86 protein-coding genes, 2 tRNA genes and 1 pseudogene (1 of these 89 cut by a window edge) are annotated in these 115343 nt (G+C 57.5%); 56 read left to right on the forward strand and 33 right to left on the reverse strand.

The features are described from left to right. From CFT68_RS08020 to CFT68_RS08050, 8 genes are all read left to right on the forward strand, one after another. Positions 1–96 carry the end of a 2-hydroxyacid dehydrogenase gene (locus tag CFT68_RS08020; protein WP_088843712.1) on the forward strand. The gene continues 891 nt to the left of window position 1, outside the view, so 96 of the gene's 987 nt are visible here — the last part of the coding sequence; its start codon lies beyond the left edge, outside the window; it ends in the stop codon at positions 94–96. 101 nt (positions 97–197) lie between these two features. Then, positions 198–1703 (forward strand): L,D-transpeptidase scaffold domain-containing protein, encoded by a 1506-nt coding sequence (locus CFT68_RS08025; RefSeq protein WP_088842890.1) that lies wholly within the window; start codon positions 198–200, stop codon positions 1701–1703. A gap of 287 nt (positions 1704–1990) precedes the next feature. Further along, the gene (locus CFT68_RS08030; RefSeq protein ID WP_088842891.1) at positions 1991–3115 is read left to right on the forward strand and encodes a BON domain-containing protein; all 1125 of its coding nucleotides are present in this window, start codon (positions 1991–1993) and stop codon (positions 3113–3115) included. Then, entirely contained in the window at positions 3112–3333 is a 222-nt protein-coding gene (locus CFT68_RS21480) for a hypothetical protein (protein ID WP_141106489.1), read from the forward strand. The genes CFT68_RS08030 and CFT68_RS21480 overlap by 4 nt, the downstream gene beginning before the upstream one ends. A gap of 58 nt (positions 3334–3391) precedes the next feature. Continuing rightward, on the forward strand, positions 3392–4249 hold the full coding sequence (locus tag CFT68_RS08035; RefSeq protein ID WP_088842892.1) for a universal stress protein: 858 nt from the start codon (positions 3392–3394) through the stop codon (positions 4247–4249). A gap of 43 nt (positions 4250–4292) precedes the next feature. Next, the gene (locus tag CFT68_RS08040) at positions 4293–5138 is read left to right on the forward strand and encodes a universal stress protein (protein ID WP_088842893.1); all 846 of its coding nucleotides are present in this window, start codon (positions 4293–4295) and stop codon (positions 5136–5138) included. Between the two features lie 86 nt (positions 5139–5224). After that, on the forward strand, positions 5225–6058 hold the full coding sequence (locus CFT68_RS08045) for a universal stress protein (RefSeq protein ID WP_088842894.1): 834 nt from the start codon (positions 5225–5227) through the stop codon (positions 6056–6058). Between the two features lie 50 nt (positions 6059–6108). Further along, positions 6109–8652, forward strand: a complete 2544-nt coding sequence (locus tag CFT68_RS08050; protein WP_088842895.1) for an HAD-IC family P-type ATPase — start codon at positions 6109–6111, stop codon at positions 8650–8652. Between the two features lie 474 nt (positions 8653–9126). Here the strand turns inward: CFT68_RS08050 and CFT68_RS08055 are convergent, their stop codons facing one another. Both CFT68_RS08055 and CFT68_RS08060 read right to left on the reverse strand, forming a co-directional pair. Then, positions 9127–9531 (reverse strand): putative quinol monooxygenase, encoded by a 405-nt coding sequence (locus CFT68_RS08055; protein WP_245815310.1) that lies wholly within the window; start codon positions 9529–9531, stop codon positions 9127–9129. Between the two features lie 206 nt (positions 9532–9737). Next, positions 9738–9814, reverse strand: a tRNA-Ile gene (locus CFT68_RS08060). A 162-nt stretch (positions 9815–9976) separates the two neighbouring features. On the opposite strand from CFT68_RS08060, the gene CFT68_RS08065 reads away from it, so the two are divergent. The 3 genes from CFT68_RS08065 to CFT68_RS08075 are packed head-to-tail and all read left to right on the forward strand — an operon-like array spanning position 9977 to position 12523. Next, entirely contained in the window at positions 9977–10621 is a 645-nt protein-coding gene (locus tag CFT68_RS08065; protein WP_088842897.1) for an HAD family hydrolase, read from the forward strand. Then, on the forward strand, positions 10608–11849 hold the full coding sequence (locus CFT68_RS08070) for a site-2 protease family protein (protein ID WP_245815311.1): 1242 nt from the start codon (positions 10608–10610) through the stop codon (positions 11847–11849). Before CFT68_RS08065 ends, CFT68_RS08070 begins: the two co-directional genes overlap by 14 nt. A gap of 35 nt (positions 11850–11884) precedes the next feature. After that, a complete protein-coding gene (locus CFT68_RS08075) occupies positions 11885–12523 on the forward strand; it encodes a hypothetical protein (protein WP_141106490.1) in 639 nt (212 codons plus the stop codon). 216 nt (positions 12524–12739) lie between these two features. Here CFT68_RS08075 and CFT68_RS08080 read toward each other — a convergent pair whose 3' ends face one another. Next, complete coding sequence (locus tag CFT68_RS08080) at positions 12740–13930, reverse strand: phosphoglycerate kinase (RefSeq protein WP_088842899.1); 1191 nt, start codon at positions 13928–13930, stop codon at positions 12740–12742. 247 nt (positions 13931–14177) lie between these two features. On the opposite strand from CFT68_RS08080, the gene CFT68_RS08085 reads away from it, so the two are divergent. From CFT68_RS08085 to CFT68_RS08100, 4 genes are all read left to right on the forward strand, one after another. Next, positions 14178–16877, forward strand: a complete 2700-nt coding sequence (locus CFT68_RS08085; protein ID WP_088842900.1) for a D-alanine--D-alanine ligase family protein — start codon at positions 14178–14180, stop codon at positions 16875–16877. 223 nt (positions 16878–17100) lie between these two features. After that, positions 17101–17886 (forward strand): PASTA domain-containing protein, encoded by a 786-nt coding sequence (locus CFT68_RS08090; protein WP_088842901.1) that lies wholly within the window; start codon positions 17101–17103, stop codon positions 17884–17886. Positions 17887–18051: 165 nt separating this feature from the next. Next, entirely contained in the window at positions 18052–19920 is a 1869-nt protein-coding gene (locus CFT68_RS08095) for a T9SS type A sorting domain-containing protein (protein ID WP_088842902.1), read from the forward strand. Positions 19921–20016: 96 nt separating this feature from the next. Further along, complete coding sequence (locus tag CFT68_RS08100) at positions 20017–20316, forward strand: rhodanese-like domain-containing protein (protein WP_088842903.1); 300 nt, start codon at positions 20017–20019, stop codon at positions 20314–20316. 115 nt (positions 20317–20431) lie between these two features. Here the strand turns inward: CFT68_RS08100 and CFT68_RS08105 are convergent, their stop codons facing one another. After that, entirely contained in the window at positions 20432–21748 is a 1317-nt protein-coding gene (locus tag CFT68_RS08105) for a hypothetical protein (protein WP_088842904.1), read from the reverse strand. 281 nt (positions 21749–22029) lie between these two features. Here CFT68_RS08105 and CFT68_RS08110 point away from each other — a divergent pair, with 281 nt between their 5' ends. The 5 genes from CFT68_RS08110 (at position 22030) to CFT68_RS08130 (ending at position 25177) form a co-directional block, all read left to right on the forward strand. After that, positions 22030–22482, forward strand: a complete 453-nt coding sequence (locus tag CFT68_RS08110; RefSeq protein WP_088842905.1) for a MarR family winged helix-turn-helix transcriptional regulator — start codon at positions 22030–22032, stop codon at positions 22480–22482. Positions 22483–22516: 34 nt separating this feature from the next. Beyond that, on the forward strand, positions 22517–22957 hold the full coding sequence (locus tag CFT68_RS08115; RefSeq protein ID WP_088842906.1) for an organic hydroperoxide resistance protein: 441 nt from the start codon (positions 22517–22519) through the stop codon (positions 22955–22957). A 169-nt stretch (positions 22958–23126) separates the two neighbouring features. Then, complete coding sequence (locus CFT68_RS08120) at positions 23127–24122, forward strand: NADP-dependent oxidoreductase (protein WP_088842907.1); 996 nt, start codon at positions 23127–23129, stop codon at positions 24120–24122. Positions 24123–24145: 23 nt separating this feature from the next. Next, complete coding sequence (locus CFT68_RS08125) at positions 24146–24454, forward strand: putative quinol monooxygenase (protein WP_212590374.1); 309 nt, start codon at positions 24146–24148, stop codon at positions 24452–24454. Between the two features lie 42 nt (positions 24455–24496). Beyond that, positions 24497–25177 (forward strand): type 1 glutamine amidotransferase domain-containing protein, encoded by a 681-nt coding sequence (locus CFT68_RS08130; RefSeq protein WP_088842908.1) that lies wholly within the window; start codon positions 24497–24499, stop codon positions 25175–25177. Between the two features lie 106 nt (positions 25178–25283). Here the strand turns inward: CFT68_RS08130 and CFT68_RS08135 are convergent, their stop codons facing one another. After that, the gene (locus CFT68_RS08135) at positions 25284–26348 is read right to left on the reverse strand and encodes a LacI family DNA-binding transcriptional regulator (RefSeq protein ID WP_170934737.1); all 1065 of its coding nucleotides are present in this window, start codon (positions 26346–26348) and stop codon (positions 25284–25286) included. Between the two features lie 394 nt (positions 26349–26742). On the opposite strand from CFT68_RS08135, the gene CFT68_RS08140 reads away from it, so the two are divergent. The 10 genes from CFT68_RS08140 (at position 26743) to CFT68_RS08185 (ending at position 41153) form a co-directional block, all read left to right on the forward strand. Then, a complete protein-coding gene (locus tag CFT68_RS08140) occupies positions 26743–28848 on the forward strand; it encodes an alpha-L-arabinofuranosidase C-terminal domain-containing protein (RefSeq protein WP_088842910.1) in 2106 nt (701 codons plus the stop codon). Positions 28849–28865: 17 nt separating this feature from the next. Continuing rightward, positions 28866–29864: a glycoside hydrolase family 43 protein gene (locus tag CFT68_RS08145; protein ID WP_088842911.1), complete on the forward strand. Its 999-nt coding sequence runs from the start codon at positions 28866–28868 to the stop codon at positions 29862–29864. 196 nt (positions 29865–30060) lie between these two features. Then, positions 30061–31059: an arabinan endo-1,5-alpha-L-arabinosidase gene (locus CFT68_RS08150; protein WP_088842912.1), complete on the forward strand. Its 999-nt coding sequence runs from the start codon at positions 30061–30063 to the stop codon at positions 31057–31059. A 209-nt stretch (positions 31060–31268) separates the two neighbouring features. Beyond that, positions 31269–33320, forward strand: coding sequence for a transketolase (gene tkt / locus CFT68_RS08155; RefSeq protein ID WP_088842913.1), 2052 nt, complete (start codon positions 31269–31271; stop codon positions 33318–33320). Positions 33321–33541: 221 nt separating this feature from the next. Continuing rightward, positions 33542–34729 carry an MFS transporter gene (locus CFT68_RS08160; RefSeq protein WP_245815312.1) on the forward strand — a complete coding sequence of 396 codons (1188 nt, stop codon included), beginning with the start codon at positions 33542–33544 and terminating at the stop codon, positions 34727–34729. A gap of 388 nt (positions 34730–35117) precedes the next feature. Continuing rightward, entirely contained in the window at positions 35118–35660 is a 543-nt protein-coding gene (locus CFT68_RS08165; RefSeq protein ID WP_088842915.1) for an RNA polymerase sigma factor, read from the forward strand. Beyond that, entirely contained in the window at positions 35638–36567 is a 930-nt protein-coding gene (locus CFT68_RS08170; protein WP_245815313.1) for a zf-HC2 domain-containing protein, read from the forward strand. Before CFT68_RS08165 ends, CFT68_RS08170 begins: the two co-directional genes overlap by 23 nt. Then, a complete protein-coding gene (locus tag CFT68_RS08175) occupies positions 36515–37408 on the forward strand; it encodes a DUF4097 family beta strand repeat-containing protein (RefSeq protein ID WP_141106491.1) in 894 nt (297 codons plus the stop codon). The genes CFT68_RS08170 and CFT68_RS08175 overlap by 53 nt, the downstream gene beginning before the upstream one ends. Further along, entirely contained in the window at positions 37405–38238 is an 834-nt protein-coding gene (locus CFT68_RS08180) for a DUF4097 family beta strand repeat-containing protein (RefSeq protein ID WP_088842917.1), read from the forward strand. Before CFT68_RS08175 ends, CFT68_RS08180 begins: the two co-directional genes overlap by 4 nt. 356 nt (positions 38239–38594) lie before the next feature. Beyond that, complete coding sequence (locus tag CFT68_RS08185; RefSeq protein WP_088842918.1) at positions 38595–41153, forward strand: DUF5916 domain-containing protein; 2559 nt, start codon at positions 38595–38597, stop codon at positions 41151–41153. Positions 41154–41294: 141 nt separating this feature from the next. Here the strand turns inward: CFT68_RS08185 and CFT68_RS08190 are convergent, their stop codons facing one another. From CFT68_RS08190 to CFT68_RS08265, 18 genes and pseudogenes are all read right to left on the reverse strand, one after another. Further along, the gene (locus CFT68_RS08190; RefSeq protein WP_141106492.1) at positions 41295–49376 is read right to left on the reverse strand and encodes a YDG domain-containing protein; all 8082 of its coding nucleotides are present in this window, start codon (positions 49374–49376) and stop codon (positions 41295–41297) included. Positions 49377–51697: 2321 nt separating this feature from the next. Beyond that, positions 51698–51808 carry a hypothetical protein gene (locus CFT68_RS22400; RefSeq protein ID WP_394340106.1) on the reverse strand — a complete coding sequence of 37 codons (111 nt, stop codon included), beginning with the start codon at positions 51806–51808 and terminating at the stop codon, positions 51698–51700. Beyond that, entirely contained in the window at positions 51780–52295 is a 516-nt protein-coding gene (locus CFT68_RS22085; RefSeq protein WP_394340110.1) for a hypothetical protein, read from the reverse strand. The genes CFT68_RS22400 and CFT68_RS22085 overlap by 29 nt, the downstream gene beginning before the upstream one ends. Beyond that, positions 52278–53189, reverse strand: a pseudogene (locus CFT68_RS22090) (beta-L-arabinofuranosidase domain-containing protein); the annotation flags it as partial. The gene CFT68_RS22085 and the pseudogene CFT68_RS22090, both read right to left, overlap by 18 nt. Positions 53190–53219: 30 nt before the next feature. Next, positions 53220–53549 carry an NPCBM/NEW2 domain-containing protein gene (locus tag CFT68_RS08200; RefSeq protein ID WP_262490715.1) on the reverse strand — a complete coding sequence of 110 codons (330 nt, stop codon included), beginning with the start codon at positions 53547–53549 and terminating at the stop codon, positions 53220–53222. 3 nt (positions 53550–53552) lie between these two features. Beyond that, positions 53553–55070, reverse strand: coding sequence for an NPCBM/NEW2 domain-containing protein (locus CFT68_RS08205; protein ID WP_088842921.1), 1518 nt, complete (start codon positions 55068–55070; stop codon positions 53553–53555). Between the two features lie 146 nt (positions 55071–55216). Further along, the gene (locus CFT68_RS08210) at positions 55217–56920 is read right to left on the reverse strand and encodes a sodium:solute symporter family transporter (protein WP_088842922.1); all 1704 of its coding nucleotides are present in this window, start codon (positions 56918–56920) and stop codon (positions 55217–55219) included. A gap of 175 nt (positions 56921–57095) precedes the next feature. Beyond that, positions 57096–58586, reverse strand: a complete 1491-nt coding sequence (araA, locus tag CFT68_RS08215) for an L-arabinose isomerase (protein ID WP_088842923.1) — start codon at positions 58584–58586, stop codon at positions 57096–57098. A 298-nt stretch (positions 58587–58884) separates the two neighbouring features. Next, positions 58885–59586 carry an L-ribulose-5-phosphate 4-epimerase gene (locus tag CFT68_RS08220; RefSeq protein WP_088842924.1) on the reverse strand — a complete coding sequence of 234 codons (702 nt, stop codon included), beginning with the start codon at positions 59584–59586 and terminating at the stop codon, positions 58885–58887. Continuing rightward, positions 59583–61289: a ribulokinase gene (locus CFT68_RS08225; protein WP_088842925.1), complete on the reverse strand. Its 1707-nt coding sequence runs from the start codon at positions 61287–61289 to the stop codon at positions 59583–59585. Before CFT68_RS08225 ends, CFT68_RS08220 begins: the two co-directional genes overlap by 4 nt. 33 nt (positions 61290–61322) lie before the next feature. Then, positions 61323–62528 (reverse strand): aldose epimerase family protein, encoded by a 1206-nt coding sequence (locus tag CFT68_RS08230; protein ID WP_088842926.1) that lies wholly within the window; start codon positions 62526–62528, stop codon positions 61323–61325. Between the two features lie 315 nt (positions 62529–62843). Then, a complete protein-coding gene (locus tag CFT68_RS08235; RefSeq protein ID WP_088842927.1) occupies positions 62844–64562 on the reverse strand; it encodes a family 43 glycosylhydrolase in 1719 nt (572 codons plus the stop codon). 53 nt (positions 64563–64615) lie between these two features. Further along, positions 64616–65695, reverse strand: coding sequence for a glycoside hydrolase family 43 protein (locus CFT68_RS08240; RefSeq protein WP_088843716.1), 1080 nt, complete (start codon positions 65693–65695; stop codon positions 64616–64618). Positions 65696–65794: 99 nt separating this feature from the next. Beyond that, on the reverse strand, positions 65795–67327 hold the full coding sequence (locus CFT68_RS08245; protein ID WP_088842928.1) for a RagB/SusD family nutrient uptake outer membrane protein: 1533 nt from the start codon (positions 67325–67327) through the stop codon (positions 65795–65797). Between the two features lie 63 nt (positions 67328–67390). After that, positions 67391–70564, reverse strand: coding sequence for a SusC/RagA family TonB-linked outer membrane protein (locus CFT68_RS08250; RefSeq protein ID WP_088842929.1), 3174 nt, complete (start codon positions 70562–70564; stop codon positions 67391–67393). A 381-nt stretch (positions 70565–70945) separates the two neighbouring features. Beyond that, the gene (locus CFT68_RS08255) at positions 70946–72865 is read right to left on the reverse strand and encodes a RecQ family ATP-dependent DNA helicase (RefSeq protein ID WP_088842930.1); all 1920 of its coding nucleotides are present in this window, start codon (positions 72863–72865) and stop codon (positions 70946–70948) included. Between the two features lie 198 nt (positions 72866–73063). Continuing rightward, positions 73064–73876: a hypothetical protein gene (locus CFT68_RS08260; RefSeq protein ID WP_088842931.1), complete on the reverse strand. Its 813-nt coding sequence runs from the start codon at positions 73874–73876 to the stop codon at positions 73064–73066. Between the two features lie 395 nt (positions 73877–74271). Next, positions 74272–74928: an ABC transporter ATP-binding protein gene (locus CFT68_RS08265; protein ID WP_088842932.1), complete on the reverse strand. Its 657-nt coding sequence runs from the start codon at positions 74926–74928 to the stop codon at positions 74272–74274. 148 nt (positions 74929–75076) lie between these two features. Here CFT68_RS08265 and CFT68_RS08270 point away from each other — a divergent pair, with 148 nt between their 5' ends. From CFT68_RS08270 to CFT68_RS08280, 3 genes are all read left to right on the forward strand, one after another. Beyond that, positions 75077–76210: a glycoside hydrolase family 113 gene (locus CFT68_RS08270; RefSeq protein WP_141106493.1), complete on the forward strand. Its 1134-nt coding sequence runs from the start codon at positions 75077–75079 to the stop codon at positions 76208–76210. A gap of 192 nt (positions 76211–76402) precedes the next feature. Next, positions 76403–77605 carry an ADP-forming succinate--CoA ligase subunit beta gene (gene sucC, locus CFT68_RS08275; RefSeq protein WP_088842934.1) on the forward strand — a complete coding sequence of 401 codons (1203 nt, stop codon included), beginning with the start codon at positions 76403–76405 and terminating at the stop codon, positions 77603–77605. A 126-nt stretch (positions 77606–77731) separates the two neighbouring features. Next, positions 77732–78613, forward strand: coding sequence for a transglutaminase-like domain-containing protein (locus tag CFT68_RS08280; RefSeq protein WP_088842935.1), 882 nt, complete (start codon positions 77732–77734; stop codon positions 78611–78613). Between the two features lie 188 nt (positions 78614–78801). Here CFT68_RS08280 and CFT68_RS08285 read toward each other — a convergent pair whose 3' ends face one another. Then, the gene (locus CFT68_RS08285) at positions 78802–79293 is read right to left on the reverse strand and encodes an Ohr family peroxiredoxin (protein WP_088842936.1); all 492 of its coding nucleotides are present in this window, start codon (positions 79291–79293) and stop codon (positions 78802–78804) included. 150 nt (positions 79294–79443) lie between these two features. Here CFT68_RS08285 and CFT68_RS08290 point away from each other — a divergent pair. The 6 genes from CFT68_RS08290 to CFT68_RS08320 all read left to right on the forward strand — a co-directional run bounded on the left by CFT68_RS08290 (position 79444) and on the right by CFT68_RS08320 (position 87260). Next, positions 79444–79515, forward strand: a tRNA-Arg gene (locus tag CFT68_RS08290). Between the two features lie 912 nt (positions 79516–80427). Continuing rightward, on the forward strand, positions 80428–80898 hold the full coding sequence (locus tag CFT68_RS08300) for a hypothetical protein (protein WP_088842938.1): 471 nt from the start codon (positions 80428–80430) through the stop codon (positions 80896–80898). A 30-nt stretch (positions 80899–80928) separates the two neighbouring features. Then, complete coding sequence (locus CFT68_RS08305) at positions 80929–81741, forward strand: hypothetical protein (protein ID WP_088842939.1); 813 nt, start codon at positions 80929–80931, stop codon at positions 81739–81741. A gap of 79 nt (positions 81742–81820) precedes the next feature. Continuing rightward, positions 81821–82834, forward strand: coding sequence for a sensor histidine kinase (locus tag CFT68_RS08310; protein ID WP_088842940.1), 1014 nt, complete (start codon positions 81821–81823; stop codon positions 82832–82834). A gap of 314 nt (positions 82835–83148) precedes the next feature. After that, positions 83149–84135 carry a YitT family protein gene (locus CFT68_RS08315; RefSeq protein WP_245815314.1) on the forward strand — a complete coding sequence of 329 codons (987 nt, stop codon included), beginning with the start codon at positions 83149–83151 and terminating at the stop codon, positions 84133–84135. Positions 84136–84197: 62 nt separating this feature from the next. Next, on the forward strand, positions 84198–87260 hold the full coding sequence (locus tag CFT68_RS08320; protein ID WP_088842941.1) for a cyclic nucleotide-binding domain-containing protein: 3063 nt from the start codon (positions 84198–84200) through the stop codon (positions 87258–87260). A 6-nt stretch (positions 87261–87266) separates the two neighbouring features. Here CFT68_RS08320 and CFT68_RS08325 read toward each other — a convergent pair whose 3' ends face one another. Genes CFT68_RS08325 through CFT68_RS22095 form a run of 3 tightly spaced genes read right to left on the reverse strand, consistent with a single transcriptional unit; the run spans position 87267 to position 90917 of the window. Continuing rightward, complete coding sequence (locus tag CFT68_RS08325; protein WP_088842942.1) at positions 87267–88313, reverse strand: adenylate/guanylate cyclase domain-containing protein; 1047 nt, start codon at positions 88311–88313, stop codon at positions 87267–87269. Between the two features lie 7 nt (positions 88314–88320). Then, a complete protein-coding gene (locus CFT68_RS08330) occupies positions 88321–88710 on the reverse strand; it encodes a response regulator (RefSeq protein ID WP_212590377.1) in 390 nt (129 codons plus the stop codon). Next, entirely contained in the window at positions 88707–90917 is a 2211-nt protein-coding gene (locus tag CFT68_RS22095; RefSeq protein ID WP_245815315.1) for a sensor histidine kinase, read from the reverse strand. Before CFT68_RS22095 ends, CFT68_RS08330 begins: the two co-directional genes overlap by 4 nt. Positions 90918–91194: 277 nt before the next feature. On the opposite strand from CFT68_RS22095, the gene CFT68_RS08340 reads away from it, so the two are divergent. The 3 genes from CFT68_RS08340 (at position 91195) to CFT68_RS08350 (ending at position 93851) form a co-directional block, all read left to right on the forward strand. Beyond that, the gene (locus tag CFT68_RS08340; protein ID WP_245815316.1) at positions 91195–92655 is read left to right on the forward strand and encodes a sensor histidine kinase; all 1461 of its coding nucleotides are present in this window, start codon (positions 91195–91197) and stop codon (positions 92653–92655) included. A 70-nt stretch (positions 92656–92725) separates the two neighbouring features. Next, on the forward strand, positions 92726–92974 hold the full coding sequence (locus tag CFT68_RS08345) for a hypothetical protein (protein WP_088842944.1): 249 nt from the start codon (positions 92726–92728) through the stop codon (positions 92972–92974). Between the two features lie 145 nt (positions 92975–93119). Continuing rightward, the gene (locus tag CFT68_RS08350; RefSeq protein ID WP_088842945.1) at positions 93120–93851 is read left to right on the forward strand and encodes a fasciclin domain-containing protein; all 732 of its coding nucleotides are present in this window, start codon (positions 93120–93122) and stop codon (positions 93849–93851) included. 128 nt (positions 93852–93979) lie between these two features. Here the strand turns inward: CFT68_RS08350 and CFT68_RS08355 are convergent, their stop codons facing one another. Beyond that, entirely contained in the window at positions 93980–94258 is a 279-nt protein-coding gene (locus tag CFT68_RS08355) for a GNAT family N-acetyltransferase (RefSeq protein ID WP_088842946.1), read from the reverse strand. Positions 94259–94420: 162 nt separating this feature from the next. Between CFT68_RS08355 and CFT68_RS08360 the strand changes: the two genes are divergently transcribed. From CFT68_RS08360 to CFT68_RS08370, 3 genes are all read left to right on the forward strand, one after another. Further along, complete coding sequence (locus CFT68_RS08360) at positions 94421–94933, forward strand: hypothetical protein (RefSeq protein ID WP_088842947.1); 513 nt, start codon at positions 94421–94423, stop codon at positions 94931–94933. Positions 94934–94974: 41 nt separating this feature from the next. Continuing rightward, positions 94975–95253: a hypothetical protein gene (locus CFT68_RS08365; protein WP_088842948.1), complete on the forward strand. Its 279-nt coding sequence runs from the start codon at positions 94975–94977 to the stop codon at positions 95251–95253. 221 nt (positions 95254–95474) lie between these two features. Then, complete coding sequence (locus tag CFT68_RS08370) at positions 95475–96293, forward strand: universal stress protein (RefSeq protein ID WP_088842949.1); 819 nt, start codon at positions 95475–95477, stop codon at positions 96291–96293. Between the two features lie 247 nt (positions 96294–96540). Here CFT68_RS08370 and CFT68_RS08375 read toward each other — a convergent pair whose 3' ends face one another. Continuing rightward, on the reverse strand, positions 96541–98664 hold the full coding sequence (locus CFT68_RS08375) for a TonB-dependent receptor family protein (RefSeq protein WP_141106494.1): 2124 nt from the start codon (positions 98662–98664) through the stop codon (positions 96541–96543). 536 nt (positions 98665–99200) lie between these two features. Here CFT68_RS08375 and CFT68_RS21485 point away from each other — a divergent pair. The 9 genes from CFT68_RS21485 to aspA all read left to right on the forward strand — a co-directional run bounded on the left by CFT68_RS21485 (position 99201) and on the right by aspA (position 109161). Further along, on the forward strand, positions 99201–99563 hold the full coding sequence (locus CFT68_RS21485) for a hypothetical protein (RefSeq protein WP_141106495.1): 363 nt from the start codon (positions 99201–99203) through the stop codon (positions 99561–99563). A gap of 215 nt (positions 99564–99778) precedes the next feature. After that, positions 99779–100330, forward strand: coding sequence for a hypothetical protein (locus tag CFT68_RS08385; RefSeq protein ID WP_088842952.1), 552 nt, complete (start codon positions 99779–99781; stop codon positions 100328–100330). A gap of 159 nt (positions 100331–100489) precedes the next feature. Next, the gene (locus CFT68_RS08390) at positions 100490–100804 is read left to right on the forward strand and encodes a sll1863 family stress response protein (protein WP_088842953.1); all 315 of its coding nucleotides are present in this window, start codon (positions 100490–100492) and stop codon (positions 100802–100804) included. Between the two features lie 303 nt (positions 100805–101107). Beyond that, a complete protein-coding gene (locus CFT68_RS08395; protein ID WP_088842954.1) occupies positions 101108–102049 on the forward strand; it encodes an alpha/beta fold hydrolase in 942 nt (313 codons plus the stop codon). 103 nt (positions 102050–102152) lie between these two features. After that, positions 102153–103244 (forward strand): sensor histidine kinase, encoded by a 1092-nt coding sequence (locus CFT68_RS08400; RefSeq protein WP_088842955.1) that lies wholly within the window; start codon positions 102153–102155, stop codon positions 103242–103244. Between the two features lie 33 nt (positions 103245–103277). Next, a complete protein-coding gene (locus CFT68_RS08405) occupies positions 103278–104021 on the forward strand; it encodes a LytR/AlgR family response regulator transcription factor (protein WP_088842956.1) in 744 nt (247 codons plus the stop codon). Between the two features lie 113 nt (positions 104022–104134). Continuing rightward, positions 104135–104392 carry a hypothetical protein gene (locus CFT68_RS08410; RefSeq protein ID WP_088842957.1) on the forward strand — a complete coding sequence of 86 codons (258 nt, stop codon included), beginning with the start codon at positions 104135–104137 and terminating at the stop codon, positions 104390–104392. Between the two features lie 225 nt (positions 104393–104617). After that, entirely contained in the window at positions 104618–107485 is a 2868-nt protein-coding gene (locus CFT68_RS08415; RefSeq protein ID WP_088842958.1) for a S8 family peptidase, read from the forward strand. Positions 107486–107754: 269 nt separating this feature from the next. Beyond that, on the forward strand, positions 107755–109161 hold the full coding sequence (aspA, locus tag CFT68_RS08420; RefSeq protein ID WP_088842959.1) for an aspartate ammonia-lyase: 1407 nt from the start codon (positions 107755–107757) through the stop codon (positions 109159–109161). Positions 109162–109285: 124 nt separating this feature from the next. Here the strand turns inward: aspA and CFT68_RS08425 are convergent, their stop codons facing one another. Both CFT68_RS08425 and CFT68_RS08430 read right to left on the reverse strand, forming a co-directional pair. Next, entirely contained in the window at positions 109286–110584 is a 1299-nt protein-coding gene (locus tag CFT68_RS08425; protein WP_088842960.1) for a Y-family DNA polymerase, read from the reverse strand. 49 nt (positions 110585–110633) lie between these two features. Continuing rightward, on the reverse strand, positions 110634–111119 hold the full coding sequence (locus CFT68_RS08430; protein ID WP_088842961.1) for a LexA family protein: 486 nt from the start codon (positions 111117–111119) through the stop codon (positions 110634–110636). A gap of 242 nt (positions 111120–111361) precedes the next feature. On the opposite strand from CFT68_RS08430, the gene CFT68_RS08435 reads away from it, so the two are divergent. Further along, entirely contained in the window at positions 111362–111610 is a 249-nt protein-coding gene (locus tag CFT68_RS08435; protein ID WP_088842962.1) for a hypothetical protein, read from the forward strand. A 200-nt stretch (positions 111611–111810) separates the two neighbouring features. Further along, positions 111811–112221 carry a hypothetical protein gene (locus CFT68_RS08440; RefSeq protein ID WP_212590378.1) on the forward strand — a complete coding sequence of 137 codons (411 nt, stop codon included), beginning with the start codon at positions 111811–111813 and terminating at the stop codon, positions 112219–112221. On the opposite strand, the gene CFT68_RS08445 is transcribed toward CFT68_RS08440, so the two are convergent. Together CFT68_RS08445 and CFT68_RS08450 are read right to left on the reverse strand one after the other, a co-directional pair. After that, a complete protein-coding gene (locus tag CFT68_RS08445; RefSeq protein ID WP_088842963.1) occupies positions 112211–113206 on the reverse strand; it encodes an AAA family ATPase in 996 nt (331 codons plus the stop codon). The genes CFT68_RS08440 and CFT68_RS08445 overlap by 11 nt on opposite strands. A 17-nt stretch (positions 113207–113223) precedes the next feature. Beyond that, positions 113224–115242, reverse strand: coding sequence for a TonB-dependent receptor (locus CFT68_RS08450; protein WP_245815317.1), 2019 nt, complete (start codon positions 115240–115242; stop codon positions 113224–113226). Positions 115243–115343: the final 101 nt, after the last annotated feature.

A 115343-nucleotide genomic window follows, 5' to 3' on the forward strand; every position in this document is an offset into this window, starting at 1 on the left:
TTTCTGACAAACGAGGCCCTCACCGACATCTTCACTACCACCATGGCCAGCCTCGATGCCTGGGCGCAGGGCCAGCCTTCAGAGCACGAGCTCTAGGCCACTCCCCTTCTCTATACATCTGACCCGCTAGGCCACTTTCCTCCGCTTACAGCCATATCGGGTGCTTTGTACGCTGGGCGGGGACACTCCATGCCACCATGCGCTCCGCTCTCCTCCTCGATATCCGGCTGTTGTGCTGCTTTACCCTGGCCCTCACGCTACCGCGCTGCGAGTCAGGTACCGGGGCAGGCCCGAATGGTACTGCTCCGGGGATTATTGCCGCCGACACCCTCCGGCGCGTTCAGGCAGTGCCCGTGTCTTCCCTGATTCGGGCACTACTTGATACGACCACCGAAGACCGCCGCACCCCGCCAAGCCTGCTGATGGGCGCCGAGGTGCGGGCTTTCTACGACAGCACCTACACCCCGGCCTGGAGTGCGCCGCCTTCCGATGGTCTTACACCCGATGCACACCGGGCCCTGGACCTCCTGGCCCGGGCGCAGGAGTATGGCCTTCGCCCCTCCGATTACACAACTCCCAGCCTGCTTCAACTTCAGGACTCCTTGCAGCAACCAGCTACCGCCCCACAGCGGGCGCAGCAGCTGGCCTTGCTGGATGTGTACCTCTCCGATGCCGCCTTGCGCTTCATGCGCGATGTAAGCCGGGGCCGGCTCCATCCCTACACACTTTCGGGGCTGGAGAAAGCCCGGAAACAGGCCTGGCAGCCAGCGGCGGTGCTGCGGGCGGCCGTAGGCCAGGGTGCCGTGCCGGCCGCCATGCTGGCTGGGCAGCCGCAAAACCGCGAGTACCGCCAGCTCCAGCAGGCGCTGGCCCGTTGGCTGGCGCGGGCGGTTCTGCCAGATTCGGCCGCCTTGCACCAGGCCCTCTACGAGCAGGTAGCCCTCAATCTGGAGCGCTGGCGCTGGGAGTCTTTCCTGCCCGAAAACGAGTATCTGCTGATTAACCTGCCGGCCTTTGAGTTGCAGGCAGTGGCCCACGACTCCGTCCTGCGCCGCCACCGTGTAATTGTAGGCCGGTTTCAAACGCCCACGCCTACGCTCAGCAGTACCATCCGGTACTTCACGCTGGCCCCCAACTGGCATGTGCCCCACTCTATTGCCATCAAGGAAATTCTGCCGCGCCTGCAAAACGATGCCAGCTACCTGGAGCGCAACAACTACGCCCTCTACAACAGCCGAGGCCAGCTACAGGACCCCTACCGCATCAGGTGGGAGCAGGTAACGGCCCAAAACTTCCCATATTCCATCCGGCAGTCGGCGGGGTGCGATAATGCCCTCGGCAACATTGTGTTTCGGTTTGCCAACCCCTACTCCGTTTACCTGCACGACACGCCCATGCGGCAGTTTTTTCAGCAGCCCTATCGTGCCCTCAGCCACGGCTGCATGCGCCTGGAACATCCGTTGCAACTGGCGGCCTACCTGCTGCGGCGCGAAGGCCGGACCGAGAAATTGCCCAGCGAAGAAGCCTGTGCCCTGCAGCCTCGCCCCCGCGATGTGCGCCTTCGGCGCCACAGCCCGCTCTACGTGCGCTACGCCACCTGCACAGCCGAAAAGGGCCAGCTGCGCTTTCTGCCCGATATCTACCACCAGGATGCGGCGCTGCGGCGGCGGCTGTTTGGCTCCCAAGACGGCGCTACCCGCTAGACCGTAATGGTGGCACCAGGATGATGAAAATCATATGCCAATATGATGTTTATCAGTATATTACAAGATAATCATACCGAATTTTAGGCTCTCAATATGTTCCACTGCGGGTGGTACGCTGCCCCTAACTCTCCTCTGGTATGGTAACGCCCACTTTCCTGTTCACTGTGTTGCTGGTGGCGGCCCTGGCTGCTGTTGGCCTGCAACTGCGCAGCGCTCAGCGCTCCGCCTTCTAGGCCACTGGGCCTCGTGCTGTTCCTTCACTTTCCTAAGCAAGCCACACTCCTATGCCGTCTTCGCATGCCCTGCTTCTCCCAACTGAGCTGAATCCAGCCACTGATGCGAGCACTACGGCCGCGGTCCGGATGCTTTTCAGTCAACACCAGGAGCTGATTTCACAAGCGGTGGACGTGGCCACCCGCGAGGGCATAGTGCAGCTGACGGGTTTCGCCGATACCCCGCAGATCCGGCAACGGGCGGCAGAACTAGCGCTGTCGGTTAGCGGTGTGCGCGGCCTCAACAACCTGTTGCTTTGTACAGATGAGGCCCGGAAGCCCAGGTCGCGGGGCGGACACCTCAGCCAGCATAAGCGCCGCAGCACACCCGGAAGCCACTGCCTGAGCTCCGATGAAACGCTGACCACCCAGATCTGGAAGCTGCTGGAGTATGATAGCGGCATCAACAGCGGGCAGGTGCAGATTCGCACGGCCAGCCAGGTGGTCACCCTGACCGGCACAGTGGCCACGGCCGCTGAGAAAGCCCGCCTGATTGCTACTGCCTACCAGGCCGGGGCCTCCCGCGTAGTCTCCCACGACCTGCAAGTGGCCTACTGGTTTGCCTACCGCCCCGACGATTACCTGGCCCAACTGGTGCGCGATGCCCTCCATGCCAGCCCGCAGCTGCCCGCCACCGAGCCGCTGGTGCAGGTACAGGACGGCATCGTGACGCTGGCTGGGGTAGTTGCAACCCTCCACTCGAGGCAGGTCGCCGAGCAGATAGCGCAGGGGGTACAGGGAGTTCGCCAAGTGCGCAACCTACTGAAAGTGCGCGCCAGACAGTCTGCCCCCGACGATACTATCCGCCGCTCTGTGGCGGATGCTCTGGCCCGTAACGTGCATGTAGGCCGGTTCTTTTTTCGCGTGAGCGTCCGCTTCGGCAAAGTGCACCTCTCCGGAGTAGTGGATACTGCCTTTGAGCAGAGAGAGGCCGAGCATGTGGCCGCTGGAATTGAGGGCGTGGTAGCGGTAGAAAACGAGGTAGAAGTTCGGGGCTACCCAGGCGCCGGCAGCCTTCCGCCCTTCTCACTGGGTACTACTCCTGCTTTCCTTCCAGCCGAAACCCGCAAACGCCCGCCCTTCCAGCCTTCCTTACCCTCGGCAGCATCTGCCGTAGGCCACTTCCTACTGACATGAAATCCTTGCCACGAGAATCGTATTCCATCGGGGCTCACCACGGCTACGCTGCTCCCAGACGTACCCGGCAAATGGTTAGCTCCGCTACTCAGCAAACGGCTGAGCAGGCCGATAGCTGCATGATGCCGGATATATGGGCCTGCAACTACCCCCATACGGAAGTACTTCCACGGCCCGCCACCCAGCCCGACCAGCCGCTGCGGTTTGCCCCAGAATAAACTGGCGGCGCTTCGCACTGGCCTATGCAACTCCCCCGTCCTTTAGAGCCTCGCCACTATGACTCCGTCCGTTGTAGTACTCACCAATTTATCGGCCACGGCCGAGCGGGCTGCGCGGTACGCCGCCATCTTGGCGGCTCCGCTGCACCTGCCGCTGGCGTTGCTGCATCTCTACCACGACCCCGTTCTGGACCCGGAGCTGGTAACGGTAACCGTTTCGCAGGCCTACCGCAACCAGGCCGAAACCATGGGTGCCCTGCAGGAGTTGGCGGCCCGGCTGCCCACGCCGGCCGCCATTACGGTATCGGTGCAGCCGCTTACGCAAGCCGTGGAAGATGCCATAGATCAGTACAAAGCCGGTTTGCTGGCTATGGGTCTGAGCACGGAGTATGACCTGCTTGACCACGTGCTGCACAACCAGGCACTCCCCATTTTGCGGGCCACGCCTCAGCCTCTGCTGCTAGTACCCGAAGCCGCGGAAGCTTCCTGGCTACCCCGCCGTATTTCCTTGGCCTTGGATGCCGACCCTTTTACCCTGAGCGAGCCTTCCCGCCGTCTGTTGCCCCTGCTGCACTCTTGGAGCGCCGACTTTACGGTGGTGCACACAGCCGCCCCCCACGAGAAAGAGGCGTTTCGGGGCCAGCGGGCGCTTGCACAGGCCCATCTGAATGCGCTGCTGCCGGCCGGCAAACCCGCCGAGCTCTACGAGGAGTACGACCTAGCCCCAGGCCCAGGCATACTGCACGCCCTCGAAGACACGCAGGCAGATATGCTGGTGCTCATTGCCCGGCCGCACAGCTTCCTAGGCCACCTGTTTCATCGCAGCGTCACGAGCCAGGTGTTGCGCCAGTGCCAAGTGCCGGTGCTGCTGCTGCCCGCCAAGGAACAGTCTGGCTGGATGCCTGCGCTTAGCTAGCGGGCATCTGCCACTTCCCGCCTACGTTTATATCTAGTTCATTATGAAGCCGAACCTGCTTGTCCTGACTGATTTTTCGCCGGCTGCCGAGCGTGCCCGTGCCTACGCGGCCGCGCTGGCCGCCGCGCTGGATGCGGAGCTGCACTTGATGCATGTGTTTGCGCCGCTGCCCATCCCAACGGAAGCCGGCCTGGTGGTGCCCGTAGCCGATGAGCGCGCGATGCTGGAAAGCCGCAGCACGCTGGAGCAGGTGGCGGCCGCCCTGCCCGTGCCCGCCACCGCCGAGCTGCTGGAAACCGACTGGCTGGAAGCGGTGCAGCAGGCCCTGCAGAAATACCGCCCAATACTGCTGGTAGCAGGCCTCACCACCACGCACGGCCTCGTGGACGAATGGCTCAGCAACCGCGCCCTGCCTCTGCCCCACCAAACGGGCTACCCAGTGCTGCTGGTGCCGGAGCATCTCCCCGACGAGGCCCTGCAGCCACCTAAGCGTATTGCCCTCTCCGTAGAAGACCGGCCTTTTGTGCTGGGCCCTAAGGCGGCAGCTTTGGCGCCTTTTCTGGATACTCTGGGCACCGATGTGGTGACTATATGCGTGCTTCCCTGGGAAGACCGGGCCGGCGGCTGGGTGGGCGCGCAAGCGGCCCAGCAGTGCGGGCTCACAGGCCGCATGCAGCGCAGTGGCCTACATAAGGTGGTACATGAGGAGCCAGCAGTGGGTATTCAGCAAGCCATAAATGAGCTGAACTCCGATATGCTGGTTCTCCTCGACCAAGGACACGGCTGGCTGCATAAGATATTCAGTGGCAGCATCATCGGGGAGGTACTGCCGCACATGCATGTTCCGGTGCTGCTGCTGCCGGCCCGCACGCTGCCATATAAAGACTGAGGCTTGGCTTCACTTCTCTGCCAGAGCCCCGGCACTAGTTGCATAGGGGCTCTGGCTTTGCTTTTATCACCCTATTTGCCTGCGCCATGTCTCTCAACTTGATTGTTGTTTCGGGCTTTTATCCGGCAGCCCGCCATGCCGTAGCCTACGCCGACCAGCTGGCCCAGGCTCTGCACGGCAGCGTGGTACTGCTGCATGTCAATCGGGCTTCCGTATTCGATCCGTATGAGATGATGGGCGAAAAGTACCGCCAGGAGGAGCTAAGCCGCCAAACGGATACGGCGGCGGCCCTCTACCAGCAGGCGGAGGCCCTGCACGCCCCGGCCACCGTGGAAGTATCCACCGATTTGCTACCGAAACTGGCGCAGGATCTGGCTAAACGCCACCGGCCGGCGTGCTTTGTGCTAGGCCAGTCGGGGGCCTCGAAACTGGATGAGGGCAGCCTGACGGAAGCCTGTGAGGAACTATTGCGGGCGGGTCAGCACGCCATGTTGGTGGTGCCAGCCACGGCTCCCCTAGAGCTACCGCGCCGTATTCTGGTGGCCGCCGATGCCGAGCCCTTTACCTTGGCGCCCAATGCCCGCCCTATTGCGCAGCAGCTGCCCCAGCTGGGCTCCGTGGTGACGGTGGTGCACGTTTCGGAGGGGGTAGAGGATGATGCGGGCTGCGCCGCGGCGCTCCGGGCTGTGCAGGCCAGTGGCCTGGTTGCCGGCCTACCCACCCCCGAACTGCGCGGCTACACGCACGACGACCATGCCCTAGGCCTATTGGCCGCCGTGCAGGACACGCAGCCCGATCTGGTGCTAGTGCTGGCCCGGCCGCGCGGCTACCTCAGCGAGCTGTTTCACCGCAGCATCACGAGTCGCCTGCTCGAACGCTGCCCGGTGCCCGTGCTGGTGCTGCCCACTATGGTCTCCTGACAGCACTACTGGCCTAGTCGTTTCTCATCTCGTATTCTACTCCCCTGCTCATGGCTGTTTCCGCACCGGAGTCTCCTCGCACTACCTCATTACCAGCTGGGCTTGCTCCCGCCGAGGTGCAGCGGCAGCGGCAGCGCTTCGGCCCTAATATCCTGACTTCCCCCAACCAGCACCGGCTCTGGTCCATCATCCGCGGCATCGTAACTGAGCCCATGTTTGTGCTGCTGGTGCTCACGGCCGGCGTGTATCTGCTCATAGGCAGCCGCTCCGAGGCCTACGTACTGCTGGTGGCTACCGCGCTGGTGGCGGGCATTTCTTTTTACCAGGAGGCCCGCTCCGACCGCGCCCTGCAGGCCTTGCAGCAGCTCACGCAGCCGCTGGCCCGCGTGTGGCGTAGCGGACAGGAAGCGCAAATTCCGGCCGAGGAAATTGTGGTGGACGACATCCTGCTGGTGGCCGAAGGCGAGCAGGTGGGCGCCGATGGCCTACTGCTGGAAGCCCACGACCTACAAACCGACGAGTCATTTCTGACGGGCGAATCGCAGCCCGTAACGAAGGCAGCTGATGGTGTTCAATTGCTCTACGCGGGCTCTTCCGTGAGTGGCGGCACCGGCGTAGTGCGCGTATCAGCCGTCGGTAGCCAGACGCGGCTAGGCCTCATCGGGGGCCTGATGCAGCAAGTGAATACGCCTCCTACGCCCCTTCAGCAGCAGGTAAGAGCCTTTGTGCGGCGCATGGCGCTGGTGGGCGCTACGGCGTTTGTGATGGTCTGGAGCTACAACTGGTGGGAGTCGGGGAGCTTCGTGCATGGGCTTTTGCATGGCCTCACCATTGCTATGGCAGTGCTGCCCGAGGAAATTCCGGTGGCGCTTTCCTCCTTTATGGCCTTGGGCGCCTGGCGCCTGATGCGGCAGCGCATTCTCACCAAACAACCCCAAACCGTAGAAACGCTGGGTTCCGCCACCGTCATCTGTGTCGATAAAACGGGCACACTCACCCAGAACCGGATGGCCCTCAGCCACCTGTACTGCCCCACCGACGCTGCTGGACCGCAGCCTTTTGTGCTAGGCCAGTCGCTTTCCTCTGCCGCGTCGCAGCTACTGGAAACTGCCATGTGGGCCAGTGAGCCGCAGCCCTTCGACCCCATGGAGCAAGCTCTGCACCTGGCCTACGCGGCCACCGCGGCCCACGACGAACGGCCCGCCTATACTTTGGTGCACGAGTATCCGCTGGGCGGCCATCCGCCCATAATGACCCACATTTTCGCTAACGCTGTCGGCCAACGACTAGTAGCCTGCAAGGGCGCACCTGAAGGTATTATTGCGCGGTGCCACCTGCCGGCCGCGGCCCGGGCGGCAGCCCTGGCAACGCTGGAAGAACTAGCCACCACGGGCCTGCGCGTTCTGGGCGTGGCCCAGTGCTTGGTGCCGCCCGCCACCTACCCCGCCGATCAGGAAGAGTTTGCGTGGGAGTTTGTGGGGCTGGTTGCCTTCACCGATCCGCCCAAACCTGGCACAGCAGCCGTCCTCCAACAATTCTATGGGGCTGGCCTACAAGTAAAAATGATTACCGGCGACAATGCCGTGACGGCCGCCGCCATTGCCCGCCAGATAGGCCTACGCCACCCCGAGCCCGTTTTGTCGGGCGCCGAGGTTCTGCAACTCAGTCCGGCGGCTTTGCGCCAGCGTGTGCCCGATGTGGATTTGTATGCCCGTATGTTTCCGGAGGCGAAGCTGCGGGTGGTGGAAGCCCTGAAAGCCAACGGCGCAGTGGTAGCCATGACCGGCGACGGCATCAATGATGGCCCGGCCCTGAAGGCCGCTCACATCGGGGTGGCTATGGGGCAGCGCGGCACGGAGCTGGCCCGGCAGGCGGCGGCCCTTATTCTTCTGGATGATGAGCTGAGTGGCATGGTAACGGCCGTCGGCTTTGGCCGCAAAATCTATGACAACCTAAAAAAGGCTGTTCAATACATCATTGCCATTCACATCCCCCTGATTCTGACCGTACTGGTGCCTTCCCTGCTGGCCTGGCAATATCCGGTGCTGCTGGGTCCGGTGCATGTTATTTTGCTGGAGCTCCTGATGGGCCCAACTTGTTCTATAGTATTCGAGAATGAGCCCATGGAAGCGGATACTCTGCAACGCCCGCCGCGGGTGGCGGCCTCGTCGTTTCTGCAGCTGCGGGAGCTGGGCAGCAGCCTGGTCCAAGGCTTGGTAATTGCGGCGGGCGTGCTGGGAGTAGCCGCCTACGCCCAATCTGCGGGCTACTCTGAGACGCTGACGCGCACCCTCACATTTACTACGTTGCTACTGGCCAACGTGCTACTTACCCTCGTCAGCCGCTCCCGGCGGCACACACTGCTTACCACCCTGCGCTACCATAATGCGCTGTTGCCCCTCATGCTGGGCCTTACGCTGCTCCTATTGGCGCTGTGCCTCACGATTCCGGCGTTGCAGCAGCTGTTTCAGCTACAACCCCTGACGGGGAGGCAGCTGGCCTTATGCAGCGCCGTGGCCTTGGCCAGCACGGGGTGGTTTGAAGTGTATAAAGCCCTGCGCCACTCGCAAAGCCCTAACAACAAAGTGGCCTAGCAGCGCCTAAAACATCTTTTTTTTGCACAATGCCCCTAGGCCTATCTCCCGGAAGCTGGATGCTGTGCTGTAGCTGCTGCCGGCAGCTTTCACCCGATTTTCCCTGCAGGTGCCCTGGCATGGCGCTTATCATGTTCGCATCATGTTGCGGCAGTAGGTTGCGCACATCTAGGCCATTCCCTAATACTCTCGGCCCAGATGCGCATACCTATTGCAATAGAAGAGGCCCCGGGTTGTAGTCGGGGCCTTTTCGTTTTCTAGGCCTACTCCGGCTCGTCAGTGTGCTCTACGCCCTTTCTCGAATACGGAATAAGGCGGTCGGTAAACAGCAGAGTACCTCAACCGGCCTATGTAGTGGCCTAGGAAGATGCTTGGACCACATCAGTGCGTTCTGGCAGCCAGTGATGAAATGACGGCACCTGTTTTCCCGAGAAACTGTTGCTGCGCCGCGCTATTCATCTGGCAAACCGCCGTTTACTTCACCTTCACGGTGGGCACCAGCGGCACCGTCTCAACGAGCTCCAGCGACTTGACCATTTCGGTGGTGCCGTTCTTGTACTTCAGGAAGTGGGGCGTGAGCAAATGGGCCTGGTAGGCCGCTGTGCTGGCGTATATTTCCAGAATGGTAATGCGGCACGGGTTGGCCTTCTCCGACACTGCGTACAACGTTAGCACACCGGGCTCCAGTCGCAGTGAATTCTCAATTTCCTCCTTTAGAGCAGCCTTGTAGCACACTAGCTGCGCAGGATAAATTTCCAGCTTGGCCAGCCGCACAAGCTGATTGCTCGGCGGCCGCAGGGCGGCCGCAGGGCTGCTCGCTGCCAGCGCCAGCAGTCCCGCCGGAAGAAGTAGAAACAGGCAGCGGTAAAGTGCTTTCATCTTCATGACGAATGGAAATTATGTGGTACGTGTGTCAGGCGCTTTCGTCAAGATAGCCCCGGCAGTGTTATGACCGCGCAACCTGGCATTCTTCGTCGGTGACGGGCCCCAGAATGCACAGTTTCGGAATATTGCCCTGGGAGCTGTACTGCGGAAAAAGAAAAAAGCTCGATAACAGGTTGGTTAAAACCTGTTATCGAGCTTCTTGGTGGGCCCAACTGGAATCGAACCAGTGACCTGCTGATTATGAGTCAGCTGCTCTAACCGATTGAGCTATAGGCCCGGCGTGCTTCCGACCAGCTTGCTGACGGGTTCCGCTGCGCAAACTTCGAATTTTGTGAGCGGAATTGCAATTCCCGTCCCATATTTCAGCCATTACTCTGAGAAGTTGGTTTAGCTTTTCCTGACTATTGTAGTCTGACTGTTCCGTTTATCTCTGCTACTTATGCCCACACGCAAACCAAACCTGCTCTTCGATTTTGGAGGCGTACTGATTGATATTGACTACCAGCGCACGCTGGAGGCCATGCGGCGCCTGCATCGGCATGGCGGCACCATTGAGTTTACCCAAGCCGCTCAGGCCGAGCTGTTTGATGCCATGGAAACGGGCCGCCTGACGCCCGAGGAGTTCCGGGCAGGCCTACGCACCCACTACGAGCTGGAAGCCACCGATGAGGAGCTGGACGCCGCCTGGAACGCGCTGCTGCTAGAAGTACCCGCCGAGCGGCTGGCCCTCGTGGCCGAGCTGCGCGCCCAGGGCCACGAAACGGCCTTACTTTCCAACACAAACCAACTGCATATCACCGCCATCAATAAGAAGCTGCGGGAGCAATACGGCTTTGCCAACGGCATTGCCGATGCGCTGGACCGTGTGTTTTACTCGCAGGAAGTAGGTCTACGTAAGCCCGGCGAAGAAATTTTCCGGCATGCGCTACGCGAGATGAACTGGAAGCCGGAGGAAACGCTTTTCATCGAAGACAGCCCGCAGCACATTGAAACGGCCCAACGCCTGGGTCTGCATACGCTGTACTTAGCTCCGCCCCTTACTCTCACCGACGCTCTGCCCGACGCCCTCCGTGCCTTCTCCTGAGAATCCTCCGCTCCTGCCCTTTCCTGATGCTCCGGCGCCCACCGACCTGTCTCCTTACGAGGACGCCATGGCGGCTTTCACGCGCTATGAGCGGCCTACACCTCGCTGGCGCCGCTATTTGCTGCACGTAGGCCTTTTCCTGCTCACGCTGCTCACTACCACCCTGATGGGAGTGGCACTGGTTGGGGTAAAAGATTTCGATTTAGAGCTGCCGTACGAGGTGCTGCTGCAGCCTTGGCCAGCTATGTGGCAGGCGCTACGGCCGGGGTTGTGGTATTCGCTGCCGTTTCTGGGGGTGCTCACGGTGCATGAGTTCGGACACTATTTTACGGCCCGGTTCTACCATATTCGAGCTACACTGCCATTTTTCATTCCGTTTCCGCTGGGGTTTGGCACATTTGGGGCAGTCATTCGCATCAAGGACCGGATTTTCTCGCGCAAGGAGTTTTTCGATGTGGGTCTGGCTGGGCCACTAGCCGGTTTTGTGGTAGCAGTGGGTGTACTGGCCTACGGCCTGACGCACCTTCCACCGCTGGAATATCTGTTTCAGTTGCACCCGGAGTACCGCCCATACGGCGCCGACTATGCCCGTTATGTATATCCGGCCGGGCAGAAACTAGGCCTGGTACTTGCCCAGCCGTTGCTGTTTCAAGGCCTTGCCTCTTTACTGGCCGACCCAGGCCGCATGCCGCACCCCAATGAGCTGATGCACTATCCGGTGTTGGTGGCGGGTGTACTCTCCTTATTCTTTACGGCTCTCAATCTGTTGCCCATTGGCCAGCTAGACGGAGGCCATATTCTGTATGGCCTGCTAGGCCAGCGGCGGGCAAGTCGGTTGTCGGGGCTGTTTTTTATTGGCTTTATTTTCTACGCGGGCCTAGGCCTGTTCACCCTCCAGACGAGCGGCAAAAACTGGCTGTATTGGGCCGGGCCCTATTTTGTATACCTCCTGGCGGCTTTCTGGCGTGCCTTACCCACCAAGCGACGGGTGCTGATGCTGGCTCTGGCCGTGTGGGCCGCCCAAATTGTGGTGGCCTCTGCCTGGCCTGGCCTAGAAGGCAACCCAGGGTGGCTGATTTTTGGACTGATTCTGGGGCGGGTAACCGGGATATATCACCCGGGTGCCCCCGATGAGCGCCCCCTCACACCGGGCCGAAAGGTGCTGGGCTGGGTGATGCTCCTTATTTTTGTGCTTTGTTTCACGCCAGCGCCCTTACTACTTCAGTAGCATTCTGCTACCCGGCCTGGCGTTTTCCCTCCCTCATGGATCTTACGTATCAGCATCCTTTTCTGTATCAAACCCATTTGTCGTTGCGGGAGCAAAGCATGTATGTGCGGCGCAGTAACTCGCAGTGGCAGCCGAGCCTGGAGCTTGCGGTGCCATTTGAGGAGATTCTGCCGTTGCGCACCGAAAAAGTACGCCATGTCCCGAAGCAGCGCCTCGTAGGCCTGTTGTTCTTCCTGGTCTGGCTAGGCCAGGACATTCTGCGCCATCCTTCCCTGGATGGTCAGCTTACCCCCGAGGCGCAAGTGTATGGCGGCATGATGCTGCTGATAGTGGCCTACTGCGTGTACGGTTGGTTTAACTGGTGGAACGTGTGGCAGCTGCGCACTCCGCACCTCTCGCTCACGCTCCCCGACTGGCCTAGTCGCCGCGCTCCATTTCAGCAATTTGCCTTCGCTCTGGAGCAGCGTGCCCACGACTACTTGCGCCAGGAGTATGCTGACGTTAATCCACTAGGCCCCATTGAGCTACAACTGCACCGCCTGAACTGGCTTCACCGCTTAGGTGTGCTTTCCAAACAAGAGCTTCAAACCCTGAGCACGCGCCTCACCGGTCGCATTTCTCTTGACCCGCTTACCCTAATGGGCCAGGAGCTGGAAACGCCGTATGTGAATTAACAACTAGCTCCAGCCCGTCATTGCGAGGAAGCACGACGAAGCAATCTTTCCTTCAAGTCGCGCCAATTGTTAGCTAACTGAAAAGCCCTTACCTCCACTGTAGAGGTAAGGGCTTTTCGTTTACATTAGAAATGCTGCAAACAACCAGGAAAGATTGCTTCGTTGTGCCTCCTTGTCATTGCAAGGAGGCACAACGAAGCAATGACAAGGAGTGGCCTAGCGGCCTTCCAAGGCAGCTACGCCGGGCAGCTCTTTGCCTTCCATGTACTCCAGCAGGGCGCCGCCGCCGGTGCTGATGTAGGAAACTTGATCGGAGAAGCCGAGCTGGTTGACTGCCGCCGCGGAGTCGCCGCCGCCGATGAGGCTGAAGGCACCGGCTTTGGTGGCTTCCGCAATGGCCTGAGCCACGGTTTCGGTGCCTTTGGCGAAGTTGCTCATCTCAAACACACCCATCGGGCCATTCCACAAGATGGTTTTCGACTTGCGCACGATGTCAGCAAACACCTGCTGCGACTCGGGGCCGAGGTCTAGGCCCATCCAGCCGTCTGGGATTTGGCTGTTGGAGGCTACTTTGGTCTGGGCGTCGTTGGCGAATTTATCGGCGATGATGCTGTCGGTGGGCAATACTAGGTTCACGCCTTTGGCTTTGGCCTTCTCGATCAGGCTCAGGGCCAGATCCATCTTATCGGCTTCCAGCAACGAGCCCCCGATGCTGCCGCCCTGGGCTTTAGCAAACGTGTAGGCCATGCCACCCCCGATGAGCAGGTTGTCTACCTTATCAAGCAGCTTCTCAATCAGCAGAATTTTATCCGAGATTTTGGCGCCGCCCATAATGGCCGTGAAGGGGCGCTCGGCCTCTTCCAGCACTTTCTTGGCGTTGTCCAGCTCGCTTTGCAGCAGGTAGCCCGCCACGCGGTCTTCGGGCGCGAAGCTGCTGGCCATAACCGCCGTAGAAGCGTGCTTGCGGTGCGCGGCTCCGAAGGCGTCGTTTACATATACATCACCGAGCTTGGCGAGCTGCTTCGCAAATTCGGCGTCGCCTTTCTCTTCTTCGCCATAGAAACGCACGTTTTCTACCAGCAGAATTTGGCCGGGCTGCAGGGCCTTGGCTTTGTCCTCCGCTTTCAGGGCGTCGTCGGCAAACTGCACCTGCGTGCCGTACTCTTGGCCTAGGCGAGCCACAATGTGCTGCAGCGAGTATTTATTTTCCGGTCCACCCTTTGGACGGCCCAGGTGCGAGAGCAGCACCACGGAGCCGCCATCGGCCAGAATTTTCTTGATAGTAGGCGTTGCGGCCCGGATCCGCGTGTCGTCCGTGATGCGGAAATCCTTGTCGAGCGGCACGTTGAAGTCCACACGTACCACGGCACGCTTGCCGGCGAAGTTGTACTGATCGAGGGTTTTCATGGAATAGAAATGGGGTTGGATACGGCGAAGGTAAGATTTCATGACTGAGTTAGGACCCGAAATCATCTAGTTTGCTAAGCGAAACCGAAGCAGCTCTACTTCTGCCTGACCAAACTGCTAGCTCTCGAAACAGTAACTATAGTTCAGCTTTGCTGAGCATGACACGTTATTTGTCGATTGTTTGTTCTCGGCCATCAACTACTGATTGACTTACCTCACCTCTCGAAATACTACCTTTGCGGCACGTATGAAAATAGGCATCTTCTTCGGCGGCCCGTCGCGCGAGCGGGAAATTTCCTTTGCGGGCGGCCGCACTGTATATGATAACCTGGATAAGTCCTTGTTTGAGGCGGTACCCGTGTTCGTGGACAGCCTCGGCAACTTTATCCTGCTGGATTGGCACTTCATTTATAAAGGCACCATCCGCGACTTTTACCCACCCGTATCGGCGCTGCCGCGCACGGAGCTGCCGGTGCAGATGTACCTGGAAAGCCTGGGCGAGCTGAGCCTGGAGGAGCAGGACCGCATTATTGCGGAAGTAGGCCGGCGCGTGCTGCCTCACGAGCTGCCCCAGCTCATCGACTTCGCGTTCCTGGCTCTGCACGGCCCCGGTGGCGAAGATGGCGCTATTCAGGGCCTGTTTGAGTGGTACGGCATTCCGTATTCGGGCTCCGGCATTCTGCCCTCGGCATTTGGTATCGATAAAATTGCTCAAAAGAAGCTCCTAACGGCGCTGAATAGGCCTACACCCGCTTTCCGCCAGATTACGGCCGAAGAATGGGATGCCGCCGACCACGCCGCTACGCTGGAGTATCTGGTGCGCGAGCTAGGCCTGCCGCTGGTGTTCAAAGCGCCGCGCCAAGGCTCTAGCATCGGCATCAGCATCCTGCGCGAAGCGGACTTGGCGAAGTTTGAGACGGCTGTAGAGCGCAGCTTGTTCCGCAAAACTGTGACCAAGCAGGAGTGGCTAGGCCTATCGGAGCAGAAACGCATCATGTGGCTGCAGCAGCTGGTGGATATCCGCGAGGGTATTGGCCTGCCGGTTGTGCTCAATGAGGAGCCAGAGCTGATTTACCAGCCGGAGCAACTGCTGAACATCCTGAACGAGCGCCTGCAAACGACCGAAAGCGTGCGCCTTACCAGCGTGGAGGGCGAAACGCAGGTGCTGGTGGAAAGCTTCGTGCATGGCCGCGAGTTTTCCTGCATTGTGGTAGAAGACCCCACCGGCAAGCCGTTGGCGCTGCCGCCCACCGAAATTGTGAAGGGCGAGGAGATGTTCGACTACCGATCGAAATACCTGCCTGGCCTAGCGCGCAAAATCACGCCCATTGACCTGCCCGAAGCCGAAATTCAGCGCATTCGGGAAGCGTGCGAGGAGATGTTCAACACCTTCGGCTTCCAGGTGTATGCCCGTCTCGACGGCTTTATTGGGCGCGATGGCAACCTCTTCCTGAACGACCCGAACACGACGTCGGGCATGTTGCCAGCTTCGTTCTTCTTCCATCAGGCAGCTGAAATCGGCCTGAACCCGTCGCAGTTTCTCACTTACTTGATACGCACTTCATTGGCAGCTCGCCGCCGAGGTGGCCTACGGCCAGTGAAGCTGGCGAGCCTGCTGGCGCAGCTGGATGCTGCTGTGGCGGCGCGGGCCAGTGAGGAGCGCACCCGCATTAAGGTGGCCGTCATTATGGGTGGCTACTCTTCGGAGCGTCACATTTCGGTGGAAAGCGGCCGTAATATATACGAGAAGCTGAGCTCCTCGGTGAAGTATGAGCCGGTGCCTGTGTTCCTGACCGGCAACAGCCAGGAGTTCCGCCTGTATGTGCTGCCCATCAACGTGATGCTGAAGGACAACGCCGACGACATCCGGGAGAAAGTGGAGCACATGGAAGCCGGCCACGGCCTGCACCCGGTGCTGGCCCGCATCCGGCAGGAAGCCCAGGAAATCACGAATACCTACGCGGGTCAGCCCACGGCCCAGCCCCGGCGCGTGTCGTTTGAGGAGTTGGCCGGCATGGTAGATGAGGTGTTTATTGCCCTGCACGGCCGCCCCGGCGAGGATGGTGCCCTACAGCGCGAGTTGGAGAAGCTGGGCCTGCCTTACAACGGTTCGGGCGTAGCCAGCAGCTCTGTCACTATTAATAAGTTCGAGACCAACCGCCGCCTGCGCGAAGCTGGCCTACGCGTGGCCGAGCACCGCATGGCCAACCGCCTGGAGTGGGACGCCGATGCCGAAGGCTTTTACCGCAGCCTCGAAACGCAGTTCCCCTACCCCTTCATTGCCAAGCCCGCCGACGACGGCTGCTCTTCGGCAGTAAAGAAAATCAAGAACCGCGCAGAGCTGGAAGCTTTCACTAAGCTCATCTTCCGTGAGCAGGAAGACCTCATGATTGCAGATGCGCAGACGTTGCATCTGGGCTTTAAGGAGGAATTTCCGCAGAAAGACGCTTTCCTGGTGGAAACCCTGATTGAGCGCGATGGCGCTGCCCACTTCCTCGAAGTAACTGGTGGCCTACTAACGCACTGGGGCGAAAACGGCGAGCTGCAGATAGAAGTATTTGAGGCGTCTGAAGCACTGGCTACAGGCGAAGTACTGAGCCTGGAAGAGAAGTTTCTGGCCGGGGAAGGCCAGAACATTACGCCGGCCCGCTACGCCACCGAAGCAACTGAGCGCCAACGCATTTCTGATGAAGTGAAACAGGAGCTGCGCCGCGTGGCTGAAGTGCTGAACATCCAGGGCTACGCCCGCATCGATGCATTTGTGCGGGTGCGGCAGAACGGAGCCGTGGAAGTGCTCATCATCGAGGTCAACTCGCTGCCCGGCATGACGCCCGCCACCTGCATCTTCCACCAGACCGCCCTGGCCGGCTACACGCCCTACGACTTCATCGACCAGATTCTGGAGTTCGGCAAAGCCCGCCAGGAGAAGGCAGGCGTGCAGCAATAATGCATAAGAATATGCAATAGAACGTCATTCCGAGCGTAGTCGAGGAATCTCGCGTGCTGATGTATGAATACTATCACAACGTCAGCACGCGAGATTCCTCGACTACGCTCGGAATGACGTTTTTGTCTCAGCTTGCTTTCAAGCTTCACACTAGCTCCCAAATTCCTAGTTTTGTCGGTGGCTTCTAGCTCCTGACGTCTAGCTTCTAACTTCTCCCAAAAGAATGTCCTTTTTCAAATCTGATACACCGGCCGACGTACTGAAACACTTGGTGGTGATTCTGGTGGCGGCCGGAATGCTCTTGTTCGGGTTCTTCTACGTGTATCTGCCCCTAACTACCAATCACGGCGAGGTGATTGAGGTGCCCAAAATCACGGGCATGCAGCAGACCGATCTGGAGGATTATTTGGATGAGCGCAACCTGGCGTATTTCGTGGATGACAGCACTTACCGGCCCGAAATAAAGCCGGGCACAGTACTCAACCAGGAGCCCAAGCCCGGCGAGAAGGTGAAGGAAGGCCGCAAGCTCTACATCACGGTGGCCATGAAAAACCCGCCGGTTATCAAGATGCCCAAGCTCACGGATGGCTCGCTGAAAAACGCGCAGATGATTCTAAAGAGCTATGATCTGGTGATTGGCCAGATCAAGTTGGTACCCAATATTCAGCAAAACGCGGTCCTGAAGCAGTTCGCCAACGGCAAGGAAATTGCTCCTGGCGCACCCATTGCCAAGAATACCAAGGTAGATCTGGAAGTAGGCGACGGCCTAGGCAACCAGGAATTTCCGGTTCCGAACCTCGTGAACATGCCGGCCGATGAGGCCGTAACGCTGCTAGCGGGCCAAGGTTTGCAGGTAGGCGAGCGGTTCTATCAGGAGCCGGCCGAGGGCGAAACGGAAGGCAGTGTTGTGAAGCAGCGGCCCGTTCCCGGACCCGGCGCCACCATCCGGATGGGCCAGCTCGTGGACCTCTGGATTGCGGGCAAAGAACCTATTCAGGAAGTGAAGTAGAGCGGCCTAGCGCCCCTGTTTAAAAGAAACTGAAGGAAGGTTCGTTGTAGTAGCAGCGGACCTTTTTTCATTTCCGTACGTGTAAGGAACCCTGGGCCGCTGCTGTAGTTAGCGCGTAGTTCCGACCTTCGCGGCTGGGCCGCTTTGCTCTCGTTATATTCCTCTATGCCTCGTTTCTTACGCTTCGTTACTAGTCTGGCAACCGCCGCGCTAGGCCTGTTTCCGCTCCTGGGCCAGGGCCAGGTAGTGGGGCCACTTTCCTCGGGCACACCGCTGCCGCCCGCCCCGGCTACCGCCCGCCGCCTGCAGGCCCTCACGCTGCCGTTTTTCGATGATTTTTCCGGGCAAGGCGAGGGCCGCCCCGCCGAGCAGAACTGGCTCCAGACCGGCGGCACCTTGGTTAATAACCGCTTTGCTCGGCGCCCACCCTCCAAAGGCGTGGCTACCTTCGATGGGTTTCGGGCCGATGGGCGCTCTTACGGGGGCGTATCGGCGGTGGGTGCTACAGATTCGCTGACTTCTCAAGTCATTGATTTGAGTGGCCTAGGGACCACTGATAATGTGTTCCTGAGCTTCTTTTGGCAGGCGGGCACGCTGCAAGGTCCGCCGGCGCCGGCTACCAGCTCCCGCCCCATTGGGTTATATGTCGATTTTAAGGACGTGACCGGCAACTGGCGCGAGGTAGGCCAGATTCGGAGCGCTGGCGATACCACCAATTTCCGGTTTCGGGCCGTGGCTATCAATCAGACGAGCTACCTGCACAAGGATTTCCAGTTCCGGTTCCGGGTATTTGGCTACCAGTACAACGGCCGCGACGCCTGGAGCATCGACTACGTACGGCTCGACCGCAACCGCTCGGCCACCGACTCCACCTTCCGCGATATTGCCCTGAGCCAACCCCTGCCTAGTGCCCTGCGCCGCTACACGGCCATGCCCGTAGGCCAGTTCAACCAGAACCCTACCCAGGAGTTGGCTGCCCGCACGCGCACCACCATGAACAACTTCGACGCCGGCCCTGCCCCTACGCCCATCAGCTGGACGGGCACGCTGGACGTGCTGCCAACGGGGCCTACCACGCAGTTTCTCACCGGAATTCGGTCCCTGGATGCTGGCCCGGGAGGTCAGCAGCAGCCTATCATCGGCAACCCGCAGCTGGCCACGGTACCGGTATCGGCCACGCCAAAGCGTCTGCGTCAGCGTATTACGCTGCTCACCAATGAAACCAACCCGCTCACGCTGGCCAACGATACCATTTCGCGCGTTACGGAGCTAGCGGACTATTATGCCTATGATGATGGCAGCGCCGAAGCCAGCCTGAGTCTGCCCGCCGCCTCTACGGGGCCGGCCACGTACCTGGCCACCCGCTATGAGCTCAACCAGCCCGATGTGGTGCGCGCCATCCGGATTTATCCGCTGGCCACGGCGCTGGGCCGGACTATTACCGTCAATATCTGGGAAGACGCGAACAATCAGCCGGCCGCTACGCCCAAAGCGTCGCAGAGTATTCCGATTCCGAACCCGCTGCCCAACGGACAGGCCTACCTCGACGTTCCTTTCGCGGCTCCGGTGCCCGTAAGCGGACGTTTCTACGCCGGCTACGGGCAGGCATCTACTTTGCAGAACGTGGAGTTTGGCGTCGATCTGAATAACGCGCCGCCAGCCGGCTATCTGTTCACCAGCCAGTTCGGCGCCTGGAGCCCAGTTAAGCTGGCCACTACCAAAAGCCCCGAAGGCGCCCTGATGCTGCGGCCGCTGATGGGTACGGCCGTGCTCACGGCAACCACTCTAGCCACTGTAGCGGCGGGCTATACGCTGTACCCCAACCCCTCAGCCGATGGCCTAGTGCAGGTGCAGGGCCGCTATGTGCGCGCAACGGTGCTCGATGCTTTGGGCCGGGTGGTGTGGGAGCAGCCCGCCGGCGAAGCGGGCAAAGCGCAGCTTTCCTTACAGCAACTTCGGCCCGGCGTGTATTTCGTGCGCCTTACTCTCGCTGGCGGCCTCACCGTCACGAAACAGCTGGTGCGGCAGAACTAGGGTTGGCGAGGCCTTTGCCGATCCTTCGGCAAGCTACTGATGTGCTTTCTATTCAGTAGGTTTGTGTTCCGCTCCCCATTAACATTCCTCTTTTCTATGAACGACATCACTTCTGCTGAGTTAAAAGAACGCCAGGCAAACGGTAACGCACCCGTCATCATTGATGTGCGCGAAACTTGGGAAAACGAAGAATCCCGCATTGAAGGCAGCCAGAATATTCCGCTCGGCACTCTCCCCCAAAAACTCGACGACCTCGACGACCTGAAAGAGCAGGAAGTAGTGGTGCACTGCAAAGGCGGTGGCCGCTCGGCTTCGGCCAAGGCATTCCTTTCGCAGCAGGGTTTCCAGAAAGTGCGCAACCTGATTGGTGGCATTCAGGCCTACCAACAGGCCTAGAGCCAGCTTTCTGCTGAAGGTTTTTTTGCGAGTCCAGGCAAACGCTGGGCGGAATTTGGTGACTGGCCTAGCAGCTGGTTCCAATTCCTCCCGGCGTTTGCCTGGACTCGCTTTTTCAGTGGCTGGTTCTGAACTTGATGAGGCGCGGCTGTAGCGGAAGCCCTCGTTGCAGGGACTGAAAATTGTCACCTGTTAGCAGGAATTCGTAGTCGTGGTCGGGCTGTAACACCGCTTTGTAGGTGACAGTTTTTTTGTCTGGCGAGAAACGGCCATACCCTACTAGCGGCCACATGGCCTTCCCACCGGGGCCATAATCAATAGAGGTATAAGGGGCCATCGGCTCCGAAAACTCGATGGTGAGCTCCTGCAGACTGGCTTCAACGGATTGGTTGCCGACTGGCAACTGCCGAACTCCTACCACCGTGGGCCGCTGACGCGCGTAGGCCTCTTTGAGCCTAGGCATAGCTTCTGAAGCGTAATACCCCGACTTTAGCAGGAAGGCCTCCACGGCCTGGTCGTTGGTATAGTCCAGCTCTACCATTTCCCGAATGGCGCGCGGCTTATCCTTGGCCCGGCGGTAGTACGTCCGACAGATGCTATAGCCCATGTAGTAGCCGAGGTCCGGCACATGGTGGGGGTCAGTAGATTCCTGATTATAGAACCAATGCCCGAAGTTGGGGTTGAACATTTCACTGCCAAAGCGCTCTTTCAGCTCAGTCTCATGTTTGGGGCCATAGGTCATGTACAGTTGGGGCACCGGTTTGCCGGTAGCCAACTCCGCCAGCAGGTCGCAGGTACCTTCATAGATAGCCTGGCCTAGCACACGGTTTCCGGGGCCTTTGAGCTGGGTATGCACGTACTCGTGCACGTTCAGCGGAATAAAGTCCCGGAGAGGATCGAGCTGGAAATGCCGCTTTAGATACGCCTGCTTACCGGGCGCAAACTCCGAAATATCCACGCTGGTGTTGCCTGTTGCCAACTCCGTCCCAATCAGCACAAGGCTATCCTTCGTGGTGCCGCCGGAACTCAGCGCGCCAATGGTGAAGTACAGGCTGGCCGGACGCAGAGGCGGATACAGCTGCTGGAGCTTGCCCAGATATGGCGCAATGCCAGCGGCAGCGGTTTTAGCCAGCTGCGTGCGTGGCCGGATAGAGGCCCAGAAACGGGGGTAGCGCCGCACGGCACTCACCCAATCTTCGGCCTTATACTCTTTAGCGTCCATAAGCGCCCGCAAGCCCGGCGTGCCGCGCTTGATGTATAAGGCATTAATGTACTGCAGTTGGCGCAAGCTATCCGTGGTGGTGCGCATACTGTCGTAGGCCACCCAAAAGCGGTCAATGTCGGAGAAGATGATGCGGGGCGGCCGCTGCTGGCCTACTGCGCTCAGGGTAGTAAACAGTAAAACAAGTCCGGCAAGAGTGCGCTGCAGCATAGGGGTAACGGAATAAGAATTATGGGATTAATAGATCAGGTGCAAACTAAGTATTCGTCTGCCGTTACCACCAGTTCCAGCCCGGAGCATTCCTGCTACTCCTGGTACTTGACACCAACACAACCCTCATAAATTTCGCAGACTACGCACCTACACCCTACCACAGCTAGCCGACAGAAAATTTTTATATTGGTTTTCAGCAAGCTGGACCATTATTTTCATTTTTAGTTGTGCGCAATTAAACATTACGCAACCATTACCCGTTTACCAACCAGAAGGATATGAAAACAGAACCCATCCATAACGCCATCAACCCGCTACAGCAACTGGACAACCAGTTGTGCTTCCCGCTGTATGCCCTCTCGCGGATGATTACCAAGGCCTACCAACCCCTGCTACAGGAGCTGGACCTGACGTATCCGCAGTACCTGGTATTTCTGCTGCTATGGGAGCATCAGGAACTGACGGTGAAAGAGCTGGGCGAGAAACTGCTGCTGGATTCTGGCACGCTCACGCCCCTGCTCAAGCGCCTGGAGCAGAAACAATGGATCAGCAGGCGGCGCGACCCGCGCGATGAGCGCTCCGTGATTATCGGGCTGCTGCCGGCGGGGCGTGCGTTGCAGCAGCAGGCGTGTAGCATTCCGGAAAGCGTTTTCGCCCAACTCAATATGTCACAGGCGGAGTTTGAAACCCTTCGCACGCAACTGAAACACCTCTTAACCCAACTGGCCTAGGCCAGTATTTTTTTACTTTTCTTCTCTACTACCGATGAAAATCGTTGAAAAATTCTTCACCGCGCAAGCCAAAGCCAAAGGTGGCCGCGACGGTGCCGTTACCACCAACAACAATGCGCTGACCGTTGACCTGAGCACGCCCAAAGAAATGGGCGGCCCCGGCAAAGCCGGCGCTACCAACCCCGAGCAGTTGTTCGCCGCTGGCTATGCCGCCTGCTTTGAAGGCGCCCTGGGCGTTGCGGCCCGCCAGGCCAGCGTGAAGCTGGAAGGCGTGACGGTGGAAGCACTCATCGGTTTCGGCAAGGCGGAGGATGGCGGCTACGGCATCTCGGCCGATCTGCACGTGAACCTTCCCGGCCTGGAGCAGAAGCAGGCCGAGCAGCTGGTAGAAGCGGCGCACGGCATTTGCCCCTATTCGCGCGCTACCAAAGGCAACATTGAAGTGGCCCTCACCACAACTACCCACGCCGCCTAGGCCACTTGGCCGGCTAACGAGCTGTCATCCGGAGCGAACCGCATACATGGCGGTAGTGCAGAAACTCACGCCCGCTAACTGAACGCCACCTTGTGGGTTGTTCTATTGGGCAGGTTCTGCGTTCAGCTCCAGATGACAGCTTTGTTTTTCACTCCTCTTACCTCTCGCTATGCAAAACCAAACCATCCGGCTGGCCAGCCGCCCAACCGGCGCCCCAACTGCCGAAACTTTCCAGTTTACCACTTCCGAAGCTCCTACGCCGACTCCCGGCCAGGTGCTGCTCAAAACGCGCTACGTGTCCGTTGACCCCTATATGCGGGGCCGAATGAGCGCGGCGAAGTCGTACGTTGCGCCGTTTGAAGTAGGCGAGCCGATTGCGGGCGGCGTGGTGGCCGAAGTAGTGGAAAGCAACCTCGACAAACTCCCTGTCGGCAGCTTGGTAGTGGGCAACCTGCCGTGGCAGCAGTACACCGTTTCAGATGGGAAAGGCCTGCAGCAAATTCCGGCGGGCCCTGCACCCATCAGCTATTTCCTGGGCTTGCTGGGTATGCCCGGCCTGACGGCGTATTTCGGCCTGCTCGATATCTGTCAGCCCAAAGCCGGCGAAACGGTAGTGGTTTCCGGTGCGGCCGGAGCCGTGGGCATGGTCGTAGGCCAGTTGGCCAAAATAAAAGGGGCCCGCGTGATTGGTACCGCCGGCTCCGATGAGAAAGTGGCCTACCTGAAAGAGTTGGGTTTCGATGAAGCCATCAACTACAAAACTGCCAACATCGCGGAGGCGCTGGCGGCGGCCGCGCCCAATGGCGTTGACTGCTACTTTGATAACGTGGGTGGTGAAATCACCGATGCGGTGTATGATTTGCTGAATAAGCACGCCCGCATTGCCCTCTGCGGCCAGATTGCCAGCTACAACGCCACCGAAGCACCTGTTGGCCCGCGCCCCGAAGGTAAGCTCCTCAAAACCAGCGCCAAGCTGCAGGGCTTTATCGTTAGTGATTACCTGCCGCAATGGCCTGAGGGCGTGAAGCAGCTTACGGAATGGTATAGCCAAGGCAAGCTCCGGTTTGAGGAAACCATTACGGAAGGTTTCGACCAGATTCCGAACGCATTCCTGGGCCTGTTCAAGGGCGAAAACACCGGTAAAGCCCTTGTGAAAGTGGCCTAGGCAACCCCCCTCTCTTTTTCCTTATGTCAACTTCAGCTGAAATTCTGTGCATCGTGGCCGAATGGCGCACCCGGCCCGAGCACGCCGAAACCGTACGCCAACTCATGGCGCAAGCCGCTGCGGCTGTTCGCCAGCACGAGCCCGGCAACCTGCTCTACGTAGGCCACCAGGACCCCAAAGACCCGGCGCATTTCCTGTTCTATGAGCAGTACGCCAACCAGGCGGCGCTCGATGCGCACGTGGCTTCGGCCCACTACAAGGAACTGGTAGCCGGCCAAATTGTGCCGCTCCTGACCGAGCGCACGGTTTCACTGTATAAGCTACTGGCCTAGCGCCTGTTGCACGTTTTATTCTCACCCTTACACCCTACACACATGAACATTCTGATGGTTCTGACTTCGCACGATCAGCTCGGCGACACAGGTCATAAAACCGGCTTCTGGCTGGAAGAATTCGCGGCGCCTTACTACGTGTTTAAGGATGCCGGTGCCACCCTTACCATCGCCTCGCCCAAAGGCGGCCAGCCACCCCTCGACCCCAAAAGCGACGACCCCAGCGCCCAGACCGACGCCACCAAACGCTTCAAGCAGGATCCGGAGTCGCAGAAAGTCTTGGCCAATACGGTAAAGCTCGACTCGGTTTCAGCGGCTGATTTTGATGCTGTGTTCTACCCCGGCGGCCACGGCCCGTTGTGGGATCTGGCCGAAGACAAGCAGTCTATTGCGCTGATTGAAACCATGTATAACGCCGGCAAGCCCGTGGCGGCTGTGTGCCATGCGCCCGGCGTGCTGCGCCATGTGAAAGCCTCTGACGGCACGTCGCTGGTGAAAGGTAAATCAGTAGCCGGCTTCACGAACACCGAGGAAGAAGCTGTGCAGCTGACCAACGTGGTGCCGTTCCTGGTGGAAGACATGCTGAAAGAAAACGGCGGCAACTACTCCAAAGGCCCCGATTGGGCTCCGTATGTGGTTAGCGCCGGCAACCTCATCACGGGCCAAAACCCTGCTTCTTCTGAGAAGGCAGCAGAAGAGCTGCTGCAACTGCTGAAGAAGTAGGCCTAGGCCACTTCCCGAACGACAACGCCTCCCCTATTTCCGATAAACGGAGATAAGGGAGGCGTTGTCGTTCAGGAAGTGGCCTAGAAACTTTATTTACGGCTGATCAGCCAGTTACATTACCCGCAAATTTGGCTGCCGGATCTCGTACCGGGCTGGGCAATGCTCCTTCTGTGCGGGCCGAGGAGCCGCGCACCAGCAGCTCGGGGCGCAAGGCAATGTGCCGCGGCGCAAAGGGGCGGCCGTCGGCCTCAATCAGCTCCAGCAGCAGGCGCACGGCCGCCTGGCCCATTTCTTCGCAACGCTGGTCGATGGTAGTGATGGGGGGCTCCGTGATGGTCGTGAAGGTCTCGTTGCTAAACCCTGTGATGGCCACATCCTGCGGCACCTGTAGGCCTAGGCGGTGCGCTTCCTGCATGGCCCCGAGGGCGCTGTAGTCGCCGGCGGCAAACACGCCATCCGGTGGGTTCGGGAGAGCCATGAGCTGCCGAAGTGCTTCAGCACCTTGGTCCTGGGCCATTTCGGTATAGATGATCAGGCTTTCATCCTCGGGCAGCCCAGCTTCGCGCAAAGCATCGAGGTAGCCCTGCCGACGGTTTTTGTAGATATTCAGGTGCTGCGGACCGGCCAGATGCGCAATGCGGTGGCACCCCTGCTGCAGCAAGTGCCGCGTAGAAACGTAGCCACCCTCCTGGTCGTCGAGCACTACAGCATTCACGTTCTCGCCCTCTACCACGCGGTCGAAAAACACTAGTGGCAGGCCGCGGCTACGCACTTTCTCGAAGTGCCGAAAGTCGCGCGTAGTGCGCGACAACGACACCAATACGCCTGCTACCTGCGCACTAAGCAGGATATCGAGGTTGCGCCGCTCCTGTGCCACATCTTCGTTCGACTGGCAGATAATAACGTTGTAGCCTGCTTTGCTGGCCGCCGACTCAATTCCGTGCACTACCGAGGGAAAGAACCGGCCCTCAATGTACGGCACCACAATGCCCAGCAGCTGGCTTTTGCCTTTGCGGAGCGCTGATGCTAGGCGGTTGGGCTGGTAGTTATACTTCTTGGCCAGCTTGAGCACTTTTTGCTTCATGGCGGGCCCAATGCTATGATGGTCGCTCAGGGCCCGCGAGATGGTCGTCATGGATACTCCCAGCTCCCGGGCCAGATCGGCCATAGAAACGGGGCTAGTAGTATTTTGGTCCGGGACTTGTTTTTTTCGAGGGGCCATACTGCAGTATGCTACACAATGCTTTGTGTAAATATAGCAATCTACCGGATACGCCTGATAGCAAAGGAAGCCAACAGATGAAATTCAGCGTATTTAGACCGTTTGCTTGCCTCTTTTCAGGCATGTTTCTCTCTTTTGCATAGGATATACACAACTACTTTTTGCATAAAATAACCATCATCTTAAGTTTTTCTTATTACTTTACACAATCGATTGTGCCTAGATATGGAGCACTTGGTTTCCATAAACAGGCCTACCGAACAAAATAATCAGGTGTGTGCTGAACCACAGCTCCTGCTCTGGCTGACTTCTTTTCCGCTTCGCCCACTTACTCTACTCCATGCCCACGTCTTCTCCCACCCGATTTGCGCAGTTGGCTACTGGCCTAGGCCTGCTCAGCACCCTAGGCCTAGGTTCTGCCTTTGCTCAAACCAAGCCCACGGCCGCGAACACCATTACGGTGCAGGTAAACAAGCCCGGCGCGCCCATCGCCAAAACCATGTACGGCCTCTTCTTCGAGGACATCAACTTTGCTGCCGATGGCGGCTTGTACCCGGAGCTGGTTAAGAACAAGTCGTTTGAGCTGGACGAGCACCTGCTGGGCTGGCGCGGCATTCGGGGCGCGGCGGCGCTGTCTACCTACACGGTTTCCAGCCAGCAGCCTATTAGTACCACCAACAACCACTTCCTGCGCATGACGGCCGCCACGGCCAGCCCCGATGCGGGCTTCATTAATGAAGGCTTTCGGGGCATGGGCGTAAAGCAGGGCGGCGAATACACGTTCTCGGTATACTTGCGCAAGGGTGCCGGCAATGCTAGCGGCCTGAACGTGACCCTGGAAGAAGGTGGCCCCGGTGCGGGCCCGGAAGCGGGCCCCTCGGGCAAAGTGCTAGCCCAAACCAAAATCACCGGCCTGACCAACGCATGGAAAAAGTACAGCGTGGTGCTGAAATCGTTGGGCACGGCCGAGAAAGCGCGCCTGAAGCTCACGATGGAAGGCGCCGGCACGCTGGATATTGACGTGGTGTCGCTGTTCCCCAATGATACTTACAAGAACCGCGAGAATGGCCTACGCACTGACTTGGTACAGTTGCTGAAGGATATGAACCCGGGTTTCCTGCGGTTCCCTGGTGGATGCATCGTGGAAGGCCGCAACCTCACAGAGCGCTACCAGTGGAAGGAAACCATTGGCGACGTGGCTAGCCGCGTGCCGCTGGTAAACCGCTGGAACATGGAGTTCAAGCACCGCTCCACGCCCGACTATTATCAAACCTTCGGCCTGGGCTTCTTTGAGTATTTTCAGCTTTCCGAGGACATTGGTGCGGAGCCCGTTCCTATCCTGAACGTGGGCATGGCCTGCCAATTTAACTCGGCTGAGTTGGCCCCTGTTTCGGGGGTAGCAGCTGGCGGCCCGAATGCCGGCTCGCCGCACAACCACGAGGACGACGACCCGACGTTGGAAACCTTTATCCAGGACGCGCTGGATCTGATTGAGTTTGCCAACGGCCCCGCCAGCAGCCCATGGGGTGCCAAGCGCGTAGCCATGGGCCATGCCGCGCCATTCAACCTGAAGTACATCGGTATTGGCAATGAACAATGGGGCCCGCAGTATTTGGAGCGCTACGAGCCCTTCATGAAGGCAGTAAAGGCAAAGTACCCCAACATGAACATCGTATCCAGCGCCGGCCCAAGCCCCGATGGTGAGCTGTTCGACAAAGCCAGCAAGCGCCTGCGCGAGCTGAAAGCTGAGGTAATTGACGAGCACTACTATGCTAAGCCGGAGTGGTTCCGCCAGAACGTGGGCCGCTACGACAACTACCCTACCACCGGCACCAAGATCTTCGCTGGCGAGTACGCTGCGCAAAGTGTAGCCATCGGTAGCCCTGACAATAAGAACAGCTGGGACTGCGCCATCTCGGAAGCAGCCTTCATGACTGGCCTAGAGCGCAACGCCGACAAGGTGGTTATGGCTTCGTATGCGCCGCTCTTCGCACACGTAGATGCCTGGCAGTGGACGCCGGACATGATCTGGTTTGATAACCTGAAAGCCTACGGCACGCCGAACTACTACGTGCAGAAAATGTACAGCACCAACCCTGGCACCACCATGCTGCCGGTGCAACGCGCTGGCAACGCCAAGAACGGCGACGACAACCTGTTCAGCAGTGCTACCGCCGACGACAAAACCGGCGAAATCATCGTGAAGCTGGTGAATTACTCTACTTCAGCTCGCCCCGTTACGGTCAATCTGCAGGGCGTGAAAAAGCTGGGCAAAGCCGGTAAAGCTACCGTATTGGCCAGCGATGATTTGAACGCCGTGAATAGCCTGGAGCAGCCTATGAATGTGGCACCCAAAGAGGAGCCGTTCAAGGTATCGTCGTCGAATGTAACCTACACGCTGGCTCCGAATTCGTTCACAGTGCTGCGTATTCCTGGCAAGCGCTAAGCGGTGATTTCTGACGTATGAAAAAACTGCTTTTCGCTTCCCGCTCGTTGTTCGCTGGCTTGGTGCTAGCAGCCGCCGCTCCTACCCTGGCACCCACTGCGGTGCTAGGGCAGGCAGCACCCGAACCAATAGCTGGTAACCCCATTATCAAAGACAAGTACACTGCCGACCCGGCCGCCTTCGTGCACAAGGGTACGGTGTATCTCTATGCCGGCCACGACGAGGCGCCGGCCCGACAGGAGCGCTACGTGATGAACGAATGGCTCTGCTATTCCTCCACCGACATGGTGAATTGGAAAGAGCACCTCTCGCCGCTGAATGTGAAGGCGTTTGCCTGGGCCAAGGCCGATGCCTGGGCCTCTCAGGTGATTGAGCGCAACGGCAAATTCTACTGGTACGTGGCCGTGGAGCACGGCACCATTCCGGGCAAAGCCATCGGGGTGGCCGTGTCTGACAGCCCGACTGGTCCGTTCAAGGATGCGCGCGGTTCGGCCATCATCACCAACAACATGACCGAAAGTCCCATCTCCTGGGACGACATTGACCCTACGGTGTTTATCGATGATAAGGGACAGGCCTACCTCTACTGGGGCAACACCAACTGCCACTGGGCCAAGCTGAAGCCGAATATGACGGAGCTGGACGGCCCCATCAACAAGGTTACTACCCTACCCAAGTTCACCGAAGCTCCCTGGATTCATAAACACAACGGCTGGTACTACCTCAGCTATGCTTACCAATTCCCGGAGAAGATTGCCTACGCCATGAGCCGCAGCATTGAGGGACCGTGGGAGTTCAAAGGCATTCTGAACGAGGTGGCGGGCAACTCCAATACCAACCATCAGTCTATCATTGACTTCAAGGGCAAATCGTACTTCATCTACCACAACGGCAGCATCCCCACGGATGGCGGCAGCTTCCGACGCTCCGTCTGCATCGATGAGTTGTACTACAACAAAGACGGCACGATGAAGCGCGTGTTAATGACGACCGAAGGCGTGAAGCCAGCCAAGTAAGTGGCCTAGAGAGAAGAGCGAAAATCTGTTTCGCGACGAGCGCAGCGAGTTCCTACGCGGTTGTGCAGTGTCTATTCCTCGCGTTGCTCGTCGCGAAACGGACTTTTGCGTTACTCTCCGCGAGGCGTGGAACGAGCGTATTGCTGACCGTCATCTTCCAGAACTTCTTCACCCCACCCGATTTACACAATCGTTTATGTACTATACTCTCTTGCGGCGTCTGTTGGTGCTGGCTTTCGTGCTAGGCCACTTAGGCGCATCGGCCCAAACTACCCCGGCGCTCATTCCGGCCCACGACCCCGTGATGGCACAGCAGAATGGCACCTATTATATGTTCTGCACGGGGCCAGGCATTGCGGTGTGGTCGTCGAAGGACCGCAGGAACTGGACGCGGGAGAAGCCCATTTTCGCCACGGCTCCTACGTGGGCTACCCAGGCCGTGCCGGGCTTCAAGGGAAACCATATTTGGGCGCCTGATATTTCGTACCACAACGGCGTGTACTCGCTGTTCTATTCCATCTCGGCGTTCGGCAAAAATACCTCGTGCATAGGCCTGGCGACCAACAAAACGCTCGATCCTACTTCCAAGGACTTCAAGTGGTTAGACCACGGCCGCATAGTGCAGTCGGTGCCGGGCCGCGATATGTGGAATGCCATTGACCCTAACTTAGTCCGCGACGAAGCTGGAAACCCCTGGTTATCATTTGGTTCTTTCTGGGATGGCATTAAGCTGGTGAAGCTCGCGCCTGACCTGAAAGCACCGGCTCAGCCCGAGCAGTGGCGCACCATTGCTAAGCGCCCGCGCAATCCACAGCTCAACGACTCGTTGCCCGGCGACGGAGCCATCGAAGCGCCCTTCATCTTCAGGAAAGGCGACTTTTACTACCTGTTCACTTCCTTCGACTACTGCTGCCGCGGCCCCCAAAGCACTTACAAGATTATGGTAGGCCGCTCGAAAAACGTACAGGGGCCGTACGTGGATAAGGCGGGCGTAGCGCTCGACCAAGGCGGCGGCACCGAAGTATTGGCCGGCGACAAGAACTGGTTTGGTTTGGGCCACAACTCAGTCTATACTTTCGACAAAGCCGATTATCTGGTTTTCCATGGCTACGATGCCGCCGATAAAGGCCACTCCAAGCTGCGTATTGAGAAGATGACCTGGGATGCGGCGGGCTGGCCAGTAGTACAGCCCTAGGCCACTGTGCAGGCTTATTAACTACACAATCGTTTGTGCATATTGGCTTAAAAAACTACTTTCCCGTTAAGGAGTAAGTTGGTTTGCTACCGGTACCGATTACGGTATCGATACCGGTCCTTTTTCTGCCATTGTGTTGCACTCAACGCTATTCCTGGGCCCCCTGGAGCCGTAGATTAGCATGTTTCCCACCTTTTTTATGTCTTTCCGTGAGTAACTCAACAACCTCTACTGCCGAGCTAAGTGTAAATACCATCCGCCTTCTGTCGGTGGATATGGTGCAGGCAGCTAACTCCGGCCACCCCGGCCTCCCGATGGGCGCGGCTCCTATGGCCTACGTGCTGTTTTCGCGCTTCCTGCGCTTCAACCCAAAGGACCCGAAGTGGCCTAACCGCGACCGGTTTGTGCTGTCGGCCGGCCACGGCTCGGCGCTGCTCTATAGCCTGCTGCACCTGTATGGCTATGAGCTACCCATGGATGAGCTGAAGAAATTTCGGCAGCTGCATTCCAAAACCCCTGGCCACCCGGAGTCGCACCTGACGCCTGGCGTGGAGGTAACTACGGGCCCGCTAGGCCAGGGCTTCGCCAACGGCGTAGGCATGGCTATGGCTGAAGCGCACCTGGCAGCCGTGTACAACAAGCCGGGCCACACGCTGCAAGACCACTACACGTACGCCATTGTAAGTGACGGCGACCTAATGGAAGGCATTGCGGCCGAGGCGGCTTCGCTGGCGGGTCACCTCAAGCTCGGCAAGCTCATTTACCTCTACGACGACAACGACATCAGCCTCGACGGACCTACCAGCCTCTCGTACACGGAGGATGCGATGGCTCGTTTTGAGGCCTACGGCTGGCACACCCAGCGCGTGCAAGATGGCAACGACCTCGACGGTATTGAGGCCGCCATTAAAGCCGCTCAGCAAGAAACTGAGCGTCCTTCCATTATTTCGGTGAAGACCATTATCGGCTACGGTAGCCCGCAGGAAGGCACTAGCAAAGTGCATGGCTCCCCGCTGGGCCCCGACAATGTGAAGAAAGCGAAAGAGTTTTTTGGCTTCGACCCCGAGGCCACGTTTGTAGTGCCCGAAGAAGTGCGCACGCACCTGGCCGAAGCTGGGCAGCGCGGCGCCCAGCTTCAGGCCGAATGGCAGCAGAAATCAGAGGCGTACCAGCAGGAGTTTGGCACAGAGTGGGAACTGTTCCGGGCTTCGTTTGCGGGAGAGCTCCCCGCAGGCTGGGACGCCTCGCTGCCCGTTTTCACCCCCGCCGATGGCGCCATGGCTACTCGTCAGGCGTCCGGCAAAGCCCTCACGGCCCTCAAGAAAAGCGTGCCCTTCCTATTCGGCGGCTCCGCCGACCTGGCCAGTTCCAACGAGATGCCTACCGGTGGCGACGCCAGCTTTCAGCCGGGCAGCTATGAGCACAATAACATCTGGTTTGGCGTGCGCGAGCATGCCATGGGCGGCGCCATGAACGGCATGGCCCACCACGGCGGCGTACGCACCTACGGCGGCACTTTCCTCACCTTCTCCGACTACATGCGCGGCGCCATTCGCCTCACGGCTCTGGCCGAATCGGCCGCTACGTTTGTGTTCACGCATGATAGCATAGGCCTGGGCGAAGACGGCCCCACGCACCAGCCCGTAGAGCAGGTGGCCGCGCTGCGCACCATCCCGAACATTGTGGTACTGCGCCCCGCCGATGCCAACGAAACGGTAGAATCGTGGCGCATTGCCATGACCACGCCGAAGTCGCCGGTGGTGCTGATTTTGTCGCGCCAGAAGCTGCCTACCCTGGATCAGGAGAAGTACGGCTCGGCCCGCGAAGGTGTGGCGAAAGGCGCCTATATTCTCAGCGAAGCCGAAGGTGGCAAGCCTGAGCTCATTCTGCTGGCTACGGGCTCAGAAGTGGCTCTGGTGATGCAGGCCCAGGAGAAACTACAGGCGCAAGGCGTACCTACCCGCGTGGTGAGCATGCCCTCGTGGGAGCTGTTTGAGAAGCAGGACAAAGCCTACCGCCAGCAGGTTTTGCCTTCCGATGTGCGTAAGCGCGTGGCCGTGGAAGCCGGCTCGCCGATGGGCTGGCACAAATACGCCACCGATGAGGGCACCGTCATTGCCATGAACCGCTTCGGCGAATCGGGTCCCGGCGAGGCCGTGATGGAGTACTTCGGCTTTACCGTAGAAAACGTGGTAAAACAGGCCAATTGGGTACTCCAGGGCCAACCTGCCGAGATTGAGAAGAAGGAAATGCTTTCCTAGGCCAGTATCCTGTGCAAGGAAATCGTCCGTCATGTCGAACTGGTCGGGACATCTTGTGTGCTGATACTGACTGTTAGTTTGAACGTTTATTAGTCCAGGGTTTAAACCCTGGGCTACGGAGCGGTTGCTGCTGTAGGCCAGAGTCATTGGCCTGGGTAGAAATGCTTTTATAGGCTCAGTGTGACGGGACGATCCTGATAGTACCAGCGGGGAGCCAGATCATGGCTCCCCGTTTTATTTACCGCAACCTGATGAGTGAAATAACGCCTGCCCAGCGCCGTGTGGCGGTTAGTGTACTGTTTTTTGTGGCGGGGTTGTGCTTTGCCTCCTGGGCGTCGCGCATTCCGGATATTGGTCTGAAGTTGGGCCTGAGCGAAGGTGAGCTAGGCCAGTTGCTGCTGGCGTTGCCGGTGGGCTCTATGCTGGCGCTGCCCGTGGCCGGCTGGATGGTGCACAACTACGGCAGCCGGGTTGTAGTGCTGTTGGCAACCAGTATGTATGCGGGGTTCCTGCCGCTGCTGGGGTGGGCTTCGGGTTTCTGGAGCTTGGCGGGCAGCCTCGTGCTTTTTGGGTTTGCCGGCAACCTGCTCAATATCTCCGTCAATACGCAGGCTATTGGCGTGCAACAGGCCTACGGCAAGCCCATCATGGCGAGCTTTCACGGCCTCTGGAGTCTGGCGGGTTTCCTGGGTGGCGCGTTGGGCACCCTCCTAATCCGGTGGCAGCAAACCCCGCTCTGGCACTTTCTGCTGGTGATGAGCATAGGCCTTTTGCTTACAATCCTGGCACATCAGCGCACCTTACCGCAGGATACGGGCGCCGACGCTGGTGGCCCCAGTCTGCGCCGCCCCGAGCCCTACCTGCTCCGCATCGGCCTGATTGCTTTTTGCGGCATGCTCTGCGAAGGCTGCATGTTTGATTGGAGCGGTGTGTACTTCCAGCGCGTTGTGCACCCCGATGCTTCGCTGGTAACGGCGGGCTACGTGGCTTGCATGAGCACCATGGCCCTGGGCCGCTTCATCTCCGATTATTTCACCCACCGCTTTGGCACCAACCGCATGCTGCAACTCAGCAGTGCGCTCATCACCGTAGGCCTATTGATGGCCGTAGTATGGCCAGCGTTTGTACCCTCCGTGATTGGGTTCTTACTGGTAGGCTTCGGTATTGCCTCCGTGACGCCCCTGGCCTACAGTGCCGCTGGGCAATCCACCACCGTCTCGCCGGGCGTGGCGCTGGCTATGGTCTCTACCATCGGCTACTTCGGGTTTCTGCTGGGCCCGCCCCTGATTGGCTTTATAGCCGAGGTTTCGAGCCTGCGGCTATCCTTTGCGCTGGTGGCAGGCCTAGGCGCCGTAATTGGGGTACTGGCCGCCCGGAAAGCGCCGAAACCAGCCAAGCAAGTGGCCTAGCGACTATTTTCTTACGATTTCATACAGAAGCCGCCGCTTCAGTTCGCGCCGATTTTCGCGTGAGCTGAAGCGGCTGTTTTGCTTTGTGTGGAAGCGTAATGTAGAAAGGTTTCTATATCAGCTCCCCAAGAACCCCACCCCCGGCCCCTCCCCTCCGGGAGAGGGGTGCGTTCTAGAAACCTTGCCAAGTCGTCTGGCCCCCCTCTCCCGGAGGGGAGGGGCCGGGGGTGGGGTCCACGGCACAGAACGAAAATCCACTCTAATCCACACCCCAAAAAATATTTCACCGGAAGCTGTAACCTTAGTGAAAAGGCGCAGTTTCCACCGCCGAATACGCTCCCACACCTCACCGACCAAACGCTTGAACTCGCTTACTGACAACTCGCTGATGCTGCAAGTGAAGGCCGGCCAGGTCGAGAAGATGGGCCTGCTGTTCGAGCGCTACCATAGGCCACTGTTTGCGTTTTTCTACCATTCCAATGGCAACGCAACGGCCAGTGAAGACCTCGTGCAGAACGTGTTCTACCGGATGCTGAAGTACCGCCACACCTTTACCGGCGACGGCGAGTTCAGAACCTGGATGTACCACTTGGCGCGCAACGTGCTAGCCGACGCCGCCAAGAAAGACAAACCCTCGCTGCACCACAAGGATGTAGCCGACTGGGCCGAGAAGATTGCCGGAGGCACCACCGCCGATGGCCATCTGCAAAAGTCGCAGGACGTGGAACAGCTCCACCGGGCCATGGCCCGCCTAAGTCCTGACCAGCGGGAAGTGCTCGTGTTGAGCCGCTTCCAGGAGCTGAAATACGAGCAGATAGCGCAGCTGCTCGACACCACGGTAGGAGCCGTAAAGGTGCGCGCGCACCGGGCCCTCTGCCAACTCAAGGATATTTATTTGAAACTCGAAAATGGAAGCAAAGTTGAACTGTGAGGGCGTGCAAGAGGAGCTGATGGATTGGTTAGCCGGCACCTTACCAGCCGCCCAGCATCAGGCCCTAGAAGCACATTTGACCCAATGCCCGGGCTGCCACCAGGAGCTAGCTACCGTACGGGCACTCTGGACCAACATGGGCGAGTTGCCCGTACCGGCACCCAGTGAGCAGATGCGCCCGCGATTCTACTCCATGCTGGCCGAGTTCCAGGTAGAAGAGCAGCGCAAGCAACGCTGGTCGGTGGCTGGTATCATGGAGCAGATTCGGGAATGGTGGCAGCCGGCTTATGGCATGCGAGTGGCCTACAGCCTTGCGTTGCTACTGGTAGGCCTAGTAGCGGGGTATGTATTGAAAGGTAGCCCAGAGACGTCTGAGCTGGCTGTGCAACAGCCCACCACTACAGCTCCGGTTGCCTCGCAGGCTGATGTGCATCAGACTCAGGTATTGGCCATGCTGAACAACCCTTCGGCCGTACAGCGCCTGCGAGCCGTGAGCTACGCCGAGGAAGTAGCGCCTACCAATGAGCGGGTGGTGGCGGCCCTGCTCAGCACCCTCAACCAAGACCCGAACGTGAATGTGCGCCTGGCTTCTTTGGAAGTACTAACCGGCCTCACCCAGGACCCTATGGTACGCCAGGGACTCGTTCGGTCTCTTACCCTGCAGGATTCTCCTCTGGTGCAGTCGGCGTTGGCCGATGTGATGGTGCAGCTGCAGGAGCGCCGCTCGGTGCGCCCCCTGCGCAAAATGCTCAAGCAGGAAAACCTGAACGAACAGGTAAAAGACAAAATCGAGCAAAGCATTGAGTCTTTGTCAGGCGACAAAACTCCCCAACCTTCTACTTCATCGACCTCCCATGAAACCGACAACTATACTAAGTCTGGTGTGCCTGCTGCTGTGGTTGCCTAGCTGCTCCCTGCACGCTCAGAACCGCGAAGCCACCGAGAAAATCAACAAAGAGTTTACCCTAACCGGCGACGCCAGCCGCGGCACGCTGGCCCTCTACAACATCTTCGGCTCCGTGACGGTGCAGGGCTACAGCGGCAAAACCGTGGTAGTCGAAATCACCAAAACCATTAAGGCGCCTTCGGCCGAACTCCTGGCAAAAGGTCAGCAGGAAGCCCAGCCCGGCTTCGAGCAGCACGGCGACAGTGTACTTCTCTACGTGTCTGGCCCCCAGGACTCTCGCCCCAACCGCCGCAACCAGCCCGACCGCTTCCATGATAACTGGAAGAACAACGAAGGCCCGCGCTACAGCTACCAGTTTGACTACACCGTACGCGTACCAGCCGGCATGGAAGTGCGCGTCTCGACGGTAAACGGTGGCAAGGTGCTGATTGAAGATGTGACGGGCGCCCTGCAGGCCCGCAACGTGAACGGGTCGGTTACCATCAATAACGCCCGTGAGGCCACACTGGCCTACACCGTGAACGGCGATGTGAACGTGAGCTACACCACGGCTCCTACCAAAGCGGCCTCCTACCACACCATCAATGGCAACATTGTGGTGAGCTACCCGCCGAACGTATCCGGTGACCTCTACTTCAAGAGCATGCACGGCGAGATGTTCACGGACTTCCCCAAAACCGAAGTATTACCGGCCCGCGTGACGCAAAACCAGCAGCGCGATGGCCAAAGCACCAAGTATAAAATCAGTAAAGAGACGGCCGTACGGCTAGGCAAAGGCGGCACCGATTTCCGCTTCGAGACCATCAACGGCAACGTCACCATCAAACAGCAAACCCGATGAACCAGTCCCTATTTCGCACCCTTTTGGCCCTGTTCGTTCTGGCGTGGGCTCAGCCGCTAGCGGCGCAACAAGCAGGTAAAGAACAACTCACGGTGGCCCTCAGCTCGCCCGGCAAGCCCGGCACGCTGCACCTGAAACTGGTGGGCGGCTCTATTAAAGTGGAAGGCACCAGCGGCAAAGACGTGGTAATTGACGTGGCCAACCGTGGCGGTAGCCGCACCTCCAGCTCTTCTGATAACGACGCACCAGCCGGCATGCGGCGTCTTTCCAAGGTGAACGGCCTCGATGTGACGGCCCAGGAAAAAGACAACCACGTGTACGTCAAGACGCAGTCGTGGCAGAACCCGGTAGACTTCGTGATTAAGGTACCGCGCCAGTTTTCCCTCCAGATTGGGACGGTGAACGACGGCAACATTTCGGTGCAGAACGTGGCCGGCGAGCTGGAAATTTCCAACGTCAATGGCTCCATTACCCTCGAAGACGTGGCCGGCTCAGCCGTGCTGAACACGGTGAACGGCAACATCATCTCGAACTTCAAAGACATTACGAGCGGGGTACCTATGGCCTTTTCCAGCGTGAATGGCAAGATTGACGTGAGCTTCCCCGCCCGCGCCAAAGCTGATCTGAAGCTGAAATCAGACCGAGGCGAAATCTACAGCGACTTCGATTTGACCGTGGATAACAGCGCCCCCAAAGTAACGCGTGTGGCAAAAGATGGCGTCTACCGCGTGAGCCAGGACAGCTGGACCAGCGGCAAGATCAACGGCGGAGGCGCCGAGTTCATGATGAAAACCCTGAACGGCAATATCTACATCAGAAAGGCTAAGTGAGTGAAGTAGCCTGCGGGGTCTCTAGCTGCAACTAGAGACCCCGCTTTCGTTAGGAGCACTAGCTGAATCCCATACAAGTGAACGATATAATAACACAGCCGTCTGCGGCTCGTCGTTGCCATAAACGACTGGCCTAGCGCGTATATATCACCCGCTAGGCCAATCGTTCTGACAGTAAGACAAGTTTAAGCGTCTCAATAATTGAGCACGCCCCTGTAACGAACCATCATTCGGCAGGTACTCCCATTTCCTGACCACATCCGTAGCGCGGCTTCCGCCGCTGCCGGCCCTCGTCTTGCCAAAATTTACGGGCTTCCCTCCTCTTCTATCTGCACTCCTTCTCATTGCTCTAGGCCATGCTATCTACCTCTATTCCAAGTTTCTTGCTGTTACTGGCGCTATGCACGGGCAGTGGCCTAGCCGCTGCTCAAACGTCGGCTACTACGCCAGCACCCACGGCCGCCTCAGCACCGGCGCCTAAGCGCCAACTGCAAACGCTGCGCATCACGGAAGCCATTAAGCTGGATGGCGTGCTGGATGAGGCGGTGTGGCAGCAGGCGCCCATTGCCACCGGTTTCACGCAACAGCGGCCCAACCCTGGCGTACCGGAAAAGCAGAAAACGGAGGTGCGCGTGCTGTATGATGACGCCAATATCTACGTCGGGGCAATTATGCACGATGTCTCGCAGGACTCTATTCCACGGGAGCTGACAGCGCGCGACAATACCGGCAACTCCGATTTCTTCGGCATCTTTCTCGATACCTACAACGACCACCTGAACGGCTACGGCTTCATCGTGACCAGCAGCGGCGTGCAGCTCGATTCGCGCTATTCGCCGGCCGGAGGCGAAGACTTTAACTGGAATGCCGTGTGGGAAAGTAACACCTCCTATCAGGGCACCGATTGGGTGGCGGAGATGCGCATTCCGTACTCGGCCATCCGATTCAGCAACGTGCAAGAGCAGTTGTGGGGCCTGAACTTCATGCGCCAGCGCAAACGCGACAACGCCTCCTATTTCTGGAATGAAGTGAAACCCGCCGCCAGTGGCTTCGTGAACCAGTGGGGTGAGCTGCGCGGCGTGCGGGATATTAAGCCGCCGCTGCGCCTCTCGCTCACGCCCTACGTTTCCAGCTACGTGAACCATAACCCGCTGAATGCAGAAGGCACGCGCCGCACCACTACCAGCTTCAACGGGGGCGCCGATATCAAGTGGGGCATCAATGAGAGCTTCACCCTGGATGCTACCTTGGTGCCCGACTTCGGGCAGGTACAGAGCGACAACCAGGTGCTGAACCTCTCTCCTTTCGAGGTACAGTTCAACGAGAATCGGCAGTTCTTCACGGAAGGCACCGAGCTGTTCAACAAGGGCAACTTATTCTACTCGCGCCGTGTAGGCGCTACGCCCATTGGCTTCTACGGCGTGCAGGCGGGCACCACAGAGAAGATCATCCGCAACCCCGCCGAAACCCGGCTGCTGAACGCCACCAAAGTATCGGGCCGTACTAAGAGTGGCCTAGGCATCGGGTTTTTCAACGCGCTCAGTAATGATGTGTACGCCACCCTACGCGACACCGAAACCGGCCAGGAGCGCGAAGTAAAGACGCAGCCGTTCAGCAACTACAACATCATGGTGCTGGATCAGAGCCTGAAAAACAACTCCTACGTCTCGCTCATCAACACCAACGTAACCCGCGCCGGCAGCACCTACGACGCCAACGTGACGGGCGGGCTGTTTCGCTTCGCCAACAAGAAAAACGCCTACGCCCTCGATGGCAGCCTGGTGTACTCGCGGCGGCGCGGTACGGTATTCGGTTCCGATAAACCTATTGACGACCAGGATGGCTATAAGTACCAGATTGGGGTCAGCAAAATCAGCGGCAATTTCACCTGGGGCCTGAACCAGGGCATCGAGTCGGCCTCCTACAACCCCAACGACCTGGGCATTTTGTTTGGTAACAACAACATCACGCAGTCATTGGATGTGGCCTACCGCAAGTACAAGCCCTTCTGGAAGGTGAACAACATGGCCTTCTTTGCTCAGGCCAGCCACTCATTATTATACAAGCCCACGCTCTACCAAAACATGAGCTTTTACACGGGCTTCAACACCACCTTCACGAAGAGCTTCCTGCAGGTGGGCTACGACTTCGACACCAATCCCACTACCCACGACTTTTACGAGCCCCGTACTTCCCCGCTAGGCCAGTACTACGTGCGCGTGCCCGGCAACACCGGCATTGTGCTGTTCGTCAATTCCGACACGCGCAAAAAGTTCTCCTATGGTTGGAATCTCGGGCAGCGCATTTTTGCCCTGGATGAGCGCCTGCCCCGGGAGCGACGCATGAAGTATAGCGCCGGCTTCTACCCCCGCTACCGCGTCAACGACCACCTCACCTTCCGCTATAGCCTCGACTGGAGCCTGGTAAATAACCAGATTGGTTTCGTGAATGGCGGCATGAGCGCCAGCGAGCCGTTGGATAAGCCCTTCCTGGGCCAAGTGATCCTCGGCCGCCGCGACGTGGCCACGGTTTCCAATGTGGTATCAGTGGCCTACACGTTTACTAACCGTATGTCGTTTACGCTGCGCACGCGCCACTACACCAGCAACGTGCGCTACGCTGATTTCTCGCAGCTAGGCCCCAACGGCGAGGAGAAACTAGTGGCCTACCAGCGCAACCGCGACAACACCTACAACGCCTTCAACGTGGATGCTGTGTACTCCTGGTGGTTTGCGCCCGGCTCACAGGTGAGCATCGTTTGGAAGAACGCGGGCTCCACGTATTTGCTGGCGGAACAGGCCACCCCTCTCTATTTCGACAACTTCAACAACACCATCAACACCCCGCACAATAACTCCCTTTCGGTAAAGGTGCTCTACTACCTCGACTATCTAAGCTTCCGCAAGAAGCGGTAAGCGCTAGGCCAGTATACTTCCTTGGCAAAGCACTGGCCTAGGCATGTCTTACGGATCTGCATTGTCCAGACCAACACAACAAAAAGCCCCTGCTGAAACAGCAGGGGCTTTTTGTTGCTAGAAGCGGAGAGAGAAATACGGTTAGTGCGCGATGGTGATGCGCTTGTTCTCCACTTTACCATTGGTGATTAATCGGCAGAAGTAAACGCCATTCGGGAGGGCACTGCCATCCATCCTGACCTCGTACTCGCGGCCACCTTCTACCTCAGCGTTGTAGAGTGTCTTGACCAGGCCACCCGTGCTGTTGTAGAGGTACACCTGCGCCTTGCCACCTTCCAGCGTACGGAAGTGAATGGTGCCCTGCTCCGTCATAGGGTTCGGATAGATTTCCAACACGTTGCTGGCGGTTGCGGAGGCAGTTGCAGGACCATTCAGGGTAATAACCTGGCTGGTGCTGGTGGTCCTGAGAGCCGTGGTGGCAACGCCGGTTCCTGTCACAGACACTAGGTCATTCGGGGCTAAGTCACGGTGAACTGTCTTGGTGCCATCCCACTTGCTGGAGAACCAAATGCCTCCACTGCTGCGATACACCGTTATGGCCAGCCTGTCAACCTTCTCCGTGGCCGATGGGTTGCCCACGCCATCATACATATCCAACTGCATGGTGCAGTTGCCTTCAATGCTCTGCGCTACACCATTCACAATTTCTGAAATATTGGCTTTGCTGCTGAACTGGGCCGTGGGGTTGGTGGTAGCCAAAGTTGAAATAGCATTGCTCTTCAGCTTATAGGTATGCGGCACACCGGGCGTTTCCTTGCCATTGCGGTCATAGTAGCTGTTCACCGTAATCTCAGCCCCACCCTGTGGGTTTTTCAAGCTCTTGTTGTACTGCACATAGAACCCGAAGCTGGAGGAGCCTTTGATATATCCGGCAGTTCCGGTTGCATCAAATTTGCCACCACCTGCTATCAGGCCACCAGGAGTTGGCACTGCTACCGTTACTTCTTTATCGAGCGCTGAATTATCTATGCTCTTGTAGTTACCGGTAACCACTACGGCAATATCCAGAATAGCCGCTGAACCGCTGATGCTGTATTGGACATTCGTAGCAGCGGTTCCCACCGTCAAGTCACCGGGATTAACCAGTCCAACCGGCAGGTTCTGAGCTCCGTTGATTGGAGTAAGCGTGGCGCTGGTGCCTGTACCAGTACGAATGAAGAACGACGCTTTTGCCGTCCGGATATCCCCCGTGAAGTTGAGGTTGTTCTTGATAGTAGCTACCAGATTCAGCGTGGCCGTAGAGCTACCAGACCCAGTAGTCCAGAAGAAGCTGGAGCCGGTATAGTAGGTATCGGCCACTGGGTTGGCCGTTTGCTGCGTGATGGTAGCCTTGGCAGTAGCGCTGGTAGTCGTCAGGCTGTAGTTGCCGGAAGACGTTCCGCCCAGCGTGAAGCCGGTGGCCGTCACTACTTTATCAACACCCACGTTGGCATCCGAGAAATTGGCTGTTCCCGCCGTCAGGCTCACATTAGACACGTCGGCGGTAAGCACACCGGTCAATGAACGGCTAAGGATGGTGGCCGCGGTAGTGCCGTCATACATCCTGCTGGCCGCAGTGAAGGAGGGCATAATGCCCAGCGGCGTGATATCGGCGATAGTAGAAGTCACCGACGCAAGGCTATAGTTGCCCGATTGTGCTCCCGTTAAAGTAAAGCCAGTGCCTGCCACAGACTTACCGGTTCCCACATTAGCATCGGCAAAAGTGGCCGTGCCACCGGACAAGGTTACGGCATCACCGCTTAGAACACCGGCAAGCGTGCGGCTGGCAATGGTACTGTTTACCTGTCCGTTATAGATTTTATTACTGGCGGTAAATGCCCCCGTAATTCCCAGTGCCGTGATATCGGCCTTGGTCTTGACTGTGGTGGTGCTTAAGGTGTAATTGTTAGCCGTATTACCGCTCAGGACAAGCCCCGAAGCAGTGACATCTTTGGCAGTGCCTACATTCTTGTCAGCAAAAGTTGCGCTACCACCCGTCAGCGTTACATCGTCTTGGCCAACTATACCGGTGAGGGTACGGCTGGAGATATCAGCCGTTGTGTTGTTGTTGTAGACTTTGTTGCTGGCCAGAATAGCGGGTACAAGTGGCTTGGCGGTGATGGCAAACGTAGCGCCGGGCGCCAGGCCCAGATCGTAGTTTGTGCCAAGGCTTAAGGAGCCCAGTGTAATGTCATAATTACCCACTGTGCTTCCGCCCACGCGGGCCAGAGCTCCGCTGAAGCTTTCACCAGCTACCAGCGAGCCACTGGTAACAGTGTAGGCCAGTGTGGGGTCCAGATCAGTGCCATACACTTTGTTCTGGTTGGCCGCAGCCGTAACCGTTACCTGACGAAGCGTAACGTCAGCCGTTGTGGTGTTCACCGTTGTGAGGTTGTAGTTGCCGGCCTGAGCACCGCCCAAGGTCATGTTGCTGGCCGTAACCGTTTTGCCGCTCGCTACATCCTTGGTATTGAAGGAAGCAGTACCATTAAGTAAGGTTACCTCATCCGTACCGAGAACTCCGTTTGGAGTGCGGCTGGTAACGGCAGCAGTGGTATTGCCATCGTAGACCTTGTTGCTGGCAGTAAACGAGCCGGTGATATCAAGGCGGCTGATAGTAGCCGTAGTGGTGGCCACCGAACTTAAGCTGTAGTTGCCTCTGTCGGTACCATCCAGAGCGGCATCGGCAAGGGATACCGTTTTGCCAGCGCCCACATTTTTGTCGGAGAAGGTAGCGGTACCACCCGTCAGACTTACGACATCCTGGCCAATCACACCCGTCAGGGTACGCGTCAGGACGGTAGCGTTAGTTGATGCATTGTACGTCTTGTTCTCAGCCGTAAAGTGGCCTACAAGAGCAAAGGGCGTGATGCTGGCCGTTGTGGAGGCCGTAGTGTTGGCAGAGTAGTTTCCGCTATCGGTTCCGCCCGTAATGGTCACGTTGGCGGTTACAGGTTTACCCTGGCCTACACTCTTGTTATTGAAGGCTCCGTTGCTGGCACCTACTGTCAGGACATCTCCTGCCACTAGGCCACTGCCAATGGCGGCATGGACCGTAGCATCGGCATTACCATCGTAGGTTTTGTTGTCGGCCGTAATGGCAAGTACCAGGGTCTTCTGCGTGATGTTGGCTGTGGTGCTAGCACTCGTGGAAGTGAGGCTGTAGTTGGAAGCAGCTGTGCCATTCAGAGCCACCGTTGCCGACACCGTTTTACCGTCGGCCACGTTCTTGTTGTTGAACACCGCACCGCTTACCGTAACGCCTACTGTTTCACTACCGATGAGGTCAGTGGCAGGCACAGTACCCGTAGCCGAAGCAGTAGGGTTACCGTCATAGATTTTGTCCTGCGCTGCGATAGCCGCGGTCAGTTGCTTGGCCGAGATGGCTGCCTTGGTGATGGCCGTAGCGCTTGCGGTGTAGTTGTCCCTGTCAGTACCAGCGAGGCTAAGACCTATGGCCGTTACGGTTTTGTTGGTGCCTACGTCTTTGGTATCGAACGTAGCCGAACCGCCCACCAGGGTTACTTCGTCATCCGAAATCTGCCCGGTCAGGCTGCGCGACTGGATAGTGGCGCTGGTGTTGCCGTCATAGGTTTTACTTTGTGCTGTGAATACCGGCGTGATGGGTTTGGGGGTAATGGCCGCCGTGGCGGTGGCGCTGGTATTGGCCGAGTAGTTGCCGGCATCGGCGCCGGCTTTGCTTACGCTGGCCGTAACCGTTTTGCCGGGAGCCACATTCTTATCACTGAATGTGCCGCCGTTGCTGCTCACCGTTACTACATCGTTGGCTACCAATCCGCTGCCCGAAGCCAAGACTGCAGAAGTGGCGGCCGTAGTATTTCCATCGTACACCTTGTTGGTAGCCGTCAGGGAAATAGCCAAGGGCCTCGTTGAGATAGCCGCCGTACTGGTAGCCGTGAGGTTGACCGAGTAGTTACCGGCATCGGCGCCGGCTTTGCTTACATCGGCCGTAACCGTTTTGTTGGGGCCTACATTCTTGTCGGCAAACAGGCCACTCGTAGCACTTACCGTTACTACATCATCGTCTACTAGGCCACTCGTGATGGAAGCCGTTACAGCTGCGTTCCGGTTGCCATCGTACACTTTGTCCTCAGCAGCAATGCCAATGGTCAGGGCTTTAGTGGTAATGGCGGCGGTAGTGGTAGCCGTGAGGTTGGCGGTGTAGTTACCGGCGTCGGTGCCGGTTTTGCTTACTTCCGCTGTCACGGTTTTGCCAGCGCCCACATTCTTGGTGTCAAACAAGCCGTTGCTGGCGCTTACGCTTACCGCGTCGTTGGGCACTAGGCCACTTGCAATAGAAGCCGTTACGGCTGCGTTCCGGTTGCCATCGTACGGCTTACTTGTAGCACTGATAGCAATGATCATTTCCTTGGCCGTAATGTCGGCTTTGGCGGTAGGGTTGGCAGCAGCCAAGCTGTAGTTGCCTGCGTCCGTGCCGGTCAGGCTGAAACCAGAGCCGGTTACGGTCTTTCCCTCACCCACATTCTTATCGGAGAAGCTGGCGGTGCCTGCCGAAAGTACCACCTGATCAGTGAGTAAAACCCCGGCCACTGAGCGGCCGGTGATACGCGTCGCGAGGTCACCGTTGTACACTCTGCTCGCCGCCGTGAAGGAAGGTGTCAGCTCAGCCTGGGTGATAGTGGCCGTGGTAGCGGCCGAGCCAGACGTCAGGCTATAGTTGTTGCTGATTGCCCCACTGCTCAGTGCCACCGTAGCGGTTACAGGCTTGGAGTTTCCAACCTGCTTGTCATTGAACTGCGCATTAGTCACTATTACTGATACCGCATCGTTTCCTACCAGATCGGCCGCTGCCACACTGCCGGTAGCCTGAGCGGCCAGAGTAGCATCGTACACCTTATTCTGAGCCGCGATAGATGCCGTCAGAGGTTTGCGCGTGATGGCGAAAGTGCTACCCGAGGCCAGGCTTAGGCTGTAGTTGGAGCCCAGGCTCAACGTCCCCAGAGAAATGGCATAAGTATTTACCAGTTCGCCTTCAGCACGGATCAGCTGTCCGGAGAAGCTGTCGCCGCTGATTTTGGTGCCGGTCGTAATCGTGTAGGCTAGTACAGGATCCGTAGTGGTGCCGTACACTTTGCCCTGCCCCACAGTGGCCGTCACCACAAGGGGGCGGGCCGTGATATCGGCAGTAGCCACGGCGGTGCTGTTGGCTGTGTAGTTGCCAGCATCCGCGCCCGTCAGGCCTAGGCCAGTCGTCGTGACGGTTTTACCGGTGCCCACATTTTTGTCGGCAAACGTTGCGCTGCCACCAGTTAGAGAAACTACGTCGTTGGTCACTACCCCGTCCAGCGTGCGGGTGGCAATATGGCCTGCAGTGTTCCCGTCGTACTCCTTGTTGTCAATAGTTATGGAAGCCGTAAGGTCTTTCGCCGTAATGTCGGCGTTGGCCGTGGCTGAAGTGGCCGACAACCGGTAATTATGCGCTGCGGCGCCAGTCAGGGCCACCGTAGCTGTTACCGTTTTATTGGTACCTACCTGTTTGCTAGCGAAAGCCGCATTGCTTACTGCCACTATCACCTCATCCCTGCTAACTACATCGGCGGGAGGTACGCTGCCGGTTGCGGTTGCTCCTAGGCCACCATCATACACTTTATCAGTGGCTGCAATAGATGCCGTGAGGGCTTTGGCCGAAATCGTGAACTTCACGTTGGGCGTGAAGGTCAGGGCATAGTTGCTGCTCAACGCCAGGCTACCCTGCGTGATATCGTAATCGCCTACCTGGCTTCCTTCGCCTCTGGATAAGTTACCCGTGAAGGCATCGTTTCCTACCAATGTTACTGGCTCATAGGCCAGTGCGGGCTCCGTAGCTCCGTAGATTTTGCCTTGTCCTGCTGCTGGCGTTACCGTTACGGCTTTAGGGGTAATGGTGAAATTGTTGGGTAAGTAGGTAACCAAATAGTTAGTTACTGTGGAAGCATTGTTCGTCTTGCTGTTGATTGACAAACTGCCTTTACCAATAACGTAAGCACCGATGTTGCTGCCTCCAGCCCGACTCAATGTGCCAGTAAAAGCATCGACACTGGCCAGGCCACTGCCACTTACGGTATAGGTGAAGCTCGACGGCTCAGGGTCGCCATATACTTTCGTTTGCCCCTCATTCGCGGCAATGGTAATCGGACGAGCCGTAACGGCCAGCGCCGTAGCATTACCAGCAGCCTGCCCGAAAGTATAGTTGCCATATCTGGCTTCTAGGCCAGTGCCAGTAACCTCATACTCGCCAACCGGGCTAGAAGCATCGGCTACTGAGGTAAAGCTGACGGTTCCGGTGGTAGCAGTCTCAGCGGTTTCCGTTTCTACGAACCCCGTTATGGTACCTGTAAGTGTACCATTTGGGTCACCATACATCCGCGAAGCATCATTTGCTGCGTAAGTGAGTGTAGCAGGCGTGATAGTAGCGGTGGCCGTTGGGTTGGTAGCAGGCAGGCTGTAGTTATCGGCCTGTGCTCCACCCAGCGTAAAGCCGCTGGCCGTTACCATTTTGCTGGTGCCAACATTTTTGGTCGCAAACGTAGCTGCACCATTCTCCAGCGTTACCACATCGGGGCTGATAATTCCCGAAAGGCTTCGGGTCAGGATTTCCGCTTCTGTGGTGCCATCATATACTTTGCTCTTGGCCGTGAAAGTCGGCGTGAGAGTTGCCGCTGTAATGTTAGCGGTGGTGCTGCCCGTGGCAACTGGCAGGCTGTAGTTGTCGGCGGCATCTCCTATAAGGACCACATTCGCAGTTACTGGCTTGTTGTTGGCTACGTTCTTATCGCTGAAGTATGCATTGCTTACTTCCACTCCTACCACATCACCAGCAGCAAGCGCACCGGCAGGCACGCTACCGACCGCTGACGCTGTTGCGTTGCCATCGTAGGTCTTGTTGCTGGCAGTAATGGTGGCCGTGAGGGCTTTGGCCGAGATGCTGGCTGTAGTAGTCGCCGTAGGGTTAGCGGTGTAGTTATCGGCATCAGCACCAGCTTTGCTAACTGTAGCTGTCACGGATTTCCCTGTGCCCACATTCTTGTCATCGAATTGGCCATTAGCAGAGCTTACCGTTACTACATCGTTGGTCACTAGGCCACTCTCAATCGTTGCCTGCGTGGTAGCAGCAGCTGAGCCATCGTAGGGCTTATCCGCAGCTGTGATCCCAATCTCTAGGGTCTTAGCCGAAATAGTAGCAGTTGCAGAAGCGGTGTTGGAGGACAGGCGATAGTTGCCTGCATCTGTGCCACTCAGTTCTAGGCCAGTCACCGCAACCGTTTTGTCGGTGTCTACCGTCTTATCGGCAAATACCGCCAAACCTCCTGTTAGGCTCACCGCATCTCCACTTATTTTGCCTATTAGTGAGCGAGTGGCCAGCGTAGCACTAGCATTACCATCATACACTTTATTGCTTACCGTAACAGAAGGCGTCAGGGCTTTGGCCGTAATGGCAAAGCTAGCTCCCGGGGCCAAGGTCAGCGTATAGTTTGTACCAGCCGATAAGTTGCCGATAATGTAAGCGTAAGGGCTACCAGCTACCGTATTGCCTTGAACTCTCGACAGGCTACCGCTGAAAGCAGTGTTTGGCAAAGACCCACTATTATCGAATGTAAAGGCAGGATCTAAAGCGCCATATTCTTTGCTCTGTCCGTCTTTGGGCGTTACTGTAACCGACTTCGGATTGATCTGGAGGGTGCCGGTAGCTGTGCCCGCGTAATCTGCATTGACCAAGGTGCCCACCACCGTATAACTCCCTGCATCTACAGGCTCGGCAACAGAAGCCGTGCCTTGCGAATATGTGTAGGTGAAGGTGCTTGCTCCTTGTGCATTAGTTTCGGCTGTGGCTGACTTTACGTTTCCATCGTAGGTCTGAACCAAGCTGCCCAACGTTACGCTGGCAGTAGCCTTATTGATAGAAAGTGTGGCGGCAGAACTGGTAACTGAAGGAGCGCAAGTACCACTAACTACTACATAGTAGTCGCCGGCATTGCTGCTCGTGATAGATGGAATAGAGTACGTGTTTGACGTCGCGCCAGCTAATGCATTCTGCGTACTTGGTGTACCCTTATACCACTGATACGTCAGGCCAGTACCGGTAGCCGCAACGGAAAAGCTGACGGCCTCCCCCACCGTTTTGTTAACTGATTGCGGTTGACCACTCGTACTGATTGCAGGCAACTCATTTACGTTTACAACTACGGAACTCGAAGGAGCAGAAGGACAGTACCCTGTGTTCGCAATTGCATTGACTGTGTAAGAACCAGCCACAGAAGCCGTGTATGTAGCCGACGTAGCGCCCGGAATAAGGTTACCATCTCTGTACCATTGCAACGTGGCGTTTGGAACACTCGAAGTCACCAAGGCAACACTAGCACCGGGGCAGATAGTAGTTGCGCCCTGAGCAGTAATGGAAGGAGTACCAACATTTGGGTTTATGCTGACAGCCGTGGCTGCCGAAGTAGCTGAACAGCCACTGGCATTCCTCACCGTTACCGAATAATTACCGCTGATACTTACTGTAATGGCTTGGGTGGTTGCGCCATTGCTCCACAAGTAGCTAGTGCCTGCAGAAGCAGTTAACGTAACAGATCCTCCGGAGCAGACGGCGGTTGGGCCGCTGGCTGTCACAGTTGGAGTAACTGGCGAATTGACTTTAGTCTGAATACCGCTGCTGGTTGCGGAACAGCTATTACTAGTCACTTTTACCGTGACAGTCTGGTTGTTGCTTAGGCCAGTTGTAGTATAGGTATTAGAGGTGCTTGCAGCTCCTACGGATGCTCCATCAACAAAGAACTCGTAAGATGCGCCTGCAATTATAGCGGCTGTGAAGGTGACAGATTCGCCAGCGCAGATTGTATTATCGACGTCACTACTGCTTAGCGTTGCGGTAGGCGTAGTTACCCTTATGGAAACGCTGTTACTAGTAGCCGGGCTACCTGTCACACAGGCAGCATTAGAAGTCATTACACAAGTAACAGCGTCATTGTTTGCTAACGTGCTGCTGGTGAAAGCACTTGCGGTTTCACCAGCCACTATGCTACCGTTTACTCTCCACTGGTAGGTAGGTGTATTGCCACCGTTAGTAGGTGTAGCCGTAAACTTTACAGAGGTGCCTGAGCAGATAGTTGTTGTCGAGGCAGCAATATTCACGCTTGCCGGCACCACTGGATTAATAGTCAGGACAGATTGACTAATGCCCACTGTTGATCCAGAAACTACCCTAATTCTATAGCGTGTATCGCCTTGAACAAGGTCAGGGAGTTTTGGAGTTAATGTATAGCTTCCATCTTTATTTGTAAGTGCAGGACTTAGAGTGATAGGGGTTACCGGAAATGAACCATCCGGATTAGATAGCTCAGCTGTGTAGGTCTTATTGCCATTAAAACCGGATACGGTTATAGGCACATTTATCGTTGACCCAGCGCAAAATGGACTACCAGTAATAGTACCTGTTGTGATTGTTTGCCCAAAGACCGGAGCAGTAAACAGGAGGAATAGCAGGAACAGCAAGAACCCGTAGGCCTTGAGGTGTATCCCGCTTTGGGGGGTAGGTAGATGTATACGCATAGGTGTGCTAGGAGAAGGTTTGGCTAAGTAGAAGCAGTAGAAAAGTTCAAAAAACAATAGGCTTCCTATCCAGTTCACCGCTGGATTGCTGGGTTTACCTCAAGTTCATAAACTCTATTATAGAGCCAATTTATTAGTATTTTCTTTATAAAAAATATAATCATCAATAATAATATTGTTTTATATCAAGTTTTAATTCGCTTTATTAAGGAGTATAAAACTATTCATAGACTTATGATTATAACGTGTTGATAAACCTAATGAAGCAGTTAGCTTGGGCTGTTTGAGGCTTTTTTAGTTGTGGAGTCCCTATCCATGCCCAAGCAGTCCGCTGATGATTCTTTATGAGTGGTACTGCTTTCTACCAAGCCATAGCATGATGGCTTACATGGTGCAAACAAGCAACTCCCTTGCTCTTCTTACTTGTTACCAAGAGGCAGTGATTTCCCTTTTACCAGACACACTAGCTTAGGCACACGTCAGGAAGAGAAAAGAATGTTCCTCGCTACCTTTCTTACTTTACGTCCACATAAATCCATAAATTCGATCTGACTGCCGAAAAACAAGGGGGTGAGCAAAGTGCCAAGCCTTTGCAGAAAATACTGGAAGGAAGTAGCACGGAGCACCATTCCTCACGTGAACTGACCTGTGTTTCACAGCATGCTGCACTCAACAATGTTGAAGCTTATGAATCGGTAAAGGATCCAAACAAGTGAGGCCGTGAGCACAAGAAAAGTGTGCTCACGGCCCTCAATAGTGTCTAAAAATTGTACGTTACCCCTCTATTAACCCATTAGGCCATAAACATTATTAAACTAATATTTATGCCAGAAAGTCCTCTAGAGTTCTAATTTTTATGCTTTGATGAGAAATAATTTTAGCAAATGAGTTATCCTTAAAGGCTTCCTTGATTCAGTCCTATTTCCTTAACGTCACCTCCGGTGCTTTGCGTGAATCAACTCTACATCAGTGAGTTGCTGGGGAAACCAGACCGTCATTTCGCATTTGCCGCGGTTACCCCAGGCGTAGTAGGGAATGGGCATTAAGGTTTGACGGGTGGTGTTGATGGAGTTGTTGGCGACATCTACTTGCACGGCGGGTACTAGTGGCCCTAAGCTGCATGATGCCGTTGAGCACCTCAGGCTGGTAGTTGCTGGTGAAGGCGGTGGCACCCGGCATGATGAGGTTGCTGGCTTTGCCGTTGTTGTCTTTCCACTCGGCGCAGTATACTACCGGGCCGCGCTGCAGGGCCACTTTGCCTAGGTCGTCCTGCACCTTTGGGCTGGCCACAACCTGGCGCACTTCCATAGGCAGATTCACTTCTACCACGTCGTTCTTGTGCCACTTGCGGGCCAGCACTGCGTAGCCGTTGCGGGTGGTGTAGGCCCCTGGTTTGCCGTTCACGCTGATGCTCACCTTCTCATCAGAAGTGGTGGCGAAGCGGTACAGATCAGAGGGCACGGTGCCACCCGTCACGTACAGCTTCTTCGACACCATATTCTGCCAGATGCTGTCCACGGCGGCCAGCATCTTCTGGTCGCCGGTGAGGGCGGCTACAACGGCCATGGCGGAGTACAGGTACTCGGCGCGCACGGCGTGGCCTACTGCTTCCTTCTGATCTACCACGGGCTTGTGGTCCTGCCAGTACGAGCCGTTTTTCCAGGCGTCGGGGCTTTTGGGGTCGTAGCCGTTGTGCTTGCCGCGCTCTTCCAGAAAGAACTTGGCGGTGCTGAGGTACTCGGGCTTGCCCGTCACGCGGTAGAGCTTCACCAGGCCCATCTCCACAATCTCATGGCCAGGAGCTACTCCCCTCTTGCCAGGCCCGAAAACCGAGCACACCAGGTCGGTATTTTTGAGGGCGATGTTGAGTAGGTTCTTCTTGCCGGTGGCCTCTTAGTGGGCCACGGCGGCTTCGTAGAGGTGGCCGAAGTTGTAGAGTTCGTGGCTAAGCTCCCGCTCCTTTACTCAGCGCTCCGGCCCGGCCCATTCGTGCGGGTGAGCGGGGTCGATGGTGCAGGCGGTGTAGAGGTAGCCATCGGGTCCCTGAGCGGCGGCTACCTTTCTGATCAACTCGTCCATGTACGCATCCAGCTTCTCATTGGGGTAAAGCTTGAGCGAGTACGAGGCGCCTTCTAGGGTCTTGTAAATGTCACTATCATCAAAGGGAAAGATGGTGGCAAACTTGCCCTTCTTTGCCGCCATCTCGAAGTTCTTCACCCGATTCGTAGCCTCACACCGCTGAAACGAGGCCGGAATCGTGACATCGGTATTGGTTTTTAGCCGTGGCAGCCAGAAGTTGTCCGCCAGTTTCACCTTCGTGAAGGATATGGCCTGAATCGGGTAGTCGGAGTGCTTAATGGATTGCGCTAGGCCACTGCTGCTGAGCAGGCTGGCAGCCACGAGAGACGGAAAAAGGCCTTTCATAGAAACGGTGTAGAGACGCCGCACTGCTGATTACTTCTTGGCTTTTGAGAGTCGATACAGCTTAGCACCGTGGCGCCGCACGTATGGCGCAAATTCTCCGGTTACCTGGCCTAGCGGTTTTCCCGCCCATAAATCCTGCACAGTATACGCTCCAGACAGGCCTAGCTGAGCCAGCGCCACAGGTACTTTTGCAGAATCGGTGGGCATGGGGCGAAATGGGTTCTTGGTGTACACCAGAAACTGCAGCGTACCGCCGGTATTTTGGGCAGCGCCAGCAGCGTCCAATCCAGCCGTAGCCCGGAAGCGGGTGTAGCCGGCGGGCAGGTCGTATTCAATCATGGAGTTGGAGTGCGTTCCAATACCCTACTCATACTTCTTGCCGGCCACCATCAACTCCGCTCCCGACACGCTTTTATTGGCCGTTACCTGGCCCCAACCGGCCGAGGCGGCTTTCCAGGGAAGCGAGCTGAGCGAAACGGTTTTCGTGCCATTGCTGAGCACAGGGTTGAGCCAATCGGCGTGGTCCCAGGCAATGTCGTCGCCGCCGTCGCGCACGTTGAGGTAGAGCTTGGTGGCGCCCATGATGTCTATATCAACTGTTTGGCTCTGGCCGGGCGTCTGGCGCGCGATGATGTTGCTGGCCCAGGCGGCTTCGCTGGCAGGGGCCAACTCCTGATCCTGGGCATTGAACAGGCCTAGGAACTTGTCGCCGGTTGCGGGGTCGTCGGCAGTCCAGGCAATCAGGTTGTCTTTGCGGAAAAGCTGGCGGTTGTTGGTGCTGTTGCGGTGCAGGGCCAGCACCTCCTTATTGGTGAGCAACGATAGCGTGAAGGTGTCGTTGCTGGGCAAATCGCCGCCGAACATGAGCGGAGAGCGGAAGATGCTCCAGAGGCTCATGAGCGTGTACTGCTCGTCGTGGGTAAAGCGGGTCATGCGGTCGTCGCCGCGCTCCGCCCGGATGCCGAGGCGGCCCAACGGCAGCATATCGGCATCGGGGAAAGCGCCGGGCCGGATGTAGGGAGCCCAGCGGTTGCAGACGTCGAAGTGCTCCTTCAGCTGCTCCCAGCTGTCCCAGAAATCTCCGACGGTGCGCCACATATTGGCGTGGGCCTGCACGTGCTTAGCTTCGGCAATGGGCGTTTCGCCGGGCGAGGTGCTGAGCACAATCTGACGCCCCGAAAGGTCAATGGCCTTCCGGATCATCTCCACCTCCGGCTTGTGGTACGGCGACGACAAATCATCCACTTTCACAAAATCGACGCCCCAGGAAGCGTAGAGCCTGAACAGGGAGTTGTAATACTCCTGCGCCCCTGGCCTACCGGCTACCACCGTGTACATATCGTGAAGCCAGCCAGCCTGTCCTTCCTTGGAGTAGATATCGGCGGCCGTGGCTTTGCTCCCGAGGATGGGCAGCTTGCGCTGCACCGCTACCACCGGCACGCCGCGCATGATATGGATGCCGAACTTCAGGCCCTTGGCGTGCATGTAGTCAGCCAGCGGCTTGAAGCCCTTCCCTCCTGCCGCCGACGGAAACCGATTTGGGGCGGGCACAAAGCGGCCATACGCGTCAATATTCCAGTCGGGGTTCTGCTCGTTGTAGCCGTGGGCCGTGTCATTGCCCACGTACCACCGGATATCCACCACCACGTATTTCCAACCGCTGCTTCTGAGATTAGCAGCCATGTAGTCGGCGTTGGCTTTCACCTCGGCTTCCGTTACGGTGGGGCCATAGCAGTCCCAGCTGTTCCAGCCCATGGGCGGCGTGAGGGCCCACTGGTGGAAATCGGGCTTGGCGGGCGCATTCTGGGCCGTAGCAGGCAGGTGGACTAGGCCACTTAGCAGCGCTATTCCCCACAATCGGCAGACACAGGTTTTCAGCATAGCAAGAGAAATCAAGAACAGATACTTTCTAACAACGCAACTATCTGTTTAACAGGATACATCCTATGCACAAACGATTGTGTTGACCTATAAAAAAGAAGGGCGGTTGATGACCGCCCTTCTTTGTGGTTGCTAGGCCAGTGAAGTTACCAGAATTTCACGTAAAGCGCCGTAATCATGAGCAGCGTAATGACGATAAGGGTCATGATTTGCGGGCTCACTTTGAACATGCTCGAATCGACTTCGATAGCGCGCGGATTCACGCGGGGGCCAGCCAAGCTCATGGCAATCATCAGGGCGAAGGTGAAGGCAAACGAGAGACCCATGCAGATCAGGAAGGGAATTTCGTAGCCCCCTTTACCATTCGGGAAAGCGGTGTAGAACCACGTTTCGGGACCGAAAACAGCGGTAGCGTAGTTGTTGAAGAACACCGAAAGAATGAAGCCCGACAGGATACCGGCAATGGCCGCCGGCGCCGTGGTGCGCTTCCAGAACAGGCCTAGGATAAACACAGCCACGATACCGGGCGAAATGAAGCCCGTGTATTTCTGGATGTAGGTAAATCCGCCTTCACCACCAATACCCAGCAAGTCTTTCCAGGTAAGCATGATAGCCATTACCATGGCGGCTAACACCGTCATGCGGCCCACCCATACTAGCTGCTTCTCATCCGACTCGGGGCGCATGTAGCGCTTGTAGATATCGAGGGTGAAGATGGTAGAGATGGAGTTGGCTTTGCCGGCCAGCGAAGCCACAATGGCCGCCGTGAGAGCCGCCAACGATAGACCTTTCAGGCCGTTGGGCAGGAAGGTCAGGATAGCAGAGTACGCGTTGTCGGCGTTGAATGCGCCCGTGGAGGACATTTCGGCCTGCAGGCTGCCGTTTTTGTGCAGCACGTAGGCCGCAATACCGGGCAGCATCACAATCACCGGCATCAGTAGCTTCAGCATACCCGCGAACAGAATACCGGTACGGGCCGTCTTAAGGTCGGCGCCCAGGGCGCGCTGCGTGATGTACTGGTTACAGCCCCAGTAGTTGAGGTTCACAATCCACTGGCCGGCGGCGTACATCGCAATGCCGGGCACCATCAGGTACTTATTGATTTCCACCTGCGGCGTGGCCGCGGTCGGTTTATCAAATATCATGTGGAAGTGGTCACCGGCGTCGCTCATCATGGCGTTGAAACCCGCAATGGCGCTGCTACCCAAGCCGAATTTCTCGCTCACCAGCGTGAGGGCCAGGTAGGTGGTAGCCAGGCCACCCACAATAAGAACCGTCACCTGCACTACGTCGGTGTAGCCTACCACTTTCATGCCGCCCAGCGTGATGATGAGGGCAAACACGGCCAGGGCCACCATAATCAGGTGGAAGCTTTCGCCGCCGCCTACCAGGTTGCTGATGGCCAGCGCGCCCAGGTACAGAATGGATGTCAGGTTAACGAGCACATACAGGAACAGCCAGAAAATACTCATAATCAGGCTCAGGGCCGCGTTGTAGCGCTGCTCCAGAAACTGCGGCATGGTGTAAATCTTCTGCTTGAGGTAAATCGGCATGAAGAAAACCGCCACGATAATGAGGATAATGGCCGCTACCCATTCGTAAGCAGCCACAGCCACCCCTACCTGGAAACCGTTGCCCGACATACCGATGAACTGCTCGGCCGAGATGTTGGAGGCAATCATGGAAGCGCCGATGGCCCACCACGTTAGGGAGCCTTCCGCGAGGAAGTAGTCCTTGGTGTCCATCTGTGCCTTTTGCTTGCTACGGTACACGTAGTAGCCGTAGGCCGATACGCCTACGATGTAAACCAGAAAGACCGCTAGATCCAGCGTGTTAAAAGCGTTTTGCATGCGGGAGTGGGAATCCTATAAGAGTATGTGTTGGAAATACGAAAGTGGGAAGTACTGACATTAATCTGATAAAACCGCCTGCCCAAGTGGGCTCGCCAAAAAACTGACAAACGGCCAAAAGAACTGTCCTGCTTCGGTACTCCTGGCACGACAGTTCATTTAGTAGCAGACTGGCCTAGCGCTGGCTGAAGGCCACGTCGTTGTAGCGCAGCTCGTTTTTGAAGGTGCGCAGCTTGGTCTCGTCATCGATGATGAGGTACTCGATGCCGGCCATTTCGGCGAAGTCTTCGAGGTACTCGCTCGTCAGGTTTTGGCTGTAGCCGGTGTGGTGGGCACCGCCGGCGTAAATCCAGGCGGCAGCGCCTACGCTCAGGCTGGGCTTCACTTTCCAGAGCACGCGGGCCACGGGCAGCTTCGGCAGATCCTGCTCGGGCGCCACGGCTTCCACCTCGTTCACAATCATACGGAAGCGGTGGCCTAGGTCCACGATGGTCGCGTTGAGGGCCGAGCCGGCGGGGCAGTTGAACACCAAACGGGCCGGATCGGCTTTGCCGCCGATGCCCAAGGGGTGCACTTCTACCTTCACTTTACCTTCCGCAATGGTGGGGCAGATTTCCAGCATGTGCGAGCCCAGCACCTGCTCGTTGCCGGGCTGGAAGTGGTAGGTGTAATCTTCCATGAAAGAGTTGCCGCCGGGTAGGCCACTGCCCATCACTTTCATGGCGCGCACCAGCGCGGAGGTTTTCCAGTCGCCTTCGCCGCCGAAGCCATAGCCTTCTGCCATCAGGCGTTGGGTTGCAATGCCGGGCAGCTGCGCCATGCCGTGCAAGTCCTCAAAGGTGTCGGTGAAACCGATTGCCTTGTTGTCTTGCAGGAACTGGCGCATGCCCACTTCAATTTTAGCGGCTTCGCGCAAGGAGTCGCGCTGGCTACCACCTTCTTTTAGGTCGGCGCCCAGCTCGTATTCCTGCTCATAGGTGGTCAGCAAGTTGTTCACCTGCTCGTCGCTTACGGCATTGATAACGGCTACCAGGTCACCGATGCCATAGGTGTTCACGCTGTAGCCAAACTTCAGCTCGGCTTCCACTTTGTCGCCTTCCGTTACGGCTACATAGCGCATGTTGTCGCCGAATCGCACGATGCGCGCACCCTGCCAATCGGCCCAGGCGCAGGCGGCACGGCTCCAGATGCTGAGGCGCTCATGCACATCAGCGCTCTGCCAGTGGCCTACCACCACTTTGCGCTTGAGGCGCAACCGAGCCCCAATGAAGCCGAACTCCCGGTCGCCGTGCGCCGACTGGTTAGTATTCATGAAGTCCATGTCGATGTCGCCCCACGGAATGTCGCGGTTGAACTGGGTGTGCAGGTGGGCCAGCGGCTTCTGCAGAATCTTCAGGCCGTTGATCCACATTTTGGCTGGCGAGAAGGTGTGCATCCAGGCAATGAGGCCTACGCAGTTGGGCGTGGTGTTGGCTTCCTGCACCAGCTTGGTAATGCCATCGGGACCGGTCAGCACGTCTTTATACACTATCTTAATAGGTAGCGCCTGGCCTAGCGCCTCAGCAATCTGCTGGGAGTGCTGGGCTACCTGCTCCAGCGTTTCGGGGCCGTACAGATGCTGGCTGCCCGTGATGAACCAGGCTTCGTATTGGGAAATGTCAATCATGATATCGGGAAGTAAAAACCTTAAGAAGGTCTAGAAAATCGATTGTGAAATATTGAAACCCTTAGGGGATTGACTGGAGGCATGTGGCTTAGAACGACACCAGCAGACAGTCATCCTGAGCGCAGTCGAAGGATCTCGCTCGCGCCGTTTGAGTCAGCATGGCAACATCAGCACGCGAGATGCTTCGACTGCGCTCAGCATGACGTTCTGGTGTAGTTGTTCTAGCCCAGTCGACCACTCCTAACCCCTCCTTGCTTGATGCGCAACATCATCTGAGGAGGAGAACTAGTTTCTACCCCTAGCTTTGGCCGTAGTAGGAATGCACGCCATGCTTGCGCTCGTAGTGCTTCTGAATCAGAGCTTCTTTGAGGCGGGGCACATCGGGGCGGAGTGTGCAGCTGAGGTAGGCCATGCGGGCTACTTCTTCCAGCACGGCGCTGTGGTACACTGCTTTTTCTACCGTTTTGCCCCAGGTGAAGGGCGCGTGGTTACTGAGCAGGACCATTTCCACTTCCTCCGGCGAGAGGCCGCGGCGTTGAAACTCGTTGATGATCTGCCAGCCGGTCTGGTGCTCATAATCGCCGGCAATCATGGCGTCGCTCATCGGCGGCGCGCACGGAATATCAGCGGTAAGATGGTCGGCGTGCGTGGTGCCGAGAATCGGAATGTCCATCTGCGCTTGCGCCCAGGCCGTGGCATAGGTGGAGTGCGTGTGCACGATGCCGCCAATATGCTCCCAGTGGCTATAAAGCACCGCGTGGGTTTTAGTATCCGAAGAAGGGCGCTTCGTGCCTTCTACAATGTTGTTGGCGAAGTCGACGATGACGATATCCTCGGCCTTCAAGGTGGCGTAGGGCACGCCGCTGGGCTTGATGGCAAACACGCGCTTCTCGCGGTCTACCACGCTGGCATTGCCGAAGGTGAACAGCACCAACCCTAACTCGGGCAGCTGCATGTTGGCCTCGTAGCAGGCCTGCTTTAACTCCTGAAACTGGCTCATGCTTGGTCTACAAGTTCGGTTTCGGCTACTTCACCGGCGCGCTGCTCGGTAGCTTGTTCTACATACTGCCCAAAGGCCTGGTACTGCTCGTAGCGGCGCTGATAATCTGCGACACGCTCTGGGTTAGGCGTGTAGTTTTCGGCAAAACCATTGCCCATGGCCTTCTGCGCCGTCACCACATCAGGATGTATGCCGGCAGCTACGGCGGCGTACATGGCCGAGCCCAGCGCCGGCGCCTGGTCGGACTCTGCCACCTTAATAGGGCGGTTTAGCACGTCGGCCAAGGTCTGCATCATGAATCCCGACTTCTTAGCCACGCCGCCTAGGCCTATTACCTGCTTGATTGGAATACCTTCCTGCTCAAAGCGCTCCACAATTTGCTTAGAGCCGTAGCAGATAGACTCCACCAGTGCCCGGAAAATCTGAGGTGCCGAGGTGCCCATGGTCAGATTCATGATGGCGCCTTTCAAGGCTTGGTTGGCATCGGGTGTGCGGCGGCCGTTCACCCAATCCAGAGCCAGCACTGCCGACTCCTCGGGGTTTACGGAAGCGGCTGCAATGTTCAGCTCAGCCATCATGTTGTCACTGAGTTCTGCGAGCAAGGCCTCCCGTTGCTCTGGCGTCAGAATCGATGATTTGGGCAGCAGCGTACGCAAGGGCCATTCGATTACGCCCCGAAACCAGGCTAGCAAATCACCGACAGCGGATTGCCCGGCTTCTAGGCCTAGCATGCCCGGAATCACGGAGCCATCAACCTGGCCGCAAATGCCGGGCACCAGCTTCCCTCCTACTTCGTCCATAGGCGCTACCACGATGTCGCAGGTAGAAGTGCCCATCACCTTCACCATCGAATACGCTTCGATTTCGCCGGCTACGGCACCAGCGTGGGCATCAAAAGAACCTACTGCTACTACGGTGTTGGTGGTGAGGCCGAGGCGCTGAGCCCACTCTTCGGAGAGCGTGCCGGCTACTTGGTCGGCGGTGTAGGTTTCCTCGAACAGCCGCTCGCGTAGGCCACCTAACTTGGGTTCTAGTAGGGTCAGGAACTCTTCGGAGGGCAGGCCGCCCCAGCTCTCGTGCCACATGGCTTTGTGGCCGGCGGCGCAGCGGCTGCGCTTAAACGTTTTCAGGTCGCCGCCGGTGAGCAGCAGCGTCAGCCAGTCGCAGTGTTCCATCCAGGAGTACGCGGCTTTTGCTACGCTGTCATCCTCGCGGACTACGTGGGCAATTTTGGCCCAAAACCACTCGGAGGAATAGATACCGCCCTCAAACTGGGTGAAATCTTTGCCACCCCAAGTGCGGGCTTTGTGGTTGATTTCGGCGGCTTCGGGCAGAGCAGTGTGGTCCTTCCAGAGTACGAACATGGCGTTCGGGTTCTCCTCGAAGCCAGGCTTCAGGGCTAGTGCTACACCATACTCATCTACCGGACCGGGTGTAGAGCCAGTAGTATCCACGGCGAGGCCAACAATCTGCTCGGCGGGCACGTTCTGCGCCACCCGGCGTACGGTAGTCTCCAGGCCTTCGATGTGGTCGAGGGGGTGCTGACGGAACTGGTTTTTGGTGGCATTGCAGTAGCGCTGCTCTTTCCAGCGAGCGTACGGGTGCACGGCCTGGGCAATTTCCTGGCCGGTATGGGCATTCACCAGCACGGCCCGCACGGAGTCAGAGCCGTAGTCGATGCCGATAACGTAAGTTGGATTCATGGCTGGGATAGTTCGTCGTGAGACAGCGCGCAATTACCGGCGCACGCCGAATTTATAGGTGGTCGTAGAATGCAGCGTCTGGCCGGGCTTCAGGATCGTGCTTGGGAACTTGGGCTGGTTGGGCGAATCGGGGAAGTGCTGGGTTTCCAGGCAGAAACCGGCGTGCTGGCCGTACACCTGGCCACCTTTGCCCTTCAGGGTGCCATCCAGGAAGTTGCCGGTATAGAACTGCACCCCCGGCTCGGTGGTGCGCACCTCCATGGTGCGGCCCGTGGTGGGCTCATACACGGTGGCCGCCGCGTGCATACCACTGGTTTCGTTGAGCACCCAGTTGTGGTCGTAGCCGCCCGGCACCTGCCCAATCCGCTCGCTGATGGTGTGCGGGGTGGTAAAGTCGAAGGGCGTGCCTTTCACGGGGCGCAGTTCACCGGTGGGAATCAGGCCGGCATCGACTACGGTGTAGCGGTCAGCCGGAATGGTGACCTGGTGGCCTAACACGTCTTTGCCGCCGCTCAGGTTGAAGTAGGCGTGGTTGGTCAGGTTGACAGGCGTGGCCTTATCGGTGGTAGCGGAGTAGTCGATGCGTAGCGCGTCGTCGCTGGTGAGCGTGTAGACCACTGTCACCTGCAGGTTGCCGGGGTAGCCTTCTTCGCCGTCTTTGCTCCGGTAGGTGAGCGTGAGCATTTGTCCATCGGCGGAGGTGCCGGGCTGGGCCTGCCACACGACTTTGTCAAAGCCTTTCTTGCCGCCGTGCAGCGTGTTCTCGCCGTTGTTGTTGGCCAGCGTGTACTCCTGGCCGTCCAGCGTGAATTTGCCTTTGGCGATGCGGTTGCCGTAGCGGCCAATCAGGGCGCCGAAGTAGGGGCCCGACTTGAGAAACGCGGGGCTCTGGTAGCCGCTCACGTTGTCAAACCCGAGCACCACATCGCCGAGCTTACCGGCCTTGTCCGGAACCATTAGGCTGGCAACCGTTCCGCCGTAGTTCGTGATGCTCACTTTCAGGCCGTGGGCGTTGGTGAGCGTGAACAGCTGCACCTCGGTGCCGTCCGTCGTCTTGCCGAAGGACGCCGAAGTTGGGGCAGCAGTAGTGGTAGTGTTGGTGGAATCCGTCATGGTTTGAGTGGTATCGGTGGCCGACTTCTCTGTTGAAGCTGACGGGTTGCAGCCAGCCAGAGCCAATAGGCCTACGAGACTCGCGGCGCTGCTGGTTAGCAGTCCGATGCGGTTGAGATTTGTCATGGGCGAGAGATCAGGGAATTTTAGTAGAAGCACACTAACAAATGGGGAATTTCTGCCTTATAGCATAAACCCTCCCTATAAGCGCCAAGGATAAAACAATGGATTGTGTAGAAATAAACAAATAGTACTCAACTGTATATCAACTATATACACAACACTATAAGCAGCACTATACTTCTACCAGCAGTCCTATTCTAGCGAACTAGAGTGTAAAGTAGAAAAAGCTTTTGAAAGAACACAATCGTTTGTGCACTTCTTCAAAAATATTGAGGCATAACAAGCCCCAAAAGGACCGTTTTACCTCAATATTCAACTTTACAAGACAGTAATCTTTTGTGTGAGTGAGCCGCTTTCGCGCTTAATATGCACCAGGTATAGTCCCGCTCGCAATGTAGCCGTAACGGCCAGAGAGGTCTGCGGCTTTGCGAACTCTTGGCTGTGTACAAGCCGGCTCCGCAAATCATACACTTCTACCAAGGTGGCTTCGGCAGTTTTCTGCTGGCCTAGGTCCACCGTGAATCCATTCCGGGACACCGGAACTGGGTACACGCTCACGCCAACCAGCTTTTTGCCAGGCGTGGCCGCCAAGGCTGTGCCACTGGCAGTCAGGCTCCAGCGCTGACAGCCGCAGCCGTTATAGTCCCAGAGGCCTAGTTGCTGGCCCGCAGTAGTCGACGCATTAGGCACCTCCACTACCCTATTGCCATTCACGGAAGCAAACACCAGCGTACCATCGTTGGCCCGGTCGATGCGGTATTGTTGGCACGGTAGGCCGGTGTAGGCGAAGAGCTGGAGCTTGGCGCCGGCATCGGGCGAGCAGCCAGCTACATCAGCGGCTAGGCCACCCAGGACATTCGTGATTTTGTATTCACCGTCGCCAAGGGCCGTGAAATCCCACCGCTGACAGTCCAGGCCAGATGGGGTGCCTTGGGCAATGATCTGGCCCGATGTGCCAGTGCAGCCCCAGGCATCCCAAACCAGGTTGCTATTCTGATTCTTGATTTCGTAGCGCCCCGCCGCCACCCAGTCGCGGCTGACGCTGGGCCACCCGACGCTGCTCCAGGTCAGTTTGGCCAGGCCTAGTTTAGGAGCACCGTTGTCGTCGCGGTCGTAGTAATGGTGTGAAAAGTAGCTTACGCCGTTCTCCTCAAAGATACCGCTATGGCCAGGCCCAATGTAGCGGCCCGAACGGCTCAGCACGGGCGTACCGCCGTTGTTGTTTAGGTCTACGCCATTCTGGTCCAGAAAAGGGCCAGTGGGCGAAGCAGAACGCCCGGCCACGATGTAATACGTGCTGGTTACACCGCTACAGCAGGCTCCACGATTGATGAACAGATAATAAAAACTGCCATGCTTCATGAGGTAGGCCGCCTCCGGGTTGCCGTTGGCTACTGCGAAGGCAGTATTACCCAACGCCTTGCCAGTAGTGGCGTTCAGTTGTGTAATCCGAATACCTCCGAAGAAAGAGCCGTACGACATCCAGACTTCGTTATTTGTGTCTTTGAATACCGCCGGATCAATGGCATTTACGTCGCTGCTGGTGTTGGTAGAAACCACTTCGCCCTGATCCTCCCACTTGTAGTTTGGGCTAGTGGGGTCCAGCGTGACGTTGGTGGCTAGGCCTATGGCCGACACCTTCGAGCCGAAGGTGGAACATGAGTAGTACAAGTGGTATTTACCGTTCAGGAAGATGCACTCCGGCGCCCAGAAATTCCCCTGAAAACCAGGCACTTTCGAGTTGATCCAGCCAGGATAGGCATTATTCACAAACACCGCACGAGGGCCCGGCGTCCAGGTAACCAGGTCAGTGGAGTACATGCTGTATATGCCCTGCCCGGTGGCGAAAATCCAGTATTTGTTGCCCTCCTTTACAATGTTCGAAGGGTCGTGCACGCCGGTGAGGCCTTGCAGGGCAAAAGCAGAGCCGCTAGGCCACCCCAGCAGCAAAACCAAGAATACGCTGAAATGAAGTAGGTGGCGCAAACGCCCGCCCGCTGCCGCAGCCTGGCGGGCTAAAAGTATCGGTGATGACATAGAATGGTGGGGTTATAACGCGCGGACTATCGTCACAGCTTTGGGAGCTGAGGTTACTCTCCGCTGGGTTTGATGATGGGGGCGCTAATGGCGACGGGTACGCCGAAGTTGGGCGTGCCATCGGCGTTCCAGGTGAACTTCTGCATGCGCGGGTTGCGCTTATCCACGCAGCCCTCGTTGGGGTTGGAGTTGGCGTGGTAGATAATCCAGTCTTCCTTGCCATCCTTGGAGGTGAAGAAGGAATTGTGGCCCGTAGCGTAGGCCCTGTTGGCGGCATCCTGGGAGAATACCGGCTTAGCCGATTTTTTCCAGGATGCCAGTAGCATCGGGTCGGCGGTAGCATCGGCGGTTAACTGGCCTAGGGCATATTGGTCGGTGCCGCAGAAACTGGCCGAATAAATCAGGAAGGTTTTGCCGCCGTGCTTCAGAATTTCCGGGCCTTCGTTTACATACGGGGGGCCTACATTTTCCCAGATATACTCAGGGTGTGAGAGTTCCACGCGCGGCCCGACCAGGGTCCAGGGGTTGCCCATCTGGGAGATGTAGATGCGCTGAATGCCATCCAGCCCGTTGTGGCCCGACCAGATGAAGTAGCGCTTGCCGTTTTGCTCCAGCACAGTCCCATCAATGGCCCAGAAATCTTCCGGTGAGCTGAACAACCTGCCTTTATCTAGCCAGGTACCGGTGGTAGGGTCGGCGGCATCGTTTTCCAGCACCCAGGTGCGCTGCCGGCCCAGGTCGGTGCCAGCGGGACCGGCCGAGTAGTAGATGTACCACTTACCATCCAGAAAATGCAGCTCCGGTGCCCACAGGTTGCCAGCGGCATTTCCGGTGCTCGGCGGCGTCCAGACAACTTTGCTTGGGGCAGTGCGCAGCTCCGACATGTTCGCCGTTTTCCAGATTTCCAGCCGGTTATTGAGCGTGTGCATGTAGTAGTAAAACCCATCTTTTTGCGTCACCCATGGGTCGGGGCCCGAAGCCAGCAGCGGATTGGTAAAGGTGGTGGCTGTAGTAGGCGACGCTACTACCGGTGGCACAACAGGCGCGGGCGTCTGCTTGGTCTGTTGGCAGGCTGAAGCCGACAATAGCAACCCGCTAAGCAGTACGTAGGCCAGTCGAGAGATACTTCTCATGAAAAACAGAATAGAAAACGGCCGCTTATGCACCAGTCCAGAAGAAAAACAGCCGCTCCCGGTTCTGGCCTGGAGCGGCTGTTTTTCGTTCATTCAGGATTAGTAGCCAGGATTTTGCTTTACGTTAGGATCGATGTCGATATCCGACTGCGGAATGGGCAGCAGCTTCGATTTGCCAATCACAAAGTTGCCGAAGTCCACGTCGCGGGTTTTCAAGTCATCAATGCCGGTCTGGTTGTCGAGCAAGCCCCACCGGATGATATCGTACCAGCGCTGACCTTCGCCAGCCAGCTCCCTGGCGCGCTCATTGCGCATCTGCAGCCGCAGGCTATTCTGAGTGAAGTTGCCAGCCACGAGTGGCGCTAGGCCTACACGCTGACGCACCTGGTTTACCAAAGGCACTGCGGCAGCCGTCTGGCCCTGCTCATTCAAGGCCTCGGCCTGCAGCAACAGTACATCAGCGTACCGAATCAAGCGGAAGTTGATGCCCGAGGTGAAGTTTTCTGGCGTGGTGCGGGTGCGGTCATTCAGATACTTGCGCCAGTATTGCTGGCTGTTGTTGTAGCCCAGCTCCGCAAATGTTTTGCCGTAGAAACGGTCGGGGTTGATGTTGCTGATGATGGAAATGTCGCGGCGCGGGTCGATGCGGTGCTTGGTGGTGCTGCCCGGTGCAAATGCTACCGTGGAGTCCGTGTAGGCATCCAGCAACCAGCGGCGCGGCTGCACATCAGAGAACGAATAAATTGGGGGGCCGAAGAAATTGGGCCGGTCGTAGGCTTCCGAGGCCGACGCATTGTCCTGGCCCTGGCCTACGTCGAGCGGCAGGCCTACGTACTGCACCTCAAACACCGATTCGCTGTTGTTCTCGTTGGTTTCCGTGAAGTTATCGAGGTAGTTAGGCACCAAGGAGTAAGTGTTGGAGCTGATGACCTGGCCTAGCAAAGCCGAGGCATCGGCCCACCGGCGCTGCTGCATATACATCTTGGCTAGCAACGCCTGCGCGGCACCTTTGGTAGCCCGACCCCGGTCGGCGCCCGAATACGTAAGCGGCAAGCTTGGAATGGCCGCCTGCAGGTCGGCAATTACCTGGGCCTGCACCTGAGCTGGTGTGGCCTGGGGCGCCCGCGTCGACACCACCGATTCAGTAATGATCAGGGGCACATTGCCAAAGAACGACTCCAGATCGAAGTACATCAGGGCGCGCACAAACAGCGCCTCCCCTATCAGCCGGTTCTTCAGCACCGGATCCATGTCGATTTCGGGCACATGGGTAATTACCTGGTTGGTCCGGTAGATGGTGCGGTAATAGTCGTTCCAGGCAAATGACGAGATGAAGAAGTTGTTGTCCGTCTGGATGAAGCGCGTGAAGTTGGCCAGCTCTACAAATGGGCTCTGGCTATACGACTCATCGGAACGGGCCGTGATGAACTGCCAGGAGTGCCCATACACAGCGTACTGCTGAATACCTGAATAACACGCATATACCCCCTTGATGGCATCGTCCTGGCTCTTCCAGAATTGCGCCGTTGAAGGAGCGTTGGGGTTTGTTTTATCCAGCAGTTCCTTATCGCAGCCAGTGGCTAGCAATAAGGTGCCTGCTAGTAGCAGTGCGGGAATTTTATTGAGTTTCATACGAAGTAAGAGAAGACGGTTTGACGGTGAGTGGCCTAGCGACGCCGGCCACCCGCTCAGACATTAGAAATTAACCTGTAGGCCACCTGTGTAGGTGCGCACGTTGGGGTAAGCGCCATCATCGATGCCGCGGCCGTAGAAGCCCGTGCCGGTAATTTCCGGATCGAAGCCCGAGTACTTCGTGAAGGTTACCACGTTGCGGCCCGTCACGTACACGCGCACGCTGCCCAGGCTAGGTACCCGGCTCGTCAGAGACTTAGGGAAAGTGTAGCCAATCTGGATGTTCTTCAGACGCAGATAGTCGCCGTCTTCTAACCAACGAGTCGTGTTAAACAGAGCATTGGAAGCAGCTGCTAGGCCTAGGTCGCCAGCACCACCACCCTGCAACAGGCGCGTGTTGGTATTAGATGGGTTTTCGGGCGTCCAGGGCTGCACGTCGCGCTCGTAGTTGTTAGGGCCATCGTAGCGCTGGAGGGCATATTTGGCGCGGTTGAATACCTGGTTGCCGGTTACGGCTTGTAGGAACACCGATACATCAATGCCTTTGTAGGCGGCATTCAGGTTGAGCCCCATTTGCAGCTTCGGGAAAGGCGTACCCACAAACACCCGGTCGCGGGTATCAATCACACCGTCGCCGTTGGAGTCTTTGTAGCGCGCATCACCGGCTGAGGCGTAGGGCTGAATCACTTTGCCATCGGCGTTGCGGTAGTTCTGCACTTCATCCTTCGACTGGAAAATGCCATCGAACGGAATCAGGTAGAAGGCACCCACAGGCTGGCCTACCTGCGTACGAGTCAGGCCGATGCCATCTGAGAATGACTGACCTTTAGTAGGCACTTGGGTCACCTCATTCTTGATGGTGGTGAGGGTGAAGTCGGCGCCATACGTGAAGTCGTTACGGTTTTCGTGGTAGCCTAAGGCCAGCTCGAAACCGCTGTTTTTCAGGTTACCTGCGTTCTGGAATACTGCCCCACCGAAGTTGCCGAGGTACACCGGAATAACCACTGGAGCCAGCGCCTTCTTGGTTTCTGAAATGTAGTAGTCGGCCGATAGGGTGAGGCGGTTATCCAACAGGCCTAGATCAATACCCGCGTCTTTGGTGTAGCGTTCTTCCCACTGCAGGCCGGGGCTGCTGAGCGTAATTTGGGCCGAGCCGTTTACGATGTTGCCGTTACTATCTACGTAGTTCACGTTTTGGTTGATGATGGGCGCCGTCAGGTAGTTTCCGCCGTAAGCGCCGCCTAAGCCATCATTGCCGTTTACACCGTAGCTAGCCCGTAATTTCAGGTTATTGACCATCGGCACAGCGGTCTTGAAGAACTCTTCCTCACTAAGACGCCAGGCCACCGAGCCGGCCGCAAAATTCCCCCACCGATCATCCGCCGCAAACTTAGAGGAACCATCGCGCCGGAAGCTGCCCGAAATCAGGTACCGATTCTTGTAGTCGTAGGTAGCCTGGCTGAAGTAGGAGCGCTTCGAGTTTTCCAGCGTAGCGCCTCCGCTGACACCTGCTACGGGGCCGGCATCCAGCTCAAAGTAATACTGCGGCACGCTTGTAAAGCCCTGACGCTGTACAGTAGTGTTGTGCTGGCGATAGCGCTGCTCAGAGTAACCCACCAAGGCGTTGATGTGGTTGTCGCCTAGGCTTTTGGTGAAGTTCAGCGTATTTTCAGTCAGCAGGAACACATCATAGCCCTGAAACTCACTCAGGAAAGATGTATTAATGGCGGTATTCTGCCGGATGATACCGGCTTGCTGCGCATCAGAGTTACCGTACACATGGCCGTCTAGGGCCATATTGAGGCGGTAAGATAGGAAGTCGAAAATGGATACATCGGCCGAAATGTTACCGGCAATGCGGTTGTCATTTTGCTTCCGACGTAGCAACGACTGAGCCCCGATGGGGTTGGTAGCAAACGTGTTGAGTGTGGTAGAACCTGTGCCGAAACCGCCCGGATTCCGGGGGTCATAAACCGGGATGCCGGGCAGCATCAGCAACACATCAATGAAAGGAAAGCCGTTGAGCAGAGTGCTGTTTATGTGAGTAAGCTGCACGTTCTCCTGAAACTTGAAGCGGCCTCGCGTCAGGCCTGAGTTCAGACGCAAACTGTAGCGCTCAAAATTGGGTCCTTTCACGATGCCCTGCTGGTGGAAGTACTCCCCAGAAATCAGGAAGTTGGAGGCGTTTTTCTCAGCAGTGGTACCTCCCGAGAATGTCACGTTGTAATCCTCGATGCGGCCAGTCTGGAAAAACTCCTTCTGCCAGTCTGTGTCAATAGATGGGTCGAACTTTCCGCCTGGGCCTTTTACGGCACCGGCCAAGCTGTTTTGGCCGCTATTGAGTGGGTCTAGGCCTGCATTGGCGTAGGCCTGCACCGCCCGGTCGGCCCATTCGCTGTTGTTTGTTAGGTCGTAGCGCTTGTAGAGCTGATCAACACCAGCATAGGCGTTGACGCCGATGCTGGGCGCTCCGGCTTTGCCCCGCTTGGTGGTAATCTGTACCACGCCATTGGCACCTCTTGAACCATAAATGGCGGTAGAAGAGGCATCTTTCAGTACGTTCAGGGTTTCAATATCATTGGGGTTCAGATCCCGAATGTTATCGGTCCAGAGGCCATCAATGATGAAGAGCGGCGCGCTGCTGGCATTGCCCAGGTTACCAATGCCCCGGATGTTAATTACGGGTGCTTCGCCTGGGCTGCCGGAACCCTGCACCTGCACACCCGCCACGCGGCCTTGCAGAGCCTGCGTAGCGGTCGCAACTGGTGCCTTCACAGCTTCTTTCACATCTAAGTTGCTGACAGCGCTGCTCACGTTCTGCCGATCCTGGGCCAGATAGCCCACTACCACCACCTCCGAAAGGGCGCGGTTGTCGGGGGCCAAGGTTACGTTTACAGCGCTGCGGTTGCTTACAGGCACCTCCTGGGAAGTGTAGCCAACAAAGGAGAAAACCAGCGTACCGTTATCGGGAGCGGTGAGCGAGTAGCGGCCATCTATATCGGTTTGGGTACCGATGGTGCTGCCTTTTACTACTACGTTTACGCCAGGCAAGCCAGCGCCCTTCTCGTCCACTACCCTACCCGAAACCGGGATATCAGGCTGCAGGGCTCCCATCGGGAGCCTTGCCGAGAAAGAAGTGGAAGTGGAATTGACCGCGGCTACCAGTGGCTGCAGGGGAAGGCAGCACAGCAGGGCCGGAAGCGTCATCCGACGCAGTTTGGGTACGGGCTTTTTCATAGAGAACTGGTGTGGGAATTAAGGTAAATTAAACACAAACGATTGTGTTGAAAATTCTTCACAAACGATTGTGTACAGGGAGCAAAAAAAATCTCATTTAAGAGAGGAAGTGGAGTGCCGTACCCAGGTTTTGCGCCAAAAAACCTGTTTTAGGCCTGTGCACTGGTAACGTGCGAGTAACGTTAAGCAAAACGCAACAAATAACCAATAAATTATCATATCGATAATTTTTCAGAGTAAGCACTTACTACAGCATTTGTTGAGCTTCTATCAACTCAAATCATCGTCATTCCAGTGGCCTAGAACCACCCTAACTGATAGAGCCTGACAGCTTATAAATAAATGGGTGTGACGCTGCTGGCCTACACCTGCGCTAGGCCACTACCCTAGCCTGCCATCGGGAGCGTAGTGCAACTCACCAAACTCCACCAGTTCCCGAATGGCCTGCAGTACGGCCGTTGCCTGGCCCGGCTCAAAGCGCGCTACTACCTCACGAGGAGTTTGAGGTGCGGCTTTCACCATGGATACCAGTTGCTCGCGTAGGCCAGTAGCGGGGGCAGGCTGCTGTTTGGCTTTTTTCTCGGCCAGGCAGAAGTCGCAGATGCCGCAGGCAGCAGCATCCAACTCCCCGAAATACTCCAGCAGCAATTGCTGCCGACAGCGGCTCTCCGCAGCATACTGTATTACCGATTCGGTTTTGCAGCGGGCCAGCTCCCGAGCCTGGTTCAAACGCTTCTGGTCTAGCGGCAGCTTGTCGGCATCGTGGCGCGGCGTAGTGAACAGGGCCTGCGGCGACTCGTGCTTGGGCTGATACTGAATGATGCCGGACCGGTGCAGGAACACAAGCATCTTACGCACATCTACCACGCTCAGGCGCAGGTGCTGGGCCAGGCTGTTCTCCGAAATCCGCTGGAAACCCGCAAACAGTTCGCCCCCATTGAACCGTAGCAGGCTTTTGATGAGCTGGTCGTGCTGCTGGTTGGCCACCTGAAAACGATACAGGTCGTTGTGGTCGATGGGGATGTGCACGCGGGCAGGGTTGTTCACGGCTTCATTCACCTGCACAAACCCTTCGCGCTCCAGCGTACGCAAACTGTTGTGGGCATCCAGCGCCTTAAGGCGGTAGGTTTCGGCAAATTGCTGCAAATCGAAATCAAAGGCGACTAACTCGCCTCCCCCTACTGCCGTGCGCGAGAAATTGGCCAGCGCCTGATACACGCGCCGCACTGTATCCAGAGGCGGGTAGGCCAGTAGCGTCCGGCGGCGCAGCTCATCGGCATCGTTGGGGCCGCGCAACAGTACGGCAAAGGCGTATTTCTCGTCGCGGCCGGCCCGGCCAGCTTCCTGATAATACGCCTCCAGATTATCAGGAGCGTCGAGGTGTACTACGAGGCGCACATCAGGCTTATCGATACCCATCCCAAAGGCATTGGTGGCCACTATGCAGCACGTTTTGTTCTGCATCCAGTCCTGCTGGGTGCGGGTGCGCTGCTCACTCGGCAGGCCCGCATGGTAGGGCGCCGCCGACATTCCTTGTTGGCGTAAGTAATTCGCGGCTTCCTCCGTTTGCCGGCGCGTACGAGCGTACACAATGCTGGTTTTATCGGCCCCTACCCCACGCAGCACTTCCAGCATGCGCTTGAGCTTGTCCTCTGTGCTGAGAACCGAATACGATAGGTTGGGACGTAGAAAACTCTGCTGAAACACCCGATGTGAAGTGCCGAACTTAAGTTTCTCTACTATATCGGCGCGCACTTGCTCGGTGGCGGTGGCCGTGAGGGCGATGCAAGGCACGCCGGGCAGCAGCTCGCGCAGCTCCTGAATACGGAGGTAAGGCGGCCGAAAATCGTAGCCCCATTGGGAAAGGCAATGGGCTTCGTCAATGGCCAGCAGGCTTACCTTCATCTTCGGTGCTCGCGCCCGGAACATATCCGTCAAGAGCCGCTCGGGGCTTACATACAGGAACTTCACGGGGCCATACACGCAGTTATCCAGCGTCTGGTCGATTTCCTGGTGGCTCATGCCCGCGTACACAGCTTCCGCCTTGATGCCGCGCTTGCGCAGGTTTTCCACCTGATCCTTCATCAAGGCTATCAGCGGCGATACTACCAGGCACAGACCTGGCCTAGCCAGCGCCGGTACCTGAAAGCAGATGCTCTTGCCGCCGCCGGTGGGCAGCAGCGCCAACGTATCCTGCCCCGCCAGCACCGACCTGATAATGTCTTCCTGCATGGGCCGGAACCGGGTATGTCCCCAGGTTTGGCGCAGTACGTGCAGAATATCATCCGTGGGCTGAAGCATACAGCAAAGGTAAGTTGCCCGGTTTACCCATTTACTACTGGCCTACGCTCCGGAAACTGCAACCGCTGGAGGTTAGGCAGATAAGCTTCTGGACGCTAGGCCACTCCTACTGCTGTACAAAGCTGACGCCTCTGACCAAACATAAAAAAGCCCGATTCCTAAAAGGAACCGGGCTTTCAGTATATGAAGTAAGATAGCTTAAGCAGCGGCCGACTGACCATTTTCACGGTCATCGATGGCCTTCTTGAGCTTGGCAATTGCTTGCGTAGCACGCTCCTCGTCCAGACGGTTGATGTTCAAGAGCATCTTGGTCTTCTCCGGACGAGTGATGACCGGATGATTCAGCAGACGGATAATTTCTTCCTTCTGCGAAGCCGAAGCGTAGGCCGTGGCTGGAGTTTCGGTCACAGAAGGCGCAGGGGCCTCAGCAGGCACAGCTTTCATGGCGGCGGGGGCCTCAGCAGCTACCGGAGCTGGTGCGGTGGCAGGTGCCACTACCATGGCTGGCTGAGCTACTGCTGGTGTGTTGCCGCCATACTCCATTTCCTCCGCAGGCGTAGGCTCGTAACCAGCAGCCCGAATGATCCAGGCCAGAATGTTGCGGTATGCCTTACCAATTGCCCGGGTCTGGGCCATGCTCATGATGGCAAACTCCTGATAGAACTTCTTGCCCTGCTCCTTATTAGAGCACACGGCAAAGCCTGCTCCTACCGTATGGCCCGACTTCATGTCGAAGAGGGTCACTTTGGCCTGATATTTAATTTCCTGCTCGGTAGAAACATTGATTACGTGGTCGACGATAGGCACAATGCCCAGGCGTGCGCCGGCGTACTGCCAGCCTTCCACGTTCACAAATTCCTTACCCTGCACCGTAGTGCTGAGCTTGTTGTCCTTGATGAATTTAGCCAGGTCCGTCGCCAAGTGGAGCGTCTCGTCGGACCGCGAGATATCGTAGCTCTCCACTTTCGTCTTGCGAACCGGCTCTTTGATGTTCTTGATTGCTTCGCTCATGGCGTCTTTCCTTTTAAGTCCTGTAATACCGTATTGCTGTTCGAGTATATAACTAAACCCGTGCCTAAAAGGTGCAAAAAGCGTTGTTTTTATATGTATTTTTTATAACTGATTATCAGTTAGTTACAAACTATATTTCTAATATTATTAGACAACTACATTTTTTAGGCTTAGTAAGCTCCTGTGTAGTGTAGAACTGCGGCCTTCGCGCTAGTGGCCTAGGCAAAAGAAAACCCTTTCTGCTGCTTCCGGAAGCAGCAGAAAGGGTACCCAAATGGTTCGTATCACATCGAACGCATTGCCTAATATGCAAAAAGCACATCCGAGACCATACGTCTCGGATGTGCTTTCAACAGCCTGGCTTACAGAGGAGTTCCCGCCTGCTACTGAGTGGCCTAGCCCTCCCAGATGTGGCCGTCTTTCATCGTGATTTTGCGGTCGGCCATTTCGGCCAGCTGGTCGTTGTGGGTGATGATAACGAAGGTCTGGCCTAGCTCCTTGCGCAATAGAAAGAATATCTGGTGCAGCTCCTGGGCGTTCTGTGAGTCGAGGTTGCCGCTGGGCTCATCGGCAAAGATGATTTCCGGTGAGTTGATGAGGGCGCGCGCCACGGCGGTACGCTGCTGCTCGCCGCCGCTCATTTCGGAGGGCTTGTGGTCGGCGCGGCGCTCCAGGTTCAGCATCCCGAGCAATTCGCGGGCCCGCACGCGGGTTTCCTTTTCGGAGCGGCCCGCCAGATAGGCTGGCAGGCACACGTTTTCGAGAGCCGTGAATTCGGGCAGCAGGTTATGAAACTGGAAGATGAAGCCGATGTGCCGGTTCCGGAACCGCGCCAGATCGGAACGGCCCAGGGAGCTCACCGACTCGCCATCGAAGAGCACTTCGCCGGAATCGGGGTTGTCCAGGGTACCCAGAATGTGTAGCAGCGTGCTTTTGCCAGCCCCGGAAGAACCAACGATGGACACGATTTCCGACTTCTCAATCGTCAGATCGATGCCTTTAAGGACTTCCAGCGTGTTGTAGCTTTTGCGGACGTTGATGGCTTGCAGCAAAACAAAGCAATGGTTAGTGAGCCGTAGGTACGGGAAACAAATCTACGGAATGCACAAGAGTTGCCGCGCAGATTGTGCAGATTAGCTTCGCCGACTGGCCTAGCTCTCTCTAAACGACTAAGTGGCCCGCTCAGATGCCGCTGCCGCTATGCGTACTTTTTCCATGCCTGCCTTCCGTTTCTCGTTTCGCGCTGGGTTGCTCTTTCTAGGCCTGTTGTTTGGCGCGCTGGCTATCTGGTGGAACCGTCCGCGCCAGCCGGCTGCGTCCACTGCAGTCGTTTCATCCGGCCCCATACTGCCGCCTCCCGCCGATGGCAGAATGCGCGGCGTAAACTGGGTAGCCGCTGACTCCGCCTCTTCCAGCAACATGGAGCCACTGGTGCGGGCCCACATCACCTGGATTGCCCAAACCCCTTTCGGTTGGCAAGCCGCCGCAACCCAACCCGAAATCCGGCTGCACACCGGAAACAACAAAGGCGGCCGCGGTGGCTACTGGGGCGAAGCCGATGCGGGCCTCATCTACACGGCGCAGCAGGCCCGCAAGAGCGGCATCAGCACTTTGCTTAAGCCGCACCTATGGCTGCGCAACGGCGGCACTTGGCCTGGGGATATTAATATGACCTCTCCCACCAATTGGCAGGCTTGGTTTACCAGCTACTCTACCTTTATTCTGCACTACGCGCAACTGGCCGAGGCGCAAAAGATGGAAGCTCTCTGTATCGGGACAGAATTGGCGCATGCCAGTGTAGGCCACGAGAAAGAGTGGCGGGCTTTAATCAAGCAGATACGGCGGGTGTACCATGGCCCCCTCACGTATGCCGCCAACTGGAGCGGCGAGTTTGAACAGATCAAGTTCTGGGATGCGCTGGATTTTATTGGCATACAGGCCTACTTCCCGCTCAGCAAAACTACCTCACCAGAAAAGGCTACCCTTTTAGCGGCGTGGCAGGAGCCCTTGCGGCGCATCGAAGCAGTCCAGAAACGCTACAAAAAACCTGTTGTGTTCACTGAAGTCGGCTATAAAACCACGCCCGACGCCGCCATTGAACCCTGGGCCTGGCCCGACCGCATGGCTGTGGTAACGAGTATAGACGAAGAGACGCAGCGGGTGTGCTACGAGGCGTTATTCGAAACATTCTGGAAGCGACCCTGGCTGCGCGGCATGTTTATCTGGAAGTGGTACCCTGGCCTACAGCCCGATGGCCCTGCCCGCCGCCACCTCGATTTCACGCCCCAGCACAAACCCGCCGAGCGGGTACTGGCAGACTGGTACTCGAAATGAGTTGCCGGTTGCCAGTTCGTTCAGTCGACAGGCAACTGGCAACTGGCAACGCATAACCTGCATCAATACCTCATTTTCAGCCAACAGAAGCAAAAACTAGCAACTGGTAACGGGTAACTGGCAACTGGCAACTCATTTCTGCCTACTTTCGCGCCTAGTAAACCACCCCGAAACCCCTCTTAACTGACCTCTATGAATATTCACGAGTATCAGGGCAAAGACATTCTGAAGCGCTACGGCGTACGCGTGCAGGAAGGCATCGTGGCCGATACGGCTGAGGAAGCTGTAGAAGCCGCCAAGAAGCTAACCGAGCAGACCGGCACGAGCTGGTATGTTATTAAAGCCCAGATTCATGCCGGCGGACGCGGCAAAGGGGGCGGGGTGAAACTCGCCAAAAACCTGGAGCAGGTAAAAGAAATTGCTGGCCAGATCATTGGCATGCAGCTCGTTACCAAGCAAACCGGTGCCGAAGGCCGCAAAGTGCATAAAGTACTGATTGCCCAGGACGTGTACTACCCTGGCGAGTCGGAAACCAAGGAATTCTACATGAGCGTACTGCTGGACCGCACTACCGGCCAGAACGTTATCATTTATACCACCGAGGGTGGCATGGACATCGAGGAGGTAGCTGAGGCGCATCCCGAGAAAATCCACCGCGAGCATGTTGACCCACGTGTAGGCCTGCGCCCTTTCCAGGCCGCTAAAATCGCCTTCAACCTGGGCCTGACCGGCACGGCACAAAAAGAGATGGTGAAGTTCGTGATGGCTCTGTACAAGGCCTACGACGAAACCGACTCGGCCATGTTCGAAATCAACCCCGTGTTGAAGACTTCGGACGACAAGATCTTGGCCGTTGACGCCAAAGTAACCCTCGACGAAAACGCTCTCTACCGTCACAAAGACTTCATTGAGCTGCGCGACACCAACGAGGAAGACCCCTTGGAAGTAGAAGCTTCGGCCTCAAACCTGAACTATGTGAAGCTCGACGGCAACGTGGGCTGCATGGTGAACGGCGCGGGCCTGGCCATGGCTACCATGGACATCATCAAGCTGAGCGGTGGCGAGCCGGCCAACTTCCTCGACGTAGGGGGTGGAGCCAACGCCCAGACCGTAGAAGCTGGTTTCCGCATTATCCTGAAGGATCCGAACGTGAAAGCCATCCTCATCAACATCTTCGGTGGCATCGTGCGTTGCGACCGGGTGGCCAACGGTGTGGTAGAGGCCTACAAGAACATCGGCGACATCAAAGTGCCGATTATCGTTCGTCTGCAGGGCACCAACGCCGAAGAAGGCGCTCGTATCATTGATGAGAGCGGCCTGAAAGTTTTCTCGGCAGTACTGCTGAAGGATGCGGCTCAGAAAGTGAAAGAAGTTCTGGCATCGCAAGTAGCCTAGGCCTGCTTGTTCTGCTGTAAAAAGGCCCGTCCGGTTCAACCGGACGGGCCTTTTTCGTTTTAGTACCCAACCCAGTTATCAGCACTTGCGTTAAGGCAAGCTCACTGTACTTTTCCGGGTATTGATATGGGTAAAACCTTTACTGTTTTGGCCGTGGTGGGAGCTTTAGGCTCAGTTCAGCAAGTTCAGGCACAGTCTACAGAAACAGCGCCCAGTACCGGGAAACAAGTTGTTTACCTCACGGCCACTGACCCTGTCTCCTATCTTTTTCAGTACAGCCCACCTACTACCGACTACCTTACCCGCTTCCGCGAAATGTATGGCCTGGAAGCCCTCGTAGCGCAGCAAACAACTGACTTGGGCCGCGCTAAAGCCTTGTGCCAGTGGGTACACAACCGCCTGGAGCACGATGGGCACCAGCCCTTCAAGTCGACAGATGCATTTGCCATTCTGCATGCCGCTATGCTGGGCCAGCCGGTGCAGTGCGTAGAATATGGCCGGGTGCTGGCCACCGCATTCAATGCGCTGGGCATGCCCGCTAGGCCACTATATCTAAAATCAGCCAAAGTACAAACAAAAGCATCGGCCGCTGGCCATGCCCTCACGGAAGTCTGGCTCCCTGATCTAGGCAAGTGGGTAATGGTGGACAGTCAAGCGGATATCATTCCCACCCTCAATAACCTACCTCTCAATGCGATAGAGTTACAGCAGGCGTTGTCACTAAACGATAATGGCCTAGGCATCATTACCTCATCCGGCGCGAAAGGCAAACCGTACTTCCGCTGGCTGCAGGAGTATCTGTATTATTTTGATACGGTAATGGACAACCGCTACAACGTAAAGTCGGCGCGCACGGGCTTAATGCTGGTACCCATGGGAGCTCATAAGCCTGTGATATTCCAGCGGGTAAGCTCCATTCACAATATGCGTTATACTCATTCGCCCGCTACCTTCTACGCCTCTCCCACTGATGCTTCCTGGATAGTTAAAGGCACCGCAGCCAAATAAAGCGCTGATGGCATGGCCTAGGCCACCCCTAACAAACCCGGAAGCTACGTGGACTGAGAAGGAAGAGCATAAGCTTTATTCACGAATGCTCTTATAGGGTAAAAGCCCGATCACCTTAGGATGGTCGGGCTTTTACTCTCAGTTTGTGCAACAAGGAGCTGCGTCCTCCAGCTCGTGCGACTCAATTGTTACTGTACGCCGCCTCTTTCAGCAACACCAGCATTCTCTTGAGCCTCTAATCCGATAGACTCGCCTTTCACGCGCAAATCCACTTCCATATTGCCCCGGGTACCTACCGAGTACGGGCAGATTTTATGTGCCTGCCGCACCATGTCAATGGTTTTGTCTTGGTCGAAGGATTTCAGGTCTACATCCAGTACGGCTGACAAGCCGTAGCCTTCTCCCTCCTGAAACAAGGATACGGAGCATTTTACCTCTGTTTGCGGATCGAGCCGGTCGCCGGCACGTTGCGCAATGACCAGCAGGGCTTGCTGGAAACAGGAAGAATAGCCCGCTGCGAACAGTTCCTCAGGATTTGTAGCGCCTTTTTTGCCGCCCAGCCCTTCCGGCACTGACATATCCATGTCAATTACGCCCGTTGCGGAACGAACATGACCACTGCGGCCTCCAATAGCCGTAGCATCGGCGGTGTATAAAGTCTTCTTTTCGGTGCTTGCCATACGAGAGTCGGTTCAGGGTGTAATAAGTAGTATTCGTTAACTGCCCTGAGGCATGGAAGGTTACTTCGGAAGAGTGCAGGATTTTGCCGAAAATGCAGTGCGTGGTTTGGCGGCGCCGCATTTTCTCTCTAGTTTTGCCACCCACTACCGGGTTGCGTAGTACAACGGATAGTATGGGAGCCTCCGAAGCTCTAGATCTAGGTTCGATTCCTAGCGCGACCACAATCAAGCCCTCCCCTACTCTGGTGAGGGCTTTTTTTATTTGCCATATATCGCGCAAAGCACTCTGCCAGAAAGCGAAATGGCTTGCTGTTGCTGCCTCTATTGAAGGGATAATACTCGCAGACTATGAGAGCGGACTTCTTGTCCATGAGGCATCCTCGCTCAACGCGGTAAAGCAGAACAAGAACACCATTTATATATTCAATCGATCATATTAAATTATTTGAATAAAAAATATTACTATTATACCTCACACTTGCTTAACCCTATTCTCGGCTAGAGCAGGTTATAGGGCTCTTTGTTCGTCAACTTTTCTTTTGTGCCTATGAGAAGCTCACATTTACTGTCAGGCTTTGCGGGTTTCCTACTAGGCATTAGTGGTTTTATCAGTTGTACGTCACGATTTGCACCTACTGCCGCGGAAATAGCAGGAGGCCGAGAGTACCAGAATCAGAGAGGACTCGACAGGCTGGACTCACTTACCAAGAGCTACCGCAGGAGCTATTTTGGCAAAGCCAAAGCGCAGCAGGCCTTCAATATCAACGCTGATATTGTTCGTAAGATCATTGATCCTCAAGAATGTAAGGCAGTCCGCATTTACTTGGGGCGGGCAATATCTGATGGCCGGCCAGAGTACCGTCTGATACTAGTAGGCACCGATGGAACCCGGGACCTTATCCGCCAAGATGGCAAAACCAGTCTTGTCTCCTATGTGATTGGAGAGACGGCTGATCGATGTCCGCATAATTGTGACCCATCCCAGCAATGATGTTCAACACTCGGTATTGAGATTCTTAGCTGCTTTTTCCTTTTCGATACAAACAATTAATAATCAATTATTTATTTCATATCAATAGACCACTTTTGACTTGTTCGCCGGTTATCTGTTCGTTTTCTCTGCACCATATCGCCATGAAAAAGATTCTTTCTTCCTTCTGGATGTATCTCGTGTTGTTTCTATTGTTGGGAACTATGGTTGGGTGGCAGCAGCGGCCTGGCCTAGGGCAAAACAGGCCCCCTAGAACGGACCCAATCAATCCTAAAGCCGGCAAGAAGGCCGATCTGAAGGAACAGGAGATGGTGTTCAGATGGGTAAAAAATTACCGGCAAAACTTCAAGGACAGCACCAAGTACAGCAGGTCATTCTTCTTCAGCAAAAAAATTCTGGAGGATATTACCAAAGGAAAAAGTGCAGGTGTCAGGATTTACCAGGCGCTCGATGACAATGGCGTTATGCAGGCCGTTATTATTGGCACGGATAAAGACGGTAAAGACTTGTTTGATCCTAATGCCGCGGTAGTGGAGTCAAGCTCCTTCATTGGGTTGACGCTGGAAAAGTGCCCCAATAACTGCGACGGAACCAGCCCCCTGCTTACCCGATAACCACTGCAGCCTTATTTTCTAACCATACCCATGGATACCTGGGAAGGACTGCATGCACTCAACCGGGCACTGGAAGCTGCTCCGCTGCTGCCGTTTGCGTGCGGCTGGGTGCGGCGGCGGCGGCTCCCGTATGCCTTCCGGCCAGTTTACTACTATGTAGGGGCCAAGTCTTTCCTGTATTTTCTGGATGCGTTCAGCCGGATAGTCTTTCACAACAACGTGTATGTGTACCACTTAAACACGGTGCTGCTGGTGCTCCTCCTGACGCTTACGTACCGCCGGCTGCTTCCTCAGCAGTTGCTCCGGATTGTGCCGCTAGGCCTATGGGGCTTCGGGATTATTGCGCTGCTGGACGCCACGGTGCTCAATGGCTTGTTCATCGATGTGAATTCCTACTCGCAGGCGTATGGGTGCGCCCTCCTGATTGTGCTGGCCATTCTGCACGTTACTTACCTCACGCGCAATCCCACGGAACCAGCCCTCGAAGACCGGCCGGAGTTCTTCCTGAGCGCGGCGGTGCTGGTGTACTGCTCCTGCTCCATCGTCAGCTATGTGGCTATCAATGTGATTTACCACATGGATTACGACATCGCCACCATCATCCGCCTCGATACCCTGATTAGCAGTCCGGATACGCTCCTGATGGCTATACAGATGGGGCTGCTGGCCTGGATGTTTCATTTTTTCCCGTTGAGTGTTGCCCCGTTACGGGCCTTGCCGGTGTGGCTGCATTACAGCCACTGGCACCCAAAGCCGTATTTGCTGCTAGGCCAGTCTTTGCGGAACCTGCGGCGCCTCCGCCGGCTGGAGCGGCCCCGAGCCACGGCTTGGCGAAATGGCTAGGCCACTAAACTTCACACATCATTCCCTTAGAACGCTCTAGCGGCACCTACTTCATTACCAGTTCAGTTAGCAGCAAGCCATGCCCGATGTATTGCTCCCTTTCCTGCTCATTGGTCCCATTCTGCTGCTGTTAGCTATTGGCATTGTGGTGATTCTGGTGCGAGAGCAGCACCGACGGCTGCGGGAAGAGCGCGAGAAACAGCAGCTGCTGGCCGAACAGAACGAGTTGCTGGAACAACAGGTAGCAGCCCGTACGGCCGAAGTAGTAGCCCAGCGCAACAGTCTGGAGCAGGCGCTGCTGGAGTTGCGCAACACCCAGACGCAGTTGGTGCAGCGGGAGAAAATGGCTTCGCTGGGGGAGCTTACGGCCGGCATCGCGCACGAAATTCAGAACCCGCTCAACTTCGTCAACAACTTTGCGGAGGTATCGGGTGAACTGGTCAATGAGCTGGAAACCGAGCTGCAGGATACGGCCAGCCACTCCGGGGCCAAAGCGGAACTCCTCGACGACCTGAAGCAAAACCTGCGGCGCATTACCCAACACGGCCAGCGCGCCGCCGCCATTGTGCGCGGGATGCTGGAGCACTCGCGAGCCAGCACTGGTGAGCGGGCCCCTACCGACCTGAACCTGCTGGCAGAAGAATATCTGCAACTGGCCTACCAGAGTGTCCGGGCCAAAAACAACAAGGTGGCCTACACGCTCATCACCCACTTCGACCCCAACCTGCGCACGGTACCCGTAGTGCCCCAGGAAATTGGGCGGGTGCTGCTTAACCTGTTCACCAACGCCTTTTACGCCGTGCAGCAGCGCCAGCAACAAGGCGACAACGGCTACCTACCGGAAGTTGCCGTGAGTACCCAAGGCCTGACGGGGTGCGTGCTGCTGAAGGTGCGCGATAATGGCACGGGTATTTCGCAGACCGTGCAGCAGAAAATCTTCCAGCCTTTCTTCACCACCAAGCCCACCGGCGAAGGTACTGGCCTAGGCCTCTCGTTGAGCTACGACATCATCACGAAGGGACACGGCGGCACGCTCACCGTCAATTCAGAGCCAGGCCGTTTCACGGAGTTTATTATCAGCTTACCGCAGTAGCCGGGCAGTTTTCACCAGTCCTAAGGGTTTTACTTACAGGCAATTCACGAGCAACTGGGTCTACATCTGACGATGCTAAAAAGAAATACTGCCCTGCTCCTGTATGTGAAAAAATTTATTTATATTTTTACTTTAGGGATATCTAGTTCCATCGAGCAGGGAAGTGTGGTTTCCTTGCCCCGTGTTTTTCGGGTGGCGGCTCACGCTTGAGAAGGAATCGTGGCGCAGGCAGCAGAGTATTGCCTGAGATAGTGGATGCCGCCAGCGCGGCCGAGCATGAGCAGAGGGTAAGTACCGTATTCTGGTTGAGCACGATGTCAATCGAGCAGCTACTTCCACCACGACTTCGGGGCCGCCGGTTTGCCCGGCAGGTGGTCAATACCCCCGTGGGCATTCCGGTAGCGGAGTCGGCTAACTATGGCCTGATGTATCGGGTATCGTCGCAGTGGATGCGGCATTTTCTGGTGCAGGGCGCCCTGTTGCTGGCAGGCGTATTTTCGGCTGCGCTGGGGCTAAAGGCTTTTCTGCTGCCCAATGGCTTTATCGATGGCGGCGTAACCGGTATTTCCATGCTGGTCAGCCACGTAACGGGCATTTCGCTGTCAATCCTGATTGTAGTTATCAATATTCCGTTCATTGTACTGGGCTACTTCCAGCTGGGCCGCACCTTTGCCATTCGCACGCTGGGAGCTATCCTGCTGCTGGCCATGGCTTTGCTGGTCATTACGTTTCCACCTCTCACGCATGATAAGCTGCTGATTGCTGTGTTTGGCGGGTTCTTTCTGGGAGCGGGTATCGGGCTGGCGATGCGCGGCGGTGGCGTGCTAGATGGCACCGAGATTCTGGCCGTCTATATCAGCAAGAAGCTTCCTGGCTCCATCGGCGACATCATCTTGATTATCAACATCGTTATCTTCAGTGTAGCGGCCTGGCTGCTGTCGGTGGAAACGGCGCTGTACTCCATTCTGGCTTACTTATCGGCGGCTCGTACCGTCGATTTTGTGGTATCGGGGATTGAGGAGTACACGGGTCTTACCATCATTTCGGCCCAGAGCGAAGCCATCCGGCAGCTTATTACCGACAAGATGCGGCGCGGCGCCACGGTGTATGAGTGCACCCGCGGCTTTGGCTCTCATGGGCACCAGCACATGCGCATGGAAACCATTTTCACCGTCGTGACAAGGCTGGAAGTACTTAGCATCACCGATGAAGTACATAAGATAGACCCGCACGCCTTCATCGTGATGCAGTCTGTGAATGATACACGGGGCGGGCTAGTGAAGAAACGACCACTCCACTAGCCGGCTCTCCGGCAGCGTGAGGCGGATGTAGTCTTCCGCTGACACCTTCAATCTGAATTCTGATGGAAACCTGGCAGCAATATTTAGGGGTCCGCTCGAGCGAGGTAAAAACGGTGAGGTTGTTTTTTCTGCACAACTTCCTGCTCGGCATTGGCACCATCCTGATCTACGTAGCGGCCACCGTCATCCTGCTTGATCATGAACCTGCGCGTAGCATGCCCCTGGCCTACGGCCTGAGTGCGCTGGCTATGCTGGGCACCGGCAAGCTCTACGCATATTTTGAGCACTGGCTGCCCCTCACGAAGCTGGCTACCCGCACCCTGCTAGTGGTCATTGGCTTCATGGCCCTGATTGGTATTCTGGTGTTTGTAGGCCACTCCGTAGGCGCCGCTATTGCCCTAATGGTGGTGTACCGGCTGATTTATCTGCTCACGCACCTGGAGTTCTGGGGCGTGTCGGCGGTGGTGTTCAATGTGCGGCAAGGGCGGCGGCTGTTCAGCGTCATTAGCTCCGGCGACATGCCCGCTAAGGCCCTGGGTGCCGTGCTGGCCATCTTCGTGCACGCCCAGGCCGATTTGCTGATGCTGCTCCTGCTGGCTTTTGGAGCCTATCTAGCCGCGCTTTTCACGCAGTATCTCACGTTTCAGTCGCACGTAGTGGAGGCTAGGCCAGTGCCGCACCGCGCCCGTCAGGTAGTTACTTCGCTGGTGCTGCGGCGCATGTTTGGCAGCAACCCCCTGGTCCTGACGATGGGCCTGAGCTGGCTGGCTGTAGCGGCAGTAGCTACCGGCGTAGAGTATTTCTTCTTTGTGAATGTGAAGGAGAAGCTGCAGGACCAAGGGCCTATCCTGGAGTATGTAGCTACGGTGCTGGCCGTTACGTATCTGCTGGCCATGCTGGGCAAACTCCTGCTCACGCGCCACGGCCTCGATAAGCTAGGCCTGCACCGCACCCTGTTGCTGCTGCCCCTTGCCACGCTGGGTGGCCTAGTGGTGCTGGGCGTACTGCACCTGACCCGTTCGGGGGCGGGCAGCTATCTGGTGTACTTCTGCGGCTTGTATCTGGGGCTGGAAGTGCTGCGGCGCGCTGTGTTTGAGCCGGTGTTTCTGGTGCTGTTTCAGCCGCTCTCGCCCCGGCAGCGTCTGCGCGGTCACACCCTGGTAAAGGGTTTCTATGAGCCGCTGGGTATAGGCCTGACGGGCCTGGTTCTGTGGTTGGTGTACGATGTGCCGGGCATGCGCGGCTGGGTGCCCTTCCTCTGGATGGCGGGGCTGCTGCTGCTGGCCGTAGTTATGCTGCGCCGCACCCATCAGTATTACCTGGAGGAGCTGAAGGCCGTGCTGGCGCGCCGCTTCCCCACCGAGGCCGTGCCCGCCAACTATACCCCGGCAGCCCTTACTACCTGGCCTACCGCCGAGCTGATCAGCATCCGCGAAGACCTCGACAAGCATGAGGCCGACTTCAGTGCCCCAGCAGCGGTAGTTTCATCCGGGTCTGATGCGGAGGCCGCGCCCACTCCCGCCGATGAGGCGGAGCTGCATGACCCCGACCTGCTGACCCGCAAAAAGGCCCTCTGGAACCGGCTTTCCCTGGAACCCGATTATCCGCCGGCCGTTGCCAGCCTGCTGGAGCTCGCCACCGCCGAAGCCCCCACCCATCGGGCAGCTGCTCTCACGCTCATTGGGTTTCTGGCCCCGGCGCAACAAGCTACGCTGCTGCATTCCTGCCTACGCAGCACCGATACTTCCTTGATAAAAGCTGCCACCCAGGCGGCCGCGCTGGCACCAAACCCCGAGGTAATTGCGCTGCTGACTTCGCTACTCAAAGAAAAAACAGTACGCAAAGCCGCTACTACCAGTCTGTTAGGCATGGGCGCCGTAGTGCTGCCTGCCCTGGAAGCGGCCCTCTACCGCGAAACTGAGCCATCGGATTTGCGGCGGCTGGCGGCCGTGTGTGCCCGCTTGGCTACTCCCGAGAGCCGCGCTGTACTCGTCAACCTGGCCCAGCAAACCCACCTCACGCGCCGGGCCGCGGCCCTGCATGCCCTGGGCTCCTGCGCCGCCGTGCAGGCCGACGCGCCTTTGTTTCAGCACCTGATGCAGAAGGAAATGCGCCTGGCCCAGCAGCTGCTGCATGGCATGCTGGGCGCCAACATGGAGCTGCGCAACTGCCTGAAGTATGAGCTGACCAAGGTGCAACAGCGGCTGTTTGGGCTCCTGCTCCAGCTCTACGACCGGCAGCCCATCCTTGATGCCCAGCGCAGCCTGACCCGCACCGGCCAGGAGCGGCAGGCCAATGCCCTCGAAATCCTCGACAACCTGATTCCTAGGCCACTTTACCAAGGCCTGCAGGCACTGGTAGATGTTAGCCGCCTCTCGAAAAAGGTACAGGTGTTTGATGGTCTGCTGGGCCCGATTTCGCCGGAATCCATTGTGCAAACAATTCTGGAACACGGCGACGAAGTGTTTTCGCCCTGGACGATTAGTGTGGCACTTCGGCAGTGGCAGCCTACTCCCGCCTCTATCTCCATTCTGCAGGACTATCTGGAGGATACCAACCCGCTGGTGCGCGAAAGTGCCGAGGACGTGCTGGAACTGCTGCCTGCCCGCTACCCGGCCGTGTATGAGCACTGGTGCAGCCTTTTCCCTACTACCGGCGCGCCTCAGCCCGTCATTCAGCGCATGTCCACCATCGACCGGCTGCTGCTGCTGAAACACACCTCGCTGTTTGCCGAAACCGTAGAGAACGTGCTTAGCAGCATTGTGCCTATCATGAAGGAAGTAACGTTTCAGGACGGGCAACAAATATTTGCGAAAGGCGACCTGGGCTCCTCCCTTTTCATCATTTACGAAGGCGAAGTAGGCATTTTCAACGACACACACTTGCTGGCGACCTTCCACTCCGGCGACTTTTTCGGGGAGCTGGCGCTGCTAGATGCCGAGCCACGCTCCGCTACGGCCACTGCCCAAGGCGAAGTGGTGGCCTTCCGGCTGGACCAGGAAGATTTCTATGATGTGATGGAAGAGTGCGAGGAAGTGCTGCACAACATTCTGCGGGTACTATGCCAGCGCCTGCGCCTCCAGAATGAAAAAATGAAAGCCCTCTCCGAGCCCCACCCGGCCTAGACTGGCCTAGGACAGGACTTCGTAGGTCATGACGGGGTTTACCTTGTGCTTGAGCGTCATTTCCTTGAGCGGCTGGCACTGAAACGACTCTTTCACGCGCTGGTACGTGGCTTCGGTGATAAGAATCTGGCCGGGCTGCGCTACAGATTGCAACCGCTGCCCTAGGTTCACGATGTCGCCGATGACGGTGTAATCCAGCCGCTTGAGAGAGGCCGAGCCGATGTTGCCCGACACCATTTCGCCGGTGCTTACGCCAATGCTCACCTTGGGCAGATACTCCAACCCATTGAGGGCCGTGTTGCAGGTGGTCTGGAGCAGATTCCGGATAGAAAGGGCGGCGTCGATGGCACGGTCGAGGTGGTAGTCGCCCCGGAATACAGCCATCACGGTGTCGCCCATAAACTTATCCACGTAGCCGCTCTGCGTGATGACTTCGTGCACCATCTGATCCAGGTAGGAATTGAGCAGGCCTACGAGGGCATCGGCGGGCAGCGTATCGGCCAGCTCCATAAAGCCGCAGATATCAATAAAAATCACGGTCGCATCGATGGTTTCACTCACGAGCAGCTTGTTCTCGAAGCCGGGCCGGGCCATGAAGTTGATGACAGTATCATCGACGTACATGCGCAGAATGTTGTTTTCCTGCACGGCCTTCAGGGTTTCGCGCAGCTGGCGCACGTGGGCTGCCGTCTTCTCGATGGTCAGCTCCAGGTCGTTGAAATCCACGGGTTTGCACACAAAGTCAAAAGCCCCGCGGTTCATGGCCATCCGAATGTTGGCCATATCCGAATACGCCGACACCATCACGGCCTTTAGCACTGGGTTTACATCGCGGAGCTTGGCCAGCAGCGTCAGGCCATCCATCACGGGCATCTTGATGTCGCTGAGCACAATGTCCTGATCCGGAAACTCCGCCAGACAATCCAGGGCTTCCTGCCCGTTGTGGGAAAACTTAAACTCATAAATGCCTTCCCGGATTTTGCGCCGGAACTTCTGCTTGATGAGCAGCTCTAAGTCGGCCTCATCATCTACAACCAGAATCTTGGTTTTCATAGCGGCATCAGGTTTCGTTTAGCGGAAGCAGTTTCTGCCGGAGCGCGGCGAAATCGAGTGGCTTGGTCAGGAAATCATCGGCGCCCAGCTGCATAGCTTTCCCGAAGTTGTCGGCGTCGCCGTAGGCCGTAATCATCATCACCTGGGGAGGCGGGTTGGGGTGGTCCTGCTTGATATACCGGAGCAGCTCTAGGCCACTCATGCCGGGCATATTGATGTCGGACAGTATCAGGATGACCTCCGAGTAGTGGTGCTCCTGCCGTAGATATACTAACGCATCCTCGCCGGAAAAGGCGAAGGCAAATGCAAATACTCCGTCGCGGATTTCGCGGCGGAAGCGCTGCTCAAACAGCAGCTTCACATCTAGCTCATCATCTACTACCAGAATCCTAATCATAGCGCAGCGGGTTGGGCGGGCACTGGCGGCATCTGGCCTACGGGCAGGCACACGGTAAACTCCGTGCATTGCCCCTCCCGCGACTCTACGCGCAACGTGCCGTGATGAATTTTTGTCACGATATCATAGCTCAGAGACAGGCCTAGGCCAGTGCCTTCGCCGGAAGGCTTGGTGGTGAAGAAGGGCTGGTAGATTTTATCGACCACGGCCGCCGGAATGCCGGTGCCATTGTCGTGCACCACAATGTGCACTTCCTGCTCCGTACGCCGGGTTTGCACTTTTACCTCCGGCTGGTAGTCCTTTTTTCTTTCCTCCTGCTTGCGCTTCTGCACGGCATAAAAAGCGTTGTTGAACAGGTTCAGCAGCACCCGGCCCATATCCTGCGGCACCACCTCTATCAGGCCCAGATTACTATCAAAGTCGGTGGTGAGGGTGGCGTTGAAGCTAGGATCTTTGGCGCGCAGGCCGTGGTAGGCCAGGCGCAGGTACTCGTCGCAGAGGGCATTGAGGTTGGTGGGCTGCCGCTCGCCAGTATTGGAGCGGCTGTGCTCCAGCATACCCTTCACAATAGAGTCGGCGCGGTGGCCGTGGGAATGTATCTTATCCAGATTCTGGGTCAGCTCCAGCACCAGCTCATCAGCGTACTCCTTTTCGGTGGCGGGCAGCGTTTGCAGCGGCCCTTCCTTCAGCTCCTGCAGCAGCTCCACGGCTACATCCGCGAAGTTGTTGACGAAGTTGAGAGGGTTCTGAATTTCGTGGGCGATGCCGGCCGTAAGCTCCCCCAGCGAGGCCATTTTCTCGCTCTGCACGAGCTGGTCCTGGGTGGTTTGCAGGTGATAGAGCGTGCGTTGCAGCGCAGAGGTACGCTGCTGCACCTGCCGTTCCAGGGTTTCATTCTGCTGGGCCAGCAACACCTGCTTTTCGCGCTGCTGGGCCATGGTCTGCTCCGAGAGCATGCGCACCTGATTCAGCTTGATTTTCAGCAGACGACTATCCAAGGCAAACTGCCGCGCCAGAAACAGCGAAATAGCCAGCACCGGGCTCAGAAAAGCCGGAAATGTAAGCAGCGTATGTACCGGCACCGACAGCACCTCGGTTTGCAGCAGTTGGTCGTTGTAGCGGGCCAAGAAGCCAAACACCACCAGCAGCACCAGCGCCATGGCAAAGCCCGCCGCAATAATGCCCGCCGACCGCCTAGACTGACGAATAGCAGCCAGCGTGAGGCGCAGTTGCTCTGCCGATACCAGCACCATAAAGGCCACCGTCGGGTACCAGGTCAGCCCAAAGCTGAAGGTCAGGAGGAATAAGCTCACTATATTCACTGCCCACAAACCGTAGTACACGGCGCCCCGCTCCACCGCAAACAAGCTATACAGAGCATGCACGGCCAGCACGCCGCCCGTTTGCAGGCACACATACGAGAGGATATCCAGCGTCAGGCGCACATCCAGCTGGTGCACTTCATCCAGGAAGCCGGTGCAGCAAAAGCTCACGGCAACGGCCAGCGTGTAAAGCGTGAAATACAGGTTGGCGCGTTGGGCGGGGTTATAGATAAAGAAGGCCATATGCAGGCAGCTAAGCAGCAAAAAGAGCCCGAATAGCAGCATATCGGACGTCTTGAAGGTGGCCTCCCGCTCATCCTGGTGCATTACCTGCTGTAGGCCATCGAGGTGGGCCTGAAAGAAGAGGGGCACGAAAAAGTCGCTGAAGCGGATGAACTGTGGCCACTGCGAAAAGCGCACGGCCAGCACCTGCTCTGCCTCCGGCCGAAACGTCAGCTCAATGGGCTCACCATCGGGCCAGTACGGCTGCACCTGGGCTGGGTCGGGGCTCAGGGTGCCGTAGCGGCGCACCAGCTGGCCGTTGAAATAAATCTCGGAGGCCGCGAACTGAAATACCCGCAGCACCACGGCCTTGCGGCGCAAGACTGGCCCTACCTGAAAGCGGAGCCGCAACCAGCCCTGCCCGGCCTGCTCCAGCTGCGGCAGCTCGTGCCGGCTAAGCGTGGGGTTGATGGGCTGCCAACCCTGGTCGTTGGTTTCGGGGCGGGCCCAGGCCAGGTTGTCGCCGGGGTGGTATTTCCAGCCTCGGGAAAGCATTAGGCCCGCAGGCGGCATCTCCCTGAAAACAATAGCCGGAATCTGGTCAGCCTGCGCAAAAGCTATCTGCGCAAAAAGGGCCAATAGCAGCAGAATCCGGGCTTTCATCAGGAGATAGAAACGGATGCACAGCCACAGTAGGTAAGCCCTGAACCAAAGGCTGCACCAGAGTAGCGGGCAGCACTTGGGGGCTTTATCCGGCAGCGACAGAACAAATACATGTATTTCAATTATAAATATAGTATTATTAAATATGAATTTAGTTCGGCTTATATCCGCTAAAATTTAACTTCATCCAATTGGAATCGGCGCCGGTTAGCCAGGCCTGCGGGGTTGGCTCCGGAGAGGCCTAGTTTCTCCTTGGCTTTAGGCTATGTCGTCACCTATGTCCTCCGCGCAAAATCTACCACGCCGGTCGGTGCTAGGCCAGTTGGGCCGACGGCTGATGCGGCTATGGTGGCGCGCCATCAACCTGGGCGTGCTGCCCAACCTCACGGTGTGGCAGCTAAAGCGGGTACATCTGCTCAATGGCATCTGCTGGATTACGGTGGGAATCTATGCCGGCTACGTGCTGATATTCTTTAATTCCCCCGACTGGATTACGTTCCGGATTTGCCTGTTTGGGCTGGTTCTGCATCTGCCGCCACTGCTGCTTAACTACTACCACCGCTACGATGCCTCGGCGTACTACAACATCCTGAGTGTGACGCTGCTGTGCTCCATCACGGCCATGGTGCGGCGCCACGATGGGGTGGAGTATTACCTCATCACCAATAGCATTGTGGGCATGCTGTTTTTTCGTAACTTCTGGAAGCTGGCCTTTCTGTTTGCCGTGAATGTGGCCGCTTACTTTGGCGTGCGCTACGCCATGACGAGGGTAGATATCAGCCTGTACGCGCCGGGCAGCCTGAATTTCTACAACGTGAACGTGGTGCTGTGTTTCCTGACGCTGTTTTTGGTGGTCTACTATTTCCGCACCGAGAACTTCCGGCAGGAACTGCTGCTCACCCGCCAGAACGACTCGCTGGCCCAGTCCTTGGAACATTTGCAGGCTACGCAGGCCCAGCTGGTGCAACAGGAGAAAATGGCTTCGCTGGGAGCCCTCACGGCCGGTATTGCCCACGAAATTCAGAATCCCCTCAACTTCGTCAATAACTTTTCAGAGGTAGGCCTAGAGATGGTGGAGGAGCTGCGCCAGTCCTTGCAGCAGGAAACCCTCTCCCCCGCCGGACAGCAAACGGTACAACAAGTGCTCAATGACCTGACCCAGAGCCAGCAGAAGGTGCACGAGCACGCCGGACGGGCGGGCGGCATTGTGCGGGCCATGTTGCTGCACTCGCGGTCCAGCACCGGCGAGCGGCTCCCCACCGACCTCAATGCCCTCTGCGACGAGTACCTGCGCCTGGCCTATCATGGCCTGCGCGCCAAAGACCCTAGCTTCACTGCCACCCTCACCACCGATTTTGCAATGCAGCTGGCTCCCCTGGAGGTGGCCCCCGAGGACCTGGGCCGGGTGCTGCTGAACCTGTTTAATAATGTCTTTTATGCCATGCAGCAAAAAGCCACACAAGCCCCACCCGGCACCTACCGGCCTACGCTCACGCTAAGTACTCGCCAGGCCGGCCCGGAGGTGCTGATACAGGTGCGCGACAATGGCACCGGCATTCCGGCCGCTTTACTGAACCAGATTTTCCATCCGTTTTTCACCACCAAGCCGCCCGGCTCCGGCACTGGCCTAGGCCTCTCCATTAGCTACGATATCGTCACGAAGGGGCACGGCGGCACGCTCACCGTCCAGTCGGTGGAGGGCGAATACAGTGAGTTTACGGTTCGGCTGCCGCGATAAACGCTGGTTCCAGCCGCTCCACTTTGCATCTGTCTTTTCTCCCTTTTCTTCACCTTATTCCCTTTCGCTCATGAAAAAGCATGTGTTTCTGGCCGCTCTGGCTGCCAGTGTGCTGGGCTTGGCCAGCGCCTCTTCCGCTCAAACGGATATGCCCGTGCGGGCCAAAGCCAAGATCAAAGACGATAAGGTAAAGATGCGTGACCTGACCGGCGAGAAAAACGAGCTGTCGGCGAAGAAAGGCACGGTCAAATCCAAAACGCGCACTCCCGACGGCAAAGCCAAGGTCAAGACGGAACCCGCCCACAAGGTTAAACAATAGGCGGCCCTAGCGCTTTATCAACACAGCATACTGCTGACAAGTTGCCGTAAACCTTATTGCCCAGCTTGTACGTATATGCCGGACCCCAACGCCCTGTGCGTATGAATATTCCCATCTCTCACCCTCTCCTTACTCTCTGCTCTTTATGAAAAAGTACCTGCTCTCTACCTTGGCTCTCTCGATGCTGCTGTCTGCCGGCTCCGCCACTTCTGCCCTGGCCCAAACCAAGGCCAAGTCTAAGGCCGATAGTGAGAAGACCAAGATGAGCGACAACGGCGCCACCGTTAAGACCAAAGTTGCCGATGATGGCAAAGTGAAGGTGAAAGGCAAATCAGAAGACGGTGCCAAAATGAAGGCCACCACCAAGCCCCGCGAAGGCGTAGAGATGAAGAACATGTCGATGACCGGCGACAAGGGTGTGATGGTGGGCGGCGCCATGATGACGCCCGATAAAGACATCGTAGACAACGCCGTAAACTCAACCGACCACACCACGCTGGTAGCTGCCGTGAAGGCCGCCGGCTTGGTAGAAACGCTGAAAAGCGCGGGTCCATTCACGGTGTTTGCGCCTACCAATGCCGCTTTCGGCAAGCTGCCCGCTGGCACGGCCGACATGCTCATGATGCCTGAGAACAAGCAGAAACTAACCACCATTCTGACCTACCACGTAGTACCCGGTCGCCTGCTGGCCGCCGACCTGAAAGATGGCCAGGTGCTGACGACCGTAGAAGGCGAAGCCCTGACCGTACACCGTAGCGGCGACATGGTAATGATTCATGACGCGAAAGGCGGTATGGCCAACGTAACGACTGCCAACGCAGTATCGAAAAACGGCGTGACGCACGTAATCGACACCGTACTGATGCCGACCAAGTAAGCGCATCTGCTTTTGCAGGCATTTTATCAAAAAAGCCGACCCTATTGCAGGGTCGGCTTTTTTGTTTGGCACATGTGGCGCTGGAGTCGGGTGCAGACGGGTGGCCTAGCGTAACCCCAGCCCCGGCCCTAGGCCAGTAAATCCTGATACTCGGGGTGCTGGCGCACGAACCCGGCCATGAACTTGCAGCTGGTTTTCACCTGCAGACCTTCCTGGCGGGCGTAGGCCAGTCCGGCCTTGGCCAGCTCTTCGGCCAGCCCCTGCCCGCGCAGCTCCTCCGCCACGAAAGTATGGGTGAAGTCGATGACGTTGCTTTGGGGCTTGCTGTAGGCCAGTTCGCCGCTGAAGCCGTCCTGCTCAATAGTAAATTCCTGATCCTGGGGGTGATGTTTAACGTGCACAGACATAGTTAGGAGCAAATGAAAGGAATGATGCCGCAAGCTACTGCCGAGGTTTAGTTGAGGATAGTAGCCTTTTTCAGGGCGGTTTACGTACAAAGGGGTGAGCTGGCTGTCAGGCTGGCTTTTTCTCCCGTTTCCCACATCCACTCCTACTTACTTCTTTCGGTTATGTTACCTACCCCCGAAAACACGCCTGCATCTGATCTGCGCAATGATTCCGACGACCAGAACGGCGCTAACCTGCAGAATACATCAGCCGGAGCACCCCAGCCTACGGTAGGGCACGGCAATAAATCACCTCAGTATGGCGAATTTGGCCATGCTGAGTCGGCTACCAACTCGGCCAACGACGAGACCAGCCAAACCCAGGGCGGCCACGCGGCTCCCTCCATCGCCTACCCCGAACAGCGCGGCAGTGCCCCCCAGAACCTCGACCCTTCGCTGGCGCGTGAAGTAGCCGACTCTGAGTATGGTGAGCAGCGCGAGGGCTGGGCCCAAGACGACCCCCGCTACGGCGGCGGCACCCGCAACTGGGCTACTGCTGAGCCAGCTAACCGCAGCATCGGCTCAGAACCCGACTCCGATGAAACGCCCCACAACCCCAACGCCGGCAACAACGACAACCCCGACGAGTTCAGCGCGCTGCGCCCTGATAACGGCAGCGGCATCCCCGGCAAATAGCCGGTCTGCATCTCTTTTTCTCCCGACTTCCTTCTGACCCCATGGCAACCAAAGACAACGACCAACAAGACCCCGCTGCTGCCCTCGACCCAAAATCGGGCGCTAACCTTACTGAGGAGCAGCGTAAGCACCGCGAAGAGCTGTACGGCTACAAGCGCGATGAAGAAGGCACCCTCGACACGTCGGCCCGCCTCGATGACGAAACCAGCGGAATCCCCAACGGCAGCAACTCCACAGGGCCCGATGGCGACACTGGCAGCAGCCCCGATGAGCTGCTGATTCCCGGCTTCAACAACCCCATCGACGATAATAACCGCTAGGCCACTTTGCCCGGCGTATCCCCAGACAGGCTCCTTGCTCCGGCAAGGAGCCTGTCTGCTTTTTACGGTTTTCAGGACCGCCGCCCCATTGGCCGAAAAGTGGGCTGACCGATTCCAGACTGGCCTCTGAAGGCTGTACTTTTCAGTGGTTTGCATGACAAGACCCGCGAATTCTCGTATACTCATCGAAAATTCTATTTTCCGATACTGCTGCTCCGCCTATGCCCCGTCCTTTCCTTGTCCTGACTGATTTCACGGCTGCCGCCGACACTGCGCTGCGTTATGCCGCCGACCTGGCCAAGCCCCTCGGCGCCTCTTTGGTTTTGCTGCACATCCGGCGCGAATCATTGCTTGACCCCGATGCCTTCATGGGCACCATCCGGCACCTGACGGAGGGCGAGGTGGCGGCGGCGCTGGAGGAGCGCACCCGGGGGCTGGCAGTGCCCGTTACGGTAGAGTCTACTGCCGATGGCATTGAAGCGGCCGTGTCTGACGCCGTACGCCGCCACCAGCCTAGCCTGGTAGTGCTGGGTAAGCCCGATACTGAAGAGACGCCCGACGAACTGGTGAGCAGCACGTCGCTCAAGCTGTTGCGGGCCACCCGCACGCCGCTGCTGGTTGTCCCGATCAGCCATACGGCCCAGGTGCCTCCCCAGCGCATCACAATTGCTGCCGATGATCTGCCCTTTTCCCTCAAACCCCAAACCGAAGCCATTCGGGAACTGCTAGGCCAGTTGCAGCCTACCATCACGGTGGAGCACGTGGTGGAGCCCGAGGACCGCGACGACTGCACTGCCTCCCGCGATGCCGTGCTGAAAAGTGGCCTCACGGCCGAAATCAGCCAGGTCAGAACGCATGGTGTGCGGCATTTGCATACGGTACATGGCATTTTGCAGGGCGCCGCCGAAACCCACGCCGACCTGCTGCTGGTAGTAGCCCGCCGCCGCAGCTTCCTGGGCCAGCTGTTCAACCGTAGCGTTACCTCGCAGGTGATTCTGCACGGCCGCCTGCCCATGCTGCTCTTGCCAGCGCTGGAATAGAGTGAGGTGGTGAAGTGGACGTTCGGCTGGCCTAGAGCTAGTGTCATTGCGAGAGGGGCAAAGCAATCTTTCCTTTGCCTCTCGCCAAATTTTGAAGAAACAAGAAGCCCTTACCTCCACAGTGGAAGTAAGGGCTTTTGCATAGGTCAACGGTTCGTGCAACGGCAAAGGAAAGATTGCTTCGTCCTTCGTCCTCGCAATGACATGTTCTAGGCCAGTCGAACGTTCACCTCACCATTTCACCTTTTCACCACTTCCAGCCGAGCTGTAGGCCGCTGTACCAGTTGCGGCCGGCGGCGGGCTGAAAGAAGCGGTTTCCGAAAGCGTTTAGGTCGTTGCCGAGGCTGTAGCGGCGGTCTGTGATATTCTCCACGCCACCAAAAACATCGGCTTCCAGGTGGCCTAGCAGTGTGCGGCGCCAGCCGGCGCGTGTGCCGAAAGTCCAGTAGCCAGCCGCATAGGCAGAGTTTGCATCGGTAAGCGGAATGCGGGCCTGGTGGTTGAGCGTGGGGTTGAGGTAGAAGCCCAGTTGCTCATTGAAATCGAGGCCGGCGCTGAGCGTGTGCGGGGCGGTGCCGGTGAGGCGGTTGCCGCTGTAGTCGTTGCCACCCGACTCGTACTGCCCGAAGCGGTAGTGGTTATAGGCGTAGCTCGCCCAGGCCCGTAAGCCAGTCTGCACCTGGCCTAGCGCTGGTACAGAGAGGCCTACGGGCGCGGTAGACTGCTGCCACAGCCAACCGCTGAGCGCGGCTTCCAGGCCGCGCTGGCGGGTGTTGCCAGAGTTGGCGAACAGCTGCGTGCCCTGCTCGTCGCTGCGCGTGACGATGGTTTGGCGCAGGCGGAAATCGTAGGCTGCTACATCAAACACTAACCTATTATGGAAGAGCTTGCCGCGGGTGCCCACCTCGTAGCTGGTGCCGCGCTCGGCCTGCAGGTTGCGGTTGAGGCTCCCATCAGAAGGCCGGATTTCTTCCTCCGTGGGCGGCGAGAAGCCACTACTCACGTTGGCATACGCAGATATCAGCGGCGTAATCTCCTTCAACAGGGCCACTCTGGGCGAAACCTGAGGCCGGAAGTCGCGCCGAAACTGGTAGTTGGCAGGCTGCGTGGCGGCATCGGATACGCGGGTGATGCGGTAGCGCAGGCGGTTGTAGCTGGCCCCAGCCGTCAGCAGGAAACCAACGGGCAACTCGTAATCGGCCTGGGCAAACACGAACCCCGTGGCCGTCCTGATTTCATCGTCGTAGCGCAGCAGGCCGGGCGTGCCGCCACGGTTCTGGTAGTTGCGGGAGCTTTCAAAGCCGTTCTGCATCTCGCCCCCGCCCTGCAGGCGCAGCGTGTGACCGGCCAGCTCCGTGCGGTAGCGCAGCACTGCCCGCCCGCCCAGGCCCAGCACGGTATTACGCTCATAGTCTACCAGATACGGCGTCCGGATGATACTACCCGTGCCGTAAAGAGTGCCGGTGATGCTGAGCTGGTCCGTAAACCGATAGTCGTAGGTGGCACCGAGCAAGGCGGTGCGGGAGGCGTAGAACGTGCGTTGGGCCACGGTACCGGGGCTGGTGGCCGAACCGGGGCGCGCTTGGCGCGGGTTCTGCTCGAACTGGGCGCGGGTGAGGCCGCCGGGCAGCTGGTAGTCGAGGTCGGTGTAGAGGGCGTGCAGGCCCAGCGTGCCGTGCTCCGTGGCTTTCATCTCGCCGTCCAGCGCTATCGTTTCGCGGCGCAGGGCGCTTTGCTCGCGGTAGCCATCCAATGTCTGCCGCGAATACTGCGCCCGCAGGTAGCCGGTGGCGGTGCCCGTTTCAGCGGCCACGGTATAGCGGCGCAGACCATAGCTACCCGCCGTGAAGCCTGTTTGCACCCGCGAAGTGCCGGGCAGTGGCCTACGGTTGGTGAGCAGCACCGCGCCGCCTATGCCGGCGCCATACACGCTGGCCGTGGGTCCTTTTATCACTTCAATTCCGCCCAGCTGGCTGGGGTCTAGCAAATTGAGGGAAGTGCTTCCGCTGGCTTCCGTGAACGGAATGCCTTGGTAGTACACCTTCACGTTGCGCACGCCAAATGGCGAGCGAAGCGTGCTGCCGCGCACACTGAGGCGGTAGCTGGCCGTGGCCCGCTCTTCGAGGCGCACGCCGGGCAGCGTGTTTACGGCTTGGGTGAGAGCATTTTGCGGGAAGCGCTCCAGCACGGCGGCATCGAGCACGCCCACCGCGGCGGCCGTGCGGCGCAACGGCAGTTGCTGGCCGTAGCCGGTTACGGTAGCTTCGGGCAGCACTTGCACGCGGGCCGTATCGGGAGTAGTGCCGGGCAGGTTTTGGGCAACGGCAGAAACAGGCAGCAGCAACAGCGCCGCGGCGTAACGATGAGTCATCAGGAGGGGCACTAACAGCGGAAGCAGCAGCAGCAGCAGAAGTGGTCTAGGCCACTCCCGCAAGGTGCGGCAAGGAACTATACCGCGTTCGGCCGATTTCGTTTGAATATTTCCACCAGTTCAGCAGCAGAAAAGCCCTATACTGGCACAGGACTATATACCAAACTACCAGCCCGATTCGTATTTCTTACCAGTTCCACTTAACTACGTTGGTCGTGCCTCAACTAGCCCGGAATCTTTTCAGACGGCCTCCACGCCTGCTTTTTGCGCCGGCGCTGCTGCTTGATTTGGCTGTGCTGCTAGGTATCAGCAGCATCCTGCTCAGTAGTCTGCACCAAGCGCCCCGCCAAGCCATACTGCAGGTTACTTTTCCACCTCGCCCAGAGAAAGTTGTGGAGCTTCATCGCGCTGGTGTTTTTCACTTCCCAACCCCTGCGGAAGTACGCCGAATGCGGATATGGCAAACCGTGTGGCTCACAGGGAAAGGGCAGACTGACAGCTTAAATTTACAGAGCTTCTGGCGGAAGACTGAACACATGCAGCAATTTCCAAACACCACCACTGGAGTAGCAGTACACTTTGGCTCGCAGGCCCACTATGGGAGTTTGGTGCGCGCAATTGATTATCTGAACCAGTTGGATGTCAAGAAATATACGATTGATATTACTTCGCCTACCACCACAGCTCTATATGCTTTTACGGATGCTCGACAGCAACCTAGGCCACTCTCCATTCCAACCCCAATTATCCTCGCAGCAACTCCCACTTCTGCCACGGCCCGCTGGCTGCAACAGGTAGGTGCGCCGCTGCAGCATTCGGCCTGGGGCACGGCTTTGTTGGCTTGCCTGGGTGTGATGGCAGTTGGGGCCGCCTGTTATGTCCTTCGTGAGGTAGCTTGAGCCGATGCTATACGCCACCATCGTTCATGCCCCGCCCCGCTCCCGTAGGCCACTGCTGCTTCTGCCGGGGCTGCTGTGCTTGAGCTACAGCGCTGTAATCTTCTAAATAAAGCCGTGTCTTCTTGAGTGGCCTACGCAGCGATAAAGCAGGCTAAAAAGCGTAGCCAGGCTACTTTCACGGAATCCGTCGCACGGAAATTGCGTTAGTCTTTCCTATGCCTGCCCTCTCCCCCGACCTGCGCAAAGCGCTCCTCCACCTTCCCCAAAAAGAAAAAGACCAGCTTCTGGTGCGCCTCGTTGGCCAGGATGCCGTGCTGATAGAACAGCTCAGTTTCCGGCTGCTGGAAGGCGACGATGCGCTGGAGCAACGCCGCCTGCGCCTGCGCACCCAGGTAGACGACCCTGTGCGCGGCTACCACCAAACTCCCAACGACCTGCTGCACATTGTGCGCCAGCTGCAGGCCCGCCTGGCTTACCACACCCGCATTACCGGCGACCTGTTTGGCGAAATAGAACTGACGCTGCGCCTGCTGACCAATGTATTGCGCCATCAGCCCGACGCGGTTTCTCGGCTGCATGGTCCCACGCAGCCGCTGCTGCAGCACCTGGCCCGCCGCACCCACGATGCCCTCAAGCAAGCCGGCAAGCTGCACGAGGATTATCTGGTGGAGCTTTCGCCGGCCACCAACGAGCTGCTGGCGCTGCTGTACGCCTCGGCGGCGGCGCCTTTGGCCCGGGAGCTGGGCGTGCCGACGGGGAACTTGTAGAATGGTGAAGTGGTGAGGTGGGCGTTTCGCTGGCGCAAGTGGCGCAGTTAACTCCTTCAGAACATCGACTCCTTCCTTCACCTTTCCTGTATCCTTTACGGAGCGAAAGCAGTATTTGAGAGAACCACACCACGCTCTCTTCACCAATCACCCTCCGCTATGTCTGCTACGCCTTCTCCCGAACATGTGCGCGTGCCCCTGCACTTGTCTGCCACTGAGCTACACCAAGCCCTCGATGAGCTAGATGCTAAAATCCGGACTCTGCAAAACCGCGCCCACGCTACCACGGCCAACTCCCAGCACACCTACCACGAGCATATCGCGACTCTGGAAACTAAGCGCTCTAAGCTGGCCGCGCAGCTGAAAGATGCCCCCGAGGCCCAATCGCCGCCGTCTGATACCGACCGCAGCACCTGGGACGAAATCTGGCGCGGCATTGAAAACCTGCGCAACGACCTGCGAAACATCATCTAGGCCACTTGGGCGGCCTGCCCGGAGCGCAGATGTTTACTTTCCTTTTCTAGCAGTGGCCTAGCCAGTTGCTCCTGAAGCCCCGCCCGCCGCGGGGCTTTTTGTTTGGCACCAGGAGTACGGCCCCAATGTAGCTAGGCCACTCAGGCCGCCCAAAACTGTTCTGGCCCCCGGCATGCCTCCGCCACTCGGGCTAGGCGTAGCGCAGTTCGGCAGAAGAAATTACCGTTCACTGAAATTTGATTTCTGCCTTGAGGTTGAGAAACTAGGTTTGGACCATTCTACAACGCCTAACCTGCTTTCACCATGAAACTCGCTACCTCCCTCCGCTCCGTTAGCGCCGCCTTCCTATTACTGAGCACCAGCTTCCCGGCCACTCTCTCGGCCGCTCCCGCACCTTCCGCAACCGTAAAGGCTGAGGCTCCAGCTTCTCACCCCGCTTTCACGGTACAGGTGGTAGGCAAAGGCCGGCCCATGCTCCTGATTCCGGGCCTTACCTGCCCCGGCGCCGTGTGGGATGAGACGGTGGCGCACTACCAGAAGCAGTACCAATGCCACGTAGTATCATTGGCCGGGTTTGGTGGCACGGCCCCCCTGGCCAACCGGGAGCAGTTTCTGCAGCAAGTCCGCGACCAGCTACTGGCCTACATCAAAACCCAAAAGCTCAACCGCCCCATTGTGGTAGGCCACAGCCTGGGCGGTTTCCTAGGCCTCTGGATGAGCACGGTGCAGCCTGAGGCCATCGGCCCGCTCGTGATTGTGGATTCGCTGCCTTTCATGGCGGCCGTGCAAAACCCCGCTATGACGGTGGAGCAAGCCAAACCCATGGCTGAAGGCATGCGCCAGCAGATGAGCCGGGGCTCGATGCCCGTGGCACTTGCCCGCCAGACCTCTGCCAGTATGATGACCGATACGGCCCGCATCAGCCAGGCCACCCGCTGGAGCGTAGCCTCCGACCCCACCACCGTGGCCCAGGCCTATTATGACCTGATGACCAACGACTTGCGCCATGATATTGCCCGCGTGCAGCAGCCTACGCTGGTACTGGGCGCCTGGGCAGCCTACAAGCAGTACGGCTCCACCAAGGAAGGCACCCGCGCTATTTTCGAGCAGCAGTACGCCAAGCTACCTCAGCACCACGTGGAAATGTCGGAGGCGGGCAAGCACTTCCTGATGTGGGACGACACGCAGTGGTTCTTCGCTCAGACGGATGCATTTTTGAAGCAGAACAGCCTGGCCAGGAAGTAGGCCTTTCCGCTTCTCCCCTAACTTGCCCACGTGGCATCACCTCCTGGCTAGGCCAGTTGAGTGATGCCACGTGCCGGTTTGCCCTTTCGCTGTAACCTTGCTTATGTTCTCCTACGCCTCTGTGCCCGCCCCCGGCCGCTTGTATTGGCGCCTGCAGCTAATTGGCTGGGCGCTGTACTTCCTTTTCAACTTCGTAGTCTTCTCCGTCTTCGGTAAGGCTTCCACCGATACTGGTCTTATTACGCTGCTGATTGTGGCTACTATGCTGGGGCTGAGCCACGCGTTGCGCTACCACATAGTGGCCAACGGCTGGCAACAGTTGGCGCCACTGCCCCTGCTAGGCCGACTGTTGGTTACCAATGCCCTACTATCGGTGCTGAGTCAGGTAATCATCTGGGGGCTGATTGCGTGGGTAGTACGCCCCAGTAGCACTGGCAAACCGCAGGGTTGGGCGGAGTTCATCGGGTATGCTTTCAACATCAACTTTGTGCTGTGGCTGTGGGCCGGCTTCTACTTCGGCTGGCATTATCTGCGCAGCTACAAACAGGCCGAGGTGGATAAATGGAAGCTCAGCGCGGCGGTGCAGGAAGCCGAAATGCGCACTCTGAAGGCCCAAATCAACCCCCACTTCATGTTCAACTCCCTCAACAACATCCGGGCGTTGGTGATGGAAGACCCCGCCCGCTCCCGCGACATGATTACGCACCTCTCCGACCTGCTGCGCTACTCCATTCAGCTCAACAGCGCCGAGCAGGTGCCGCTGGGTCGGGAACTAGAGATTGTGGAGCACTACCTGCAGCTGGAGGCCCTGCAGCTGGAAGAACGCCTACGCTATTCGCTTGATGTAGACCCCGCCGCTTTACCCGTGCTCATTCCGCCCATGACGTTGCAGTTGCTGGTGGAAAACGCCATCAAGCACGGTATTGCGCCGCGCCCCGAGGGTGGCCGCATTGTCCTTTCCGCGCAGCTGAATACTGGCCTAGGCCAGTTGCACGTGGCCGTTCGCAGCACGGGCCGCTACCAGCCCACTCCCGGCCACGAAGGCGTAGGCCTACGCAATGCCCGCGAGCGGCTGGCCCTGCTCTTTGGCCCAGCTGCCCACCTCGAAATCAGCAACGACGAAACTGCCGCTGACACAGTAGTAGCCCAGCTACAATTGCCCGTGCAGGCCTCTAGGCCAGTGCTGCTAGCTTAATTTCTTCTCCTCCTTAATTGACTTACTCGCTGCATGAAAGTCTTGCTCGTCGATGACTCTCGCCTGGCGCGCACGGAGCTGCGCCACTTGCTACAGGCCTACCCCGATGTGGAAATTGTGGGCGAAGCCCGCCACGCGGCGGAGGCTCGGGAGGCCCTGCAGCAGCTGCAGCCCGATTTGCTACTCCTCGATATTCATATGCCCGGCGAAACCGGCTTCGAGCTGCTCGCCTCCCTGGACCAGGCCCCGCACGTAGTTTTCACGACGGCCTACGACGAGTATGCCCTGCGAGCCTTCGAGGTAAATGCCCTGGATTACCTCTTGAAGCCCGTGCAGGAGTCGCGCCTGACGGTTGCCCTGGAGAAGGCCCGGCGTAAGCTGGTAGCCTCGCCCCCCGAAACGACCCGTCCGGCTGCTGCCGAGGAGCCCGCCGCTACTCCGCTCACCGCCCAGGACCAGGTCTTTGTGAAGGATGGCGAACGGTGCTGGTTTGTACGCCTGGCCGATATCAAGCTATTTGAAATCAACGGAAGCTACACCCAAATCTACTTCGAGCAGCACCGGCCGCTTATCCCGCGCACTCTGCAACACCTGGAAACCCGCCTCGACCCAAAGGTTTTTTTCCGGGCCAACCGCCAGCAGATTATCAACCTCAAATGGATTGCCGGCATTGAACCCTGGTTTAGCAATACGCTCAAAATTCAGCTACGCGACGGGCCAGAAGTCGAAATTTCGCGCCAGCAGTCGGTGCGTTTTCGGGAGCTTATGAGTTTATGAACTAGCAGAACATCAACCAGATTGCATCTTTTTACTACCAATATCAGTACACCAAGAGGAGCCCGATGCTCTCCGCCCGCCGGCCGGATTCTTCCACTCAGACTCTTCTTCCTATGAAAACGCTACTCACTATATCTGCTCTAGGCCTGTTGGGGGCCGTTTCGTCCTGTTCCCAAGATAGTGTTGCTCACAACCCGCGCAACAACTACCAGAACGTATCCATGAAAAACGAGCGACGCAAAAACGATAAATCGGAGTTCAAAAAGAATCACTCTCCTGTTGGGTTTGGCCTTGATCTGAACGCAAATAATCCGTATAAATTTCGAATGGTGACCTCGCCCAAAAAGTACAAATACAGCAAAGGCCGATAGGCGCACTCCCCGAATAAAAAAAGGTCATTCATTATTTGGATGACCTTTTTTTATTCTTATATTTTATAAATTAAATACAAACAACATAATCAGATACCGGGCTGAAGTAGTCTTCTCGGGTTCCGGAAAAATGCTACTGGCTTGATCTGAAAAAGATCAGGTTGTAGAGTCTGAGAATGTTAATTTTACGTAGCTGCTCTTCCCCACCCAGTTAGCTTGCTCTCTATGCTTACACACCTACGCTTCTCTTTTCTTTGTGGGGTCTTGCTCTGGCTGCTTCGGCTGCCTACGGCAGCTCAGGTACCAGGGCTGCCTATCCCTCGTACAGGCTCGGGCACCAGCATTGAGCCCGGCCGACTGGTATTCCGGCTGAAGCCCGACTACGCGGCGCAGGCCAAGCCCGATGGTGTGGCAGTGCCGGCGCTGCAAAACGCGCTAAGCAGCCTGGGAGCCGCTACCGTACACCAAAAATTCCCGCATGCCCAACGGCCGGAGCTGGCCCGTCCGCAGGCCGGAGCTGTTGACCTGAGCCTGCTCTACCAGGTAGAGTTTGACCGCAACCTTGCGCCGGAAAAAGCCTGCCGCCTGCTGATGCTCAGCGGCGCGGTGGAGTACGCCGAGCCGCGCTATATCCGGGAGCCCCTCTATCAGCCCACCGACCCGATGTCGGACTCCACCATTGCTAAGGTGGAATACTTCCAGACCCAATACTACCTGCGCAACATACAGGCCTACGGCGCCTGGGATGTCACGAAGGGCGACACCAGCATCGTTATTGCCATTGTGGATGGCGGTACGCGCTACACCCACGAGGACCTGGCTACCCAGCTTCAGATAAACCGCCTCGACCCGATTGATGGTATCGACAACGACAAAGACGGCTACATAGACAACTACCGGGGCTGGGACTTTGCCGACAACGATAATGATGCTACCCGCGAGACAAATAGCGTGCACGGCATTCTGGTGGCGGGCTGCGCTGCCGCCCGCGCCGACAATGGCAAGGGCATTGCGGGCGTTGGGTTTCGCTCCCGCTTCCTGCCCCTGAAAATCTACCCCAGCACACCGCAGGGCAGCTTCGCGGGCTTCGAGGCCATTGTGTACGCCGCCGACCACGGCTGCAAAGTCATCAACCTTTCCTGGGGCGGGGCGGGTGGCCGGTCGCAGTATGAGCAGGATATCATCAACTATGCCGCCGTAAACCACGATGCGGTGGTAGTAGCGGCCGCAGGCAACACGAACGCAGAACTGGACTTCTACCCCGCCAGCTACGACCACGTATTATCGGTAGCCTCCATGCACCCGGCCGATTTGAAGGACCCCAATGGTACCTTCAGCCGGCACGTGAGCGTTTCGGCGCCGGGCATGGGCATACTTACCATTCTGGGCAACAACGATTCGGACTATTACCCCGTTACAGGTTCTTCTTTCGCGGCCCCGTTGGTATCCGGAACAGCCGCGCTCGTACGGGCGCGCTTCCCCCACTTCACCGCGGATCAAGTGGCGGCTCAGATCCGGCAGACCACCGACAACGTGTATACAATACCCGGCAACGAGGTGTACCTGGGTAAGCTGGGCACTGGCCGCCTGAACGCGAAACGCGCCGTAACCCTAACTGACCGGCGCGCGGCGCGCATTACGAGCAGCCGCTTCACCCCCATCCGCAAGGCCTATGCCCCCGGCGATACGATACAGTTGGTAGCGGATCTGCAGAACCTGCTGCAACCCGTGGGAGGACTTACAGTAACGCTTAGCTCCCTTTCTCCCTACCTGATTATCCGGCAGGGCTCGTTTGCACCCGGCCCCCTGAGTATGCTACAGAAGACCAGCAACCAGGCCAAGCCCTTTCGGCTGGAAGTAGCTACCAAAGTTCCGCTGAATACGCAGGTAGTACTGCGCTACCACCTCCAGGATGCCGCCTCTGGCTACCAAGAAGACCAGTACGAAACGCTGACGCTGAATCCCGAATATGTGGTGATGAACGTCAACGATTTGCGTCTTACTCTCTCGGAAGGGGGCAAACTGGCCTACGCCAATCTGGGGATGGACACGGGAGAAGGCGTGAGCTACAAAGGCAGCACCCCCATGCTGTACGAAGGAGGCCTGATGATAGGCACCTCCGCCACGCGCGTAGCCGATAACGTACGCCACGATGGCGTTGGCAACAACATGGACTTCTACTCACTGGTCCGGACTTCTCTGCGCGAACATCCCCTGCGCGCCGACCAAGAGGCCTACAGTGTATACCGCGATTCGCTGCCCAGCAGCAAACGGCCTCAGGGCCTGGGCATTCGGGTGCGGCAGGTAACCTACGCCTTTGCTGCCGCGCCGCACCGCGACTATGTGGTGCTGGAGTATCACCTTACCAACCTATCAGCCGATACGATACGCCCACTGCATGCAGGCTTGTTTATGGATTGGGATCTGGCGCCCAATGTGGCCCGCAACGTAGCCAACTGGGACTCTGTACGCTCTCTGGCCTACGTTTATGACCCTGCCGTTCCCACGCTGTATGCCGGCGTGAAACTCCTGACGGGTGGCCTGCCCAGCGTGTATTCTATTGATAATGCAGCGCCTTCTTCGGCCCCGGTTTACCTGGGAAATGGCTTTAGCACCGCCGAGAAGTTTCTTACCCTGAGCAGTGGCACCCGCAAGTCGCGGTCTGCAGGTCTGCCGTCGGGCGTCGATGTATCGCAGGTGACGGGCGCGGCCCTGAAGCGCCTGGCTCCCCGCGACTCGGTGGTGGTGGCCTTTGCCGTGCTGGCAGCCCCTTCCCTAGCCCAGCTTCAGGCTACGGCTGAGGTAGCCCAGGCCCGTTACGCCAGCGTGCTGCCGGTAACCCCCACTGCACTTCTTACGGGCGTTCAGCTGTACCCTAACCCCACTGCAGGCCGGCTGCGGCTCACACTCCCTACTGGCCTAGGCCCTGCCACCGTGCGGGTACTATCGGCACTGGGCCAAACCATTCTAGCCCAAACCATACCAGGCACAGGCGCTGAGCTGAACCTGAGCGGGCGGGCAGCGGGCGTTTACATTGTGCAGGTTTCCACGAAAGCTGGCCTTTCTACCCACCGCATCATGCTCCAGCCCTGATTTTTTGCCTGCCTGAGCAAGCGGCATTTTCCTTTCGAGTGGGCCCTTGGGTAGCTGACGCCACAGCCAACCCAAGGGCCCATTTCTTGTCAACGCATTGGCTGTAAGCCTCTTCATTGGCCCATCGGAAACCATGCAGCTGCCCAGCTCCATCAGATCCTGTCGCAAACGGTCTGGCGGAGCTAAAAGCCCGGTATCTTGGCCCCGTTTTTCTTCCCACCCAATGAGCTTCTTTGCGTAGAAGAGGCCTACCACCTCAACCCTTCCTCATGCAAACTACCCGGCTTGAACATGATTTCTTAGGCGAACGAGCTATTCCCGAAGACGCGTATTATGGCATTCAGACCCTTCGGGCCCTCGAAAACTTCGATATCACGGGGATTCCGCTGAAGTCGGAGCCGCTGTTTGTGCAGGCCCTGGCCTACGTGAAGAAAGCCGCCGCTTTGGCTAACCGCGATTTGGGCGTGCTGGATGCTACCATTGCCGAGTTCATTGCCAAAGCCTGCGACCGGGTGATAGGTGGCGAGCTGGATAATCAGTTTCTGACCGATATGATTCAGGGGGGCGCGGGCACCTCGGTAAACATGAACGCCAACGAGGTTATTGCCAACGTGGCGCTGGAGCTGATGGGCCACCAGAAGGGTCAGTATGAGTTTTGCCACCCCAATAACCACGTCAACTGCTCCCAATCCACCAACGACGCTTACCCCACGGCTTTCCGTATTGCGCTCAACAACAAGCTGGTGAGCTACCGCCATGCCCTGGAAGTATTGGCTGATGCCTTCGCGGAGAAGGGTGAGGAGTTCCGAAACGTCCTGAAAATGGGCCGCACCCAGCTCCAGGATGCCGTGCCCATGAGCATGGGCGACGAGTTCAAGGCCTTTGCCACCAACCTGCGCGAGGAGCTGCTGCGCATCGACGACAGCCGCCAGCTGATCCGGGAAATCAACATGGGCGCCACCGCCATTGGTACCCGCGTGAATGCGCCTAATGGCTACGCCGAGCTGATAACGCAGTATCTGCGCGAGCTGACTGGCCTAGACCTCATCTTGGCCGGCGACCTGATTGAGGCCACCTACGATACCGGCGCCTACGTGCAGCTCTCCGGGGTGCTGAAGCGCACGGCCGTAAAACTCTCCAAGATCTGTAATGATTTGCGCCTGCTTTCTTCGGGGCCTCGCGCGGGCTTCAACGAAATCAACCTGCCGGCGCTGCAGCCCGGTTCCAGCATTATGCCGGGCAAGGTGAACCCGGTGGTGCCGGAAGTCGTCAACCAAACCGCCTTCTATGTAATCGGGGCCGACTTAACCGTAACCATGGCCGCCGAAGCCGGACAGCTGCAGCTGAACGTGATGGAGCCGGTGATTTCCTTCGCCCTGTTCACGTCCATCTCCTACATGACCCGCGCCTGCCACACCCTCCGCGACAAGTGCGTGGTCGGCATCACGGCCAACGCTCAGCACGCCCAACAACTCGTGTATAACAGCGTAGGCATCGTGACGCAGTTGAACCCGGTACTGGGCTACGAGGCCTCAGCCGAAATTGCCAAAGAAGCCCTGCGCACCGGCAAATCGGTACATGATGTAGCCGTGACGGAACGCCAGCTGCTGACCCAGGAGAAGTGGGACGAGATTTTCACGTTTGAAAACCTGATCCGGCCGCACTTCATCCAGTAAGTATTTCGTGCTGATCTGCTAGGCCACCATTGCCGAACGCTTTCGAGCGAAGACAGGACGCCTGATTGCCCCTATGTGGGATAACCAGCGTCCTGTCTTCGCTCGAACTTTTTTTGCGCCGGGCTCAGCACTTCACTTGCCACAAATCATCCCAACACGTAGTAAAGGCCGGAGAACGAAAGGCACTGCGCCCAGCCCATGGTGCACTACGCTGACCAGTGGCCGCGTAGCGCACCATGCCGCGCCCGAAACGCCGGTTCACGCAATCCAATGCCTGCATCAGTTGCTCTTGTCGCTGTAGGCGGGCCGGGTCAGTAGCGCCGAACAGGTCTAATTGGGGGTGTCCGGCGGGCTCTAGGCCACTCAGTACCACGCCGGCCCGCACGTAGGCCTGCCCTGGGCGCAGCAGCTGGCGTAGGCCACGTAAGGCCACCCGCAGCAGCTCGCCGGTATCGTGGGTGGCGGAGGGCAGATGCAGCACGGCGGTATGGGTGGAGGCTCCGGCAGTAGGCGCAAAACGGTCGGTGCCGAGCAGCACCGTAAGCAGGTGGGCACTGAGCTGCTGGCGGCGCAGCTTCTCGGCGGCTCGCGTAATGAAAGTGGCCACTGCTTCGCTGAGGACAGTAGCATCTTGTTGCGGTCGGCCGAAGGAGCGGGTACAGGCTACGCTGTGCCGGCGCGGAGCAATGCCCCCATCTTCCTCGTCGGTGGGGTGCCAGGTCAGGCAGGCTTCGCCGCGCAGCTCGCGCCACAGTCGCTGGCCTACCACGCCCCCCAAATGCCGACGCACCCAGCTTTCGGGCATGGCCACTAGCTCGGCCGCAGTCTGTACGCCCGCCGCCTGCAGTTTGGGCGCCAACCGCCGACCAATGCCCCAGATATCCTGCACGGCCGTGGCTTGCAGCGCGGCGTGTACGTCCTCTGCGGAATCAAGCACGACCACACCGCAGGTGGTTTTGCGGGCGAGCCGGTTGGCTAGCTTGGCCAGCGTTTTAGTAGCCGCCATTCCCACGCATACCGGAATCCCCACCTGGAGTTTTACCGCCTCGCGAATATCGGCGCCTATCTCGGCGGCGGTCTGGTTGCAGTAGCGCAACTCGTGCAGGTTCAGAAACGACTCATCTATGGAATATACCTCTACTTCGGGGGCAAATTGCGCCAGTACCCGCATCACGCGCCGGCTCAAATCACCATACAAGGCATAGTTGGAGGAGAACACTTGTACCCCGTGTTGCTCCAGCAGCGGCTTCACCTTGAAGTAGGGCTCCCCCATTTTCAGGCCGAGAGCTTTGGCTTCATCGGAGCGCGAAATCAGGCAGCCGTCGTTGTTGCTGAGCACCACTACGGGCATTCCCAGCAGCCGGGGCTGAAAAACCCGCTCGCAGCTCACGTAGAAATTGTTGCAATCAACTAGCGCGTACATAGAGCCGTTGGGAAGATGGGTACAGATGAGCCTAGGCCAGTCTGGGAGTTCAAGCCCGCTTCTGGCGATGCCACTCGCCTAAAGATTGCGCCGCCATTCGGCCTTCCAGCGCATGAATCACGTGGGTCACTACGCCCCACACCTCAAAAGCGGTTTCGGCGGGTACTTCCAATGGGGCATAGTTCTTGTTTTCAGCTTCCAGCCAGCGGCGCTTGCCTTGTTGCCGCAGCCGTTTGAGTGTGTGCTCGCCCTCTACCACGGCTACTACAATACTGCCATCAGTGGCCCACAAGGCGCGGTCAACGGCAATCAGGTCGCCGGGATGAATGCCGATACCCGTCATGGAGTCGCCGGCTACGCGGGCCAGAAAGGTAGAGGCCGGGTTGCGAAACAAATGCCGCGTCAGGTCCAGCGGTTCCTCCTGGTGGTCGTCGGCAGGTGAGGGAAAGCCAGCGGGCACCGGGCACCCGTAGAGCGGGAGCTCCATCGGCAGCAAGTGAATGGCCGGCACGGTATAAGCCAGAATGGTACTCATAAGCAGGAAGCTGGTGGTAAAACAATACAGCGCCGCTATTTACTAATTATTTTAGCAAATAAGCAAATCTATCTTTTCTCTGCTCTATACTTGAGGTGCTTCAAAAACATTAATTAGACCCACCTAACTTCTATTAAAATCCCATTAAAACATACGTAGAGTCTTATTTTACATACCGCAAACAACCAGAAAAATATTCCAACCTCATTAGTCTTTTTTGCTCAATATTCGTATCTTTGGATATGTCGAAAGTCAAGCTTCCTGTTCCGATTCCCGTTCAGCAGTATGCCCGATGCGTGGACGCCAGCCGCCGCCCCGCCGACCATGTCGGCGACTGGCCAAAGGCTGGCTGCGTATATCCGGTGCAGATTCGTCGTAATGCCCAAACCGGCCAACCTCAGATTCACGTGCTGGGTTTTTACGCTGAGCGGCCCTACGGAGCCTTTGCCGCCTACCGCTTCGAGACGGTAGCCAACGTCTGGCTGAACTAGCCCAACGCCCTTTTTCGCCACCCCATATTCCCGGCTGGTTCCGTTTGCTACACGGAGCCAGCCGGGCTTTTTTTGCCTCTAGGCCACTATCTACAAGTATAGCCCAGCCCGTAGGCCACGTAGCCGCAATTGCCCGGCACCCCTGGGTTTACCACTACTGCTTGTAGCCGGTATCTTTGACGTCGCAACCTTTTGCTTCTATGGAAAACGCGTCTGAGCCTACTTACAGCATCCCGGCCCCCTACCGCCGGATGGAAAACATGCACATCCTGTTCTGGCTGCTCAAGGACATTGGGTGGTGCATGATCTGGAAACCGCTAGGCCTCTCCATGATTCTTCCAACGCTCAGCATTGCCGTGCTCATCACCTGGCGCACCCGCGACATCAAGGCCGAGCTGGCGCACAACCTGGCCATTGTGTTCTGGATTTCGGCCAACTCCTACTGGATGATCAGTGAGTTCTTCGGGTTTGATACGGTGCACGTATGGGGCAGCATCACGGGCAAGCACATGGCCTTGGTGCCCTTCCTGACTGGCCTACTGATTCTGCTCTACTACTATCTGGTGCAGAAGCCCCAGGAAATGCGAGCGGAGCAAGTGGCTACGCTGTAGCGGCCGAATGCAGCAATTCTTCTAGTAGCTGCGTGGCTCGCGAAAACCGCTCGGCCCAGGTCCCACTTATTATCTGGTACTCGGTGCCGAAGTGCGCCAGCGTTTGCCGATGCGCTTCATCTAGGCGTTGGCGGTCGGGGGCGCTTAGACGGGTGCCGTCCTGCACGAAGGGCACATCGGGCAGTAGGTACAGGTATAAGTCGGCACGGTTGAGGGCGTAAAGTTCGGGGGGCAGCTCCAGCCACCCATTGCCGGTAAAGCGGGCGTAGGATTGGGTGATGTGCACATCCGTATCGAGTAGTAGCAGCGGGCCAGCTACCGGCCGCAGAAGCTTAATCCGTTGGGCATGCTCGGCGGCTACAGCATACAGATCTTCGGTACTGAAATCCGACGAGTCTGCAATCAATTCCCGAGCCGTTTCAAGCACGCACGAGGCACCAAAATGATCCGCCAGCTGCTGGGTAAGCGTTGTTTTACCCGTTGACTCAGTACCCAGGATGGCTACTGTGCGCCGGTAGTACGCTTGCACACCGGCAGGCAAGAACTCCCAGTTACCGCGCAGATCGGCCCGGATGGCCGATGCCGACACCGGCACCTGTGCTCGCTCGACGTCGAAGTCTAGATACTGAATGCCCATATACTGCGCTACTAAAGCTCCGTACGGCTCCGAGGTTACGACCAAGGAAACAGATGGCAGTAGCTTGTGAAAAACCTCGGCCCAGACCCGTGCCACCGCCGCCGAAGTTTCGGAGGTGTTCGGTAGTTCTGCTTCGTTGTAGGCATATACCTGCACTTGCACGTGGCTCCCGGCTTTCTCATTTTCGGCCCTAATCCATTGCGCACGTACCGTGCCCGCCACTGGTTCCTGGTCGCTGGCGCACACCAGTACCGTCAGTAGGTCGCAGTGCTGGCGCGCAAAGTCGATGAGCTTCTGATGGCCGCGATGAAAGGGCAGAAACTTACCGAAAACAAACGCATGCGTCATAAAGCGTAGCCCAGGGGTCAGAGTTGAAATTTTACGTTCACGTAGAAGTTGGCCGGCGCCGGCACAAAATACTTCTGGGTGCCATCGGCCTCCACGTACCCGTTGTTGAAATAGCGGGTGTTCGTAAGGTTGTTGCCAAACACGGTCAGCTGCCAGCCGCGCCAAGTATACTGCACCCGCGCGTTGAGAAGGGCGTAGCCACTAATAGCCGCCGAGTTGGCAAAATTGAGGTATGACCGGCTTTGGTAATGGCCCGTTGCGCCCACCAGCCAACGGCCGCGCTGGAATACCGCTTCCTGGTTGAATAGCAGCCCAGGGGTGAGAATGGGCTGGAACGATTCCGCCTGCTCCCGGATACGGCTCCGGTTAAGGGCGGCATTCGTGCGGAAGGCAAGCTGCCGGGTGGGTTGCCAGTTTAGCACTGCCTCTAGGCCACTTCGGTAGCTGCGGGCCACATTATCGGTGAGGGCGAGCCCATTGGGACCTAGGTTGCCGTTCAGTACAATCTCATTCTGAAAAGCCATGTAATACGCGTTTAGCTCCAGCTGAAGGCCGGGCATCTGACGGCGTACCCCTACCTCGTGGTCGGTTACGTACTCGGCGCGGGTGTTGCTCACGAGAGCTTGCCCGTCGGTATCAGCCAGCAAGTCATCATTGCCCCCAAACAAGTCGTTGCGGGTAGGCTCCCGGCCTGTTCGGCCGAGGCTATAGTAGAGCGTAGTACGGTCAGTTGCGGCGAAGCTGAGGCCGGCTTTGGGGTTGAGAAAGCGCCACGTCAAGGGCTGAAGCGCTACGCTACCTGCATAGCGAAATGTGGTAGCCCGACCTTGTAAGTCGGCGAAAGCCGTGAACTGGCCAAGGCGGGATTCAAGCTTACTGAATAGGCTGCCCTCCCGCTTGTAGCCGGTATTACGGTACAACTCGCCGGCCGTCTGCTCACTCCCAATGTGATGGCGCTGGTACGTGCTGACATGTAGGCCACTAGTCCAGGTAAAACGGCGCGAGCGGCGCGTGTAGGAACTGAAGCCTCCTAGGCCACCCGACCGAAAGTTGTACCGATACAGCTCAGTAGTGGCGGGCAGCCCCAGAAAAGTATTCAGATCAAAATCGTAGCCGCCCTGCAAGCCGGTAGCATACACGCTGGTAGTTACCTCTGCCGTTGGCGTGGGCTGCCACTGGTTCTGGAGCTGAACCAGGGCCTGCTGAAAATTATCGTTTTCCCGGCCGTTGGCATTAGCCCGCCGATTTTGGCGCAGCACCGAATCAGGCACTCCCAGCCACGCCAGCTGGTTGCGCTGCTGCCCCGCCAACACACTCAGTTTCCAGCTGGTTTTGTCGTAAAACAGCCCACTGCTCAGGTAAACAGAGCGCGACGTATTGGCCGAGTGGTCTTTGTACCCATCAGAATGCAGCTGCGAAGCCCGCACGTAGAGCGCCGCCCGGCCCTGTAGGCCACTCGCGCACTCGCCATACACCCGGTAACTCCCAAACGACCCGTAGCCGCCACCCAGAGTAGTCCGGGCTGAGTCCAGCAACGAGCTAGAGAACAGCTGAATGCTGCCGCCGTAGCTGGCCACGCCGTTTTGGGTAGTGCCCACTCCTCGCTGTATTTGCACACTGCTCAGCGAGTTGAACAAGTCAGGATAGTTGGAGAAGTAAGCCCCTTGGTCTTCCGGTTCGTTCAGGGGTACACCGTCGAGCGTGGTATTGATGCGCGTTTGGTCGATGCCGCGCAGACGGAAGTAGGCGTAGCCTTGCGTGCTACCCGCGTCAGAGTAAGCGGTAACACCTGGGGTTAGCTCGGTTAGTAAAAACGATGGTTCCTGTCCGACGCTTAGAGCCTTTAGGAATGAGCCTTTTAAGTTCTGAAACGTTACCGGCGTCAGCTTCTTGGCCTGGTAGGTTATCAGCACTCCCGGCAGCGCCCGGGTAGAATCAGTGGGAATAGTCTGGGCGTGAGCGGCAACGGACGCCAAACCTGGCAGCACCAGTAGCAAATACTTCATCAGCTTCTCGAAAGGCCGGGTAGTTAGCATCGGCGCACGAAGATTGCCCTTTCCTGCCTGTCTTGCTGCATTTCTGAGCTTGAAGCAGGAAATAGCAGTGCCATGTGGCCTAGATCACCTTCTGATTACCC

The organism is Hymenobacter gelipurpurascens, from assembly GCF_900187375.1.
Taxonomy (GTDB): domain Bacteria; phylum Bacteroidota; class Bacteroidia; order Cytophagales; family Hymenobacteraceae; genus Hymenobacter; species Hymenobacter gelipurpurascens.

Excerpts from the sequence above, each read along its gene's own strand:
- CFT68_RS08430 (WP_088842961.1), bottom strand. The coding sequence starts at position 111,119 with ATGAGTACCATTCTGGCTTATACCGTGCCGGCCATTCACTTGCTGCCG.
- CFT68_RS08405 (WP_088842956.1), top strand. The coding sequence starts at position 103,278 with ATGAAAGTCTTGCTCGTCGATGACTCTCGCCTGGCGCGCACGGAGCTG.
- CFT68_RS08050 (WP_088842895.1), top strand. The coding sequence starts at position 6,109 with ATGGCTGTTTCCGCACCGGAGTCTCCTCGCACTACCTCATTACCAGCT.
- CFT68_RS08180 (WP_088842917.1), top strand. The coding sequence starts at position 37,405 with ATGAACCAGTCCCTATTTCGCACCCTTTTGGCCCTGTTCGTTCTGGCG.
- CFT68_RS08395 (WP_088842954.1), top strand. The coding sequence starts at position 101,108 with ATGAAACTCGCTACCTCCCTCCGCTCCGTTAGCGCCGCCTTCCTATTA.
- CFT68_RS08315 (WP_245815314.1), top strand. The coding sequence starts at position 83,149 with ATGTCAATCGAGCAGCTACTTCCACCACGACTTCGGGGCCGCCGGTTT.
- CFT68_RS08255 (WP_088842930.1), bottom strand. The coding sequence starts at position 72,865 with ATGCTTCAGCCCACGGATGATATTCTGCACGTACTGCGCCAAACCTGG.
- CFT68_RS08035 (WP_088842892.1), top strand. The coding sequence starts at position 3,392 with ATGACTCCGTCCGTTGTAGTACTCACCAATTTATCGGCCACGGCCGAG.
- CFT68_RS08160 (WP_245815312.1), top strand. The coding sequence starts at position 33,542 with ATGGCTCCCCGTTTTATTTACCGCAACCTGATGAGTGAAATAACGCCT.
- CFT68_RS08125 (WP_212590374.1), top strand. The coding sequence starts at position 24,146 with ATGTCAACTTCAGCTGAAATTCTGTGCATCGTGGCCGAATGGCGCACC.
- CFT68_RS08390 (WP_088842953.1), top strand. The coding sequence starts at position 100,490 with ATGTCTGCTACGCCTTCTCCCGAACATGTGCGCGTGCCCCTGCACTTG.
- CFT68_RS08210 (WP_088842922.1), bottom strand. The coding sequence starts at position 56,920 with ATGCAAAACGCTTTTAACACGCTGGATCTAGCGGTCTTTCTGGTTTAC.
- araA (WP_088842923.1), bottom strand. The coding sequence starts at position 58,586 with ATGATTGACATTTCCCAATACGAAGCCTGGTTCATCACGGGCAGCCAG.
- CFT68_RS08355 (WP_088842946.1), bottom strand. The coding sequence starts at position 94,258 with ATGTCTGTGCACGTTAAACATCACCCCCAGGATCAGGAATTTACTATT.
- CFT68_RS08130 (WP_088842908.1), top strand. The coding sequence starts at position 24,497 with ATGAACATTCTGATGGTTCTGACTTCGCACGATCAGCTCGGCGACACA.
- CFT68_RS08350 (WP_088842945.1), top strand. The coding sequence starts at position 93,120 with ATGAAAAAGTACCTGCTCTCTACCTTGGCTCTCTCGATGCTGCTGTCT.
- CFT68_RS08425 (WP_088842960.1), bottom strand. The coding sequence starts at position 110,584 with ATGTACGCGCTAGTTGATTGCAACAATTTCTACGTGAGCTGCGAGCGG.
- CFT68_RS08145 (WP_088842911.1), top strand. The coding sequence starts at position 28,866 with ATGAAAAAACTGCTTTTCGCTTCCCGCTCGTTGTTCGCTGGCTTGGTG.
- CFT68_RS08090 (WP_088842901.1), top strand. The coding sequence starts at position 17,101 with ATGTCCTTTTTCAAATCTGATACACCGGCCGACGTACTGAAACACTTG.
- CFT68_RS08185 (WP_088842918.1), top strand. The coding sequence starts at position 38,595 with ATGCTATCTACCTCTATTCCAAGTTTCTTGCTGTTACTGGCGCTATGC.
- CFT68_RS08435 (WP_088842962.1), top strand. The coding sequence starts at position 111,362 with ATGTCGAAAGTCAAGCTTCCTGTTCCGATTCCCGTTCAGCAGTATGCC.
- CFT68_RS21480 (WP_141106489.1), top strand. The coding sequence starts at position 3,112 with ATGAAATCCTTGCCACGAGAATCGTATTCCATCGGGGCTCACCACGGC.
- CFT68_RS08105 (WP_088842904.1), bottom strand. The coding sequence starts at position 21,748 with ATGCTGCAGCGCACTCTTGCCGGACTTGTTTTACTGTTTACTACCCTG.
- sucC (WP_088842934.1), top strand. The coding sequence starts at position 76,403 with ATGAATATTCACGAGTATCAGGGCAAAGACATTCTGAAGCGCTACGGC.
- CFT68_RS08045 (WP_088842894.1), top strand. The coding sequence starts at position 5,225 with ATGTCTCTCAACTTGATTGTTGTTTCGGGCTTTTATCCGGCAGCCCGC.
- CFT68_RS08075 (WP_141106490.1), top strand. The coding sequence starts at position 11,885 with ATGGATCTTACGTATCAGCATCCTTTTCTGTATCAAACCCATTTGTCG.
- CFT68_RS08150 (WP_088842912.1), top strand. The coding sequence starts at position 30,061 with ATGTACTATACTCTCTTGCGGCGTCTGTTGGTGCTGGCTTTCGTGCTA.
- CFT68_RS08175 (WP_141106491.1), top strand. The coding sequence starts at position 36,515 with ATGAAACCGACAACTATACTAAGTCTGGTGTGCCTGCTGCTGTGGTTG.
- CFT68_RS08230 (WP_088842926.1), bottom strand. The coding sequence starts at position 62,528 with ATGACAAATCTCAACCGCATCGGACTGCTAACCAGCAGCGCCGCGAGT.
- CFT68_RS08250 (WP_088842929.1), bottom strand. The coding sequence starts at position 70,564 with ATGAAAAAGCCCGTACCCAAACTGCGTCGGATGACGCTTCCGGCCCTG.
- CFT68_RS08280 (WP_088842935.1), top strand. The coding sequence starts at position 77,732 with ATGGGTAAAACCTTTACTGTTTTGGCCGTGGTGGGAGCTTTAGGCTCA.
- CFT68_RS08260 (WP_088842931.1), bottom strand. The coding sequence starts at position 73,876 with ATGAGCGAAGCAATCAAGAACATCAAAGAGCCGGTTCGCAAGACGAAA.
- CFT68_RS08385 (WP_088842952.1), top strand. The coding sequence starts at position 99,779 with ATGCCTGCCCTCTCCCCCGACCTGCGCAAAGCGCTCCTCCACCTTCCC.
- CFT68_RS08055 (WP_245815310.1), bottom strand. The coding sequence starts at position 9,531 with ATGAAAGCACTTTACCGCTGCCTGTTTCTACTTCTTCCGGCGGGACTG.
- CFT68_RS08270 (WP_141106493.1), top strand. The coding sequence starts at position 75,077 with ATGCGTACTTTTTCCATGCCTGCCTTCCGTTTCTCGTTTCGCGCTGGG.
- CFT68_RS08450 (WP_245815317.1), bottom strand. The coding sequence starts at position 115,242 with ATGCTAACTACCCGGCCTTTCGAGAAGCTGATGAAGTATTTGCTACTG.
- CFT68_RS08170 (WP_245815313.1), top strand. The coding sequence starts at position 35,638 with ATGGAAGCAAAGTTGAACTGTGAGGGCGTGCAAGAGGAGCTGATGGAT.
- CFT68_RS08110 (WP_088842905.1), top strand. The coding sequence starts at position 22,030 with ATGAAAACAGAACCCATCCATAACGCCATCAACCCGCTACAGCAACTG.
- aspA (WP_088842959.1), top strand. The coding sequence starts at position 107,755 with ATGCAAACTACCCGGCTTGAACATGATTTCTTAGGCGAACGAGCTATT.
- CFT68_RS22400 (WP_394340106.1), bottom strand. The coding sequence starts at position 51,808 with ATGCCCATTCCCTACTACGCCTGGGGTAACCGCGGCAAATGCGAAATG.
- CFT68_RS08320 (WP_088842941.1), top strand. The coding sequence starts at position 84,198 with ATGGAAACCTGGCAGCAATATTTAGGGGTCCGCTCGAGCGAGGTAAAA.
- CFT68_RS08095 (WP_088842902.1), top strand. The coding sequence starts at position 18,052 with ATGCCTCGTTTCTTACGCTTCGTTACTAGTCTGGCAACCGCCGCGCTA.
- CFT68_RS08220 (WP_088842924.1), bottom strand. The coding sequence starts at position 59,586 with ATGAGCCAGTTTCAGGAGTTAAAGCAGGCCTGCTACGAGGCCAACATG.
- CFT68_RS08445 (WP_088842963.1), bottom strand. The coding sequence starts at position 113,206 with ATGACGCATGCGTTTGTTTTCGGTAAGTTTCTGCCCTTTCATCGCGGC.
- CFT68_RS08340 (WP_245815316.1), top strand. The coding sequence starts at position 91,195 with ATGTCCTCCGCGCAAAATCTACCACGCCGGTCGGTGCTAGGCCAGTTG.
- CFT68_RS08325 (WP_088842942.1), bottom strand. The coding sequence starts at position 88,313 with ATGAAAACCAAGATTCTGGTTGTAGATGATGAGGCCGACTTAGAGCTG.
- CFT68_RS08310 (WP_088842940.1), top strand. The coding sequence starts at position 81,821 with ATGCCCGATGTATTGCTCCCTTTCCTGCTCATTGGTCCCATTCTGCTG.
- CFT68_RS08165 (WP_088842915.1), top strand. The coding sequence starts at position 35,118 with ATGCTGCAAGTGAAGGCCGGCCAGGTCGAGAAGATGGGCCTGCTGTTC.
- CFT68_RS08440 (WP_212590378.1), top strand. The coding sequence starts at position 111,811 with ATGGAAAACGCGTCTGAGCCTACTTACAGCATCCCGGCCCCCTACCGC.
- CFT68_RS08235 (WP_088842927.1), bottom strand. The coding sequence starts at position 64,562 with ATGTCATCACCGATACTTTTAGCCCGCCAGGCTGCGGCAGCGGGCGGG.
- CFT68_RS22095 (WP_245815315.1), bottom strand. The coding sequence starts at position 90,917 with ATGAAAGCCCGGATTCTGCTGCTATTGGCCCTTTTTGCGCAGATAGCT.
- CFT68_RS08285 (WP_088842936.1), bottom strand. The coding sequence starts at position 79,293 with ATGGCAAGCACCGAAAAGAAGACTTTATACACCGCCGATGCTACGGCT.
- CFT68_RS08135 (WP_170934737.1), bottom strand. The coding sequence starts at position 26,348 with ATGGCCGATCTGGCCCGGGAGCTGGGAGTATCCATGACGACCATCTCG.
- CFT68_RS08205 (WP_088842921.1), bottom strand. The coding sequence starts at position 55,070 with ATGCTGAAAACCTGTGTCTGCCGATTGTGGGGAATAGCGCTGCTAAGT.
- CFT68_RS22085 (WP_394340110.1), bottom strand. The coding sequence starts at position 52,295 with ATGCTGGCCGCCGTGGACAGCATCTGGCAGAATATGGTGTCGAAGAAG.
- CFT68_RS08245 (WP_088842928.1), bottom strand. The coding sequence starts at position 67,327 with ATGAAACTCAATAAAATTCCCGCACTGCTACTAGCAGGCACCTTATTG.
- CFT68_RS08065 (WP_088842897.1), top strand. The coding sequence starts at position 9,977 with ATGCCCACACGCAAACCAAACCTGCTCTTCGATTTTGGAGGCGTACTG.
- CFT68_RS08085 (WP_088842900.1), top strand. The coding sequence starts at position 14,178 with ATGAAAATAGGCATCTTCTTCGGCGGCCCGTCGCGCGAGCGGGAAATT.
- CFT68_RS08115 (WP_088842906.1), top strand. The coding sequence starts at position 22,517 with ATGAAAATCGTTGAAAAATTCTTCACCGCGCAAGCCAAAGCCAAAGGT.
- CFT68_RS08415 (WP_088842958.1), top strand. The coding sequence starts at position 104,618 with ATGCTTACACACCTACGCTTCTCTTTTCTTTGTGGGGTCTTGCTCTGG.
- CFT68_RS08040 (WP_088842893.1), top strand. The coding sequence starts at position 4,293 with ATGAAGCCGAACCTGCTTGTCCTGACTGATTTTTCGCCGGCTGCCGAG.
- CFT68_RS08400 (WP_088842955.1), top strand. The coding sequence starts at position 102,153 with ATGTTCTCCTACGCCTCTGTGCCCGCCCCCGGCCGCTTGTATTGGCGC.
- CFT68_RS08370 (WP_088842949.1), top strand. The coding sequence starts at position 95,475 with ATGCCCCGTCCTTTCCTTGTCCTGACTGATTTCACGGCTGCCGCCGAC.
- CFT68_RS08100 (WP_088842903.1), top strand. The coding sequence starts at position 20,017 with ATGAACGACATCACTTCTGCTGAGTTAAAAGAACGCCAGGCAAACGGT.
- CFT68_RS08240 (WP_088843716.1), bottom strand. The coding sequence starts at position 65,695 with ATGAGAAGTATCTCTCGACTGGCCTACGTACTGCTTAGCGGGTTGCTA.
- CFT68_RS08305 (WP_088842939.1), top strand. The coding sequence starts at position 80,929 with ATGGATACCTGGGAAGGACTGCATGCACTCAACCGGGCACTGGAAGCT.
- CFT68_RS08030 (WP_088842891.1), top strand. The coding sequence starts at position 1,991 with ATGCCGTCTTCGCATGCCCTGCTTCTCCCAACTGAGCTGAATCCAGCC.
- CFT68_RS08140 (WP_088842910.1), top strand. The coding sequence starts at position 26,743 with ATGCCCACGTCTTCTCCCACCCGATTTGCGCAGTTGGCTACTGGCCTA.
- CFT68_RS08120 (WP_088842907.1), top strand. The coding sequence starts at position 23,127 with ATGCAAAACCAAACCATCCGGCTGGCCAGCCGCCCAACCGGCGCCCCA.
- CFT68_RS08360 (WP_088842947.1), top strand. The coding sequence starts at position 94,421 with ATGTTACCTACCCCCGAAAACACGCCTGCATCTGATCTGCGCAATGAT.
- CFT68_RS08365 (WP_088842948.1), top strand. The coding sequence starts at position 94,975 with ATGGCAACCAAAGACAACGACCAACAAGACCCCGCTGCTGCCCTCGAC.
- CFT68_RS08225 (WP_088842925.1), bottom strand. The coding sequence starts at position 61,289 with ATGAATCCAACTTACGTTATCGGCATCGACTACGGCTCTGACTCCGTG.
- CFT68_RS08300 (WP_088842938.1), top strand. The coding sequence starts at position 80,428 with ATGAAAAAGATTCTTTCTTCCTTCTGGATGTATCTCGTGTTGTTTCTA.
- CFT68_RS08375 (WP_141106494.1), bottom strand. The coding sequence starts at position 98,664 with ATGACTCATCGTTACGCCGCGGCGCTGTTGCTGCTGCCTGTTTCTGCC.
- CFT68_RS08080 (WP_088842899.1), bottom strand. The coding sequence starts at position 13,930 with ATGAAAACCCTCGATCAGTACAACTTCGCCGGCAAGCGTGCCGTGGTA.
- CFT68_RS08410 (WP_088842957.1), top strand. The coding sequence starts at position 104,135 with ATGAAAACGCTACTCACTATATCTGCTCTAGGCCTGTTGGGGGCCGTT.
- CFT68_RS08345 (WP_088842944.1), top strand. The coding sequence starts at position 92,726 with ATGAAAAAGCATGTGTTTCTGGCCGCTCTGGCTGCCAGTGTGCTGGGC.
- CFT68_RS08025 (WP_088842890.1), top strand. The coding sequence starts at position 198 with ATGCGCTCCGCTCTCCTCCTCGATATCCGGCTGTTGTGCTGCTTTACC.
- CFT68_RS21485 (WP_141106495.1), top strand. The coding sequence starts at position 99,201 with ATGCAGCAATTTCCAAACACCACCACTGGAGTAGCAGTACACTTTGGC.
- CFT68_RS08330 (WP_212590377.1), bottom strand. The coding sequence starts at position 88,710 with ATGATTAGGATTCTGGTAGTAGATGATGAGCTAGATGTGAAGCTGCTG.